The 110411-nt window shown below is 60.6% G+C and carries 113 protein-coding genes and 6 pseudogenes (1 of these 119 only partly in view); 54 read left to right on the forward strand and 65 right to left on the reverse strand.

From position 1 onward, the window contains the following. From BHMPCIPO_RS33475 to BHMPCIPO_RS18625, 3 genes are all read left to right on the forward strand, one after another. The coding region (locus BHMPCIPO_RS33475; RefSeq protein WP_173518334.1) for a type I secretion C-terminal target domain-containing protein at nt 1–1682 on the forward strand (1682 nt) is incomplete at its 5' end. Between the two features lie 75 nt (nt 1683–1757). Further along, nucleotides 1758–2123 (forward strand): hypothetical protein, encoded by a 366-nt coding sequence (locus BHMPCIPO_RS18620; protein ID WP_173518335.1) that lies wholly within the window; start codon nt 1758–1760, stop codon nt 2121–2123. A 196-nt stretch (nt 2124–2319) separates the two neighbouring features. Further along, entirely contained in the window at nt 2320–3351 is a 1032-nt protein-coding gene (locus tag BHMPCIPO_RS18625; RefSeq protein ID WP_173518336.1) for an ABC transporter substrate-binding protein, read from the forward strand. Nucleotides 3352–3704: 353 nt separating this feature from the next. Here BHMPCIPO_RS18625 and BHMPCIPO_RS18630 read toward each other — a convergent pair whose 3' ends face one another. The 5 genes from BHMPCIPO_RS18630 to BHMPCIPO_RS18645 form a co-directional block, all read right to left on the reverse strand. Next, entirely contained in the window at nt 3705–4421 is a 717-nt protein-coding gene (locus BHMPCIPO_RS18630; RefSeq protein WP_173518337.1) for a Bax inhibitor-1/YccA family protein, read from the reverse strand. Between the two features lie 15 nt (nt 4422–4436). Then, on the reverse strand, nt 4437–5198 hold the full coding sequence (locus BHMPCIPO_RS18635) for an anti-sigma factor family protein (protein WP_173518338.1): 762 nt from the start codon (nt 5196–5198) through the stop codon (nt 4437–4439). Beyond that, complete coding sequence (locus tag BHMPCIPO_RS18640; RefSeq protein WP_173518339.1) at nt 5191–5721, reverse strand: sigma-70 family RNA polymerase sigma factor; 531 nt, start codon at nt 5719–5721, stop codon at nt 5191–5193. The genes BHMPCIPO_RS18635 and BHMPCIPO_RS18640 overlap by 8 nt, the downstream gene beginning before the upstream one ends. A gap of 258 nt (nt 5722–5979) precedes the next feature. After that, on the reverse strand, nt 5980–6114 hold the full coding sequence (locus BHMPCIPO_RS33480) for a hypothetical protein (protein ID WP_282439074.1): 135 nt from the start codon (nt 6112–6114) through the stop codon (nt 5980–5982). Between the two features lie 564 nt (nt 6115–6678). After that, nucleotides 6679–7701, reverse strand: a complete 1023-nt coding sequence (locus BHMPCIPO_RS18645; RefSeq protein WP_173518340.1) for a LacI family DNA-binding transcriptional regulator — start codon at nt 7699–7701, stop codon at nt 6679–6681. 165 nt (nt 7702–7866) lie between these two features. Here BHMPCIPO_RS18645 and BHMPCIPO_RS18650 point away from each other — a divergent pair, with 165 nt between their 5' ends. The 4 genes from BHMPCIPO_RS18650 to BHMPCIPO_RS18665 all read left to right on the forward strand — a co-directional run bounded on the left by BHMPCIPO_RS18650 (nt 7867) and on the right by BHMPCIPO_RS18665 (nt 11995). Continuing rightward, entirely contained in the window at nt 7867–9393 is a 1527-nt protein-coding gene (locus BHMPCIPO_RS18650) for a sugar ABC transporter ATP-binding protein (RefSeq protein ID WP_173518341.1), read from the forward strand. Nucleotides 9394–9468: 75 nt separating this feature from the next. After that, a complete protein-coding gene (locus tag BHMPCIPO_RS18655) occupies nt 9469–10479 on the forward strand; it encodes an ABC transporter permease (protein ID WP_173518342.1) in 1011 nt (336 codons plus the stop codon). A 63-nt stretch (nt 10480–10542) separates the two neighbouring features. Continuing rightward, the gene (locus BHMPCIPO_RS18660; protein WP_173518343.1) at nt 10543–11496 is read left to right on the forward strand and encodes a substrate-binding domain-containing protein; all 954 of its coding nucleotides are present in this window, start codon (nt 10543–10545) and stop codon (nt 11494–11496) included. Nucleotides 11497–11833: 337 nt separating this feature from the next. Then, nucleotides 11834–11995, forward strand: coding sequence for a Thivi_2564 family membrane protein (locus tag BHMPCIPO_RS18665; RefSeq protein WP_173518344.1), 162 nt, complete (start codon nt 11834–11836; stop codon nt 11993–11995). A gap of 50 nt (nt 11996–12045) precedes the next feature. On the opposite strand, the gene BHMPCIPO_RS18670 is transcribed toward BHMPCIPO_RS18665, so the two are convergent. Continuing rightward, nucleotides 12046–12219: a hypothetical protein gene (locus BHMPCIPO_RS18670; protein ID WP_173518345.1), complete on the reverse strand. Its 174-nt coding sequence runs from the start codon at nt 12217–12219 to the stop codon at nt 12046–12048. A gap of 517 nt (nt 12220–12736) precedes the next feature. On the opposite strand from BHMPCIPO_RS18670, the gene BHMPCIPO_RS18675 reads away from it, so the two are divergent. The 5 genes from BHMPCIPO_RS18675 to BHMPCIPO_RS18695 all read left to right on the forward strand — a co-directional run bounded on the left by BHMPCIPO_RS18675 (nt 12737) and on the right by BHMPCIPO_RS18695 (nt 16587). Further along, nucleotides 12737–13126 (forward strand): co-chaperone GroES, encoded by a 390-nt coding sequence (locus BHMPCIPO_RS18675; RefSeq protein ID WP_376741670.1) that lies wholly within the window; start codon nt 12737–12739, stop codon nt 13124–13126. Then, entirely contained in the window at nt 13095–14699 is a 1605-nt protein-coding gene (gene groL / locus BHMPCIPO_RS18680) for a chaperonin GroEL (RefSeq protein ID WP_173518346.1), read from the forward strand. Before BHMPCIPO_RS18675 ends, groL begins: the two co-directional genes overlap by 32 nt. Nucleotides 14700–15269: 570 nt before the next feature. Further along, nucleotides 15270–15536 (forward strand): hypothetical protein, encoded by a 267-nt coding sequence (locus BHMPCIPO_RS18685; RefSeq protein ID WP_173518347.1) that lies wholly within the window; start codon nt 15270–15272, stop codon nt 15534–15536. A gap of 2 nt (nt 15537–15538) precedes the next feature. Next, nucleotides 15539–15763, forward strand: coding sequence for a DUF1488 family protein (locus tag BHMPCIPO_RS18690; RefSeq protein ID WP_173518348.1), 225 nt, complete (start codon nt 15539–15541; stop codon nt 15761–15763). Nucleotides 15764–15774: 11 nt separating this feature from the next. Continuing rightward, on the forward strand, nt 15775–16587 hold the full coding sequence (locus tag BHMPCIPO_RS18695; protein ID WP_173518349.1) for a transglutaminase-like domain-containing protein: 813 nt from the start codon (nt 15775–15777) through the stop codon (nt 16585–16587). Nucleotides 16588–16889: 302 nt separating this feature from the next. Here BHMPCIPO_RS18695 and BHMPCIPO_RS18700 read toward each other — a convergent pair whose 3' ends face one another. The 3 genes from BHMPCIPO_RS18700 to BHMPCIPO_RS18705 all read right to left on the reverse strand — a co-directional run bounded on the left by BHMPCIPO_RS18700 (nt 16890) and on the right by BHMPCIPO_RS18705 (nt 19354). Continuing rightward, complete coding sequence (locus BHMPCIPO_RS18700) at nt 16890–18668, reverse strand: SLC13 family permease (protein ID WP_173518350.1); 1779 nt, start codon at nt 18666–18668, stop codon at nt 16890–16892. A 163-nt stretch (nt 18669–18831) separates the two neighbouring features. Further along, nucleotides 18832–18954 carry a hypothetical protein gene (locus BHMPCIPO_RS33485; protein ID WP_106407803.1) on the reverse strand — a complete coding sequence of 41 codons (123 nt, stop codon included), beginning with the start codon at nt 18952–18954 and terminating at the stop codon, nt 18832–18834. A 58-nt stretch (nt 18955–19012) separates the two neighbouring features. Then, a complete protein-coding gene (locus BHMPCIPO_RS18705; protein ID WP_173518351.1) occupies nt 19013–19354 on the reverse strand; it encodes a hypothetical protein in 342 nt (113 codons plus the stop codon). 603 nt (nt 19355–19957) lie between these two features. On the opposite strand from BHMPCIPO_RS18705, the gene BHMPCIPO_RS18710 reads away from it, so the two are divergent. Further along, a complete protein-coding gene (locus BHMPCIPO_RS18710) occupies nt 19958–20191 on the forward strand; it encodes a hypothetical protein (RefSeq protein WP_173518352.1) in 234 nt (77 codons plus the stop codon). 851 nt (nt 20192–21042) lie between these two features. Here BHMPCIPO_RS18710 and BHMPCIPO_RS18715 read toward each other — a convergent pair. The 5 genes and pseudogenes from BHMPCIPO_RS18715 to BHMPCIPO_RS18730 all read right to left on the reverse strand — a co-directional run bounded on the left by BHMPCIPO_RS18715 (nt 21043) and on the right by BHMPCIPO_RS18730 (nt 22947). Beyond that, nucleotides 21043–21306, reverse strand: coding sequence for a DUF1488 family protein (locus BHMPCIPO_RS18715; protein WP_173518353.1), 264 nt, complete (start codon nt 21304–21306; stop codon nt 21043–21045). Between the two features lie 139 nt (nt 21307–21445). Further along, nucleotides 21446–21694: a hypothetical protein gene (locus tag BHMPCIPO_RS18720; protein ID WP_173518354.1), complete on the reverse strand. Its 249-nt coding sequence runs from the start codon at nt 21692–21694 to the stop codon at nt 21446–21448. A 191-nt stretch (nt 21695–21885) separates the two neighbouring features. Then, nucleotides 21886–22101 (reverse strand): annotated as a pseudogene (locus BHMPCIPO_RS33845) (hypothetical protein). Between the two features lie 11 nt (nt 22102–22112). Continuing rightward, a pseudogene (locus BHMPCIPO_RS18725) lies at nt 22113–22396 on the reverse strand (hypothetical protein). Nucleotides 22397–22797: 401 nt separating this feature from the next. Continuing rightward, nucleotides 22798–22947 carry a hypothetical protein gene (locus BHMPCIPO_RS18730; protein WP_173518355.1) on the reverse strand — a complete coding sequence of 50 codons (150 nt, stop codon included), beginning with the start codon at nt 22945–22947 and terminating at the stop codon, nt 22798–22800. Between the two features lie 32 nt (nt 22948–22979). Here BHMPCIPO_RS18730 and BHMPCIPO_RS32940 point away from each other — a divergent pair, with 32 nt between their 5' ends. Then, on the forward strand, nt 22980–23534 hold the full coding sequence (locus BHMPCIPO_RS32940; RefSeq protein ID WP_246304467.1) for a carboxyl transferase domain-containing protein: 555 nt from the start codon (nt 22980–22982) through the stop codon (nt 23532–23534). A gap of 99 nt (nt 23535–23633) precedes the next feature. Here BHMPCIPO_RS32940 and BHMPCIPO_RS33850 read toward each other — a convergent pair whose 3' ends face one another. Together BHMPCIPO_RS33850 and BHMPCIPO_RS18740 are read right to left on the reverse strand one after the other, a co-directional pair. Beyond that, the gene (locus BHMPCIPO_RS33850) at nt 23634–23861 is read right to left on the reverse strand and encodes a hypothetical protein (protein ID WP_246304469.1); all 228 of its coding nucleotides are present in this window, start codon (nt 23859–23861) and stop codon (nt 23634–23636) included. A gap of 17 nt (nt 23862–23878) precedes the next feature. Continuing rightward, on the reverse strand, nt 23879–24178 hold the full coding sequence (locus BHMPCIPO_RS18740; protein ID WP_246304471.1) for a recombinase family protein: 300 nt from the start codon (nt 24176–24178) through the stop codon (nt 23879–23881). A gap of 71 nt (nt 24179–24249) precedes the next feature. Between BHMPCIPO_RS18740 and BHMPCIPO_RS18745 the strand changes: the two genes are divergently transcribed. Continuing rightward, on the forward strand, nt 24250–24612 hold the full coding sequence (locus tag BHMPCIPO_RS18745) for a hypothetical protein (protein WP_173518356.1): 363 nt from the start codon (nt 24250–24252) through the stop codon (nt 24610–24612). 1086 nt (nt 24613–25698) lie between these two features. Beyond that, a complete protein-coding gene (locus BHMPCIPO_RS18750; protein WP_173518214.1) occupies nt 25699–26181 on the forward strand; it encodes a hypothetical protein in 483 nt (160 codons plus the stop codon). Nucleotides 26182–26230: 49 nt separating this feature from the next. On the opposite strand, the gene BHMPCIPO_RS18755 is transcribed toward BHMPCIPO_RS18750, so the two are convergent. Together BHMPCIPO_RS18755 and BHMPCIPO_RS18760 are read right to left on the reverse strand one after the other, a co-directional pair. Beyond that, a complete protein-coding gene (locus BHMPCIPO_RS18755; RefSeq protein WP_173518357.1) occupies nt 26231–26872 on the reverse strand; it encodes a LuxR C-terminal-related transcriptional regulator in 642 nt (213 codons plus the stop codon). A gap of 5 nt (nt 26873–26877) precedes the next feature. After that, a complete protein-coding gene (locus tag BHMPCIPO_RS18760; protein ID WP_173518358.1) occupies nt 26878–28263 on the reverse strand; it encodes a sensor histidine kinase in 1386 nt (461 codons plus the stop codon). A gap of 279 nt (nt 28264–28542) precedes the next feature. Here BHMPCIPO_RS18760 and BHMPCIPO_RS18765 point away from each other — a divergent pair, with 279 nt between their 5' ends. Together BHMPCIPO_RS18765 and BHMPCIPO_RS18770 are read left to right on the forward strand one after the other, a co-directional pair. Next, nucleotides 28543–29262, forward strand: coding sequence for a hypothetical protein (locus BHMPCIPO_RS18765; RefSeq protein ID WP_173518359.1), 720 nt, complete (start codon nt 28543–28545; stop codon nt 29260–29262). Between the two features lie 66 nt (nt 29263–29328). Then, nucleotides 29329–30093 (forward strand): EAL domain-containing protein, encoded by a 765-nt coding sequence (locus tag BHMPCIPO_RS18770; protein WP_173518360.1) that lies wholly within the window; start codon nt 29329–29331, stop codon nt 30091–30093. A gap of 534 nt (nt 30094–30627) precedes the next feature. On the opposite strand, the gene BHMPCIPO_RS18775 is transcribed toward BHMPCIPO_RS18770, so the two are convergent. Next, nucleotides 30628–30828 carry a helix-turn-helix domain-containing protein gene (locus tag BHMPCIPO_RS18775; RefSeq protein ID WP_246304477.1) on the reverse strand — a complete coding sequence of 67 codons (201 nt, stop codon included), beginning with the start codon at nt 30826–30828 and terminating at the stop codon, nt 30628–30630. Nucleotides 30829–30991: 163 nt separating this feature from the next. Here BHMPCIPO_RS18775 and BHMPCIPO_RS18780 point away from each other — a divergent pair. Then, nucleotides 30992–31680: pseudogene (locus BHMPCIPO_RS18780) on the forward strand (LysR family transcriptional regulator). A gap of 51 nt (nt 31681–31731) precedes the next feature. Here BHMPCIPO_RS18780 and BHMPCIPO_RS18785 read toward each other — a convergent pair. Together BHMPCIPO_RS18785 and BHMPCIPO_RS18790 are read right to left on the reverse strand one after the other, a co-directional pair. After that, nucleotides 31732–32055: a helix-turn-helix domain-containing protein gene (locus tag BHMPCIPO_RS18785; protein ID WP_173518361.1), complete on the reverse strand. Its 324-nt coding sequence runs from the start codon at nt 32053–32055 to the stop codon at nt 31732–31734. Then, nucleotides 32018–32401 (reverse strand): annotated as a pseudogene (locus BHMPCIPO_RS18790) (type II toxin-antitoxin system RelE/ParE family toxin). The gene BHMPCIPO_RS18785 and the pseudogene BHMPCIPO_RS18790 overlap by 38 nt, the downstream one beginning before the upstream one ends. A 355-nt stretch (nt 32402–32756) precedes the next feature. Between BHMPCIPO_RS18790 and BHMPCIPO_RS18795 the strand changes: the two are divergent. Further along, nucleotides 32757–33842 (forward strand): nucleotidyltransferase family protein, encoded by a 1086-nt coding sequence (locus BHMPCIPO_RS18795; protein WP_173518362.1) that lies wholly within the window; start codon nt 32757–32759, stop codon nt 33840–33842. A gap of 479 nt (nt 33843–34321) precedes the next feature. On the opposite strand, the gene rpsU is transcribed toward BHMPCIPO_RS18795, so the two are convergent. Beyond that, entirely contained in the window at nt 34322–34552 is a 231-nt protein-coding gene (rpsU, locus tag BHMPCIPO_RS18800; RefSeq protein ID WP_173518363.1) for a 30S ribosomal protein S21, read from the reverse strand. 167 nt (nt 34553–34719) lie between these two features. Then, a pseudogene (locus BHMPCIPO_RS18805) lies at nt 34720–35329 on the reverse strand (L,D-transpeptidase). A gap of 87 nt (nt 35330–35416) precedes the next feature. On the opposite strand from BHMPCIPO_RS18805, the gene BHMPCIPO_RS18810 reads away from it, so the two are divergent. From BHMPCIPO_RS18810 to BHMPCIPO_RS18820, 3 genes and pseudogenes are all read left to right on the forward strand, one after another. Further along, nucleotides 35417–35710, forward strand: a complete 294-nt coding sequence (locus BHMPCIPO_RS18810; protein ID WP_173518364.1) for an addiction module antidote protein — start codon at nt 35417–35419, stop codon at nt 35708–35710. A gap of 244 nt (nt 35711–35954) precedes the next feature. After that, nucleotides 35955–36956, forward strand: a complete 1002-nt coding sequence (locus tag BHMPCIPO_RS18815) for an IS30 family transposase (protein ID WP_173518365.1) — start codon at nt 35955–35957, stop codon at nt 36954–36956. A gap of 160 nt (nt 36957–37116) precedes the next feature. Next, a pseudogene (locus BHMPCIPO_RS18820) lies at nt 37117–37446 on the forward strand (helix-turn-helix domain-containing protein); the annotation flags it as partial. 272 nt (nt 37447–37718) lie between these two features. On the opposite strand, the gene BHMPCIPO_RS18825 reads toward BHMPCIPO_RS18820, so the two are convergent. The 4 genes from BHMPCIPO_RS18825 to BHMPCIPO_RS18835 all read right to left on the reverse strand — a co-directional run bounded on the left by BHMPCIPO_RS18825 (nt 37719) and on the right by BHMPCIPO_RS18835 (nt 39257). After that, nucleotides 37719–38087 (reverse strand): HVO_A0114 family putative DNA-binding protein, encoded by a 369-nt coding sequence (locus tag BHMPCIPO_RS18825; RefSeq protein WP_173518366.1) that lies wholly within the window; start codon nt 38085–38087, stop codon nt 37719–37721. A gap of 2 nt (nt 38088–38089) precedes the next feature. Beyond that, nucleotides 38090–38293, reverse strand: a complete 204-nt coding sequence (locus tag BHMPCIPO_RS32950; protein WP_312033070.1) for a toxin-antitoxin system TumE family protein — start codon at nt 38291–38293, stop codon at nt 38090–38092. Between the two features lie 263 nt (nt 38294–38556). Beyond that, complete coding sequence (locus BHMPCIPO_RS18830; protein ID WP_173518367.1) at nt 38557–38994, reverse strand: type II toxin-antitoxin system VapC family toxin; 438 nt, start codon at nt 38992–38994, stop codon at nt 38557–38559. Next, nucleotides 38991–39257, reverse strand: coding sequence for an antitoxin (locus BHMPCIPO_RS18835; RefSeq protein ID WP_173518368.1), 267 nt, complete (start codon nt 39255–39257; stop codon nt 38991–38993). The genes BHMPCIPO_RS18830 and BHMPCIPO_RS18835 overlap by 4 nt, the downstream gene beginning before the upstream one ends. 274 nt (nt 39258–39531) lie before the next feature. Between BHMPCIPO_RS18835 and BHMPCIPO_RS18840 the strand changes: the two genes are divergently transcribed. Continuing rightward, the gene (locus BHMPCIPO_RS18840) at nt 39532–41949 is read left to right on the forward strand and encodes a TOTE conflict system archaeo-eukaryotic primase domain-containing protein (protein ID WP_246304478.1); all 2418 of its coding nucleotides are present in this window, start codon (nt 39532–39534) and stop codon (nt 41947–41949) included. A gap of 837 nt (nt 41950–42786) precedes the next feature. Further along, nucleotides 42787–43092 carry a hypothetical protein gene (locus tag BHMPCIPO_RS18845; protein ID WP_173518370.1) on the forward strand — a complete coding sequence of 102 codons (306 nt, stop codon included), beginning with the start codon at nt 42787–42789 and terminating at the stop codon, nt 43090–43092. A 112-nt stretch (nt 43093–43204) separates the two neighbouring features. On the opposite strand, the gene BHMPCIPO_RS18850 is transcribed toward BHMPCIPO_RS18845, so the two are convergent. Together BHMPCIPO_RS18850 and BHMPCIPO_RS18855 are read right to left on the reverse strand one after the other, a co-directional pair. Beyond that, the gene (locus BHMPCIPO_RS18850) at nt 43205–44524 is read right to left on the reverse strand and encodes an epoxide hydrolase family protein (RefSeq protein WP_173518371.1); all 1320 of its coding nucleotides are present in this window, start codon (nt 44522–44524) and stop codon (nt 43205–43207) included. Nucleotides 44525–44619: 95 nt separating this feature from the next. Beyond that, nucleotides 44620–45060 (reverse strand): VOC family protein, encoded by a 441-nt coding sequence (locus BHMPCIPO_RS18855; RefSeq protein WP_173518372.1) that lies wholly within the window; start codon nt 45058–45060, stop codon nt 44620–44622. Between the two features lie 391 nt (nt 45061–45451). On the opposite strand from BHMPCIPO_RS18855, the gene BHMPCIPO_RS18860 reads away from it, so the two are divergent. Continuing rightward, entirely contained in the window at nt 45452–46408 is a 957-nt protein-coding gene (locus tag BHMPCIPO_RS18860; protein ID WP_173518373.1) for an alpha/beta fold hydrolase, read from the forward strand. On the opposite strand, the gene BHMPCIPO_RS18865 is transcribed toward BHMPCIPO_RS18860, so the two are convergent. After that, nucleotides 46405–47313: a LysR family transcriptional regulator gene (locus tag BHMPCIPO_RS18865; protein ID WP_173518374.1), complete on the reverse strand. Its 909-nt coding sequence runs from the start codon at nt 47311–47313 to the stop codon at nt 46405–46407. The two genes, BHMPCIPO_RS18860 and BHMPCIPO_RS18865, sit on opposite strands and share 4 nt — an antisense overlap. Before the next feature lie 28 nt (nt 47314–47341). After that, on the reverse strand, nt 47342–47974 hold the full coding sequence (locus BHMPCIPO_RS18870; protein ID WP_173518375.1) for a TetR/AcrR family transcriptional regulator: 633 nt from the start codon (nt 47972–47974) through the stop codon (nt 47342–47344). 259 nt (nt 47975–48233) lie between these two features. Between BHMPCIPO_RS18870 and BHMPCIPO_RS18875 the strand changes: the two genes are divergently transcribed. From BHMPCIPO_RS18875 to msrA, 4 genes are all read left to right on the forward strand, one after another. Continuing rightward, entirely contained in the window at nt 48234–48770 is a 537-nt protein-coding gene (locus BHMPCIPO_RS18875; RefSeq protein ID WP_173518376.1) for a YkgB family protein, read from the forward strand. A 96-nt stretch (nt 48771–48866) separates the two neighbouring features. Next, nucleotides 48867–49022 carry a DUF1127 domain-containing protein gene (locus BHMPCIPO_RS18880; protein ID WP_173518377.1) on the forward strand — a complete coding sequence of 52 codons (156 nt, stop codon included), beginning with the start codon at nt 48867–48869 and terminating at the stop codon, nt 49020–49022. Between the two features lie 90 nt (nt 49023–49112). Then, nucleotides 49113–49556: a peptide-methionine (R)-S-oxide reductase MsrB gene (msrB, locus tag BHMPCIPO_RS18885; RefSeq protein WP_173518378.1), complete on the forward strand. Its 444-nt coding sequence runs from the start codon at nt 49113–49115 to the stop codon at nt 49554–49556. Further along, complete coding sequence (gene msrA / locus BHMPCIPO_RS18890; protein WP_173518379.1) at nt 49557–50072, forward strand: peptide-methionine (S)-S-oxide reductase MsrA; 516 nt, start codon at nt 49557–49559, stop codon at nt 50070–50072. Nucleotides 50073–50257: 185 nt separating this feature from the next. Here msrA and BHMPCIPO_RS18895 read toward each other — a convergent pair whose 3' ends face one another. Next, nucleotides 50258–50797: an RrF2 family transcriptional regulator gene (locus BHMPCIPO_RS18895; protein ID WP_173518380.1), complete on the reverse strand. Its 540-nt coding sequence runs from the start codon at nt 50795–50797 to the stop codon at nt 50258–50260. Between the two features lie 273 nt (nt 50798–51070). Here BHMPCIPO_RS18895 and BHMPCIPO_RS18900 point away from each other — a divergent pair, with 273 nt between their 5' ends. The 3 genes from BHMPCIPO_RS18900 to BHMPCIPO_RS18910 all read left to right on the forward strand — a co-directional run bounded on the left by BHMPCIPO_RS18900 (nt 51071) and on the right by BHMPCIPO_RS18910 (nt 53338). Further along, complete coding sequence (locus tag BHMPCIPO_RS18900; protein WP_173518381.1) at nt 51071–52279, forward strand: NAD(P)/FAD-dependent oxidoreductase; 1209 nt, start codon at nt 51071–51073, stop codon at nt 52277–52279. A gap of 163 nt (nt 52280–52442) precedes the next feature. Continuing rightward, nucleotides 52443–52859, forward strand: a complete 417-nt coding sequence (locus BHMPCIPO_RS18905; protein ID WP_173518382.1) for a cupin domain-containing protein — start codon at nt 52443–52445, stop codon at nt 52857–52859. 23 nt (nt 52860–52882) lie between these two features. Then, the gene (locus BHMPCIPO_RS18910) at nt 52883–53338 is read left to right on the forward strand and encodes a carboxymuconolactone decarboxylase family protein (RefSeq protein WP_173518383.1); all 456 of its coding nucleotides are present in this window, start codon (nt 52883–52885) and stop codon (nt 53336–53338) included. Nucleotides 53339–53547: 209 nt separating this feature from the next. Here the strand turns inward: BHMPCIPO_RS18910 and BHMPCIPO_RS18915 are convergent, their stop codons facing one another. After that, nucleotides 53548–54477 carry a LysR family transcriptional regulator gene (locus tag BHMPCIPO_RS18915; RefSeq protein ID WP_173518384.1) on the reverse strand — a complete coding sequence of 310 codons (930 nt, stop codon included), beginning with the start codon at nt 54475–54477 and terminating at the stop codon, nt 53548–53550. Between the two features lie 143 nt (nt 54478–54620). Here BHMPCIPO_RS18915 and BHMPCIPO_RS18920 point away from each other — a divergent pair, with 143 nt between their 5' ends. Then, entirely contained in the window at nt 54621–55592 is a 972-nt protein-coding gene (locus BHMPCIPO_RS18920) for a DMT family transporter (RefSeq protein WP_173520096.1), read from the forward strand. A 91-nt stretch (nt 55593–55683) separates the two neighbouring features. Here the strand turns inward: BHMPCIPO_RS18920 and BHMPCIPO_RS18925 are convergent, their stop codons facing one another. Further along, nucleotides 55684–56382, reverse strand: coding sequence for a TetR/AcrR family transcriptional regulator (locus tag BHMPCIPO_RS18925; RefSeq protein WP_173518385.1), 699 nt, complete (start codon nt 56380–56382; stop codon nt 55684–55686). Nucleotides 56383–56574: 192 nt separating this feature from the next. Here BHMPCIPO_RS18925 and BHMPCIPO_RS18930 point away from each other — a divergent pair, with 192 nt between their 5' ends. From BHMPCIPO_RS18930 to ppk2, 4 genes are all read left to right on the forward strand, one after another. After that, a complete protein-coding gene (locus BHMPCIPO_RS18930) occupies nt 56575–57063 on the forward strand; it encodes a RidA family protein (protein WP_173518386.1) in 489 nt (162 codons plus the stop codon). Nucleotides 57064–57493: 430 nt separating this feature from the next. Next, on the forward strand, nt 57494–57694 hold the full coding sequence (locus tag BHMPCIPO_RS18935; protein WP_173518387.1) for a hypothetical protein: 201 nt from the start codon (nt 57494–57496) through the stop codon (nt 57692–57694). 548 nt (nt 57695–58242) lie between these two features. Next, nucleotides 58243–60039 (forward strand): SulP family inorganic anion transporter, encoded by a 1797-nt coding sequence (locus tag BHMPCIPO_RS18940; RefSeq protein WP_173518388.1) that lies wholly within the window; start codon nt 58243–58245, stop codon nt 60037–60039. Further along, nucleotides 60008–60859 carry a polyphosphate kinase 2 gene (gene ppk2, locus BHMPCIPO_RS18945; protein WP_173518389.1) on the forward strand — a complete coding sequence of 284 codons (852 nt, stop codon included), beginning with the start codon at nt 60008–60010 and terminating at the stop codon, nt 60857–60859. The genes BHMPCIPO_RS18940 and ppk2 overlap by 32 nt, the downstream gene beginning before the upstream one ends. Before the next feature lie 97 nt (nt 60860–60956). On the opposite strand, the gene BHMPCIPO_RS18950 is transcribed toward ppk2, so the two are convergent. The 4 genes from BHMPCIPO_RS18950 to BHMPCIPO_RS18965 form a co-directional block, all read right to left on the reverse strand. Beyond that, nucleotides 60957–61418 (reverse strand): histidine kinase, encoded by a 462-nt coding sequence (locus BHMPCIPO_RS18950; RefSeq protein ID WP_173518390.1) that lies wholly within the window; start codon nt 61416–61418, stop codon nt 60957–60959. Between the two features lie 356 nt (nt 61419–61774). Next, a complete protein-coding gene (locus BHMPCIPO_RS18955) occupies nt 61775–63655 on the reverse strand; it encodes a patatin-like phospholipase family protein (RefSeq protein ID WP_173518391.1) in 1881 nt (626 codons plus the stop codon). 254 nt (nt 63656–63909) lie between these two features. Further along, nucleotides 63910–64440: an MgtC/SapB family protein gene (locus BHMPCIPO_RS18960; RefSeq protein WP_173518392.1), complete on the reverse strand. Its 531-nt coding sequence runs from the start codon at nt 64438–64440 to the stop codon at nt 63910–63912. Between the two features lie 114 nt (nt 64441–64554). After that, nucleotides 64555–65001, reverse strand: coding sequence for a pseudoazurin (locus tag BHMPCIPO_RS18965; RefSeq protein ID WP_173518393.1), 447 nt, complete (start codon nt 64999–65001; stop codon nt 64555–64557). A 143-nt stretch (nt 65002–65144) separates the two neighbouring features. Here BHMPCIPO_RS18965 and BHMPCIPO_RS18970 point away from each other — a divergent pair, with 143 nt between their 5' ends. From BHMPCIPO_RS18970 to BHMPCIPO_RS18990, 5 genes are all read left to right on the forward strand, one after another. After that, a complete protein-coding gene (locus tag BHMPCIPO_RS18970; RefSeq protein ID WP_173518394.1) occupies nt 65145–65810 on the forward strand; it encodes a MarR family winged helix-turn-helix transcriptional regulator in 666 nt (221 codons plus the stop codon). A 210-nt stretch (nt 65811–66020) separates the two neighbouring features. After that, nucleotides 66021–66569: a carboxymuconolactone decarboxylase family protein gene (locus BHMPCIPO_RS18975; RefSeq protein ID WP_173518395.1), complete on the forward strand. Its 549-nt coding sequence runs from the start codon at nt 66021–66023 to the stop codon at nt 66567–66569. Nucleotides 66570–66617: 48 nt separating this feature from the next. Then, the gene (locus BHMPCIPO_RS18980) at nt 66618–67181 is read left to right on the forward strand and encodes a redoxin domain-containing protein (RefSeq protein ID WP_173518396.1); all 564 of its coding nucleotides are present in this window, start codon (nt 66618–66620) and stop codon (nt 67179–67181) included. A gap of 12 nt (nt 67182–67193) precedes the next feature. Next, a complete protein-coding gene (locus tag BHMPCIPO_RS18985; protein WP_173518397.1) occupies nt 67194–67901 on the forward strand; it encodes a glutamine amidotransferase in 708 nt (235 codons plus the stop codon). Next, nucleotides 67894–68607, forward strand: a complete 714-nt coding sequence (locus tag BHMPCIPO_RS18990; RefSeq protein ID WP_173518398.1) for an MOSC domain-containing protein — start codon at nt 67894–67896, stop codon at nt 68605–68607. Before BHMPCIPO_RS18985 ends, BHMPCIPO_RS18990 begins: the two co-directional genes overlap by 8 nt. 99 nt (nt 68608–68706) lie before the next feature. On the opposite strand, the gene BHMPCIPO_RS18995 is transcribed toward BHMPCIPO_RS18990, so the two are convergent. Together BHMPCIPO_RS18995 and ssuD are read right to left on the reverse strand one after the other, a co-directional pair. Then, nucleotides 68707–70149, reverse strand: a complete 1443-nt coding sequence (locus BHMPCIPO_RS18995; RefSeq protein ID WP_312033051.1) for an FAD/NAD(P)-binding protein — start codon at nt 70147–70149, stop codon at nt 68707–68709. After that, nucleotides 70146–71327, reverse strand: coding sequence for an FMNH2-dependent alkanesulfonate monooxygenase (gene ssuD / locus BHMPCIPO_RS19000; protein ID WP_173518399.1), 1182 nt, complete (start codon nt 71325–71327; stop codon nt 70146–70148). Before ssuD ends, BHMPCIPO_RS18995 begins: the two co-directional genes overlap by 4 nt. Before the next feature lie 185 nt (nt 71328–71512). Between ssuD and BHMPCIPO_RS19005 the strand changes: the two genes are divergently transcribed. After that, nucleotides 71513–72061, forward strand: a complete 549-nt coding sequence (locus tag BHMPCIPO_RS19005) for a flavin reductase family protein (protein ID WP_173518400.1) — start codon at nt 71513–71515, stop codon at nt 72059–72061. Between the two features lie 213 nt (nt 72062–72274). Here the strand turns inward: BHMPCIPO_RS19005 and BHMPCIPO_RS19010 are convergent, their stop codons facing one another. Continuing rightward, the gene (locus tag BHMPCIPO_RS19010; protein ID WP_173518401.1) at nt 72275–73681 is read right to left on the reverse strand and encodes an FAD/NAD(P)-binding protein; all 1407 of its coding nucleotides are present in this window, start codon (nt 73679–73681) and stop codon (nt 72275–72277) included. Between the two features lie 318 nt (nt 73682–73999). Further along, nucleotides 74000–74611, reverse strand: coding sequence for an RBBP9/YdeN family alpha/beta hydrolase (locus BHMPCIPO_RS19015; RefSeq protein WP_173518402.1), 612 nt, complete (start codon nt 74609–74611; stop codon nt 74000–74002). A 373-nt stretch (nt 74612–74984) separates the two neighbouring features. On the opposite strand from BHMPCIPO_RS19015, the gene cysT reads away from it, so the two are divergent. From cysT to BHMPCIPO_RS19030, 3 genes are read left to right on the forward strand one after another with little or no spacing between them, the layout of a single operon-like run. Next, nucleotides 74985–75890 carry a sulfate ABC transporter permease subunit CysT gene (gene cysT / locus BHMPCIPO_RS19020; RefSeq protein WP_173518403.1) on the forward strand — a complete coding sequence of 302 codons (906 nt, stop codon included), beginning with the start codon at nt 74985–74987 and terminating at the stop codon, nt 75888–75890. After that, on the forward strand, nt 75880–76782 hold the full coding sequence (gene cysW / locus BHMPCIPO_RS19025; RefSeq protein WP_173518404.1) for a sulfate ABC transporter permease subunit CysW: 903 nt from the start codon (nt 75880–75882) through the stop codon (nt 76780–76782). The genes cysT and cysW overlap by 11 nt, the downstream gene beginning before the upstream one ends. A 31-nt stretch (nt 76783–76813) precedes the next feature. Continuing rightward, the gene (locus BHMPCIPO_RS19030; RefSeq protein ID WP_173518405.1) at nt 76814–77941 is read left to right on the forward strand and encodes a sulfate/molybdate ABC transporter ATP-binding protein; all 1128 of its coding nucleotides are present in this window, start codon (nt 76814–76816) and stop codon (nt 77939–77941) included. Between the two features lie 23 nt (nt 77942–77964). Here the strand turns inward: BHMPCIPO_RS19030 and BHMPCIPO_RS19035 are convergent, their stop codons facing one another. Further along, a complete protein-coding gene (locus tag BHMPCIPO_RS19035) occupies nt 77965–78294 on the reverse strand; it encodes a YciI family protein (protein WP_173518406.1) in 330 nt (109 codons plus the stop codon). Nucleotides 78295–78436: 142 nt separating this feature from the next. Here BHMPCIPO_RS19035 and BHMPCIPO_RS19040 point away from each other — a divergent pair, with 142 nt between their 5' ends. The 3 genes from BHMPCIPO_RS19040 to BHMPCIPO_RS19050 all read left to right on the forward strand — a co-directional run bounded on the left by BHMPCIPO_RS19040 (nt 78437) and on the right by BHMPCIPO_RS19050 (nt 80562). Beyond that, complete coding sequence (locus BHMPCIPO_RS19040; RefSeq protein WP_173518407.1) at nt 78437–78703, forward strand: hypothetical protein; 267 nt, start codon at nt 78437–78439, stop codon at nt 78701–78703. Nucleotides 78704–79104: 401 nt separating this feature from the next. Beyond that, entirely contained in the window at nt 79105–79374 is a 270-nt protein-coding gene (locus tag BHMPCIPO_RS19045) for a hypothetical protein (RefSeq protein WP_173518408.1), read from the forward strand. Nucleotides 79375–79584: 210 nt separating this feature from the next. Next, nucleotides 79585–80562, forward strand: a complete 978-nt coding sequence (locus tag BHMPCIPO_RS19050) for a L,D-transpeptidase family protein (RefSeq protein WP_173518409.1) — start codon at nt 79585–79587, stop codon at nt 80560–80562. Between the two features lie 100 nt (nt 80563–80662). Here BHMPCIPO_RS19050 and BHMPCIPO_RS19055 read toward each other — a convergent pair whose 3' ends face one another. Next, nucleotides 80663–80851 carry a hypothetical protein gene (locus BHMPCIPO_RS19055; RefSeq protein ID WP_173518410.1) on the reverse strand — a complete coding sequence of 63 codons (189 nt, stop codon included), beginning with the start codon at nt 80849–80851 and terminating at the stop codon, nt 80663–80665. Nucleotides 80852–81013: 162 nt separating this feature from the next. On the opposite strand from BHMPCIPO_RS19055, the gene BHMPCIPO_RS19060 reads away from it, so the two are divergent. Continuing rightward, nucleotides 81014–81268 (forward strand): hypothetical protein, encoded by a 255-nt coding sequence (locus BHMPCIPO_RS19060; protein ID WP_173518411.1) that lies wholly within the window; start codon nt 81014–81016, stop codon nt 81266–81268. A 183-nt stretch (nt 81269–81451) separates the two neighbouring features. Here BHMPCIPO_RS19060 and BHMPCIPO_RS19065 read toward each other — a convergent pair whose 3' ends face one another. From BHMPCIPO_RS19065 to BHMPCIPO_RS19140, 16 genes are all read right to left on the reverse strand, one after another. Next, complete coding sequence (locus BHMPCIPO_RS19065) at nt 81452–82294, reverse strand: HpcH/HpaI aldolase/citrate lyase family protein (protein ID WP_173518412.1); 843 nt, start codon at nt 82292–82294, stop codon at nt 81452–81454. Continuing rightward, complete coding sequence (locus BHMPCIPO_RS19070) at nt 82291–83508, reverse strand: CaiB/BaiF CoA transferase family protein (protein ID WP_173518413.1); 1218 nt, start codon at nt 83506–83508, stop codon at nt 82291–82293. Before BHMPCIPO_RS19070 ends, BHMPCIPO_RS19065 begins: the two co-directional genes overlap by 4 nt. Then, a complete protein-coding gene (locus tag BHMPCIPO_RS19075; protein ID WP_173518414.1) occupies nt 83505–84554 on the reverse strand; it encodes an ABC transporter ATP-binding protein in 1050 nt (349 codons plus the stop codon). Before BHMPCIPO_RS19075 ends, BHMPCIPO_RS19070 begins: the two co-directional genes overlap by 4 nt. 30 nt (nt 84555–84584) lie before the next feature. Then, entirely contained in the window at nt 84585–86684 is a 2100-nt protein-coding gene (locus tag BHMPCIPO_RS19080; protein WP_173518415.1) for an ADP-ribosylglycohydrolase family protein, read from the reverse strand. A gap of 16 nt (nt 86685–86700) precedes the next feature. Beyond that, the gene (locus tag BHMPCIPO_RS19085; protein WP_173518416.1) at nt 86701–87906 is read right to left on the reverse strand and encodes an ADP-ribosylglycohydrolase family protein; all 1206 of its coding nucleotides are present in this window, start codon (nt 87904–87906) and stop codon (nt 86701–86703) included. Beyond that, nucleotides 87896–89317, reverse strand: a complete 1422-nt coding sequence (locus BHMPCIPO_RS19090; protein ID WP_173518417.1) for an extracellular solute-binding protein — start codon at nt 89315–89317, stop codon at nt 87896–87898. Before BHMPCIPO_RS19090 ends, BHMPCIPO_RS19085 begins: the two co-directional genes overlap by 11 nt. A 48-nt stretch (nt 89318–89365) precedes the next feature. Beyond that, nucleotides 89366–90268, reverse strand: coding sequence for a carbohydrate ABC transporter permease (locus BHMPCIPO_RS19095; RefSeq protein ID WP_173518418.1), 903 nt, complete (start codon nt 90266–90268; stop codon nt 89366–89368). Beyond that, nucleotides 90268–91143 carry an ABC transporter permease gene (locus BHMPCIPO_RS19100; protein WP_312033052.1) on the reverse strand — a complete coding sequence of 292 codons (876 nt, stop codon included), beginning with the start codon at nt 91141–91143 and terminating at the stop codon, nt 90268–90270. Before BHMPCIPO_RS19100 ends, BHMPCIPO_RS19095 begins: the two co-directional genes overlap by 1 nt. A 93-nt stretch (nt 91144–91236) precedes the next feature. Next, on the reverse strand, nt 91237–92286 hold the full coding sequence (locus tag BHMPCIPO_RS19105; protein WP_173518420.1) for a LacI family DNA-binding transcriptional regulator: 1050 nt from the start codon (nt 92284–92286) through the stop codon (nt 91237–91239). Nucleotides 92287–92513: 227 nt separating this feature from the next. Beyond that, nucleotides 92514–94133: a dihydroxyacetone kinase subunit DhaK gene (locus tag BHMPCIPO_RS19110; RefSeq protein ID WP_173518421.1), complete on the reverse strand. Its 1620-nt coding sequence runs from the start codon at nt 94131–94133 to the stop codon at nt 92514–92516. Between the two features lie 10 nt (nt 94134–94143). Further along, entirely contained in the window at nt 94144–95139 is a 996-nt protein-coding gene (locus tag BHMPCIPO_RS19115) for an ABC transporter ATP-binding protein (protein ID WP_173518422.1), read from the reverse strand. Then, nucleotides 95132–96229 (reverse strand): ABC transporter ATP-binding protein, encoded by a 1098-nt coding sequence (locus BHMPCIPO_RS19120; protein WP_173518423.1) that lies wholly within the window; start codon nt 96227–96229, stop codon nt 95132–95134. The genes BHMPCIPO_RS19115 and BHMPCIPO_RS19120 overlap by 8 nt, the downstream gene beginning before the upstream one ends. 4 nt (nt 96230–96233) lie before the next feature. Further along, nucleotides 96234–96422, reverse strand: a complete 189-nt coding sequence (locus BHMPCIPO_RS19125; protein WP_058321421.1) for a hypothetical protein — start codon at nt 96420–96422, stop codon at nt 96234–96236. Next, nucleotides 96419–97360, reverse strand: coding sequence for a carbohydrate ABC transporter permease (locus tag BHMPCIPO_RS19130; protein ID WP_173518424.1), 942 nt, complete (start codon nt 97358–97360; stop codon nt 96419–96421). The genes BHMPCIPO_RS19125 and BHMPCIPO_RS19130 overlap by 4 nt, the downstream gene beginning before the upstream one ends. Then, nucleotides 97357–98304 (reverse strand): carbohydrate ABC transporter permease, encoded by a 948-nt coding sequence (locus BHMPCIPO_RS19135; RefSeq protein WP_173518425.1) that lies wholly within the window; start codon nt 98302–98304, stop codon nt 97357–97359. Before BHMPCIPO_RS19135 ends, BHMPCIPO_RS19130 begins: the two co-directional genes overlap by 4 nt. 106 nt (nt 98305–98410) lie before the next feature. After that, nucleotides 98411–99745, reverse strand: a complete 1335-nt coding sequence (locus BHMPCIPO_RS19140) for an ABC transporter substrate-binding protein (protein WP_173518426.1) — start codon at nt 99743–99745, stop codon at nt 98411–98413. 276 nt (nt 99746–100021) lie between these two features. Here BHMPCIPO_RS19140 and BHMPCIPO_RS19145 point away from each other — a divergent pair, with 276 nt between their 5' ends. Continuing rightward, entirely contained in the window at nt 100022–101059 is a 1038-nt protein-coding gene (locus tag BHMPCIPO_RS19145) for a LacI family DNA-binding transcriptional regulator (protein ID WP_173518427.1), read from the forward strand. 54 nt (nt 101060–101113) lie between these two features. Here BHMPCIPO_RS19145 and BHMPCIPO_RS19150 read toward each other — a convergent pair whose 3' ends face one another. Genes BHMPCIPO_RS19150 through BHMPCIPO_RS19160 form a run of 3 tightly spaced genes read right to left on the reverse strand, consistent with a single transcriptional unit; the run spans nt 101114 to nt 104879 of the window. Continuing rightward, complete coding sequence (locus BHMPCIPO_RS19150; RefSeq protein ID WP_173518428.1) at nt 101114–101917, reverse strand: polysaccharide deacetylase family protein; 804 nt, start codon at nt 101915–101917, stop codon at nt 101114–101116. 2 nt (nt 101918–101919) lie between these two features. Then, a complete protein-coding gene (locus BHMPCIPO_RS19155; RefSeq protein ID WP_173518429.1) occupies nt 101920–104088 on the reverse strand; it encodes a glycosyltransferase family 2 protein in 2169 nt (722 codons plus the stop codon). Nucleotides 104089–104096: 8 nt separating this feature from the next. Then, a complete protein-coding gene (locus BHMPCIPO_RS19160) occupies nt 104097–104879 on the reverse strand; it encodes a glycosyltransferase family 2 protein (RefSeq protein WP_173518430.1) in 783 nt (260 codons plus the stop codon). Between the two features lie 768 nt (nt 104880–105647). Here BHMPCIPO_RS19160 and BHMPCIPO_RS19165 point away from each other — a divergent pair. Then, the gene (locus tag BHMPCIPO_RS19165; protein ID WP_173518431.1) at nt 105648–105947 is read left to right on the forward strand and encodes a hypothetical protein; all 300 of its coding nucleotides are present in this window, start codon (nt 105648–105650) and stop codon (nt 105945–105947) included. Between the two features lie 98 nt (nt 105948–106045). Here BHMPCIPO_RS19165 and BHMPCIPO_RS19170 read toward each other — a convergent pair whose 3' ends face one another. Continuing rightward, nucleotides 106046–106942: an NAD-dependent epimerase/dehydratase family protein gene (locus BHMPCIPO_RS19170; RefSeq protein ID WP_312033071.1), complete on the reverse strand. Its 897-nt coding sequence runs from the start codon at nt 106940–106942 to the stop codon at nt 106046–106048. A gap of 492 nt (nt 106943–107434) precedes the next feature. Between BHMPCIPO_RS19170 and BHMPCIPO_RS19175 the strand changes: the two genes are divergently transcribed. Further along, entirely contained in the window at nt 107435–108550 is a 1116-nt protein-coding gene (locus tag BHMPCIPO_RS19175; RefSeq protein WP_173518433.1) for a hypothetical protein, read from the forward strand. Nucleotides 108551–108638: 88 nt separating this feature from the next. On the opposite strand, the gene BHMPCIPO_RS19180 is transcribed toward BHMPCIPO_RS19175, so the two are convergent. Further along, on the reverse strand, nt 108639–110411 hold the 3' portion of the coding sequence (locus tag BHMPCIPO_RS19180) for a tetratricopeptide repeat protein (protein WP_173518434.1). It continues 570 nt past the right edge of the window; 1773 of the gene's 2343 nt are visible here — the last part of the coding sequence; its start codon lies off the right edge, out of view — the gene reads right to left on this strand; its stop codon occupies nt 108639–108641.

A 110411-nucleotide genomic window follows, 5' to 3' on the forward strand; every position in this document is an offset into this window, starting at 1 on the left:
ACGCCGACGGCGATGCCGCCCCGGCGGGCAACCTGGTGATCTCGATCGTCGACGACGCGCCGATGCTCGGCCAGTTCATGGCGGCGGTCATCCCGAATGAAGTCGGCTCGGTGACCGGGACCTTCGCGCTCCAGCCCGGGGCGGACGGTATCGAGAAGTTCAATATCACGGGGCCCGCCATCAGCGGCATCTCCTATACAACGTCCATAGGTCCAGATGGCACCACAATCCTTCTTGGGAAGTCCGGCAGCACTTCTGTCTTCTCGCTAACCGTTGCTTCAGACGGAACATATCATTTTGACCTGATCGAGCCGAAAGCAGCAACAAATACAACCGTCCCATTGGCCGGCATGTCCGGAGGAAATGCTCAATTCAGGGAAACCTCTGGCGGGCTCGTCGAGTTTTCGACTACTGCGGGCCACACGGTTAACAGTTCGGGCACGGGATTCGGTGTAGACGATCAGCGCCTCGCGAAAAGCGAGCAGTTTACGATGGAATTCCACAGTGTGGGACAAGCCGGGGTGGACAATCTACCAACCGAGAATCCGAAATATGTCAGCAGCGTCTCGCTCGCATACGGCGACGTGAACCTGGGGAACAGTGCTACCGATAACTTCATACAGTATAAGTGGACGGCCACGAACACAGGTACCAACACGACCGCCTTTGGTTTCATCACCATCACAGACGGAATTGGGGGATCTCTGCTGGTGAACCCAGGATTTGACTTCAATGTTCTTACGATCGAGGGCGTTGATGGCGTCTCAGGTTCTGGAAAGGGCGCCAGGTTCACGGCAGCAGAGGTCGGCACAACAATTCTTCCCGCAGACCAGAATTATGACTTCCAAATTGTCGCGGTGGATCGCGACGGAGATTCCAGCGTCGCTCAAACCCTTCATGTCGATCAGGTGGCAGCCGGATCGGGGGGCTCCTATACTCTGACTGGCACGGCCGGCGACGACACCATTGCCGGAAGCACCAAGGCGGACACTATCAACGGTGCGGGCGGTTCGGACATTGCCGACTATACCGGCAGTACGTCGGCGGTGTTCATCAATCTCGATGACAATGGCAGCGCTTCGTTGGGTGCGACCGTTGGCAGCCAGCCGGAAGGGTCGATTGGCGGTGGTGATGCGGCTGGCGATACGCTGACGGGCATCGAAGGGCTGATCGGCGGTTCCGACGACGACTTCCTGCACGGCAACTCGGGCGCCAACTACCTTGCCGGCGGTATCGGTAACGACTCACTTTATGGCGAGGGTGGCGCTGATTCGCTCTACGGCGGCCTGGGCAATGATACGCTTTATGGTGGCGCCGGTTCCGACACCATGACCGGCGACGGAGGCGGTGATACCTTCGTGATCGATTCCGATTCGCTTAGCAACATCCATGACGTCATCGCCGACTACAATTTCGGCGAGGACGATTCCGTCGACCTGTCCGCGCTTCTGGGCAATCTGCCTTCGGGCACGAATCTCGACGGCAACTATGTCCAGGTCGTGCAGGATGGGCAGAACGCCAACCTGCAAGTGGACACGGACGGCAGCGCCGGCAATGCTCAGGGCTGGCACACGGTCGCCGTGCTGGAGAACTTCCAGGTGTCGACCGAGGTGGTGAAGGTCCTATTCAACGACGAGAATGGGGCGAAAACATCGCAAAACATTCCACACGATGTTCCATAACGCAACGTCGGTCTCGACAGCTCAGCGGTTCTCGGTAATCATCCGGGAACCGCATTTTCCAGGGGGAATCTTTTCATGATCAGAAGCATGCTGGTGGGGGCGATGGCCGCTCTTATGCCCGTTTCAGGTTTCGCGGCCGATCTCATCGTCGATTATGCGCCAGCCGCGAGGCAGTGCGCCGAAGCCAGCCAGTCCTCGCTCACCGTCGACCAGGACGTCGCGACATTGACCAAAGAGGTCGTTTCGCGCATGGACGAGGCGATCGCTGTCGCCGACGATCCGCACTGGATCTCGTCTACGCGGCCGGCTTTCGTCTGGGCGTCCGAGACCAAGGTTGCCTGCGGCAAGGCCTATGGTTACCTGCAGTCCAACTGGCGCGACGAGGACTACATCGCCAAGTGCGATTGCTTCTACACCAAGATGCGGAATTTCATGAATTGAGACCGGCGCTTTGATCGTCATGTCCCACCCTGTCGTTTCACCGACGAGGCGGGTGTCGCGCGGTCGGCGGTGGCTGGCCCTTGGCGCCCTCGTGCTCGGTACACTTGCGGGCTGCCAGGGCGCACCCACGCCCCAGGACGTCCTCGACGTGGAATCACCACAGGCGAGACACGCGCGGCGCGCGGCCGAACATGCCGTGAAACCACAAGAAACCTTCGGCAGCGGGGCGACACGCATCGCACTCATCACGGCCTTGATGGCGCCGTCAGGCGAAACGGTGCGCGAACGCGATATCCGGGACGGCGCGTCGCTCGCGATCGATGAGGTCGGCGGCGGCCAGCTCTCGTTGCTGGTCGAAAACACCGACGGTTCGCCACAGCAGATCCAGGAGGCGGCAAAGCGGCTTGCCGGCCAGAAGGTCGCGCTCGTCGCGCTGTCCGTCGCCGACGTGCCTGTCAGCACCGTGCGCCAGGGGCTAGGCTCTTCCCGCGCGCCGCTTTTGATCCTGCGCGGCAACGGCGCCGTGCGACCGGCGGGCACCTTCGCTTTCGTGTCCGACCGCATCGACAGTGCTGTCGAGGGGGCATCCTATGCGGTGGCGGCCGGCCGGAAGCGGCTCGTCGTGCTCTTGCCAAGCGATGTTTCCGCCGCCGAGCGACAAAGACTTGATCGCGGGCTTGCCGGATATGGCATCAAGCCGGCGCTCGTCGCAGTGACGGGCACCACGGCATTCACCGGCGACGCGGCCTCCAAGGCCAAGTTGAAAGATACTGATGGCGTGCTCCTGATCGGTTCGGGGGAGCCGGATGTCGGCGCGCTGTCGCAACTCAAGGCCAACGGCTATCTGAAACCCAACGCGATGGTCGTCGGCAGCTCCGGATGGGCGAATGCCGCTTACAAGCGCCCCGAACTTTCGGGAAGCCATCTCTGCCTGTTCGGCCCTGAGAACGGTTCGCGGATGACGTCGCGTTATCTCGATCGGTACGAGCGCGCCGCCGGCGCCGATGCGGCCTATGGCTTCGATGTGATCGCGCTTGCCGCCGGCCTCGTGCGCAGCCAGGGCGAGGACGCCATAACGCAGGAGAGCCTTCGCTCTCCAAACGGCTTCATCGGCGCGGCGGCAGCCTTTCGATTCGAGGGGAACGGCTCCGTTGAGCGAACCTGCGCGATCTATCAGGTCACCTCCGGGAGTGTGAAGCTGCTGGATCCAGCGCCACGTTCGTTCTGAAGCGCTAGCTAGCTAGCACTGGCCAAAGCTCTGCTCATCGGCTGTCGGGACGGTGGCGCCCGAAGACACGTGCGTCTAGCTGAGGGCGGTGCGACGGTTGCGGGCAACCCGGGACAACCCTTAGTCGCTCCACGGTCATCCCGGACTGCGATGAGTATTGATCGTTGCCGATGCCGTAGCGTTGGCCTGCTTTGCAGCGCCCTGATCCTTACCGGTGTTGCTGCCGTCCAGCGGACGACCCCATGGGACATCCGCCGAAGCTCGCGCTTTCGCGCTGGTTCGGCGGATGTCCGTGTCGGCAAGGAATAGGGCTCGCCGACGTGGAGCAACGATCGGCCCCATATCTAAGACAATCACCCTTCGCGTTCGCCGGTAAAATTCAGCAGTAGTTGGAAGATGTTGACGAAGTTCAGATAGAGCGACAGGGCACCGAAAACCGCGAGCTTCTGCTGCGATTCCTGGTCGAAATTGTCGGCATACTGTTCCTTGATGTTCTGCGTATCCCAGGCGGTCAGGCCGACGAAGACGACGATACCGATCACCGAAACGGCAAACTGAAGAGCGCTCGAGCCGAGGAAGATGTTGACGATCGAGGCGATAATCACGCCAATCAGGCCCATGATCAGGAACGAACCGAACTTCGCCAGGTCACGTTTCGTCACATAGCCGTAGAGGCTCGTCGCACCGAACATGGTGGCGGCGATGAAGAACGTGCGGGCGATGCTGGCTCCGGTGAAGACGAGGAAAACAGAGGCGAGCGACAGCCCCATGACGGCGCAGAAAGCCCAGAAGATCATCTGCGCTGACGACGCCGACATCGAATGCATCTTGAAGGAAAAGAAGAAGACGAAGGCCAGCGGAGCCAGCATCACCACCCACTTCAGCGGGGTCGAGAAGATCGGCACATAGAGCGCGGGCGTGGTCCCGACGATGAAGGCCACAAGGCCCGTTACGACGAGGCCGAGCCCCATATAGTTGTAGACGCGCAGCATATGCTGGCGAAGGCCCTCGTCGAGGGCAGCGGCAGAAGCCTGGCTCATGCCGCCGAAGCGGTTCTGGTTCGAATACATCTAGGTTTCCTCAGTTCAGTAAAGTGAGTTTTTGAGTAGCTCGGCCTCATCGCTGAGGCCGATTCCCGGCGCACTTGAGACGACGGCATAGGCGACCTCGCCGACCTGCCACCACGCAGCCTCGGCATTGGAGAGATTGAGGTCCTTCACAGGCTCGACCGCGAAGTGCCCCGGCCTGCCGGCAAAGAGTGATATGACTGCGCCAGCATCGGTCTTGACGCTCGTCTCGACACTAGGCCCGAAATCCGAGGGGAAGACCTGCACATCGATGACGTTCCAATCCTTCGGAAGCTCCGGCATGACGATGGCGGTCGCCGCACGAATGTCGTCCGGGTCGTAGGTCTGCGCTTCCGGCTGTGACGGCATTCCCGCTCTGACGAGCGAGGTCTGATGGGCGCGGATCGCATGCTCCACGAAAGCAGGCGGATGGGCCGAGGCATTGACTTCGCTCGGGCCGACGGACGAATGGGCAATCCACCCCACCGAAACCATGAAGCCGACTGCGGCGACCTTTTGCATGGCGTTCCACACGCGCGCATTCGTCAGTCCCGACGAAAGGCGGCGGGCGGCCTCGCGCGTCTCGGGACGTGGGGTAACGGCATCCGACGTCATCGCCAACTTGAGCGTGGTTCGCATGCCGAGGTCGGCCATAACACGCGCCGCCGCATCAGGATTCCTCGCAAGCCAGGTCTCAACCCGCAGCCGCCCCGCCGCATCGAGCTGGTTGTCCACATAGGCATCGAGATCGGTATCGATAATCATGTCGACGTCAGTCATGATCGCCTCCGACAAGCCTCAGGTGGTTGGGCCATTTCGTTCCACTCTCGAAATCTCGCAGACTCGCTCTTGCGCGCGAGACGCGCGACATCAGAGTTCCGACGGGAATGGCGAGTATGTCGGCCGCCTCTTGATAGGAGAGGTCCTCGACAGCAACGAGATGCAGCGCTTCGCGCTGCTCTTCGGGAAGCATCATGAACGCTTCGCGGACCTGAGCCAGCCGTACGCTGTGTTCCTGGTGGGCCGGGTAGGATAATGCCGCTTCCTGCGCCGTCTGGTCGTCACGCTGGCCGCGAGAGATCGCGGATCGCACGCGGTCGATATGCGTGTTGCGAACGATGGCGAAAAGCCAGTTTCTAAGGCTCGCCCCAGAGCGGAACGTCGAGCGTCGCTCATAGGCTCTCACCAGCGCATCGTGAACGAGATCCTCCGCGTCCGGCGAATTTCGCGCAAGCGAGCGCGCATAGCGCCTCAGCGCAGCCAACTGGCCAATAACGTCAAAGGCGCCCTTTTTCGAATCCATACCCGCATATACGGAGCGACGGCGTCTTCTCATCCATTGCGTTCAAAAAAATCTGAAAAAATCTGAGCGGCGCCTTCAGGACTTGGCTCCGCGCACGCTGGCAGCTAACGGGTTGGGCCTGCCCACACGCCTTGGCCGCGTCGGGCTTTTTCGTGCCCACGTGTCCCGCATGCAGTATCGGATCATCGTGCAGAGGCGCGATGATCCGATACTATTCTCGTCCTGTCGGAGCCCGGTCGGGCTATTGCCGGGCCTCATCTATGCAGGCTGTTGCGTCTGCCGGCTTACTTTGCTGACGAAATCGGCGATCAGCACGATGGTCAGGGCCTCGACGACGGTGACCAGCCACAGACCGTCGGTCATGACGCCTGTCTTGTCCTTCAGGTAGCCCATGAGATAGGGGCGCCAAAGCCGGCGAGGTTCGCGACAGAGTTGATCAGCGCGATGCCGACCGCTGCAGCCGAGGCCGCCAGGCAATCGTTCGGCATCTGCTAGAAGCCGGGATTGCGGACATGGTGCCGACGATCGCCAGCCCCAGAGCAGCGAGCGACAGGGCAGGGCTAACCGGAAGGGCGAAGCCCAGGACCATGAGGCCGGTGGCACCTGCAAGTGCCGCAAAGGCGCAGTGGTAGCGCACCTCAGATTATGCCAGCAGCACCGCCGAGATAGATGCTCCTATTTCACGACCGCACCGTATCCTGCAGTCGGACCTGATCTTCTCGACCAGCCGTCATTTCGCCAGCTAATTTGCGGGTTTACTGCCGCTCGTCGTCCGCCAGCCGCCGATCGAGTTCCCGCAGATGGTCTTCCACATGCTATGGCACGACCGCTCGCAATCATTTGCCGATGCATCGGTGGCTGCGTGAAATCATCATGCAGGCGCGCACAGGATCGCGACCTGGATTTCCGGACCAGGTGCCCGCTCGCCGATTAGCCTGGCACTCGCACCCAATTCCATCATCGCCGTGTCGGCGGTGGCCCAACAGAGTTGCGGACCACCAGGTCGGGCCTCAGCAGGATCTCCGTTTCGGAAGGAGTACGGTCCGAGAGCATTTCGAGAAGCAGTGCCATCGCGTGCTTGCCGATGGCCGTGCGTGGCTGGCGAATCGTGGTCAGGGAAGGGGTCATGAAACTGGCTTGTGGGACGTCATCGAAGCCTGTGACCGAAAAGTGATCCGGTATGTCGTAGCCGCGCGCCTTGAGTCCGAGTGCGACACCGAGGGCAGTCTGATCGTTGACGCACATGAAAGCGGTCGGAAGGTCGTCGCGCATGAAGAGCTGTTCCAGTGCCAGCCTGCCACTTTCCACGGTTCCGTCGCCTTCGAGGATAAGGCGGCGGTTCGTTGGGATGCCGGCCGCAGCGAGCCCGGCCTCGTACCCTGACCGACGACGGCTATAGGCCAGGCGCGTATGGGAGTCTCCGATGAATGCGATCCGTCGATGCCCCTCGGAAATGAGAAGGTCAACGGCCTTGCGCGCGCCTTCGATATCGTCGACGCCGACATAGGGAATGCCTCCGTTAAAGACGGGCTCGAAAACGCCGACGGTCGGCGGCAGGCGCGGCGTCACCTCCTGGTGGCCGAAAGGAAGAATGCCCGTAAAGAGGATCAGGCCGGCTGCCTGGTTCGAATTGAAGAACTTCAGATACTCCAATCCACGTTGCGCATCATTCTGGGTATGCCCGATCAGCACGCCGTAGCCATGGGCGCGTGCTTCGTTTTCGAGGCCAACGAGAATGCTGGAGAAATTCGGGTCGCCGATATCGGGCGCCACCACCAATATCATGTTCGACCGGCCGAGCCTCAGGCTGCGCGCCATCGCGTTGGTAGTGTAGCCCGTCAGAGCGATGGCCTGATTGACCTTCAGCCGCGTGGACTTGGCAACCTTCTCCGGCATGTGAATGGCCCGCGATACCGTCGCGATCGACACTTCGGCGATCCGTGCGACGTCTTCGATGGTTGCGGGGGTGGAATCGGACACTCGGCTGGCCTCGGGCTTTGTTGCGAGACACTACACAGACTTGCCTGGCGGTCAAACGCGCAAGCCGAAAAAATTGTCGAACAAGCATGATGTAAACCTTTACACTAGCCGATGTAAAGGTTTACATCATAGCAAATGGCGGTGGAGGCCGCAGGGGAGGGGAATATGACCACGGAGGTTGTCGACGGGGCGCCCGTCGTGCTGTCTGCGCGCCGCATCAGCAAATCCTTCAGCGGCGTGCAGGTGCTTTTCAGCGTCGATTTCGAGCTACGCCAGGGCGAAATCCACGCGCTGATGGGCGAGAACGGCGCCGGCAAATCCACACTCGTCAAGATATTGTCCGGCTTCGAGCAGCCGACTTCGGGCGAGATCCTGCTCGACGGCAAGTCAGTGAAACTTCCGGCAAACGGCGCGGCCGAAGCACTCGGCATCGTCATCATCCATCAGGAATTCAATCTTGCCGAACATCTGACCGTCACCGAGAGCCTGTTTCTCGGCCGCGAGGTGACAAGGTTCGGCGTGCTCGACCGCAAGTTCATGCGCGCGGAAACACGCCGCGTTCTCGATCTCCTCGGTTCTCATGTCGACGAGAATGCGATGGTCGGGTCGCTGTCGATCGCCGAAAAACAGATGGTTGAGATTGCCAAGGCCATCAGCCGTGACGCGCGTGTCGTCTTCATGGATGAGCCGACCGCCGTGCTTTCTCGCGAGGAGACGAACTTCCTGTTCCGGCTGGTGCGCAAGCTGCGCGACAAGGGAACGAGCTTCGTCTTCGTGTCGCACAAGCTCGACGAGGTCATGGAACTCACCGATCGGGTGACAGTGCTGCGCGATGGCCAATGGATCAAGACGTCGCCGACCTCCATCCTCGATGGCGAGGCGATCGCGCAGTTGATGGTCGGCCGGGAACTGTCGAGCCTCTATCCCGCCAAAACCGAACCGGACATCGACGAGGAGGTCGTGCTGCGGGTCAACGGGCTTTCGACCGGATATGTCCGCGACGCGAGCTTCGAGGTCCGCCGCGGCGAAATCCTCGGCTTTTCCGGCATGATCGGCTCGGGGCGGACGGAATTGATGGAGGCGATCGTCGGATTGCGTCCCCGCCTAGCCGGCGAGGTATTCGTTCGTGGCCAGCCAGTTTCATCCGGCGACGTGCATGCGGTCAACAATGCCGGTCTCGCCTACATGACCAAGGACCGGAAGGCGAAAGGCCTGTTGCTCGATGCCGGCATGATGGCGAACCTGACGCTGCAATCGCTCGCCCGGCACACCCGGCTCGGCTATCTCGATCCCGGAAGCGAAGAAGCGGCGCTCGTCAAGGCGCGCCGCCGTTTCGACATCCGCGTCCGGGATGACAGCGTCATTGCCGGGCGCATGTCGGGCGGCAATCAGCAGAAGCTGCTGCTTGCCAAGGTCATGGAGACCGATCCTGACATCATCATAATCGACGAGCCGACACGCGGCATCGACGTCGGCACCAAGCAGCAGATCTATCACTTCATCTCGGCGCTGGCCCGCGACGGTCGCTCGATCATCGTCGTTTCGTCGGAGATGCCCGAGGTCATCGGCCTCTGCAGTCGCGTGGTCGTCATGCGCGAGGGCCACATCGCCGGCATCCTCGAGGGCGACGAGATCTCCGAGCAGGAGATCATGCGCTACGCCGCAGGCTTGAAGAAGAAAACGGCGGCCTGACGCCGCGGCAGCGCATGCTACGCAGATGCTGAGAACAATAAGATTCCCGAAGATGGGACGGAGGTTCAATTGGATATGAGCGTAAACGAGGAAGGCAGTCAGGGCGTAATTCGCCGCCGCAGCTGGCGTGACATCGATCTCAGGGCTGTGGCGCCGTTCGTCGCGCTGGCGCTGCTCCTGTTGGTGGGGGCGCTGGTCAATCCCAATTTCATCAGCATCAACAACCTCGCCAACGTCGCCACCCGTAGCGCCTTCATCGCCATCATCGCGGTCGGCGCCACCTTCGTGATTTCGTCGGGCGATCTCGACCTGTCGGTCGGGGCGATGGTCGCCTTCATCGCCAGCCTGATGATCCTCTTCATGAACTCCGGCGTGATTGCCGATCCGGCGCTCATGCTTCTCGCCGCGGTCCTGTTCACCATCGTCTCCGGCGCGCTCTGTGGCCTCACCAACGGTCTGATCACCACAGTCGGCAAGATCGAGCCCTTCATCGCGACGCTCGGCACCATGGGCATCTATCGGGGACTGACGACCTGGCTGTCGCAAGGCGGCGCGATCACCCTCAAGGAACCGGAACTTCAGGAGATATATCGTCCCGCCTATTTCGGCACCATTTTCGGCGTTCCCGTTCCCATCGTCGTCATCCTCGCGGTGACTGCCGTAGCGGCCTTCATCCTTTACCGCACGCGCTATGGCCGGCACGTCGTCGCCGTCGGTTCCAATCGTGACGTTGCGCGCTACTCAGGCATTTCCGTCAACCGCGTCCGCACCGTCGCCTTCGTGATCCAGGGCCTGTGCGTGGCGGCCGCCGTCCTCCTCTATGTGCCGCGTCTCGGCTCGACGTCGGCGACGACCGGTATTCTTTGGGAGTTGCAGGCGATCACCGCCGTCGTGGTCGGCGGCACGGCGCTCAAAGGCGGCGCCGGTCGCGTCTGGGGCACGATCTGTGGCGCGTTCATTCTCGAGCTGGTCGGCAACATCATGCTGCTTTCCAACTTCATCAGCGAATACCTGATCGGCGCCATCCAGGGCGCGATCATCATCATTGCGATGCTCGTCCAGCGCTCGCTGGTGCGGAAATCGTGAGACGGCCGGGTCCCCAGGTCTCCCGGCCTAGAACAGGCTGACCTGACATTTGGGAGGAACTTAATGCGTAATAAGCTATTCGGCCTGACCCTCGCGGCTATGACAGCACTTGCTGGCGTGTCGCACGCGCAGGAGGAAAAGAAGGTCACGATCGGTGTCTCGATCCCGGCAGCCGATCATGGCTGGACGGCCGGCGTGGTCTTCCATGCCGAGCGGGTCGCCAAGATCCTGATGGAGCGCAATCCGGGACTCAACGTCATCGTGAAGACCTCGCCCGATCCGGCAAGCCAGGCCAACGCCGTGCAGGACCTCGAGACACAGGGCATCGACGCTCTTGTGATCCTGCCGACCGATCCGGATCCGCTCGTCAATGCCATCAAGGAAGTGAAGGGCAAGGGGACCTTCGTCGCGCTCGTCGACCGTGCGCCGAGTGTCAACGACAACTCCGTGCGCGATCTCTATGTCGCGGGCAACAACCCGGCACTTGGCCAGGTCGCTGGCGAATACATCAAGGCAACGACACCGGATGCTGAAGTCGTCGTCATTCGCGGCCTGCCGATCCCGATCGACCAGCAGCGCCAGGATGGCTTCGACAAGGGCATCGACGGGTCGGACGTCAAGGTTCTCGACCGACAGTACGGCAACTGGAACCGCGACGATGCCTTCAAGGTCATGCAGGACTATCTGACCAAGTACCCGAAGATCGACGTCGTCTGGTGCCAGGACGACGACATGGCCGTCGGCGTGCTGCAGGCCATCGAACAGGCAAAGCGCACCGACATCCAGTATGTCGTCGCCGGCGCCGGCTCGAAGGAGATGATCAAGAAGGTCATGGACGGCGACAAGATGATCCCGGTCGACGTGCTCTATCCGCCGGCGATGGTCGGTACGGCGCTCGAGATGACCGTTGCCAACTTCTACGGCCAGGTGCCGGTGCGTGGCGTCTACACGATCGACGCGACGCTGGTGACCAAGGACAATGCAAAGGACTTCTACTTCCCGGATTCGCCATTCTGATCCGGAGCCGAAGCAATGGGCGGCCCGCAATTGGCGCGGGCTGCCACCAATATGCATCGACATCCATTTGCGCATGAGCGCAACAGGCCATCTGCGCTACCTGGGCCGGCCCGTCGGGAAACCGAAATACGGTCGTCTTGGACCCCGGGGGCTCGGGAGACGCCTTCCAACGCCAGAGTCCACACGATACGGTAAACGGCGGCCGGGATGCCTATCCCGCGCCGATGGGACCGGCGCGGGCGTTCTGTATCGCACCCCCGCCGCCCTTCCCTTTATAGAACTCAGCCATATTTACACCTTCACTGCCTGAAGGCGGTTCCTTCAAGGGGCGTTGGGCATGTCCATCACAATCAGCATCCTGATCACGGTCTTTGTCGTCGCCTTGATGCTGTACCTCGTGCAAAAACTTCCGATTGACTCGACGATGAAGCAGATGGCTCAGATCGTTGTTATAATCGTCGGTATCGTCTCGTTGCTCAGCTCGCTAAACGCATTTTGACTAGGCTTGCCACTACTCGACCCAGCCGCCGCCGCCGGCCGGGAGTGCTCTCAGCCCGCTTTTCCCGCCTCCATCCGCGTCATCGCCACTCCTGCCTTGAGTTTGTCTGCGCAGCGGTTTATCGGCTGCGCTGCTCGATTATCCCATTGTTCAAGCGAATCCCTCGTCGCGGAAGCAGGATCCTGGGTGTCTACGTCGGATGCTTCGATGATGATGGCATCCATGAGGTCCGCATCTGAAATACGTCGATCGTCTGCTGGAACTCGACCGACATGGCCGCCGACGTTGGCATCTCCGATCGGCCGGCGAATCCGTCCCGGACGACCTGCCGGTCGATACCTCGCCGGTCGGGTGGGTGGGAGCATATTGCATGTTGCCTAACTACACCAAGAAAGATCCAGCACCTACGTCTGCCTAGGATCTCAGTTTACGGCGGAGCCTTTTCCTGCTTCTGCTTTCCCACCTCCGCGCCTTGATTGGGGTCCAATCGGGTGTATTCAAGATGTTCCCACGAATTCATATTCGCAAATTCTTGTATTAATAAAATAATAATGTTTGTTGTTAAGTATAATTTCTATTATAGTTATTTGAAATCATGAGGATCTTTCGCAGATTTTCGACTTATATTCTTCACAATTTTCCTTGTATAAATAATATTTCTTGGCACTCCTATCAATTGAGCGCCAAAGGTGTTATGTAGGGATTGCAGTCGTCCTACGCGCGGGCCGTGGAAGGATTTCTATGAAGTCGCGCCCAATCCATGACCGCGTCTTCATCCGGCGTGCGGACGGCGATCTCAAATCCAACCGCGGGATCATCATTTCCGACATTGCCAAGGAAAAGTCACGGGGAGGCGAAGTGATCGCCGTTGGTTCAGGCACGCGTGATGAGGGCGGCAAGCTGAAACCGCTCGACCTTAAGGCCGGTGATACGATTCTGTTCGGCAATGGTCCGGCCCCGAGTGAAGATCGACGGCCAGGAACTGATCATGAACGAGGCCGACCTCATGGGCATCGTCGAAAAGACCGTCGCGACCAAGAAAGTTGCCTGACGGCCGATTTCCGACCCCGCAATCTCAAGACCGAACTGGACGAACGTCATGTCTGCCAAGGAAATCAAATTCGCCACTGATGCGCGTGATCGCATGCTGCGCGGTGTCGAGCTGCTCAACAACGCCGTCAAGGTGACGCTGGGTCCCAAGGGCCGCAATGTGGTCATCGACAAGGTCTATGGCGCGCCGCGCATAACCAAGGACGGCGTCGCCGTTGCCAAGGAAATCGAGCTGGCCGACAAGTTCGAGAACATGGGCGCGCAGATGGTGCGCGAGGTGGCCTCTAAGACCAACGACCTCGCCGGTGATGGCACCACGACGGCGACTGTGCTCGCTGCCTCCCTCCTGCGCGAAGGCGCCAAGCTCGTCGCCGCCGGCATGAACCCGATGGATCTCAAGCGTGGCATCGACCTTGGTGTCGCTGCTGTCGTCAAGGAAATCCAGGCGCGCGCCAAGAAGGTCGAGTCCGCGGGCGAGATTGCCCAAGTCGGCACCATCGCCGCCAATGGCGACGCGACGGTCGGCGAGATGATCGCCAAGGCGATGGACAAGGTCGGCAATGAAGGCGCCATCACCGTCGAGGAAGCCAAGACGGCCGAGACCGAACTCGACGTTGTCGAGGGCATGCAATTCGACCGCGGCTATCTCTCGCCCTATTTCGTCACCGATACCGAGAAGATGCGCGTGGATCTGGAGGACCCCTACATCCTCATCCACGACAAGAAGCTTGGCAATTTGCAAGCGATGTTGCCGATACTAGAGGCGGTCGTGCAGAGCGGCAAACCGTTGCTGATCCTCTCCGAGGATGTTGAGGGCGAAGTTCTGGCGACGCTGGTCGTAAACAAGTTGCGCGGTGGCCTGAAGGTCGCGGCTGTCAAGGCGCCGGGCTTCGGCGACCGCCGCAGGGCAATACTGGAAGACATTGCCGTCCTCACGGCCGGCCAGATGCTCTCCGAGGATCTCGGCATCAAGCTCGAGAACGTCACGCTCGACATGCTCGGTTGCTCCAAGCGCGTGCTGATCGAGAAGGACACCACCACGATCATCGACGGCTCTGGCGATAAAGCGACCATCCAGGCGCGCATCCAGCAAATCAAGGCACAGATCGAGGAGACGACCTCCGATTATGACAAGGAAAAACTGCAGGAACGGCTGGCGAAACTCGCCGGCGGCGTCGCGGTAATCCGCGTTGGCGGCGCGACCGAAATCGAGGTCAAGGAAAAGAAGGACCGCGTCGACGATGCGCTGAACGCCACGCGTGCCGCGGCTGAGGAAGGCATTGTTCCTGGCGGTGGTGTTGCCCTGTTGCGCGCCAGGTCGGTCCTGGTCGGACTGACCGGAGCGAATGCGGACGTCACGGCCGGCATCTCGATTGTGCTCAGGGCGCTTGAAACCCCGATCCGGCAGATCGCTGGGAACGCCGGTGTCGAAGGCTCGATCGTCGTGGGAAAACTTACCGACAGCAGGGATTACAACCAGGGCTTTGACGCGCAGACGGAGACCTATGTCGATATGATCAAAGCCGGCATCGTCGACCCGGCGAAGGTCGTGCGCACCGCTTTGCAGGACGCCGGATCAATCGCGGCACTTCTGATCACTGCCGAAGCGATGATCGCCGACATTCCCTCAAGCATGGGCGGGAGGGGATATTGAGAACAGTGCCTGAACGACGTTGGTGCACGGATGACCTGGTAAACCGATTTGAGGCCCACATATGCGAAACGCTATTGGCTGGGCCAGCCAATTGGCCTCGCGTGGCCTCGCGGCGTCAGAGGCCGCCCATTCACCAAAAACGATGACGAGGGTCATGAGCGGGTGACGCAGAACGGGCACGAACAGGTGCCTATGTCGTCCGCCGATGAAGGCGCCGCGCTCAAAGGACGTTCGGCAACCAGATCAAGCCCGCCGCGAACGGCAGCGCCTCGCTCGACAAGAGCGAGAACTGACAGTTACGAACCCCTCAGTCCAACGGAAAGGATGGCGACGAAGATCGTGATTGCGTTCCGCCATGTTCGGGATGCGGACGACGCGCATGCGATCGTCGGCCCGCGAAAACCGTGGAAACTGCCGATCTCGATTAGGCGATAGAGATTGCGCGGGAGCTCTTCCGGACGCTCGACATGCCGCAGCGTCCGGACGCCATGACCAGATCGACGGTGATGGAAACACGATCCATTCAAGCAGGCTCGACACCATCGAGAACCTTGATGAAAGGCCACAACCATGAACGCCGACAGCAATGAAACTGAATCGCGAAATGCGCTAGCGATCAGCATCTGGGAAAATGAAGGCGGGACGCCAGCGCCCGACACAATGGATGATCAATGCGGCCGCCACATCGATGCGGATCGCTCCTGGGCGGTCTATCACGTGTTCACAGGCGCACCGGCGCGTGTCGGCAGCAACCTTCGGGATATAGAACGCCGGATAAAACGGATCAGGCTACCGGCCCCCGCGCGGTCCGCGTCGCGCGAAACAGAGGCACGCTGATTATGACGCTGTCATTTCCAAATCCGAGCCGCAGCCTCGATGAAACAAGAAACGCCGTCCGTTTCATCGGCCATGACGGTATGTTCGAGGTGCGGTTCTTCGTCGAGGCCGAGGCGCTCATGATAGCGGATGCCGAATTGGGCAGGTCCATCTACGAAGTCGCACGCAAGGTCTATTCCAGTGGCCGCCGCGACTCCTATACACTAACCGCCGCCGATTTCCGCTAGGATGGATCCAGATGCTGATCCGCTACGGTTATGAGATCACGCTGAACTGCCAGCAACCGACCGCGTTGGTATGCCTGCTGTCGGTCCACGAGGATCGCGCGGCCGATATCCGGGTTCCTGAAACGACATTCACCGCGCCTGATGTGCCGACATCGACCTATCGCGATCTCTTCGGCAACCGATGCCGGCGGCTTGTTGCTCCGGCGGGTGACCTGACGATATGGGGCGATGCCACGATCGAGGACGACGGCAAGCCGGACAAGGTGTTGCCAGCCGCCCAGGAACTTCCAGTGCCGGAGTTGCCGGACGATTGCCTCGCCTACCTCATGGGCAGCCGCTATTGCGAGACCGACCGTCTCAGCCAGATCGCTTGGGACATGTTCGGCGCGGTTGCGCCTGGTTGGGGGCGTGTGCAAGCGATCTGCGATTTCGTTCACAACCATATCCGTTTCGACTACATGCGGGCCCGATCGACGCGGACGGCCTTCGAAGTCTTCCATGAGCGCGTTGGTGTCTGCCGCGACTTCGCGCATCTTGCGGTCACCCTTTGCCGCTGTCTCAACATTCCCGCACGCTATATCAACGGTCATCTCGGCGACATCGGCGTCCCGGTCGTCGACCCGATGGATTTTAGTGCCTGGATGGAGGTCTTCCTGGATGATGGATGGCACACGTTCGATCCGCGCAACAATACCCCGCGTGTCGGCAGGATCGTGGTTGCACGCGGCCGTGACGCGGCCGATGTCCCCCTCATCAACTCGTTCGGGCCGCACGTCCTGAAGTCGTTCCGGGTGTGGACTTATGAGGTGCCGGCCTTGCAATAGCCACTGGAAACATTCGCCAGCCGCGATCAAAACGCAGGAGTGGTTCACGGCATGAACGACAGCCTCTCACGGCTTCCCAGTGACCGGCAGATCGGCTTACCAAGCCATTCATGCGAGTCCTCCGCATCAAGGCTAACGGCGGGCATTATCCTTGCCGATTACCGCATAAGCGGGGCGCCTCGCGGACCCGCCGTACGGCGTTATGATCAAGACCTGCAGGCCACATCAGAATGCCGTTCCGCATCTAGTCTGGGACGCCCGACTACTTCAATCGCACGATAGCACGACACCACCGCGCTAGACTAAACTGGCGGCCAAAACCACAGGATCAGAGGCACTCCCAGCAAGACCACAATCAACGAGAGCGGCAGTCCCAACTTCCAATAGTCGCCGAAACGATAGCCGCCGGGACCCAGCACCAAAGTGTTGCACTGGTGTCCAACAGGCGTGAGAAAATCGCACGCCGCCCCTACCGCGACTGCCATCAGAAACGCATCCGGATTGTAGCCAAGGCGCTGAGCAAGGGTGACCGCGATCGGCGCGACGACGAGAACGGTGGCTGCATTGTTCAAAAACGGCGTTGCGGCCATTGCGACCACCATGATCATTGCAAGCGCACCATAGAAGGGCAATGTGCTAGCGAACTGAGCGAGGCCGCCGGCGATAAGGTCGGCGCCGCCGGTCGTGCGGATCGACTCGCTGACCGGAATGAGAGCGCCGAGCATGATCAGGATGGGCAAGTCGACGGCCTCGTAAGCTTCCCGAAGCGAAAGTGAACCGAGCAGTACCGTCAGGACAGCAGCCGTAAAGAAAGCCGTGGCGACGGGCAGCAGGCCTAATGCCGTTAGCATCATGGCACCAGTCAGGACCACCACCGGAACCAAGCCTTTTCGGGGGTTCCCCAAACGGATTTCGCGCCCGGCCAACGGAAGAAGACCGAGTTCCATCAACCTGGTCGGGAGAAGCACCAGATCGCCCTTCAAAACGAGAACGTCGCCTGGTCTTAACGCGATGTCGCGCAATCGCTCCGTGAAGCGCTCGCTGCTTCGGCTTACTGCGAGCAGATTGATATTGAAGCGATCATGCAGCGCCAAACGCTTGGCGGTTTGCCCGATCAAGACTGACTTCGGGCCGATCACCGCCTCAATTCCAGCAATCTCCTCGTCGGCTCCCTTTGCTTCCGTGGGGCGGTCGTGCCCCTCCAGTTCCAGACGCGCACGACTGATGCCTCGCTCGAGCGCCTGGGGATCTCCTTCCAACAAAACGATATCGCCTTGACGGAGTACGACGTCCGGCAGTGGCGTCAGCGGTTCGACCCGATTGCGAATGAGGCCAGTGACCAGGACCTCCTCGTCCAACAAGATCGACAGGTGACGGATCGACTTGCCGATGACGGACGAAGTCGCAGTAACGCGCGCCTCAGTCATGTAGTCGTTGATGTTCAGCGCCTTCTCCATTGTCGCGACCGCCTTGCGCTCCTTGGGAAGCAGCCGGTAGCCAAACGCCAGAAAGATCACTCCCGCTGCGGCAAGCCCTATGCCGACGGGGGTGAAATCGAACATGTTGAAAGCGCGGCCCGTCAGTTCCTCGCGCATCCGGGAGACGACGATGTTCGGCGATGTGCCGACGAGGGTCGTGAGTCCGCCAAGCAAGGAACCGGACGCCATCGGCATGAGAAAAGACGAAGGGGACGCTTTCGACCGGCGCGCCATCTGGAATGCGACTGGGATCATCATCGCCAACGCGCCGATGTTCTTGATGAAGACGGAGAGAAGCGAGACAGTCGTCACGAGCATAATAACCTGCCCCTGCACAGAGGTCACGCTGGGTGCCAGGCGATGGAGGAATGCCTCTATGACACCACTGCGCTCAATCGCGGCGCTGACGACCAGCGCGCTGGCTACAATGATGACGATGTCGTCGCCGAAGCCGGAGAACGCTGCGTTGTGCGGCACGATGCCGGCGAAAACCGCGGCAAGCAGCGCGAGAACTGCAATGAGGTCGTAGCGGAGCCGTCCCCATATGAAAGCGACCATCAGGCCGATCAGAATGGCGAAGGCGAAAGCCTGAGCCTGTGTCATGGATAAAGTCCCGACCACTCTTCGCAATGGCAGGTCCATTTTACGCGCCTGAAAGAGCTAATGTCGGGATAACTTACCAGCTTCATTCAACGGCGCTGCACCCCGAAAGTCCGTCCAGAATGTTTTCCAACGTCGTAGAGCGGATGCAAGCTTGATCAGACGACTACAGGATGCTTCCGAACAGGACCGAATAGACAATCACAGCAATCGCCAGCGTAAACGCAAGCGATACGAACAGGCGCGTGAAGTCGTAGGTATAGAAGCGGGCGGGGATGAGGTTTTTCATAGCGATCTCCTATTTTTTCGTTCAGGTTGGCCTAACTATGCGCGGTGTCTGCTGCGCTTCAGGATAGTGAGCGACTGCAACTCGTGCTGACCTTGCCGAGGACGTCCGCTGGAACTTGGATATCGGCCATAATGGTCGCTACGAGCTCGTCACGCTTCGCGCGATTGTCGTAGCCCTTAAGCGTTGCGAGATCCGTGCTGGTGGCAGCAGCCATTCGTCCTGCCGCACCTGAACAAATGCCGGCAAACGCATCCACTCTGGCCGTTTCTGCCGCCAGAGTGCTGGCAGTCGTGGTGGTGAGCCATCCCGCATTGAAGCCGATGATTGGGCTGAAGAAAAGCCCGACAACCAAACCAATCGCGTAGGGTTTTGTCCGTTCAAGGATTTGCTCGAATGTCATGATTTCATTCCCTCTAATCAGGTGATTATCGGGATCGTTGCGGGCCCGCGCTCCGACCAGGAGCCAATGGCAATCCAGACTTGTTACAGTGCTCGCTAAACTAATTAATGTAAACATACATTAGCAATGTTTTTTAAAAAATATACCAAACTTAAAATTTAGGAATAACCTTTGGTACACATTATGATTCTTCCGGTGATTATCGAAAATCAATTTCGCAAATGCCAGTACGGAGTGGCACGCTTCCGCTTGGCCGTGGATTTGTTTTTAGAAAACTTAGTAAAGCCTCAATCAGGCCATATAGATTGAACCTCGTTCTGAGGCCAGTTCGGCCTCTGCTTCATCAGAGGCACTAGAACCCACCAAACTCACCGATCATCGATCCGGCTTATCGGCCCGTCGGTGCGCCTCAGAGTTCGAGCAGATACTTCCCCGGTGCAGCGCAAGCCGATCGCATCGCCGCCAAGCTTCGTTGCCCTCAGTATTACATCCGCGAAGATGCCAACGGGCGTCAGCGGGGAAGATGACTTGGAGCCGCTCGAATGGAGTATGACACCCCTCCGCTGAAGTACAGCGGCGACTTGCCCCGAGGAGGGTCACAAGATGAAAAGCAAACACGAAGAGCACGCCCTCGCGATCAGTGCATGGGAATCTGAAGGCGGTGCGCCCGACAGATCCGGACGGCTCTATCAATATGGCCGCCGTTTCGAGGGAGATGGCACCTATACGATCTACCATGTCTTTACGGGCGAGGTTGCAAGGATAGGCTCCTGGACGATGGAGGGGCTCAGCCCCAAGAATGCTGCGCGCGCGCTGCGCGTTCTCAATGCCCCATAAGTGGCTCCGGAATAAGCGATGCGCGGCTACCCAGACGATATCGTCGCAGCCCTGAGCGAGACCGAGGTGCGCACCCTGCGGCGCGTATTTGTATCGAATTCAAAATTCCGCGCAGAGGGAAGCGCATCCAAGGAGTTGCAAACTTTCTGATGGCAGAGTTTCGGCGTCATCCACGAGACCAAGACATGTTTCTCGCTGCCGCGCGGGTGTTCTGCTGCCTCCAAGAACCAGGTCAAGGGTAGCAGACAGGCACTCAGCTGAGGTCACGCTAGGAGGATGGCCCACATCTACACGACCTGCTGCGAGAAACATCAAAATAATAAAACACAAAAAACGACACGGGAGAAAGTCAATGAAATCGCATGTTGGGAGTTCTGAATACTGTTTCAGACCGGTTGAGTTCCTAGTTCGCTCGTCGCTTGTAATGGCGCTCGGGGCGGTCGCTTGTGTTACGTTCTACGACGTCTTTTGGTAGGTGCAGGAGCGAAGATAACATGAAGCTATTTCGACATTTCGTATAAAACAAAGCCCGCCAAAACCGCGGGCTTTATTACGAAGACTAATTGGGCGAAACTAATATTCTCAATCTCGTAAGAGGGGCACCTCAAATAAGGATCATCCTCTGCTAGGCAGGGCCGGTCCAGTAACATTTTGGGGGTGATGGAAACATGCGGCGACCTGACTGCCTCGCTCGACTCGCCTCTCGCAACGAGCAGGGCGGCACGCGATCAGCGGTTGGTTTGGCGATCACGGCGGTGTGCGAGGCTTTTGGTGCCGCGCGGTCGGACTCGCGGAGCGAGTGAAGCAGCTTTCCGACAGATGGGGTGGCGCGCAAACCCTGTCGCTACCCGTCATGGAAAGTCGCTTCTTGTGAGAATGTACAACGACCTGTGCCCACTGGAGTAAACGGACTGTGCGACGTCTTCGATCAGGCCCCGTGCCGCATCGAAAGCCAAAAGACACTCGGCTTCGGTCGCGTGCGGAGAGGCGGATTTCAATAACGCCCCGGATTCGACGAAGAACGGAATCTCGAACATGCCGTCATGACCCAAGAACCGGACAGCTTTCCTAGCATCGATGAAACTTCGGCTGCGATTGGGAAAGGAGAGGGCCATAATCAACCTCGTGTCCCGCTCAGATACCGCTGAGCAGAACTAAGCAGGCTATGAAACCGATCGCGAGCGCAACCGTGGCCCAGCCGAGCGAGCGGCGGTAGTCATGGGCATAGAGTTGGTGGGAAGACGAAACCTCACATCACCCTCCCTCCGCTCGCGGACGGCGCTTTCCCTGCTTGGGATAGGTTTTGCGGGTGGCTGCCAGAAGAGATCGTTCCGTTGAAACGGACACACGAAACTTGCCCATCAGAAATCGAGCGAGGTGCTCCGCGCGAATTCCTTCTCGCGGTACCTGATACTCGGCGCAAATCGCCTCGAATACACGTCGCAGCATGTCGACCTCTGCGACGGTCATCGCCACGGGTCCATTTCCACTGAATGCGGACATTTACGTCTCCTCGCTGTATTTCTACGGAGCAATGAGGATCGGAAGCACGTTGGATGCTGACCATCGGTTGCGGTTCATCATTGTCCAGAACTCCACGCCGGTGTTCCGGTGGGGAGGTCACTTAGGAACCGTCGCATTCCACAACGTCGGTCCGTATTGAAAGGCAGCAGTGCTGTCGTATGCGCCACCATTCAGTGGCTACGGGTGATGCCCCAGTCGATCGGTTCAAGGTTATCCTCGCCGCTGACGCGGTCCTGTCCGAGTTCGTCGTTGCGAATTCGATACTGGGGTATTGTCCCTTACGGGCAGGCTTGCCGGGATGCGGTAGTCTCCGCCGCGCGCGGGCGACAGCTACTCCGGTCCCTAAGGCAAACGGACAGTCCTACGGCGTAGCGATGCTGTGACATGGTCATTGCTCTCATTGTTTTGGCGTGTTCGAAATCTCGGCGCCGCCAAGCGCGACCAGACGCGCCAGTTCGTCGGGTTCGATCTGGATCAACCGCATGCTGCTGTAGCGGTTATCGACCGTCGCGGCAGCTTAATGAAGGTGGCGACGCGGCGATAGGCGATCCAGGAAAGCCCCTCGATCAGCACCTCGTCGTCATCGATTTCGTAGTCACCAGCGGCAATCGCCTCATCGACGCCCGGCAGTGTAAAGGACCAGTCGAAGTGGATTGTCCGGTGTTTCGTTCGGTTGAACATGTCATCTACTTTCGACGCAGGCACTGCCGGCGTCGCTGGCACGCGAACTCTGTTATGTCGAAAGTGGATGCGTCAGAACCGCCGCTTTCTCGCGGCAGGACACACCGTTACGACAATCGAACAGGGGAAAATGGCGGGTCGGGACTCTGACGCCGCGAGAAGCCAAGCTGGCCTAAATCGACCCTTGGAAGCATGCGCGGCAATTGAGGTCAATTCAAGATGCCGCTGGCGGCTCATACCTGGCGGAACGATGGCCGCAATCCTTGCACTCGCGGAGAACAGTGCTTCTACGGAACACCTATCCTGCCCAACACAGCCAGGACAGCCATGCGTGGCACCTGCGGTTTCCAGACTCGGTTCAACATGCCACCGACACTGGGTTCGAGTGACGCCCCTGAGCATCATTCGGCTGGATTATCGGGCTGGGGCCGTTGCTGCGCTGCCGGGGCGACTTCATAACCGCTGAAAATCACAGGCGGCGGGCGAAACGCCCAAACCAGCATGATACTCATCGCGACGAGTAATAGAGAGAAAACAAGACGATTTGACATGGCGCTATTCTCCCACTTTTGGAGCGCTTTGAATGCAGGGGGGCAGCATTCGTCGCCATTATCAGGTCAGGTATTTCTGGCAAGGAAACGGGCAAGCACCTTCATTCAGGCCTCGCCGGCTGTGTGGGCAACTTCGATTGTCCCGTCGTTGCTCGGTAACAAAGCATCCCTCTCAGCAGCGCTTTTTGCCGGATGATGACGTCGCTTTCGTAGAGCTACCTCGCCTACGGCAAGCTCCTGTCGCAAAAAAAGTTTACCACGTTCTGTCCTCGCGGTCTTGGACGAGGGATCGTTCGAAGAGTTTGAATGTACGTGTAACGGGATGGGGGACCATCAATGCTCGGCAGGCCAACATTGCCTCGCAGGACTTTACCGTGTTGGGCGGATCATTGTCTGATATGAGACGCACGCTCAGAAGGTCTGGAACTTTATGGAGAAGGGGGGCTCCGGTCATCGGATGGAACGACCCCTGCGGCGCCCGCATCCATCGCATCCGGAAAGGCACGGCCACGCTCGCTGACTACTCAGACGTCTTCAAGCGTAACGTCGAGGAGTCCCGTCCCGCAGATTTCAGCCATGGGGCCTGACTGTCGAAGAGCTCGGCTGTGCAAGAATGCACACTACCAAAGTCCTCCGTCGCCGACCGCGCATGCGAGAATGACGTCGAGACGCTTGAGCACATCCGCCTACTTTCCGATTTCCTCCCTCTCAACAATCGAGAGGCAACTCCAGATCGTGCGGTGGTCGCCGATCCCGAGAGGATCGATATGCGCCCGGACACGCTTGGAAAGCGAAGTTGCGCTAAGCAGTTCGGCTGACACCAGTCGGCGCTTTCGCGATAGACCGTGGAACGGCCAAGGCCAAGCTGCCTGGCGGCTTCCGCCGGTGGTCTTTTTCGCCTCGATCAGCTTCATGGCTGCCTTGACTTTCTCTATGTCCAGCGGTTGGCGCCGCGTCGCTTTCCCTTTGCCCTTGCGGCAGCCACACCGTCTTTAATCCGTTCCGAGATCAGTCGCCTTTCGAAATGCGCGATGGCACCGAAGACATGGAAAATGAACTCGCCGGCGGCCGAAGAGGTGTCGATCTTCTCCTCAAGGCTGAGGAGGTCGATCTGTCGCCCCCGCAGCATCTTCACCGTTTCCAGCAGCTCCGCCAGTGACCGTCCGAGCCGGTCGAGCCGCACGACGTTAGTGTCGCCAGCGCGGGCATAATGCAGGCCGAGAGCAGACAATGTCGGATCACGTGCACGATCTCGCGGCAGCGTATGGGCTTCGTGGGGCGACCCGGAGAGATATCCCCTTCATGATCGAGGCGGCTTGGGACACAGATGAAGGCATGGTGATCGCCGCCCGCATCATCGACGTGCTGCGCCAAGCCAACCCCGCGATCTCAACCATCGAGCGCGCCGGCATCGCGGGCCGGGCGCAGGCCAGGAAACAGGCGGCTCATGCGCTTGTCACCGGTCTTCGGCCGGTGCAACTGGACGCGCTCGATGCCCTAATGATCCTCGAGGCCGGCAGGGGTACCATACCGCTCACGTGGCTCAAGCCAATCCCGACGGCGGCAAAGCCCGATTACGTTCGCGACATTCTCGAGCGCCTGCGAATGGTGAGGTACATCGGGGTTCCGGCGAAACTGACCGCCGCCGTGCACCCCGACCGATAGTAAGACCGGTGCTCTCGTCGGTGATGATGTCTTGAGTGAGAATATCCAATGCCATCGGTCAATCTCCCAATAGAACGAATTGATCAAAGAAAGAGACACCAGCTACTACGAGCCAATCGATTTATACGTGGGCTCTACGCGCCTTCTTCGAACCGTTCAAGTCATCCGCAATGACTGACTAATATATCTGTAGTTGTACCTCACTTCGACGCCTGATCAGTTCGACGGCAAAAAAGCGTTGCGGCTGAATGGGTTGTGTCGTCACATGTCGCGGTAGTGATTAGGATCACATGAGGCGAGGGTCGCTTTCAGCACGAATGCAACCAACAGAAGCTTGATGCTGTGGCCCAGAGCCGCCCGGAAAGGCGTCGCAAGCGGCTCTGGAACCACTTTTGCGACCCCGGCGGTGGATGACGCCAAGGTTGCATCAGGATATTCCGCGATTGAATTGCCCGACAAGGAGAGTAGGACTTTTGCCGCCCCGCATAGGACTTAGGTCCTATATGCACGAACCCACGACAACGGGCTGCAAGCAATCTACTCCCCAACCCGGTCGCACCAGCCCATCAAGTCACAGTCACGGATCGAAGCGCCGAAGACCGGAACCGGGGGCAACCGAACTAAGACCTTTGCGGCTAAGAATGGGGACTGAAGTCCCATGGCGTACGCTTTGGCGCCACTCTACCTTTTTGACACGCGCCATACACCGGAGCGGCAGTTTCCAAGCCCGTCTACGGTATGCCTACAACTGGGGCCAACCAAGAGCCTCCACAGATCGGCGCCCCTGACACTTGGCCCCTTGGTTTACCTCAACGGCTCCATAGGGAGAACTCCTCAAGGGGCCGTCTTTTTCTGCCGGACCGCGGCAGCGGGCTCAACCCGATAACAGCAAGCAGAGGCAGGCTCGGTCGCGTCTGCCGAGCTGATCCGCCAGATCGCGCCCGCGAATCCCCGCCCGGTTTTCCGACCATCGTCTGGCCTGGATGGGACGAAGGTCTGGCCCATCTGGGGGAAAAGTCCTGTACAGGCAGGATCTTTGCCGGGGCGAGTTGACTGCGTGTCTCGGTCGGGGGCAAAGTTCGTTCGTTGCCCGCCGCGCTGAGTGCGCTTTGCGCACGAAAAGACCTTGGAGACATGATGATCACGCGTCGGATGATCCTGACAGCATTCTTGCCGGCAGTCTGCACCCTCGCCATCTCTACACCCTACAGTCTCGAAATGTCGGGCGCCGGGCTTGCGATCGTCAAGTCGGCAGCCTTCGCCAACAATGGCAATGGTGGCGGAGGCGGGGGCGGCAATGGCGGTGGGAACGGTGGAGGAAATGGTGGCGGGAACGGAGGCGGGGGCTCAAATGGCGGCGATCGCTCCAACTCCAACAGCGAGCGTTCCAACGGCTCCAATCGTGGCACAAAGGCCAAAGGAGAGGATGTCGGCGTACGCCACGAAGGCGGCATCACCGAAGAGATTGCGAATGGCCGCTACATCATGAAGGATGCCCGCGGACGCACGATCATCAATCGCCGCGCGACGGCAAGCGATAGAAAACGAATAGATTCGTTCTTGCATTAGCCAATGGCGGTCGCACAAAGCCGGTCGGACGGTCCTGGTACGATGTGGATCAGACGTCGCGCGCATCGCGCAGCACCATCGCCGCTTCGGTGCGATTGGCGGCACCCAGTTTCGTCATGATCTGCGTCATGTGATGCTTTACGGTCTTTTCCTGCAGGTCCAGTTGGATTGCAACATGCTTGTTGCTCATGCCGGCTGCCACCAATTCCAGAACCTCCCGTTCACGAGGCGTTAGGTTGGCGACTAGGCCAGACTTGCTGCCCGCCGCCGGTGCCCGGCTGGACAGGAGCTTGGCCGACAAGGTCGGCGCAACGTAGCGGTCCCCCGAAGCCACGGTGCGAATGACGTCGGCAAGCGCTCTTGCGCCAACGCCCTTCAGCACATAACCGGTGGCCCCCCGATCCAGTGCAGTTGTCACGTCGTCACCGTCTTCGGAAACGGTGAGCATGATAATCTTCTGCGACGGGACGATTTGCAGCACCGCCGGTATCGCCTCCAGCCCGCCGCCGGGCATGGAAATGTCCATGAGCATGATATCCGGCCGGAGGCTTCCCGCGATCTGGGTGGCATCATCCTTCGAGCTGCCCTCGGCGACAATTTCGAAGCCCTCGATCTCCGACAGGCTCCGGATCACACCCTCCCGAAACAAGGGATGATCGTCCACGACAGCAACGCGAATTGGAAACACCATAATTGTCATAGCTCCTTGACGCTGGTCGTCATGCGAACGGTTGTCCCGGTCGCCGCTGTGACGACCTCGAACGTTCCTCCGAGACTTTCGATCCGTTCTCTGAGGCCGGCAAGACCAAGACTTGTGGGCAGAACTGTGTCCGGATCAAAACCGGGCCCACTGTCCACAACCTCGATCATGACGCGGTCGCCATCCATCCGCTGGGACACCCGTTGCCCAATACCGCCGCCGTGACGAAAGCCGTTGTTGAGCGTCTCTTGCACGAATCGGTAGATGCATATCTTCGCGGCGTGCGAGATGCGTTCGGGAGGCTTGGTCAACTGCAGTTCGACCGGCGCCCCCGTCCGCTGCTGATGCGCCTTTACGCACCGCTCCAGAATCTCAGTCAGACCTGCCGTCTCTATCTGCGGCAGGACCAGACCGCCGCAGATCGTGCGAATCTCCTGCATCGCCTCGTCCAAGCTCGCCTTTATCGCAGCGATTTCGCGATCACGCGTGGCCACCGGCATTTTGCTGCGCTTCAAGGCTTCACTGTCCAATCTGAGCGACGCATAGGCCACGAGTTGCGCAGGGCCATCGTGCAGGTCCGCCCCGATGCGTCTCAGATAGCTTTCGTTCAACGCTGTGGCGCGCTGCGACGCGCGCTGGAGGCGACCCCGCAACATTTCATTCTGGGCAAGCGATGCCGAGAGCTCATCGACCCTTTGCTTGAGGGCATGACGCTGGATCTCGATCGTCTTGCTGCCGCGAAGCACGATTGCCGACAGCACGACAAAGAAGGCAAGTGTGAAGGCTGCGACCGCCAGCCACGTGTGCATACGCGCCTGATTGAGACTTTGCTGAAACTCATTGGCAACTTCGTGGAATTCCGACACCGCAACCACCTGTCCGGACCAGGGCTGCAGCACGGGATTGTAAATAACGAGCGCCGGCACGGCTGAACCTTTGTCAGCCGCTACTTCTCCTTCCGGGTCGAAGCGTGCAGCCATCTTGCCCGAGAATGCGGTTTGTAATTCATCGCTGAGCCCAATCTTCGCACCGACAGCGGCCCGATCACTCGCATAGAGGAGCGTGCCGTCCGCACGCCAAAGACGAAAGGAGAGAAGCCGGTCACCCAATGCGCCCTGGCCAAGGGTCTCGTCCAGCGCCCGAGCCACGGTCTCGTCGAGGACTTCATTCTTCTGCATGTCGGGTAGCAGCGGCGCGATCACGCTATCGACGTACAGTGCTGTCGTCGCGGCCGAGTTTCGGGTGACGGCGTCTTCGATTCTGTTCGAAACAAAGGCTCCGATCAGCACCATGGCGCATGCGGCAACGGCTCCTCCGATCAGCAGGAACTGCGTGGCAAGCGATTGAGAATTCCAACGGGTTATGAGTCGATTTACGCGCACCAGGTCTCTCGGATCGGGCCGCCGGCTCGTACGGCGTGACGATTGTAGCAAGGCCACGCCAACCTAACCACTCTCAGGACGCGGTCAATGGCGCGGCAATCTCAGCAATTTTGATCGGACCTTTGATGTCCCAGGCTCAGACCTAAGTCCCGGGCGCGGAGGCAATGGTCGGGGGCCGGTGGCGCCGTATCCGGCGCGCAGATATCGTCCTTGCATCAAACGCCGTCCGCTCGGTTCCGCGAGAGGACAGTAATAGCAAGTCGGAATAAGGAGTTTCACATGGCTACGACGACGAAACTGGTCGCACGAGGCATCATGGCATTGACGCTGGCAATCGCGCCCGTGGCTGGCGGTAGCTTGGCGCTGGGCGGGGTCGCCTATGCCAAGGGCGGCAACGGCGGCGATCATGGTGGCGATCATGGAGGCGGCCACGGCAGCGATCGTGGCGGCAATTCCGGCCACGGTAAATCCGACGATGCGAAGAGCACCAAGGAGACGAAGGGAAGCAAGTCCGGCGAGAAGTCGCGCCTGAAGTCGAACGTTTCGAAGGGCAAAGAAAATGCGTCTAAACCGGTGAAGGCCGAAAAGGTCGTCAAACCAGCGCCGGTGGTGGTTGAACCTGTCGTTGAGCCTGTGGTTGAACCTGTCACGCCGGAAGCAACACCGGGTTTCGCTTCGCTCAACCGGAACTACCACGCTTACCTCAATTCGAACGATCCGAAGATGGCGGGTATCCAGGCCTACGCGAAGGCCTATGCCGAGTTTGAGGCTGAAAATGGCGTGGATGCCGTCCCTACGGATCCGGCCTTGAGCGACGAAGCGTTGCGCGACGCGCTCGCCGGCTTCACCAAGGACGGTGTCGTGACCGACGATATGGTCGACGACGCCAAGGAGATCCTCGGCGTTGGCCCTGCGGTCGGAAAGATCGACGAAATCCGCGAAACACTGCCGCCAGCGACGGTGGATGAGACCGATCCGGACGCAGAAATCGCTCAATAAAACAAAGACAGGCAGCCGGCTCCGGCGACTGTTGTCGGGCCGGTTGCCAACCAGGCGGGAGTTCGAATGTTTGATCGTGTTGCGGAAGCCTTCGACTACGCCGTGAAACAAGGACGCGTCGGCTTTTCACTTCAACACATCAACTCAGCCGCCGACGTCGGCAACGTGCTTTATTCGGAATGCTTGGGTAGGCTCGTCAAGCCCGACGGCGAAATCATGACAGCCAGCGAGTTCGTCGGCTATCTGGAGGCGGCGGGCCGCATCGCGACACTCGATAGGCATATGCTCGCCCTGGCTTTTGACTGGCTCGCATGCCAGCCACACGGTGTCCTCGGCTGCAACATTTCGGTCGAGAGCATTTCCGACGAACGCAACAGAGCGCTTCTCTTCGATCTGCTGTCTGCTAACGCGCGGTTTGCATCGCGGCTTGTCCTCGAACTGACGGAAAGCCTGCCCATGTCGGGAATTCCGGCGGCCTGCCGCTTCCTTCAAAGTCTGCAGGCGCTCGGTTACAGGATTGCCGTCGATGACTTCGGCACCGGATTCTCGACGCCTGAGGCACTCTTGTCGCTGCCGGTCGACATCGTGAAGATCGACGGATTTTTCCTGCGTCTGGATCGTGGTGACGCGGAGCGTTTTCTCTCGCATATGGTCGGTCTTGCATCCTGCGTCGCGCCGATCGTGGTCATTGAAGGCGTTGAAACCTATGCGCAATTCGAAGCCGCGCAGGTCGCAGGGGCAACGCATGTTCAAGGGTTTCTGCTCTCCGAGCCTACCCTCACTCCGCTATTTGGTGGAGAATTCCGCTCTCGCGCGACGATGGAGTGCTGAGAGCAGGGGCAAGATCACTGTTTTCATTAAGCTGCCTGCCTTCGGACGCACACCTCCAGTCTCGCAATAGTGTGCAGCCGAGCGCTGATTAATAATCGCCCTGCCGCCTAAAAAATGTTCCGGAGAAGAGGGGATCCCAGAGCATCTGGTCGCTTGGGGCTGGGGGTGCTCTGGGATCCCGAGCGCCACCGGTGCCGTTGGCGCTCACCAAGCAATGTCAGGGCAAATCGGATTCGGCAATGCAACTACGACCTTTGCCTGAGTGCATCGGACCTAAGTCTTAGGTTGTGTCATCTCCCGGGTGGGAACTCCGCGCAACGCATATTCTCTGGGCGACGCGCGGCTCTCTGGTGCTGGATGAGCAGTTCAAAAACTTCCGCCGGGGCAAGGTATTTTAGGGCGTAACGTTGATTTCCCGCTAAACGACGTGGCCTTTATCAACATGGGGCACCGCTCCCGCGATTACCCCATGTTGATAAAGGCCATGTATCGTCAGGAACCGCCCGCAGGTTAGCGAGGGCGCTGGCGCAAAGGCTAGTCCAATTCTGCTTTGCGCATGATATCAAACGGGTCGGCGCCGATCGCACGGCTGACTTTCACGAACTCGGCAGCATCCAACCGGCGTTCCCCAAGTTCAACCTTGGAAACGAACGTTTGCCGTTGGCCAATACGCTGCCCTAGTTCGACCTGAGTGATGTTCGCAACTTTGCGAGCCGCGATGAGCCCGTCAATCATTCGACCGTAAACCATTGCGTGGAACGAAAACAAATTAGAGCGCCAGTTTGAGAAAGCAGACGCCTTCAATAAAACCGATTCTCGGATACCCCAAATAGGGTATTGTTGGTTGCATGGGGGCGGATCACTCGCGTTTACGTGGGCCGAAAATCGGAGCATGGACATGGAACTACGTCAGCTTTCCTACTTTGTTGCCGTAGCCGAAGAGTTGCACTTCAACCGTGCGGCCGCGCGGATGTGCATCGCCCAGCGGGCGCTGAGCTCGCATATCCAAGCGTTGGAGAAGGAGCTCGATGTCCGATTGCTGGAACGGTCGACGCGCCGGGTCGAGCTGACGCGGGCAGGGGAGGTGTTCCACGATCGGGCGCTGCGGATCATTGGCGATGTCGGGCTGTCGATGGATGTGGCGCGATCGGTGGCCGGCAAGGTGGCACGGACGATCAAGATCGGGACCGTCTATCCGGTAACGACTGGTGTGCTGCCGGCGTTTCTGGCACGCATCGGCCGAACGTTCCCGGATGTCGCGCTGCAGCTCGCTGGCGCTTCGAAGCGAGATCGATATCGAGGACCTTCGCTCAGAGAAGATCATCGCTTTCTCCCGTCAGAACCTGTCCTATAGCGAGCAGCTGCGACGACACCTTCTCGCTGGTGTCGCTGGTTTCTGCCGGTCTTGGCATCGGCTTTGCGCCGGAATGGACGAAGGATCTCCCGAATCGCAACTTCGAGCTCAGACCCGTGCGCGGGGTCGATCTCAAGATTGGTCTTGGCGTTGCCTGGAACAAGGAAGATCCGACCGCGTCGAGAGACGACATCATCGACATTGCCCGGTCACTGGCACGGCCGGGTAGGTGAGGAACTTAGGCGCTGCGTGGAAGCCGCATGCCCATTCCGCAGAGTTGTCCCCTAAGACAGCAATCCGAGACCATGCTTTTGCACTATCGAGAGCAACTTCAATGCTGGGCCGCTCGGCCGCTTCGCGCCGGTTTCCCACTTTTGCACTGTGGATTCACTGGTGTTCAGGTAGCGCGCGAAGACTGGCTGGCTGACATGATTGTTCTCGCGCAGCGCCTTGATCTCACCCGGCGTCAGCTCCTGCGGGACGGACAGGCAAGTCTCGTCGAAGGTCTTCATGGTTTCCTTGTCGATGGTGCCTGCCGCATACATGTCTTCGACGGCGCTATGGATCGCCTCAAAGGCATCGCTCTTGAACTTGCGCTTGGTCGTCATTGCAAATCTCCAGTAGGGCGCCGGTCCCGATTTCGGCATCAAGCTCGGCCTGCGTCTTGCGCCGATAGAGTTCGGCGAGCTTCCGGAAAGCCAGGAACTCGTCGTCATCGATGTTTGCGCGGTCCTTCTTCGCGAACAGATAGGCGAACACCCAGTACTCACCGGCTTTCGCCAGAACGATCGAACGATGCATGTTATGTTGAGCCGCTTCTTGAACACGCCGCCACCGAGATCGTCAGCCTGTCCGCGTGCGACTTGCTCAATCGCCTTGCAAGGGCCTTGTCGGAGATCCACGCTTTCTTCGCTGCCTTGGAAAACCCGCCGTTTTGAAAGTTCGTTCTGACATCACTTCATATAGCACTAGGTGCTACACCTATCAAGTTGTCGGGAAAATTTGCGGGGACTACGCTGCTTCCCATACCTGTCTCAGAAGCTTCGCACCAAGTGCCGCTTTGTCCTGTAGAAGGAAGCGACCGTAGTCGTTGGCGACCGGTTGATTTGACCTTCTGCCTGACCAATGCTCCAGGGCAGATCGATGGCGTTACAGATCGCGTCGATATCCCGGCGAAGATTGCTCTTGAAAAAGTGGGGTCGGCGTTATACTAATTTTGCAAATTTAGTATAACATGCACCGCTCTACCATTCCCCTGATGGATCGCGGGCGATATACTAAAAATTCAAATTTAGTACAGCGAGACAACATGAAGCAGATCGATCTTATGTATCGCACCATGACCGCCGAACTCGGACAACGGCTGCTCGATGCTTCCTTCTCGGCCGACTTCCCGGTTGAAGGCCGCTTCGTCGGGGTCAACAACAAGGGCCGGAAATACTGGTATTTCGACCAGCCGCCGGAAGGGGACGGGTATCGCCAACAGCGCCGCTATGTTGGACCGGCCGACGATCCGGAGATCAACAAACGGGTCGAGGACTTCAAGGCGATCAAAGACGATACGAAAGCTCGCCGCAAATTCGTCTCGACGCTCGTTCGTGAGGCTGGCTTGCCGGAACCGGATCGCTTTACGGGCGATGTCGTCGAAGCTCTCGCCAATGCCGGAATCTTCCGCCTGCGGGCCTGCCTCGTCGGATCGGTCGCCTTCTCGACCTATGCGGGACATCTTGGCGTCCGTCTGCCTGCTGCGTCATTCCAGACCGGAGATGCCGACTTCGCCCAGGATTATGCGATCTCGACCGAAGTAGGGGACAGCCTTCCACCTATTCTCGAAATCCTGAAGGGCCTCGATCCGACATTCCGGCCGGTCATGCATCGCTCGGGTTCACCGCGTGTAACCGGCTTCATCAATCGCAGCGGCTACAAGGTCGAGTTCTTGACCGGAAACAGGGGATCAGATGACCGCATGGACAAACCGGTCGACATTCCCGCCCTTGGTGGAGCCTCGGCCGAACCGCTGAGATTCCTGGACTTCCTGATCTATGAGCCGATCAGAGCCGTCATGTTGCACAAGTCAGGCATCAGCGTGATCGTACCAGCTCCGGAGCGCTACGCGATCCACAAGCTGATCGTCGCCAGCCGCCGCGTCGTTGACACGCTTGGTTCCGCGAAACGAGACAAGGACTTGAGGCAGGCCGTTCTCCTGTTCGAAGCGCTCGATGTCGCCAATCGGCTCAATGAGCTGTCGGACGCCCTGCACGAGGCATTGGAGAGGGGAGAGGCCTGGCGCTACGCGATCAAGACCGGGATCGGCTACATGAGCCGCGCTGATCGGGCGAAGACGGAAGCGTTGTTCAAGGAACTCGGTGTCGATCCATTCAAGGAAGATAGGTAAGGGCGGCTATTTCACAGATTTAGCAGCTTGTTTCTGACCAAGTACTCGCGCCGATGCCGATCCTTTGGATCGCGGCGCGATTCCCATGGTGACGTCGAAGAATTCCCAATACAGAACTTCGGAATCTGAGATCATGGCCTTCAGGTCGGCCACGGTTATACCGTTCAATAGCCAGCCCGAGCAGTCCTTATGATGATCAGCGAGTTAGATGAACCTACATCACGAAGTGCGCAACCGGGCTTTGTGGCTTCTTCGTCCAGCGTGCTGATCCGATTGCGATGACCGCAAATGCACAATGTATCGATCGGCACTCTTTTGCGTTTTTGCGTTCAAGCAGAAGGCTACTTCGTAGTCTTGCAGACCTTCAACGGATCCGGCGGTAGGGCTGATTCCGTTGGAGCTGATGTCGACATCGAGTGCAGCGACAAGGCGATCGAGAAGGTCAACTCGGAGCGCTATTTCTCCGAGATGTTCGAGAGCTATCGACTCTTTTTCGGCTTCGACGAGATCAGGCCTTCGCGTTGCATTTGCTTGCGAGCATTCTTGCGCTGGCGGCTCACCGCCTCGGCTTTCTCGCGCGCCCTCTTAACCGAGGGCTTTTCAAAAGCCTCGCGCATTCGCATTTCACGGAAAATGCCCTCGCGCTGGAGTTTCTTCTTCAGGACGCGGAGCGCCTGATCGACATTGTTATCGCGTACTAGAACCTGCATTAGCCGCTCGTAGGTTGGAAAAGGTCGCTCAACTTACAAGTTTTCGAGCGGATTCCAAGTTCACAGTTCGCAGAAATTCGAGCTTTCTAAAATGTAAAGCGAGGCGACGCTGAAACCGGTCAGGTGCGAAATTCTGGTCATCGAACGATACCTCGAGCGGAAGGCTTTCACGCCACCACAATTGGGACTTTGGTCGGCGATGCCTTGACCCGGTTGCACAGATCGATGACGTCCTGGTTGATCATGCGCACGCAACCGGAAGACGCCCGAGTGCCGATGGTCCACCATTCCGGTGAACCGTGCACGCGATAGCCAGTGTCGTGGCCGTCCTTGTACATATAGTGTGCGCGGGCGCCGAGCGGGTTGTCGAGGCCACCCGGCTGACCGCCCGACCATTTCACCAGCTCCGGCTTGCGCGCGATCATCTCTTTGGGCGGGCTCCAGGTCGGCCACTGCTTTGTGTACTGGATTTCTGCGCGGCCCTTCCATTCGAAGCCGGCCTTACCGATGCCGACGCCGTAGCGGATCGCTTCGCCGCCTTCTTGCACCCAATAGAGATGCCGCTCGTTGAGCCGCACCACAATCGTGCCCGGTCGACATGTGGTCAACACCCAGGGGCGACATACGACCGGACGGCTCGAGCGGTCCCAGCGATGGGAGTTCGAGCGCCTGCGAGCAGTCGGAGGCACCAAGCAGGGTCATGACACCGAGACCCGAAAGCACGGCGCGGCGAGAGACGACATAGCCGGACTCCGAAATGGTTGCGTCGGAGGACAGCTTCTAATCTTGCGGTTTACGCATGCGCTCTTTACCCCAAACGAACGGTCGGAATCATGCCTCCGGCTGGGAGCATTTTCACAATCAATGGCTGAGAAGTTTACCGAGTTCGACGTGGCCGATCTGCTCACCAGTGAAGAAGCCATTGAGGCGTTTCTCGCCGAGGCAATGGAAACGGGTGACGCCAAACATATCGCGGCCGCGCTCGGTGCTGTCGCGCGCGCCAAGGGGATGACCAAGATCGCCCGCAAGACCGGTCTGGCCCGCGAGCACCTGTATCGCTCCCTCAGCGAGAACGGGAATCCGACGCTCGAAACCACGCTCGCCGTGCTCAAAGCCTTTGGTTTTCACCTGACGCCGAAACATGATGTGGCCGCCTGATGCGTCAGAGCGGGCGCAGTCCGCAGCAGGCTCTTTGTTGCTTTCTGAACGTTCACAACCCATCTCAACAGTCCTGATCCATCAGGAAAATCGGGATTGCTTGACCGATGAAAAAGCAACACTTCCGAAACCGCCCAGATGTTCCATAATGTATATTATGTGATCTTTGTGTGTAGTGGGGTACATTCTATTTTCAAGTGCGACATGCCAATGATTTCAATGGCTTCCCCTTGGAGATTTTGGAATGTCACGACGCTATTCGCAGCTGAATCTGGCCGATCGACGCCGCCTCTTCCACTTTGTCGAACGCAAACTGCCGATCAAAGAAATGGCGCGCCAACTCGGTCGTCATCGATCGACGATCTATCGTGAGATCAGACGCAACACCTTCCACGATCGCGAGCTGCCCGATTATAACGGCTACTTCCCAACGGTTGCTGACGACATCCGCAAAGAGCGGCGGCAGCGTTTGAGGAAGCTTGTGCGGCACCCGCAATTGCGCGAACTGGTGATCGAGCAGCTGAAGGCGCTTTGGTCCCCTGAACAGATCGCCGGTCGTCTGCTCGCCGATGGCGTGAGCGCCGTGCGTGTCTGCACCGAGACGATCTATCGCTTTATCTACGGCAAGGAAGATCAGGCGCTGGAGCTCTATCAGCATCTGCCGGAAGGCCGCCGCAAACGCCGCCCCCGCGGCTCGAGGAAACCCCGCGACGGCGGCTTTCCTGCTGCCTGCAGGATATCGCAACGTCCTGATTTCATTGGTGATCGTTCGCAGTTCGGCCATTGGGAGGGCGACTTGCTGATCTTCCAACGTGACTTGGGCAACGCCAACGTCACGTCCTTGGTTGAGCGCAAGAGCCGCTACACCGTGATGATAAAAAACCAGAGCCGGCACTCACGACCGATCATGGACAAGATCATCGAAACGTTCTCTCCCTTGCCAGCCTTTGCGCGGCAGAGCTTCACCTTTGATCGCGGCACGGAGTTCGCCGCTTTTAGGGCTTTGGAAGATGGCATTGGCGCGCGCAGCTGGTTCTGCGACCCCAGTGCGCCGTGGCAGAAAGGTGCGGTGGAAAACGCCAACAAGCGCATCCGCCGCTTCATGCCCAGCGATACCGATCTATCCGCTGTCAGCCAACAACAGCTCGTCGCTCTCGTCCATCATCTGAACGCGCTGCCACGCAAGTGCCTGGGTTACCGCACGCCCGCCGAGGTCTTCATGGCGCATTTGCGCGACTGCGCGTGATGCCCTACCCTTCACACGGCAATGTTGCACTTGGATTAGATTCCCCACGGCAGTTTAGAGATGCGACACTCTCGCCTCTCGACGCGCTGGTCAATGTCAACGTTGGGAGCAAGGATGACGACCTTCCGCCTGGTGGAGACCATGAGCGTTCGGAGTCGTGATGTCCTGTTTGATCACCATGTCGCAGAAAGAATTGCATCGCCTCGAAGTCATTCAGAAGATCAATGATCGACGCCTAAGCGTTGTCCAGGCAGCCGAACTGCTCGGGCTCAGCCGAAGTCAGGTGCACAGGCTGCTGCAGGCTTATGACCGGTCCGGTGCGGCCGGTCTGGTTTCAAAGAAGCGAGGTCGGCCGAGTAACCGGCGTCACAGCGAGGAGTTTCGCAATGCGGCACTGGACCTGATCCGTGAACGCTATCTGGATTTCGGTCCGACGCTGGCGCGCGAGAAGCTCATCGAGCTGCACCGGATTTCCTTATCCTCCCATTCATCCGACATGGAACTTCGCATCGGAATGCGAGCAAGTTCTCACCCGGATGAGATTTCAACTGGGGTACGATCCAGGCGCAGAGAATCTCTACAAAAAGCCATCGATAATGATGGATTACTTCTTGGACAATTTTCGCGGGCAACTAGCCGGCGACATTGCTAAAGCGACGCGAATTATCCTCATTCGGGTGATCGATGGCGTGGGCCCCTCTCATTCCGGCCGCGGCGGTCGATCCGCCGTGGTTGGACCAGACGCCGTGCTCGTCTGACCGATCAGGCCGCCGCCCGTAGATCAAAATTCGCGTGGATCACTTCGTAAGGGACGCAAATCTTGCCATCCTCGGTGTGTTCAACGATGCCCCAGTCCACGAGCACTGAAACATCTTCGTGCACCCGTTTGACGTCGCGGTCGATCGATCGGGCCAAGCCGCGAATGCTCGATGAGCCGATTTTCTGTAGGTGTTCGATCAGCTCCCATCGCTTCGGACTAATGATGGTGAAGAGTTGGGCAGGCGAGGAAAAGGTAAACACCGCAACCGGCTCCGATCGTTCGCCTGTACGCATTGCGCGCGATGCTCGATCGAACGCCTCGCTGAACACGGCCTCACTGTCTGCTCTGATCTGTATTAGCGCTTCTCTCATGGTTACTGCCTCCTCTTGATTATCTCCTTCCGAAAATCGGACAGGAGGGCGTCGGGCGTCGTGAACGTGTAAGGATGTTCGTCGCCGTCGAGATGGCAATGGTCGCCCTTACCGCGCTCGTTGTCGAAACCGACGATTCGACGTCCATCCTTGCCGTAATACAGCCGATATTTGGCGGCTTCGGTTTCTTCCTCGATGCGGTCGATTTACCGTCCCATCGAACTGGTTCACCCGCCCCCTCCCTTCCCTTGCAACCCGGCCCAGCCGGTCCGGTCGGGGCTTGCCTCAGCGCCAGTGAAGATGCCGGGTGCAGTATTTCTAAATGGCTGAAGACGTCCCCAAAGTGACATTTCTACTTTGCGCCGGAACGGACATTTCAACCTGGCCGCCACAATTTGTGTGTGTGTAGCCGGTATAGCCCCCCAACCGGGGTGTAACACAACGAACCTTGGCGACGCCTGAGAACCCCTCAACTGGCGACGCCCTTTGATTGCCTTGAGATCAACTCCAGCCAGTTTTCAACGTGGAGGTTGGGAATGCGCATAAACTCCCCGGTATTGGCCGTAACGAGGACTGCTCCGGCGGCACAGGCGTGAGCAGCGATCAATAGGTCATTTGGACCGATTGGTTTGCCCTTGGCTTCCAGTTCAGTCCGGATGTCGCCGTACTTGGTGTCGGCGGGCAAGTCGAGTGCGAGCACCAGAATGCTTCCGAGAATGGCTTCGATCTGGGCCAGCAGTTTCGGGGATCCCTTCTTGGCGCAGCCATAACGTAGCTCTGCCGCCGTTATGATGCTGACGCAGATTGCCTCCGGTCCGATCTCGGCAATGCGTTCAGCGATCTGCCCTCTCGGGTTCCGGGCCAGCTCCGACACAATATTGGTGTCCAGCATGAAAAGGGTACTCACAGGTCGATTTCCTTGGCGGGCAACAAAGTCTCGTCAATATCAGGGAACTGATCCTCAGGCCCAAGGGGATCCAGACCTGCCAGGACTTCCAGCAGGTTCTTGCGGCGCACCGGCTCTATGATAAGCCGATCCCCGTCACGGTGGATCATCACGCGATCGCCAGGAAGCTCAAAGTCGGCCGGGATGCGAACAGCCTGGCTCCTGTTATTCCGGAAGAGCTTAGCTTCCCTTGCAGGAGGTTCGTTGTGTCTGGTCTGCGGCATGAAACTCTCCTCTTCTGCATATACATCTGCATATACATGTTGGCTAGGAGGATTTCAAGCGAGAGCCGGGTCTGCTCGGTGAGGTCCAGTTTCGGGCAAATGACGATCCGTCGCGAAAGGGACAGTTAGAGGGGACCTGCGCGTTGCCCCTCCTCATCCAAACAGCCTTCGCCCACTTCTCTGCCTTTAAGCACGAGTTGCGTTTGCTCTATGTTGCTCCATGGCAGGAGTTCTCGGGGTGTGGACTGCGGTGTTGACGGATTGGGATGACACATTGGATAAGATTGCGCACATCCGGCGGCGCTTGGCTGATATCGATGCCGAGCGCATGGAACTTGAGCGTGTGCTGGAAGCGCTTGAGCAAAAGCTGGCGGCCGATAGCCGCGCGTCTGACCGATCGTCCTTTGTCGGGGCTGCTGTCAGCAACAACGCGCCATCGGTCGAGAAGATCGAGTTGTTCCGCCGTTTGTTTGCTGGACGCCCTGATGTCTTTCCGGTGCGATGGGAGAACAGGAAAGCAGGCCGCTCAGGGTATTCACCGGCCTGTTCCAACGAGTGGGCGAAGGGGATCTGCGGCAAACCGAAGGTGAAATGCGGAGAATGCCCGCATCAGGCCTTCATCCCACCGACCACCGACATCATCGAAAAGCACCTGCGTGGAGGTGACCTTCGCTCCGGCGACTTTGTCGCCGGAGTGTATCCTTTGCTGCAGGACGAAACCTGCTGGTTTCTGGCCGCGGACTTCGACAAGGAAAGCTGGGCCGACGATGCCAGGGCATTGCTGGACACGTGCCACGCAAAGGGAATTGCCGTCGCCCTGGAGCGGTCGAGATCGGGGAATGGCGGCCATGTCTGGATATTCTTCGCCGAGCCCGTTCCGGCCCGGATCGCCAGGCAGTTTGGCTCCGCCCTGATCACGGAAACGATGGAGCGACGCCCAGAGATCGGGTTCGCGTCCTACGATCGCTTCTTTCCCAATCAGGACACGATGCCTCTTGGGGGCTTCGGCAATCTGATCGCCTTGCCGCTTCAACGAAAGGCACGTGAAGTCGGCAACAGCGTTTTTGTCGACGAGGATCTGCGACCCTACGCTGACCAGTGGGCCTACCTTGCATCTCTGCCGAGATTGTCCGCCGACACGGTCTTCAAGATCGCCGACGAGGCAGAATTGTCGGGTCGGGTCTTGGGTGTTCGCATGCCGATCGACGACGAACACGCCGACGAGCCGTGGAAGATGTTGCCGTCAAGCCACAGCGAGCCACGGCGAATAGAAGCCGCACTACCGCAACGCATCAGCGTCGTGGTCGTCGACCAGGTTTACATCGACAGGACAGAACTACCGCCGGCCCTGATTGCGCAATTTGTTCGCCTAGCAGCGTTCCAGAACCCGGAATTCTATCGCGCGCAGGCCATGCGGCTGCCGACTTTCGGCAAGCCCCGGGTGGTCTCATGCGCAGAGCTTCATCCGCGGCACGTCGCCCTGCCCCGGGGTTGTTTCGACGAGGCGATTGACCTCATCAAGAACCACGGTGCGACCGCCATTTTGGAGGATCACCGCGAAGGTGGAAGGGCTTTACCCTCCCGCGTTTCGTTCCAAGGACAACTGCGACAGCCGCAAGCGAAGGCTTTCGACGCTCTCATTGCTCACGACAACGGTGTGCTCGCGGCAACGACCGCCTTCGGCAAAACCGTTGTCGCCGCAGCGCTCATCGCGCATCGGGCGCGAAACACGCTGATCCTTGTCCACCGACGGCAACTGCTTGATCAATGGGTCACGCGTCTCAGTTCCTTTCTGAACATTGACCCGAAGCAGATCGGCATTATCGGCGGCGGGAAAAGAAGGCCAACGGGCGTCATTGATGTGGCGTTGATCCAGAGCCTTGTCCGCAACGGGGACGTTGCCGATGTTGTCGCCGATTATGGCCTTTTGATTGTCGACGAATGCCATCATCTATCCGCGGCAAGCTTTGAGCTTGTCGCTCGCCGGTCCAAAGCGCGATACGTGGCGGGTCTATCCGCGACCGTCGCTCGGAAGGACGGGCATCATCCCATTATCTTCATGCAATGCGGCCCCGTTCGTCATCGGGTTGATGCAAGAGTTCAAGCTACCGAACGCGGCATCCGCCATCGCGCTCGCGATCGTGCAACGAAGTTTGAATTGCCGCCGTCCCTGGCTTCAGTCGAACACCCTTCCATACCCGCAATCTATGCGGCTTTGGCGCAGGACAGCGGGCGGAACGATCTCATTTTCGATGATGTGCTGAAATCGCTCGAGGCGAAGCGCTCGCCGATCGTCCTGACAGAGCGCAAAGACCACCTCGAGTATCTTCACGAGAAGTTCTCACCCTTCGTGAGAAATCTCGTGGTGCTGCGCGGCGGCATGTCCGCAAAAGACCGTAAGCAAGCCAACATGGCATTGAATGTCCCTGGGGACGCCGAGCGGCTGATCCTTGCAACGGGCCGCTATATAGGCGAAGGCTTCGATGATGCGCGGCTTGACACATTGTTCTTGACGATGCCGATCGCCTGGAAGGGGACCCTGGCACAGTATGTCGGCCGGCTCCATCGCCAGCATGATGACAAGAAAGATGTCTTGGTCGTTGACTATGTCGACAACGCCGTCCCGGTTCTGGTCCGGATGGCTGCGAAACGACGTGCGGGTTATCGGGCGCTGGGCTACATGATCGAGTAGCCGCCTGCCCGCTCTCTGCGGGAAGCGGAGTGCACTTGGCAGGTGGGGCTTATTCTCAAAACGACTCCCGGGCTGTGTTTTTGTAAGCAAAATCGCCTAGGATCCAGACCGGAAGCCGCTACGCCGCAGCGACTTTAGGCGAAGCCCCAGTCGGCTCCCCGGTACTCTTCGTTCTGCTTCGACGCCTACGACGCTCGTGTGTTTGAGATTCAGAAGTGGCGTCCGTTCCGCACATGGCTGCGCTTGCGCGTTATCAGTTTTCATGAAACTCTTTCTTAGGGGTTGATTTTCACGTGCGGATATCAAAATTCATGAATGCGTCGCAGCGGAAGCCATATTCGGACGCTGTAAGCGTTTTTCACGGACGCTGGTTGCCAGAGAAAGCGATCCCTGCGGGATATGCTGCTCTAATCGACGCATATGAGTTGTCAGTTCCACTGCCACGGAGGCTGGCGGCCATTGGTCCCCGCCAATGATTCCGCGGCCATCTCCCGGCCAACAGTAAGCCCTTGCTCAGTTGAAAGCGGGAGAGTGACCTAAAGCTAAAGTTTATTTGGGGTCATCCGCCGCCGACACGGCCGCGACCCTGACCAGTTCCGTCCGAACGGCGGATTGCGTCCGTGTATTACGCAAATTACTCCGCTTGAAACAACAACAACTACAAACGACGTTTCTAGTTTTACTACTTTGCGTCATCTTCAAATATGCAGCCGAAAAGTTGAAAAATCCTGTTTCCACAATAAAGGAATGTCACTCTCCCCGGGCGCACAGTGTGGGTTGACCGCTCTCAGTAGCGAGGCCACACTTGCAACCTGCAGCAAGACAGGAGGAAAAATAATGGCCGAGCCAGACCAATGGCGCCACATGGCAAGCGCGCCGAAGAATGGCAGTCGGATCCTCGTCACGATCCGTCCGTCCGAACAAGGGGCGGCAGAAGTTGACCTCGCATATTGGTCGAATGGCGATCAGTTCGGCGCAGAAGGCTGGCGCGCCTCGGATTCCTCGCCCGGCCGCATCGTCGAATACGCCGAGCCGGAATTGAAGTGCTGGATGCCGATGCCATCGGCCAACCTCACTCGCAGCGCGATGCCCTCCCCTTGGGAAGGCGACGACGACCAGGAACTCGACGGGTCAGGAATTTGAGAACTCGCGCCGGCGCGGCGAGGAACAAGATCCAGTCGAGCTATCCCCAACTGGAGTACCGCTTGCAATTGTAGTCTAGGCTGGCCTCCCTCGTACACGACGGGTTCGAGGTTTAGTTCCGAACACGCATGGCCGTGAAACCTGCCCTGACCTCTTCGGCGAAGAGTTCCGGTTCCTCCCAGGCAGCAAAGTGCCCACCTTTCGGCGCGCGGTTATAGTACACGAGCTGCGGATAGGCTTTTGATAGCCAATTTCGCGGCGGCCGATAGACCTCCCCCGGAAATACGGTCACGGCGACGGGAACTTTGGCGGCGGTAAGCTTGGCTCCTGCCTTGAGGTTTTCCCAGTAGATACGTCCGCTCGATGGGCCAGTATTCGTCAGCCAGTACAAAGTGATGTTGTCGAGAATATCGTCTCGGCTCAAAGTTTGTTCCGGATTGCCGCGTGTGAACACCCAATCCGCGATCTTGTCGTAGAGCCAGGCCGCCAGCCCCACCGGAGAATCCGCAAGCCCGTACCCGACCGTCTCCGGACGCGTGCTGAGGATCGAAGCGTAGCCAAAGCCGCTGTTGAGGAAGTCACGCGCCTCGTCGAAGACCTTCCTCTCTTCGGCTGACAAGCTGTCGGGAGCCGGCCCTCCAGTCTTCAGCGCTTGCGCGGCGTTGGCTGGAAACGTCGTCGCGCGCTCAATCCTGTTGACGTGGATACCGAGCAGCCCTTCCGGCGCCTGACGCGCGAGGGCGTCGCTGATGATGGCGCCCCAGTCGCCCCCTTGCGAGACATAGCGGTTGTAGCCCAGCCGTTTCATCAGCCGGTCCCAGGCCATGGCAATCCGCTGCGCGTCCCAGCCCGTAGAGGTTGGTTTCTGCGAAAATCCGAAGCCGGGGATCGAAGGGATGACAAGATGGAAAGCATCTTCGACCTTGCCGCCATGGGCGGTGGGGTCGGTCAATGGGGCGATCACGTCCAGCAGCTCAAAGACCGAGCCGGGCCAGCCATGAGTCATGATCAATGGAAGTGCGTTTTCATGGCGTGAGCGCACGTGGATGAAATGAATGTCCAGCCCATCGATGTTCGTCAGGAATTGAGGAAACGCGTTAAGCTTTCGTTCCGCCCCGCGCCAATCATAGGCGGACTGCCAATAGGCCACGAGTTCCTGGAGCGTCCGCTGCTCGACGCCCTGGGAACGATCTTTGACGGTCGCACTGTCCGGCCAGCGCGTCGCCGCTAGACGGCGCCTGAGATCCGCGAGAGCCGTCTCGGGAATGGCAGCCCTGAACGGACGGATATCGTCGCTCTTGACCGACGTATTCATGTTGGCGGTCGCGCCGGGCGCAGGCAGCACCGCTGCCGCGACACCGATCGCAGCGCCCGAGAGCAGAAACGAGCGCCGCGTGACCTGACTCTTTCGAGCCTTGTTTTCCAGGTCCATTTGAGAGTTTCCTTTGCAAACACGCACAATCGACTGGGTTTGGACTCGACGCCGGGCCTCACCGGTGGCGGCGAGGTCCCGGGCTATGCTGATTGTCAGACCTCGTCGGGACCAGTGCGGTAGACGAGGAACTTGTTTCCTTCCGGATCGCGAAAATAGGCACAGTAGGGGTCACCGCCATCAGGGCCTCTCGGACCGGGGGCTCCCTCGTCCGAACCGCCTGCTTCCAGGGCCGTCGCATGAGCGAGATCCACCTGCGCTCGCGAGCGGGCCTCGAAGGCGGTCATCGTACCATTGCCGGCAATGGCCGTCCCGCCATTGAACGGCTTGAGCACGCCGAACTCGAGGGCACGGTGCCCGTAGTAGACGGCACGTCCCGGCTGAACGAGCACCCGACCGATACCGAAGACGGCGAGCAGCTTGTCGTAGTAGGCGGCAGCGGCATCGAGGTCGTTCGTGCCGACGGTCGAGTGGCCGGGGAGCGCCCTGGCTTTTTCCGGAATCGCTTTTTGCGAGGAGGACGTAACATCGTTCATTCTGATCTTCCTTTATTTAAGCGGGCGATTTTTCGCCTCGCCGGTTTCACTTGGGATCGCGCCGAAAACGGACGATCCGCGAATGAACGGAAATCTAAGAACGAGACCGGGCGGCCGGCACCCAGCGGAATTGAGAGCCATCCTCTCACGCGGACACTTGGTTCGATCGGGACGGCGAGCGGCCGGACGCCGGATCGCAGGAAGGGCCAACGCCGAGACGAGATCCCTCGTCTGCGTTTGATGGAAACCTCTCGCATGGGAATGGGCGGCCTGCGACCGCGGGGCCTTTGCTCAATTCAAGAGGGTTCCTCTCAAAAACACCATCTGCCAGCGACCCGTTGGATATCGGATCTTCTCATCAGATTTGGATTTGACCAGGAGGACGCCTGACATGGTTATCCCATCGCTGAAGAACTTCGTGGCCGCCGCTTCCGTGGCAATGGCATCGGCGGCATCAGCATCGGCTGGCACAGCCATCCCGGTAACCGGCCCGAAGATCGACTTCATCAAGATCGACGAGACCATCACGCTGCGGCGCATGGTTACCCGTCCGGCCTCTCCCAGGGGCACGGTTCTCTTCCTGCACGGCTTCCCCGAAACGCTCGCCGTCTGGAAAGAGATCGCGACGACACTCGGCACGGACTACGAGGTCCACGCTTTCGATTGGCCCGGATATGGCCAGTCGTCACGCCCCTCGCCGTCACAGTTCTCCTATTCGCCGAGGGACTACGCCAAGATACTCAAGGCCTATATTGAGAACACGGGCATCGACCGATCGAATCTGGTCATCTACGCCTCGGATATCGGCGGCCTGCCCGCACTGCTGTTGGCCCTCGACGAACCAACCGTGTCAAGGACGATCATCGTCGGCGACTTCGCGCCGTTCAACCGGCCGCAATACATGTATGAGAGCCTGCAAAACCTTAAGACAGAGCCGACGGCGACGCCGACGCGTGCCTACATGAACAAGACCAGCGACGAAATCTTAGCAAACGTCCATCGCCGCGGCCTTACACCCGACGCCCAGTACGAACTGCCGCCTGAGGTACAAGCGGATATGAAGAATTCCTGGCTGCGCGATGGCATAACGAGCGCCGACGCCTTCGCCTTTTACTATTCCAATTTCACGCGCGACGAGGACTATCTCGAAGCCAACCTCGGCAGGCTCACGACTCCGATCAAAGTGATCTGGGGCGAAAAAGACATCTACATCAAGCCGGAGATGGGCAAGGAGTTCGCCGAGAGTACCAATTCGGAGTTCGACATAGTGAAAGGTATAGGCCATTTCCCGCACCTGCAGGATACAGCCACCACTGTCGAAAAGGTTAGGGCTGCCTTTGCCAATTAGGCCTGCGGCGCCTCGCCTCTTCTGCAGGCAGCGCGAAGGCGAGGCAGCGCCCAGTCGACGAAGGACCGCACCTTCAGCGTCAACTGACCCTGTCCAGAATAGACAATGTGGATCGGCCGCGGCGCCTGGTCGAAAGCCTCCAAAACCGGCACGAGAGCGCCTGAAGCGAGCTCGTCCGGGATTTGATAATCGAACAAACGGGCGATGCCGGCTCCGCCAACCGCCGCAGCCACGCAATTGGCCGCAGTGTTAACCTCGAGACGGTTGCGTGGAATTGCCTCCACCTCGTGACCATCGACATCGAATGTCCAGAAGAACGTCCTCTTGTTGAAGAGTATTCCTTCATGGTCTGCGAGATCGCTCGGATGTTTCGGCACGCCCCGGCGCTGCAGGTATGTCGGGCTAGCGCAGGTCAGCAGGCGAAACTCCCCAGCCCTCACCGCGTAGAGAGAGCTATCGGCGAGGTCGCCCAACCGGATGGCTATATCGACCTGCTCCTCCACGAGATGCACTGTCCGGTCGAGTGAGAGTAGGTTGAGCGACACCTCCGGATATGTCTCCATGTAGCTAAGCGCGACCGGCATGACGTAGCGTGCGCCGAACTCGACCGGCATGGTGATCGTCAAGATGCCACGAGGGGTCCGGTATTCGCCGGACGCCCGACGTTCGGCCTCCTCGAGGTCCGCCATGATCTTGCGGGCTGCCTCGACATATTCCCTGCCCGCATCGGTGAGCTGAAGATTGCGACTGGTGCGCACGATCAGGCTCGCGCCTAGGTGCCGTTCGAGTTCGGCCACCTTGCGGCTGACGCTGGGCAGTGGCGCATTCAGCTTCCTGCTCCCTGCCGAGATGCTGCCGGCGTCGACGACTGCCAGCAGCATCTTCATTGCTTCGAGACGATCCATCGCATGCCCCCGGCGCTTCCGACGTTGCTTAGCCAGCGTTCGAAGTCTTCGCATGCGGTACGGTACCCGCGCTCCTGCCCTGCGGTTCCGAAGGCGCGCGGACCTCCTGTGCAAGCAGGTTCTCCGCCATGCGCTTGCTCTGCCGGACCGGCTCGCCCGTCCGCGTCATTTGCGCAACGGCGGTCGCCCCCTCGTGCAGCAGGTTGATCGTCTCTGCGACGCATTTCGGTTCCGCGAAACGGGCGGCATGCGCGAGTTCCTCAAAATAGGCGAGAACGAGCCGCTTGTGCATCAAGGCGGCGCGGAAGACCGGATCGACGGCTTCCTTGTGTTCCCCGGCAGCGCTCATGAAAATGCAGCCGCGGAACTGCTTGTCCCGAACCGAGGCCTCCAGAAAATCGAAAGTCGCCAGAAGGCGCTCATAGGGATCGTCCGCACGCTGCTCGACAAAGATCCGCATTTTGGCGCGGGATTCTTCATCTCGCCGCCCAAGGGCAGCGAGGATAAGCTCCTCCTTGGTTTCGAAGTGCCGATAGAGCGTCGTCTTGGCCACCCCAGCCTCGGCGATGAGAAGATCGATGCCGGTCGCTTGGTAGCCGTGCAGGTTAAACAGGCGCAGGGCGGTATCGAGCAGATGACCGCGGATCTCTGAACGGCGCATGTTAGCCTCAAAAAAACAAAACAGATTTGTATCATTTTATCGTGCTGTCTGGGAAATGCAAGCGAGGCCTGCGGTTCGAAAAGGCGGCGCGCGCTCGCACTCGCGAGTAGTTCCCATTGAACGACGGCGACCACAAAATTCCAGAGCCGGATTGTCAAACGATACAGATCGGTATATTAATCACTCAACGATACAGATCTGTATCGCATACCAGGGCCAGTCGGGAGAATTGCCCGACGCCACCAACCAGGAGAAGACAATGCTTCGTGATCTCGCACACCGCGGCGCGGCGCGTCCGCGTGTCCACGCTCGTTCCGCCACCTTAGCGCTCGACCTGATCGACAGCCACGGTCAAGCCGTCACTGCCGCTGGCCTCTATGGCTCCCTCGCCGTGATCTACGGCTGGTTCGGCGGCATGAAGTTTACCCGTTATGAAGCGGAGGGCCTGGTCAGCCTGGTCAGCAACAATCCCTTGCTGAGTTGGACCTATTCGCTGTTCAGCGTGGAGGGTTTCTCGAACCTCCTCGGTTTCCTCGAACTCAGCATTGCCGTCCTCATTGTGGCCCGGTTGATAAAGCCGATCTACTCGCTCGTCGGCGGATTGCTTTCGGCTGGACTTTTCGCAACGACACTCAGCTTCATGGCAACGACCCCCGGGGTGTTTGTGCCTGAGCTCGGCTTTCCGGCGATCTCCGTTGCGCCCGGGCAGTTTCTGCTCAAGGACGCCGGGCTCTTCGCCCTCTCTCTCTGGATCGCCGTCGACTCGTTTGCGGCGCTCCGTGCGACACGGGCCTGATTGACGAAAAGGGCGGCCCAAGGGTGTGCCCTCATCCAGCCCAACTGCGACTACACCATCTCCGGCGATCCGCCGGCTGAACAAGAGGAGCGCCTCATGATCATGCACTATCTTATATCGAGGATCCGCGCGCATCAGCGCTACCGCCAGACCGCTCTGGAACTCGGGCGATACAGCGACCACCAGCTCGACGACATCGGCATCTACCGCTTCGAAATCGACGATATCGCTCGCCGACAGTTCAACTGGTGACGAAGCCCGGACGCGTGGGCCGGCGTGCCGAGCACCACCGTCGCAGCTTCAACGCCGGTTCCAAGCAGCATACCCTATTGGAGACGAGGAATGACTTACAGAAAGACAGACGAAGCGATCCAAAAGCTGACGCCCGAGCAGTTTCGCGTAACGCAGCAGAGCGGGACCGAGCGTCCCTTCACGGGCGAGTACAATGACAACAAGAGGCCGGGGATCTATGTCGATATCGTTTCCGGCGAACCGCTGTTCGCCTCGGCCGACAAGTTCGATTCCGGTTGTGGCTGGCCGAGCTTTACCAAGCCGATCGTGCCTGCCAATGTCGAGGAACTACAGGACCGTTGCCATGGTATGCTCCGCACCGAGGTGCGCTCGAAACATGGCGACAGTCACCTTGGCCATGTTTTTCCCGACGGGCCTAGGGATCGAGGCGGCTTGCGTTACTGCATCAATTCCGCCGCCCTGCGCTTCATTCCCCGCGAGGAAATGGAGGTGGAGGGTTACGGCGCATTCATCAACCAGGTGGAGGATATCTGAATGACCGATAGAGCTGAAAGAGCTGTTTTGGCTGGTGGCTGCTTCTGGGGGATGCAGGATTTGATCCGCAAGCTTCCCGGGGTCATCGCGACGCGGGTGGGCTATACCGGCGGAGATGTGCCCAATGCCACCTACCGCAACCACGGCACCCATGCCGAGGGTATCGAGATCGTTTTCGATCCGGGGACGATCAGCTACAGGCGGATATTGGAAGTTTTCTTCCAGATCCACGATCCGACCACCAAGAACCGGCAGGGCAACGACATCGGCACGTCCTATCGCTCGGCAATCTACTACGTCGACGACGAGCAGAAGCGGGTAGCCGAGGACACCATTGCAGACGTCAACGCTTCAGGCCTGTGGCCGGGTAAGGTCGTGACCGAAGTGGAGCCCGTAGGAGATTTCTGGGAGGCCGAGCCGGAGCACCAGGATTACCTGGAGCGCTATCCCAACGGCTACACTTGCCACTTCCCGCGCCAGAACTGGGTTCTGCCGCAGCGCTCAGCCGCTGAATAACTGGCCTCCGATGTCGGCGTGAATTCGGGCGAGCAGACAGCTTGCCCGAACTTTCCCAAGCCTGAGGCGACACCAGGGGAAGAACCTTTGCGACTGCGTTTATCGCGCAGGCCTCGATATTCTCTGCAAACAGGAAAATTTGAGCGTACGGCCCTCGAAAAGGCGGTCAGGCGCGGCACCGAGCATCACCCAGCCTTCGCAGAGATGCCGCGGCGGCGGCGTTGCGGTGTCCGGGCGGCAAGCCAATCCTTTATGTTGCCCGCGTGTTCCTTGGGCGCCTTTGACGATGCGCGTGCGGCAATGGTCGCCAGCGTATGGCCAGCCATCACTTCTCTCGCCCGCTTTTCGGCCTCGATCATGACCGCGTGAATGGAGCAGACGCCGTCTTCCGCCCAGGCAGGCGTCCGATCGCCGAACAGCGCACACTGGCCACGGATTTCCTTGCATTCGAACAGCGGCTTCCGTCCGTCGATGGCCTCGATAACATCGAGTGCGGTGATGTCGGTGGCGGGGCGGGCAAGCGCAAAACCGCCGCCAATACCTTCTCGGGCGACGACGATGCCGGCCTTCTGGAGCTTAGTGAAAAGCTTCGCAACGAATTCGGTGGAAATCTTCTGCAGCTCGGCGAGATCGCGTGCACTTGCCGGCTGGTCTAACTCCTCCGTCTCGATGAGGAACAGGAGACAGTGGAGAGCGTATTCGACGCCTGCGCTTATGTGAGCCACGGAAACACCAAAACACCGACAAATGCAGTCGGAGATAACATCGAAGCTTCTCCGGCGCAAGTCCTTGGGTGTCTCCGACGCGTTGACAATGCGTTTCCGAAATCGACCGGATTTATCGTTGCTGATTAACTACGACTGCGCTAGTCGTAGTTAAGCGACGACATTGGATCATCGCGAAAACCGTCTCCGCCTCCGGAGACTCCTAACCGAAACGGCAATGCCCGATGGCTGGCCCTGTTTAGCCGATGGCGAAGCCTTGTCTGAGGAAAAGAAATGCGTGAACGAATTCTGATTATCGGCGCTGGATTTGCCGGAATGTGGTCGGCACTCGGCGCCATGCGGCTACTGGACCAGCAGGGAAAGGCCGACGGTTCCGTCGAGGTTGCCGTGATCGCACCTCAACCCGAGCTGCACATTCGCCCCCGTCTTTACGAAAAGCACGCGGCGAAGATGAAGGCGTCCCTCACCGAGATCTTCGCCAATGTCGGCGTGCGTTTCATCAAGGGCTACGCGACGTCCATCTCGGCAGCGGACAACGCCGTTACCTACGCGGATAAGGATGGCCACGAGCAGACGATCGGCTACAGCAAGCTTGTTCTTGCCACCGGCAGCGTCCTGTTTCGACCGGATATCCCGGGGCTTGCCCACGCCTTCAATGTCGACCAGCTTGCCGATGCGGCGGAGTTGGAGGAACACATCGCCAAATTGGGTCGTCTGCCGGAAACCCCTGCACGCAACACCGTGATCGTCGCCGGCGGCGGCTTCACCGGCATCGAAACGGCCGCCGAATTGCCACATCGCCTTCGCGCCGCACTTGGAGACAACGCGGATGTTCGCGTCGTGATCGTCGAGCGTGGCAATGCAATCGGACCGGATCTCGGCCCCGGCCCGCGTCCAGTCATCGAGCGGGCGCTTTCGGAACTCGGCGTCGAGACGCGCTTGTGTTCCCCGATCGTTGCCATCGACCAAAACGGCGTCACCCTGGCATCCGGTGAACGCATCGACGCAGCAACGGTCATCTGGACGGCTGGCGCTCGCGCCAACCCGATCACCAGCCAGATCGATGCGGACAAAGATTCTTTTGGACGCCTCCATGTCGATCGGAACCTGAAGGTCATCGGTCACGCAAACGTCTTCGCAACCGGCGACGTCGCCTGCGCGGCAACCGATGAGATAGGCAACCGTACGATGATGAGCTGCCAACATGCTCAAAACCTCGGGCGCTCCGCTGGACACAACGTCGCGGCAGATCTGCTCGGAACGGATCCGATCGCCTACAGCCAAGAAAAGTACGTGACGTGCCTCGACCTCGGCCCGTGGGGCGCCGTTTACACGGAAGGCTGGGACCGCCAGGTCAAGCTCTCGGGTGACGAAGCCAAAAGGCTGAAAACCAAGATCAACACCGAATGGATCTATCCGCCGAGTGCCGAACGCGCAGCAGCGCTTGCGGCTGCCGACCCTCTTCGCATCGTGGTCGCCTGATCGTGGGAGCGGCCAAGAGGTCCGCCTACGAAGCGACGACCACTTGGCAGCCAGCGCACCGATCAAGCCGCGCCGGCTGCCACAAGCGAGCCCGCTCCTTTGTCCTCTCTGGAAGGCGGTGGGCTCGCTTTCCCACAAGACGTCATGAAAGGAGAATGTCGTCATGAATGCAAGGTTCATCGTGGGTGCAGCCTACGCAGCCACCGCCATAGCCACCGCCATGCCAGTCGCAGCACATGGCCCCACCGAAACGGTCACGCCGCATTTCGAAAAGGCGATACCCAACATTCCGGGCAAGACGATGAAAGTGGTGATCGTCGACTACCCACCGGGCGGAGCCTCCGTCCCGCACAGTCACGCGGACTCGTCGTTCATCTTTGCCCACGTCCTCTCTGGAGAAATCGAATCGAAGGTCAATGACGGTGCGGCCGAGACCTATCGCGCCGGCGAGAGTTGGTACGAACCGCCGGCGTCCAAGCACCTCGTCAGCCGCAACGTCAGCAAGACCAAGCCCGCAAGGCTCCTCGCGGTCTTCGTCCTTGATAGCGGCGAGAAGACCCTGACCACCCCCATCGAGTAAACCCGACTTAAGGAACCGAACAAATGAGCAAGCGTCTCGACTACAACCAAATCGCTCCGGCTGGCGCCAAGGCCCTTGGAGGTGTATACGGCTACGTCCTCCAGAGTGGCCTGCCACAGGTGCTGGTCGAACTGGTCTATCTGCGCATCTCGCAGATCAACAACTGTGCCTACTGCCTCGACATGCACACGCGCGACCTTTTGAAGAAGGGCCAACAGATCGAGAAGATCGCATTGGTGCAGGCGTGGAAGGAGGCAGGCAACCTCTTCGATGAACGTGAGAGAGCAGGCCTTGCCTGGGCCGAAACGGTCACGCGGGTCGCCGAGACGGGTGTGCCGGACGAAGCCTATGAAGCGGCACGTGCCGAATTCACCGAGCGTGAACTCACTGACCTGACGATCGCGATCAGCCTGATGAACGCCTATAACCGAATGGCGATCAGTTTCCGCAATACGCCACAGGCTGCGATTGAAAAATAGCTTACGCCGCATTTGCGGGGCGCGCGGTCGCCCCGCGCCCCGCAAAGTCTCCAGGTCGCTGCCGGCCTCCACGATGTCGTCCAGGATGTTCCGCACGCAGTGTTTATGAGATTATTGCAGGCGTCAACGACGTCCTCACACTGGAACATCCCTGCCCTTGTCCAGCGCGACTGCTGAAAAGCTGTGCAGAGGTACCAGCCCCGCGACATTTAGGCTTCGCGTTTTGTGCCTTGATGTTCGATAGGGATCCCCCCCGAAAGCGCCCGCTGCCCCTGCTTCACGATGGTCTCGAGAAACTCGCAGACGACGCGGATGCGTTTCGCGCCGCGAACCCCTTCATGGACGATCAGCCAGATAGGCTCTTCCTGCCGGCAAAGGTCCGGCTTGACCCGGACTAGCCCTTCCTCCTTGTCCGCGAGAATGCACGGCAGCACGCCCATGCCGTTGCCCGCCTTCATCGCGAACAGCTGCGCTTGCATGGAATCGACCGTCAAATTGGTGACACCGCTATCGACCCATGAGCGCAACGTCGTGGGAAGAGAGAGAAACGACAAGGGGTCGCCCCAGGTGATGAGCCGATGGCCGGTGATGGGCAACTGATCTTCCCGAACGGGATAGCGCTTCAGATAATCACTCGACGCGTAAAGACCGAATGCGATCATACCGATCCGGCGTACCACGTAATTGCCCTGTTCAGGACGGCAGAGCCGAAGGCCGATATCCGTTTCCCTTTGCGGAAGTTGGGCGAAGGATGCGGCGTTGACCACAACTCCCAACGAGAGGTCGGGATAGGCATCCTGCAGCGCCGGCAGGCTTGGCATCAGGAGATGATGGGCAAGCGCATCGACGGTGATAACTCTCACCGTTCCCGAGACGCTACCATCCTGCCCGCAAAAACTGCCCTCCAGCTCGTGCATTGCGGTTTCAATCGCCGTCGCCTTTTCAACCATGGCGCGGCCCGCATCCGTCAGTTCATAGCCTTCTGGTCTGCGTTCGAACAGTCGCGTTTTCAATGCGAATTCCAGGGTCTCTATTCGTCGCGCGACCGTGGAAGCACTGGCCTTCACCTCACGCGCAGCGCCGGTGAGGCCGCCCTGGCGTGTCACTGCGAGGAAGTAGCGGACATCGTTCCAGTTCATGTTTCTATTTTTCGAAAACCCTCTTGCGAACTTAGGCGTCGAACGGGCCGAAGGGAAGGTCTATCCCTTTAAGCATCGTAGAAACGGAGCTGGGCAATGAGAAATCGGCAAAGCTCATTCAAACGCTCGAGGCTGTGCTCATGATGAACAGGCAATTTTCGGTCGGCGTATTCGCGGCGCTCTTTGCAGCGTTTGCCTTCTCCCTCAATTTTATCGTGCCATTCATTATCGGTGACTACTCCACCTTCGATTTCGCCATGATCCGGCACGTCGTCTCGGCGTTGGTTGGTCTTGTCATTTTGTTTTCGAGACGAGAGACGGCTCTACGCCATTTGACGTTCCGCAACGCCATGGCGGCAACGGGATTGGCCTTCATCGGCTACGTCGGCTACTTTCTGACGGTGACGGGAGCTGCAATCTTCAGTGGACCGGTCATTGCGCCGGCCTTCCTTGGCCTGGTGCCGATCGTGCTGGCGATCATTGGAAACCGGCGTCAGCAGTCGCTCCCGTGGCGCTTCTTGATGACGCCGCTCGCACTTGTGGTGATGGGTCTCATTCTGGTCAACGGCTCGGCATTCACAACTGACAGCCTCACTTCCGTTCGGTCGCTTTGGATTGGTATTCCGCTTGCTCTTGCGGCGGTTGGACTATGGGTGTGGTTTGCGATCGCCAATCAGGCGGCGCTCGCAATTCGCCCTGACATGCCCTCAGGTACGTGGTCTGCGCTCATCCTGATCGGCGGTGGTGTGCAGATGCTCGCATTCTACCCGGTTGGTGCAGCGATGGGCCTCTTTCAGCTTCCGGAACTCGGTTTCGGCTGGGAAGCGGCCGGCTCCCTATATTTGTGGGGGACCTCGCTCGCCCTGATGGCGACAGTGTGCGGGGTGTGGGCGTGGAATGTCGCTTCGCGTGCCCTGCCCGTCGCGCTCGCGGCGCAACTGATCGTCTCGGAGACCGCCTTCGGCGTGATCGGTGGGCTCGTTGTCCATGCGCGATGGCCCACAATGATGGAGGCCACCGGCGTTGTCGTACTGATCGCTGGCGTCGTTCTAGCCATCCGTGTGTTCTATGGCCAACAGGTCGATATGAACGAGGCTATTCCGCAGCCATCCTGAGGTTCGTGGCGATCGAAGGCGCTAGCCGCGCTCGGCAAGATCGTCATTGATGCCGGGCCGGAAGACTTCGACGGCCTCGACGCGAACCCGATCACAGTTTCGGCGTCAGACCATCCAGCAGGAAATCGAGGCCCTTCCTGAAGGTGCCGTCCCAGTCGTTTTCCAACAAGAGACGGGAGCGTTCGATCGTCGGGTAGCGTTCACTGAGATGCGTAAGGCGCTGCTGCGCCGCTGCCTTGTCCTCATCCGACAGGTCGAAGCTTGCCCGTGTGACGGTGGCGCCCAGGACATGATTCCAAAGCGACCAGATCGCAACGTTGAGATCCGCATCGGCGACACCGGCACGCGATAAGCTGCTGCCCAGCAGTTCCAAGCGACGCAGCATGTTGGCGCCGAGCGCACGGCTCGGCAGCAGCGAAGCCGACCAAGGATGACGCAGCATGCAGACGCGCCAGTCTTCGAGCATATGGACGACTTCTGCGCGCCATTCTCCGAGTTCACCCGTTTGCGAAAAGCCGCGGTATTTGAGCACAGCGTCGAGTGCGAGATCAAAAACATCCTCTTTGGTGTCGATGTGCCAATAGAGGCTCATCACCCCTGAGCCGAGACGATCAGCCAGCCGTCGCATCGTCAATCCGTCAACACCTTGAGCGTCCAGCAGTTCGATAGCGGTCGCTATGATACGTTCGAGGGAGAGCGAACCGTCGCCGCGCGGTTCCCGGCTGGATTGGCGACTCCCACTTTTCCGTTGTGATCGTTTAGTCCGGGCGCCGCTGCTTTTGGCCACCATTCCGTCTTCCTTTTCATTCGCCCCCCCGAATTTGGCCGGAAACACAGTGAATGTCGACCTCACCCATTGACTCGTACAATGTACGATGCAAAAAAATCGTACATTGTACGAGTCAATCATCGACGATTGGTCTCAAGGTTCACATTATGCCGGCGCGAGGCCCGTGCTCATGGCGTTCGGAGCGAGAAAATCATGTCACGCACAGTCAAACATGTGCTTACCGGAGGGCTAGTCATCATGAACATTGGAGTTCCCAGTGCGGCAACAGCCAACGAGGGCAATCTCGAGCTGACCATTGTCAATCCCAAGACGCTCTACGACCCGACGCCGAATGGCTACAGCACCGCGGTGGTCACGCCCCCTGGTGCGCGGGTGGCCTACATCTCCGGACAGGGGGGGCAAGACAGCTCGGGAGCCTTGTCGCCCGACTTCGCCGTTCAGGTTAAGCAGGCCTATGCGAATTTGCGCGCTGCCCTCGACGCACTCGGCGCCCGGCCAGACCAGGTTGCCAAGCTCACAATCTTCGTGGTCGACCACGATATGTCCAAGCTTGGGGTGTTGACCGAGAACGTCAGGGAAATGTTTGGGACCGCGCTGCCGGCACAAACGTTGGTTCCCGTTCCGAACCTCGCAGTCGACCCCATGCTGTTCGAGGTCGAAGCCGTCGTCGTTCTGCAATAGTATTGCTCGGACTGGCCCGCGAGGATGTCGATAGAGGGCGGCGGCGGTGGGGCGTAAATACAAGCCGCCACCCGCGGCCTTTCTGCCCCCTGCCCTTCGCGGTTACGACGGCGCCGCCGATCTCAGTTTGCCACCCTTCGGAGCCGGGCAATCAGCCAGGCGCCATAGCTTTCGACTGAAACTTGCGGTCGGCAAACCTTGCGGCTGCGTCATGGCAAAGCCTGCGGCTGCCGACCGACAGAACCGAGTCTGTTCCTGGAACGTCGAGATCGTTGGAACATGCTTGCGTGGCAGACTTTGGCTGCGCCCATCGATCGGCGCATCGCATTTTTCTCGACTCCTAACCCCATTTACGCACCTATCTAATCCTTGACGGACGCGTGCATTGTGGGACGCTATTGCTTTAGGTTGTAGTGCGTAGGGGCATTCAATGAAGCTCGCAAAGACCAAGAGAAAACATCCCGGAAAGATGCACAAGGCAGTTGGGCTCGTCGGCCGCTATGACGATGGCCTCGTCGGCGGCGGGCGCGTCACCCCCGGTTTTTCCTATCGGGGAAAATGGCTCAGCGAAGGATGCCCGGGCACCTTCGAGACCTGGCTCGTCAACAAAGGTATCATGCCCAAGGTGTAACAAGGCGCCCCGGCCGGCATTTCAGTGGACCGCGCACTGACGGCAGTGCTCCGTCCACACCGAGAGGCCGTCGTTCACCTGCGCTCGCGCGGACCGCCACGGGAGTCGATACCGCATCGCCATCCGGCAACAAGCTTCGTTGCGGAGCCTTGGCGCCGGACCAAGCCTTTCCGGCGCCTCTCCAAGACGGGAACTTGCGTTGGATCGCCCAGATATCCGACTTCGAACTCTCCATCTCATAGGGCGACAAGCAGCGAGGCAGCGGCGGACGCGCTTGGATCGCCGTCCGCAGTAAACACGCTGCACAGTGATAGCTTGCCGCCACGGGACTTCTCGCATCCGGCCATTCTGGAGCGGCCTTCAGGGATGTCACACGTTGCAGGAACCTGCATGATGCGACCGATGCAACTTTCGCGGATTACGCAGAATCCGCCAAAACGAAAAGTTTTGCATCTCTAATATTTCCAATGCTATGGTCCAACCGTTTGCCCCTCCCATGGGTATGAATCCGTTGCCGGTTGGAGGAGGCATAATCCGGGGGCACAAGCATGCCGTTTCACCTGCCTCGCCTGCCGTTACTCGCGAACCTGGATGGTTATCGGGTGAGTTGGCTGCGCAGCGATATTTCCGCTGGACTTGCGATTGCCGCCGTTGGCCTGCCAAGCGCCATCGCCTATCCCGCCATAGCCGGACTGCCTGCCGAAACGGGTCTCTACGCCAGCATAACGCCGCTCATCGCCTATGCGCTCTTCGGTCCATCGCGCCAACTCATCGTGGGACCGGATGCTGCGACGATGACCGTGCTGGCAGCGGTTCTGACAGCGGTATTCGCGTCCCCCGGCGCGACGGTCGACCGCGTGACGGCGGCCGCGCTGCTGGCGCTGATCGTCGGCATCCTGTGCCTGCTTGCGCGCCTGATACGGCTCGGGGTGCTCGCGACCTTTCTGTCACGCCCGATCCTGACCGGCTTCTTCGCCGGCATCTCGCTGTCGATCCTGGTCGGGCAGATCAAGCGCTTTACCGGCGTCGATATCGAGTCCGAAGGACTCATATCGCCCGTGCTCGAGCTCCTGCGACAAGTCGGTTCGATCCATTGGCCGACCTTGGCCTTCGCCCTGGCCTGTTTTGCACTTCTGCAAGTGGCCCGCATCTATCGCTCACCCATACCGGGCCCGGTAATCGTCGTTTTCGTGGCCGTGCTGCTTTCCTTTCTCTTCGACTTCGAAGGGCGCGGCATGGCGATCGTCGGCAACATCCCGCAAGGGCTGCCATCGCTCGTGCTGCCGCGCATCGACAACCTGCCGATCGACGCCTTGCTTACCGGCGGGGCGGCGATTTTCCTCGTCAGTTTCGGCTCCGGTGTCATCGCCGCCCGTAGCTTCGCTACGATCGGCGGCTACCGTGTCGACCCGAACCGCGAACTGACGGGTTTCGGAGCGGCAAACTTCGCGGCCGGACTGTTCGGAACGTTTCCGGTGACGGCCTCGGATTCCCGCACCGCCGTGAACTTCGCCGTCGGCGGTCGTTCGCAAATCGCCAGCCTCGTCGCGGCCGCTACCCTCATGGCGGTGCTCCTGTTCCTCGGCAACGTTCTGCGCATCCTGCCGATCGCCGCTCTGGGCGCGATACTCGCGGCAACGGCTCTCAGCCTGATCGATATCGAGGGCCTCAGACGGATATGGCGCATCAACCGGATCGAATTCGTTTTTGCGCTGATCGCCTTATGGGGACCAATCGGCCTCGGTGTGTTGAATGGCGTGGTCATCGCCATTGCTGCGACCCTGATCTATCTCCTGCTGCAGACCATGTATCCGCACGACGCCCTGCTCGGCAGAATCCCTGGTCGGGATGGCTTCTACAAGCTGCATCGCGCGCCGGATGCACGGTCGGTGCCGGGCTTCGGTGCCTGCATGATCCAGGACAGCCTGCTTTTCTACAACGCGGACTATGTGCGAGCGCGCCTGACCGCCATAGCCGAAGAATTGCCGCCGCCCGCCCATTGGCTCGTCATCGATGCCAGTGCGATCCCCCAGATCGACAGCACCGCCGCCGAGATGCTCGGGGATCTTGCTGATGAGTTGAAGGCGGGGGGCATCGCACTCGGTCTGGCGGAGCTGCACACGGATGCGCGCGCCCTGCTCGACCGGGCCGGCATCATCGAAAGAATCGGGCCGAACATGATCTTCGAGGGCATGGAGGATGCACTCGACGCTTACGAGGCCCGGTATGGCGAAAGCCAGGCGCCGGAAGGGGAAATCGCTGCGAACTCCAACGCCATGGGAACAGCACATAGCTTCGAAACGGGAGAGAAAGATGGGAAAACACGAAGGCAAGAAAAAGAATAAGAACAAGAACGACGCCGACAAGGTTGCCGAAGCAGCAGCGCCAGAGGAGCGGTCGTCCGGCGGCTACGCCAAGGAGCTTGCCCGACTGCAGGAAGAGGTTGCGCACCTGCAGGCCTGGGTGAAGAAGACCGGCGCTCGCATCGTCATCGTCTTCGAGGGACGCGATGCCGCTGGCAAGGGCGGCGTGATCAGGCGGCTGACCGAACGCGTCAGCCCCCGCGTCTTCAGGGTCGTCGCCCTGCCCGCGCCCACCGACCGGGAAAAATCTCAGATCTACATGCAGCGTTACATCCAGCATTTGCCGGCTGCCGGCGAGGTCGTGATCTTCGATCGCTCCTGGTACAACCGCCCGGGCGTGGAGCGCGTCATGGGTTTCTGCTCGGAAGACAGCGCGCGACGCTTCCTCGAACTCGCACCGCGCTTCGAAGCGGCAATGGTCGAAAGCGGCATCGTCCTGCTCAAATACTTCCTCGATGTCAGCGAGAAGGAGCAGGAGCGCCGGTTCCGCCAGCGCATCGTCGATCCGTTGCGCCAATGGAAGCTCAGCCCCATGGACGTCGAGTCCTATCGGCGCTGGTGGGACTATACTCGGGCCTATAACGAGATGATCCGCATGACGGATACGGAGTATGCCCCCTGGTGGATCGTACCGTCAGACGACAAGAAGCGGGCGCGCATCAATTGCATCTCGCACATGCTCGCCTCGATCCCCTACGAACGTGTGAAGTTTATCGAACCGGACCTCGGCAAGCGCCAGAAGCGGCCGAACGACTTCGCGGACGATGATCACATTCGCAGGACGGTACCTGACGTTTTCTAGGACTGGGAAGCCCGCGTCTTGCGGCGCGGGCTTCCGAAGGTTGAATGCGCTGAAGCACGGGTGCCGACGCGACTACCGACACGGGAGTCGGTCGCGTTCAGGCCTTGTCCGGCGCCCAGTTCAGGAAGAACCCGACGTCGCCGGGCATGCCGCCCGGAAAGTTGATGATCATCGCCTTCAGCTTGTAGCCCTGCGGCTTGCCATAGGTCTGGTAGCGATCGAAAAATTCTTTCGCCTTGCCCTGCAGCGTCTGCGGCCAGTCGCGGTCGCCACTGTTGATTGCGCGACCGCTATCGCTGCAAAGCTCGGAGGGGAAGCTGTAAACCATCGCTTCGAACTTGCCGGCCTTGACGGCGTTCGCCACAAGGCGGCGAACGATGGCGATTTCCTCCTCCGTCACCTGTTTCTCAAGAAAATCTGCGGCAAAATCGGCGTGTTTCTGTTCCTCGATCGCCTTCAATCGCCGCTCCTTGTCCATCTCCTCCATTTCCCGCTGGAGGATCTGCATTCGGAGGTCCTGTGCACTCGGAGGTGCGCCCGCATTCTTATTCTCAGCCATCACGTCGATCCACTTCAAGCAATGGGACCACTGTGGCATTGGACTACACGCCTGCCGTGCGCCGCACACCAAAGACGTCCCGCAAATACATCCAAGGGAACCCGATCGGCATACCAATTCGGGGACGAAGCATTTTCGTATTTGAGCCGTTTCTCGTCCAAGGGCTCTCTATTTGCTGATCTTTCTCACTTTCAAGCGGAATAGCCGGTGCGGGCTAATCCCCCGCAAGGCTATCCTAAAATACTACAACCGCAAGGGGACGGTGACAATTCGGCAAGGGGCGATGAAATTGCCTCAGAACTCCGAGGCAAACGTCCTTTATCCGACGGATGTCCGTCCTACCGAACACGCCCCCGTCACAGGACGGACCGGTCCAAGTCACTCGCCGCCTGCTTCAAGCCGGGCGCTGCCGGAATGCCAAATATCCGCAGGAGCCTCAAGTCATCATCGCGAAGACGCTCGATGATCCATCGTTTCGTCCACTCGTAGGTTTCGACATAGAGTTCGGAATGCCGACTCCAGTCCATGAACCCGATCGCGTTCGAAATCGGCGGGGAAACGAGAATATCCCGCTCACCGAGCATGACTTCCTCCGGCCTGTGTGCCAGCACGCTCGCCGTGATAACCTGAATCATGCTCGGGATCTTCGGCAGGCTGGCCCGACCGAAGGGTGTGAGCATCCGCACCGCCAGTTCGGATGCCCCCGGTATGCTGTCATAGTCGATATAGTGTTTTCTTGGTCCGTGGGAGCCCAAGCTCGCCACGACATTAGGCCCGGTCTTGAGTTCCTTCATCTGCTCCAGCGGCAGATTGTTCATGATGGCGCCATCGACCAGCATGTCGCCATCGGCCGTGAAGAATGGCGGCAGGACACCAGGGATCGAGCCTGACGCCCTGACGGCCTGCCAGAGTTTTCCCCGGCGGTGGACATGCGCCCGCCGACTGCTGAGATTGGTCGACAGAGCGAAGAACGGAAGCCAGAGGTCTTCGATGAGAACGTCGCCATATTCCGCCTGTAGCGTGCGGTCGAGCACCTTGTGATCGAGCAGCGCATATTGTGGCAAGGTGAGACGACGAAACGCGCGGCTCTTGACGAAGATGAGATGCGTTCCCCGGTCGATTGCGTCAGCGTCCAATCCTCTGGCGAAGCCTGCCATCATCGCAGCCCCAGAGCTGGTGCCGCCGAGATAGTCGAAGGAGGCTCCCGCCTCGACGAAGGCTTTGTAAACCCCGATATGTGCGCAGCCGAGCGAGCCTCCACCGGCCGCGACAAATCCCCTCGCCTCACCCGAGATGAAACGGACCAGGCGCTCGACGTCCAGCCCGTCTTCCAGCGAAACGTGGTGATGCTGGCGGACCCCGGGTCGCGCGTCGAGCCACGCGGCGGTTCCGGAAACCGTTGCAGTGCGCTTCGGGTGAACGAGCACAAGCCGAAGGTTCGACGGCGCATGGATGGCAAGCGCCAGCGCCTCACAGGAACTGAGGTCGGCCGGGTCGGATGCATTGGCGAACAGCAGCACGTTGTCGGCCTGGCGGATACAGACGTGCGTCCACTCGCTTGGCTCGTCATCGGCGACATAAACGATGATGTCGGCCTTGCCTTCGAGATGGTTCAGCCAGTCGAGCACGGGCTGATCGTCGATCGGCAGGCCGGCGAACCGGCTTTCGAGTTCTCGCCGGGTCAGGAACACGGCTCGCTTGTCCGCAGAAAATGTGGCACGGAGCTGCGAGATGAAATCGGGTGAAATGCGACTGCGACCCGCAGGCACGATCGCCAGCGTCCGGAGCTTGCAGGGCTGCTTGGTCTGCGTAGGCACCGGAGACTGCATCGCGAACCGGCGCGCGAGAAACGTCGTCACCGACTGGCGCAGGCTGGGCAACGCCTTGGCAGCCCTCTCGAACTGGTCGTCGCGAATTTCGAGTACGATCGAATCGCGCGCCGCAACGACGGTGGCAATGCGCGGCAACGCGGCGAAAAAGCCGATTTCCCCGACAAGTTCGCCCTGTCCGATCTCTGCGACAGTCTCGCCAATGCCCTCCCGGTGCACCGTGAAGCGTCCCGACAGAACGACGAAGAAGCGGTCCGACCGGTCTCCCTCACGAACGAGAACCTCGCCGCGTCGCAAAATCCGGCGATCGGAGTTGGCGGCCAGGGCCTCCAGCGCGGCCAAAGACGTCTGGTCGAACAACAACGTCGCCGACAGCAATTTGGCGGCAAGGGAACCGGTGGACTCCATCGAACCTTCCTTGGTGCAGCGTCGGTCAACCTTAGCGGTTCCCACGGGAATTGCCGAACAGATTTGGCGTGGGCCATCCTCAAACGTGTGACGTTGTTTGACGCCCGAGCGGGCGGGAACCGGACAAAGGTTGGCTGGAGCGGCCAGCTTACTCAAGCAGCTACAATCTCAATGGAAATCAAATCACTAGAACCGCTGCTTCATGCGAATTGATAACGCCAGTTCCGTTCTATCGGGCTGACCGGCAGTCAAGCCTAGCGCTTGGCGTGGATGTCTTTCGCCTCGTCCCGAGGCTCGACGTCTGGCTGTTCGTGCCGCATGGCCCGCGCCTCGATAAAGCCGATGACAAAAAGGACGGAAAAGGCGGATGCCGCCGCAAGGCCGGCGACGCCCCATTGGCCGAAGCCCACCGCAAGACCGATGGCCCCTGCGAGCCAGAGACTGGCGCCAGTCGTTATTCCCTGGACCTCGCCCCTGGAAAGCACGATGGTGCCGGCGGCGAGAAAGGCAACGCCCGCGGTCACCGCTTCCACCACGCGCAGCGGGTCGAGGCGGACGCGATCGTCGAAGAAGCCACCGAGTCGGACGCTCTCAAGCGAAATGACGCCGAAAGTGCAGGCAGCAAGACAGACGAGCATATGGGTCTTGAGGCCTGCCGGTCGCGCCTTTGTCTCGCGCTCGAAACCGATGACGGCCCCCAGGAACAGTGCGCCGAGGATGCGCGCAAATACGACGGGATAAGGAATCTGTGACGGCGGGAACAATTCGGCGGCGATCTGATCCATGCGGAACCAACGCGAAGTCCTCGCATTGGTTCCGCATGATGGCGCCGCGCCTCACCCAGTGCGCGGTCGCCGGGAGCGGCCTGTCCCCACCCCGCTCCGAAGCGAAGTCGACGCTTAGTTTCCGAGCGCCGCCAGGGCGGCATCCAGGCGCTCCTGCGCCTTCTTCGGGTTCTTGGCGGCCTTCACGGCATCAAGATTGGCTGGGGCGTCTCCGACCTGGACGACGGCAACCATGCCCATTCCGTAGTGCGGCGTGCACTTGACGCCGTAGACGCCGGGAGCGGTGAGGGTCGCCTTGTAGTTTTCATTGACCTTGCTCTTGAAGGCCTCGGCGCCATCCGGGATCATGCCCTTGATGGTTTCGACATTGTGCCCCTTGTCGGTCGGGATGAAGGTAACCGTGTCGCCGGGCGCGACCTTCAGCGACGCCGGCTCGAACACCATCGCGCCGTCCTTGCCCTTGTTCAGCATGTGCACTTCAAAGTCTGCGGCGGCTGCAGGTGCTGCGACAAGCATTGCCGCGATGGCAAAACCCAATCCGCTCTTGATTGCATTCAACATCGTCTTCTCCATTTGAGCGACCAGCCCGTGCTCGGGTTGTTCGAACAGAGAATTAGGCTCGCGATGCCCCCTCTACTTTGATGCGCGTCAAATTCGCGGCGCTTTTCTAACGCCCGTTGACAATGCATAGGAATCCTATACGAATGATTGCCGTGAGCATCGAACCTGGCAGCACACCCCCTCTGGTCGACCGAATTGGTGACGGGCTATCGCGCGTGGCAACGGCCATGCGTAGCGAGGCCTGGACGGCGGCCGAGGCCATCGGCCTCAATCCGACGCAATTGCAGATCCTCACCTTTCTCGTTGCCCGCGGCCGAAGCGGCATGCGCGTAAAGCAGATCGCTGCCTATCTCGGTGTCAGCCAGCCCACGACGACGGATTCGGTCAATGCGCTCCTGCGCAAGGGCCTTGTCGAGAAGCAGGCCGACCCCAGCGATGCGCGTGCGCTTTCCGTCGCGGCAACGCCGCAAGGCGAAACCGCTGTTCGTCAGGCCGGTCAGCTGGCATCGGCGACCGAGGATGCCATCGCGGCGCTCTCCAAGCTCGAGCAGCAGGACCTGCTGACGCACCTCGTCAAGATCATCCGCCGCTTGCAGACGGCAGGAGCCATCCCTGAGCAGCGCATGTGCGTCAACTGTCGCTACTTCCGGCCCAATGTCTACGACGATGCGAAGGCCCCGCACCATTGCGCCTTCGTCGATGCCGCCTTCGGGCCGGCGGAATTGCGCGTTGACTGCGGTGAATTTGAAGGCGCCGACGCCGCTGAGCGGGACGCTGCTTGGCGCGTTTTCAACCGCGGTGCGGTCTGACATGAAAATGAAAGGATACACCAGCGCCGGCAACCAGGCCCGGGGCAGACCGAAAGCACCACCTTGCTTTCGCAGAGAGCTTCAACATCGGATCCCGCAAGCACCGTTCTCAGTACCGCGGACGGGCACCGATGATGTTGGCGCCGGTCCGACGTCTGCCATCGGCGGACCGGCAATTTTCTCCCTCCACGCAAATAGAAAGAGAAAACCATGAGCAGAATTAATCTAGTTGACCCCAATTCGGCAACCGGTGCCAGCGGTGAGCTGCTTGGCGAGATCCGCTCAGCCTTCGGGATCGCCCCCAACATGTTCCGGGCGGTTGCCAATTCCTCGGCCGCACTTGCCAGCATGTGGGGTTCTTTCGGCGCGCTCGGAAACGGCCGCCTCGGCGCCAAGCTCGGCGAACAGATCGCCGTTGCCGTCGCCGACCGCAATGATTGCCACTATTGCCTCGCCGCCCATACCGCTCTTGGCCGCAAGGCCGGAGCGACCGCCGAGGAAATGACAGGCGCGCAACGGGGCAAATCGTCCGACCCGAAGACCGCAGCCGCGTTGATCTTCGCCCAGAAGCTCGTCGAGGCACGTGGCCAGGTCACCGACGCGGATGTGCGGGCGTTGCGCGATGCCGGTTACGACGATCAGGACATCGTTGAGATCATTGCCCATGTCGCGCTCAACCTCTTCACCAACTACATCAACGTCGCGCTCGCCGTACCGGTGGATTTCCCCGGCGTGAAGCTCGTTCGCGAAGCGGCCTGACAAGGCGGCCGGACGGCAGCACCCGTCCGGTCTTCTCCGGAGAAGACAATGAATAGCAGCTATCGGATCGCGGCGCCGGAACTCGCCGTTTCAACCTGGTTCAATTCCCCGACGCCGCCTAGCCTCGAATGGCTTCGCGGACGGGTCGTTTTCCTCCATGCCTTTCAGATGCTCTGCCCGGCCTGCGTCTCGCACGGCCTGCCCCAGACCCAGCGCGTGCAGGCCGTCTTCCGCGAGACCGACCTCCAGGTCATTGGCCTGCATTCGGTGTTCGAGCATCACGCGGTCATGACGCCCGACGCGCTCAAGGCTTTCATTCACGAATACCGTCTGACCTTCCCGATCGCCGTCGATCAACCATCGGATGACGGGCCGATACCGAAGACGATGGAACGCTACGGGATGCGCGGCACGCCAACCGCGATCATCATCGGCCGCGACGGTCATGTTGAATATCACCGCTTCGGCATCGAAGACGACATGGTCATCGGCGCTCGCCTCGCCACGCTGCTCGCGGCGCCGATCCCGGACGTCGCCGCCAAAAGTCCGGAAACGCGCGGGTGCACGGACGACGGCTGCACGATCCCCAACACTCATGATGAATGCCGCTAGAGGAGACGGCTGATGACTTCAAAGAAGGCCGTCGCCGTACGGCACGTGCATTTCGAGGACCTTGGCACCCTTGCGGCTCCGCTGCGCGCGGCGGGGTTTGCCATCGAGTATCGAGACGTAGGAAATGACGACTATCTTTCGTTCGATCCGACCGAGCCGGATCTTCTCGTCGTGCTCGGCGGCCCGATCGGCGTCTACGAGGATACGGCCTATCCGTTCGTCGCAGACGAGATCGCAATGCTGCAAGCACGTCTTGCCGCCGACCGACCGACGCTTGGCATTTGCCTGGGCGCGCAACTGATCGCCCGAGCGCTTGGCGCTCGCGTCTATTCATCCGGCATCAAGGAGATCGGCTTTTCGCCGCTGAGCCTCTCTGCCGCCGGCCTTGCTTCACCTCTCCGTCATCTCGCCGACGTTTCCGTGTTGCACTGGCATGGAGATACGTTTGATCTGCCGCGCGGTGCTGAGCTGCTGGCCTCGACGCCAGATATCGCACGGCAGGCTTTCATGCATGGACGAAAGGTGCTCGGCTTGCAGTTCCACCCAGAGGCTGAAACGGATGCTGCCTTCGAACGCTGGCTGGTCGGCCATGCCTGCGAACTGGCGGCTGCTGGGTTGAGCGTGGCGGGTCTTCGTGCCGATGCCCGGCGCTTCGGCCCCAGCCTGAAGCGCGCCGCCGCAGCGATGATTGGCGACTGGCTGGAGCATATCGATGATTGACCGGCAGCCGATTGTTCTCGACGCATTGCTCTTAGGCAGCCTCTCGCCGATCGACGATCGGGGAACCCTGAGCGGCATCGTCAAATATCCAATCGTTGGCGCCGTGCTGCTCGGCGCCACCGGCTTTTCCGGCGATCACCAGGGGGACCTCAAAAGGCATGGCGGTGTCGACAAGGCCGTGCATCATTACCCTCGGGACCATTATCGGGTCTGGGTGGATGAGATCGGCTCCATGCCGCTGTTGCAACAGCCGGGCGCCTTTGGCGAAAATCTTTCGACCCTGGGGCTGGCGGAGAGCGACGTCGCGGTCGGCGACCGGTTCCGCCTGGGCGGCGCTCTTCTTGAGGTAAGCCAGGGAAGGCAGCCCTGCTGGAAGCTAAACCGCCGCTTCGATTTGCCCGATATGGCCCGGCGTCTCCAGCAATCCGGCCGCACCGGCTGGTATTATCGCGTCATCGAGAGCGGACCGGTTTCGGCCGGCGACCGAATGCACCTCGTCGAGCGCCGTCACCCGGAATGGACGATCGCCCGGCTCTGGCACTTTCTCTACGTCGATACCCTGAATAGGGAGGCTCTTGAAGAGATCGCGAACCTAACCATTCTCCCATCGAACTGGCGGGATTACGCAGCGAAGCGCCTGCAGACGCGCAGGGTCGAGGACTGGTCGCGACGTCTCGATGGCGAAACCGCGCCGGTCAGCGGCTAAAGTGCATGGCGATCTCTCGGAATCGCGCCTTGCGCCTTATCGCAAAACCGCACACGGATATGTTCCAGCCGCACCATGGGCGGGCAGTGATGGCTGTTGCTAGATTGTTGTGACGGATGCGACGCGCTGGCCGCTTCGCGCCGGTCTTTCCAGCATGTCGGCAATTTCTTCGGCGACGAAAATTGCATGGTCGTTGACCTGCGGCAGGCCCATGAGTTCGCCGAAGGTGCCACGCGCCAACGGGCCGGCAACGATCAGCGATCGCTCCGCTGTGTCGTTCGCGCCAACCGCGCGGCTCGCCTCGTCGCAAGCAAGGCCCAGACCCACGTCATCCAAACGCAACCATCCCTGTGAAGCGAGGTCGGCCAGCCAGCCTTGGCTCGAGAGGATGCCGGTATGAGCCGGACCGGTGGTCACCACACAGGCATCGAACAGCAGGCGCTCCAGGCGGCCGGCATGTCGGTGACGGATATCGACCGCGATGACATGGCCGCGTCTCTCGACCTGCTCGATCGCAGCTCCGACAATTCGCACCCGCCCTTGCTCCAGCCCATGCAGGATCGCTCCATCGATCTGCGGTGCCACGCGAAAGCGGTGGACGTCCCAGAATGGACGCAGATGGCGCACGAGGCGGCGGCGCTCCGCCACCGGCAGGGCCCTCCAGACCTGACCGCCCTGGCTGCGGAGCGCGTCGAAAACCCCATGCCAGCTGGTACCGATTTCGGCGGCCTGGCGCAGGGCGCGCCGGACGCGCTGCAGCAAGTCGAGCGCGGTTCGCGCCGGGTTGCTGGAGAAATCGCCGAACGGTTCCTGGGGCTCGCCCGGATGACCGCGCGACCGCAGGCCCCGGCGCGACAATGCGACGACCGGGCCGCGATGATCGGCGAGCCTCAGCGAAGCAATCACGTCGGCTGCCGTCAGCCCGTTTCCGACGACGAGGACGTGGTCATCGGGGCGGATGCAGTCCAGCGCACCAGCAACGGTGGAATCGGGCACATAGCGCGGGTGGCCGCGAAGCGCCTGATCCACGCCGCGTGGGGCGCAGGGCGCCGGATGCGTCGTGGCGATAACGACGATGTCGGCCAGCAGGTCCGTGCCGGCGGAACTACTCAGTCGCCAACGATTCCCACGGCGCTCGATATGCTCGACATGTTCACGCCGATGCTCGACCTTTCCACTTTTCAGGAACGGCGCGACGAACTCGCAGACATAGCGGCCGAACACCGCTCGGCGCGGATAGAGATTGCCGTCGACCGCCAGAGCGTCGGGATCGTCGCGCGGTTCGCCTTTTGCCGCCATCCAGTTGAGGAAATCGTCGGGATCGTCGGGAACCAAGCTCATGCGCGCCGCCGGCACATTGATGCGGTGCGCGGGATTGTCCGTATCGTAGGCGAGGCCCGCGCCAAGGCGCGCCCTCGGCTCGAAGACGATAATGGTCGCGCCGTCGCTCGCCGCGTTCCGCGCGAGGTTTGCGGCAACCGCCGCCCCGGTGAAACCGCCGCCGACGATGGCGATCACGGGTCGGCGCGTCGGTCCCGTCACGATTGGGAAACCTCCAATTTCGGACGATGGTCGCCGGCAATCGTTTCGCCGAACGGCCCGGTATTGATCGACGCCTCGTGGGTCCGAACGGCATGGGCAAGCGGCAGGTTCGGCAGCACCAGTTCCCCGAAACGATAGGCCTCTTCCAGGTGCGGATAGCCGGACAGAATGAAACTATCGATACCGGCCTGCCGGTATTCCTCGATACGCGCCCTCACCTCCTCGGGGTCGCCGACCAGCGCCGTGCCCGCACCGCCGCGAACCAGGCCGACCCCAGCCCAGAGGTTTGGAGCGACTTCAAGCTTGTCGCGTCGGCCGCCATGCAGGCGGCTCATGCGGCTCTGACCAACCGAATCCATACGCTCGAACACCTTCTGTGCCGCAACAATCGTGTCGTCATCGACATATTGTATCAGTTCGTCAGCGGCCTGCCATGCTTCCTTGGCCGTTTCTCGCACGATCACGTGGAGGCGGATGCCGAAGGTTACCTCCCTGCCCTCGGAATTGGCGAGCGCGCGAACCTCTGCAATCTTCCTGGCAACGTCGTCGACGGGCTCTCCCCACGTCAGGTACTTGTCGATCGTGCGCGCCGCTACCTCCTGGCCCTTGCCCGAGGAACCGCCGAAATAGAGCGGCGGATGCGGCTTCTGCACAGGCTGGAACAGCAGCTTGCCACCTTCGATATCGAAGTGTTTTCCCTTGAAGTCGACCTCTTCGCCGCGCAGCACGGCCTTGTAGATATTGAGGAATTCCTCGGTTACCTCATAACGCTCGGTGTGCGAGAGGTGGATGCCATCGCCCTGGTTTTCAATCGGGTCGCCGCCGGTAACGACGTTGATCAGCAACCGCCCATTCGAAAGTCTGTCGAGCGTCGCCGTCATGCGCGCCGCCAGGGTCGGTGATAAAAGGCCAGGCCGCACGGCGATCAGGAAGCGCAGCTTTTCCGTAAGCGGCGCCAGCGCCGAGGCGACCACCCAGCTGTCTTCGCAGCTACGGCCCGTCGGAATGAGAACGCCATAATAGCCGAGCGCGTCGGCGGCTTGAGCCACCTGCTTCAGATAGTTGATATCGACGTGGCGGCCGCCACGCGTGGTGCCGAGATATCGGCTGTCGCCGTGAGTCGGCAGAAACCAGAGAACGTTGATCTTTTCGGGAATTTTCACGGGCGCAGTGTCCATCGGCGAATGCCTCCTTGCAAGCTGGTCTTCGGCAGCCATGAACGCCTTGCCGATCATAAAAACATAAACTCTATAAATTTTATTGACAATCAAAAATCGGACAGTCATCTTTGGAGCGAGGAAAATTTTTTCCCGTATCGGCGGATCGCGCCCGGGAATCAGGCGAAAATTTCGAGGAACTGGCCATGACGATCGCGCTCGCCGCATCTCCCGCATTCGACGCAAGTGTTCCAACCGGCAATGGCTACGAGCCGATCACGGCGCCGGCTCTGAAGGCGGCCATGCGCAATCTGTCAGGCGGCGTCTCCGTGATTACCGCAGGCATCGGAGACGAAAGGACCGGGGCCACCGTCACTTCGGCGACGGCGCTGTCGGTGGATCCGCCGACCATGATCGTCAATATCAATCGGACCTCTTCGACTTGGCCCGTCATCCAGCGTTATCGGCATTTCTGCGTCAACATCCTCTCGCGAGAGCAGCAGAGAGTGGCGGAACGCTTCTCCGGCCTGGATGGCGCCAAGGGGCCGGCCCGCTATCAGGGAGCCGACTGGGTTCGGCTGGCAAGCGGCGCGTCAGCATTGAGCGGGGCATTGGCCGCGATCGACTGCGAGGTCGAGGAAATCATCGAGCGCCACAGCCACGCCATCATCCTTGGCCGGGTCGTGGCCATCTCCACGAGCTCCGGCGAGCCGATCCTCTACCACAACGGCCGTTACGGCGGTCTTGATCGTTAACGTCGCAGCGAAACTCTGCGGGCCCACGAAACCACGCCGAACCGCCCCGCTTTGGAATGGACCCGCTGCGGAGCAGCGATGTATCCATATATAAGGCTCCAATCAGCAGTGCCATGAGGCTCGCAACGGTCGAGATGACGGCGCGGCTGCTCGACCAATGGCTGCCACCGTGGTCCACAGGACGGTGATGCCTTGGGAGACCGGGGGTCACCGTCATCCAGTCTTCAGCGTCACGCGATGCCGCGTGGCGATCAACCGCGCTGCCGCATAGGTCTGCGTCACGATCTCGGGCACCAGATCGATGTCCGGCAGACTACCGACGCCAAGTGGTCCAATCGCGTAGAGATTGCGCGTCGGCTGTCCGCCGGCCAGAACTTCGCCGGCCGGACTGACGGCAATCCCAAGACTGAGCTCGTCCGGCTCTGCCAGCCCGCCGGCAAAGAGGCTCTGCATCAGCGGCGCCCGAAGGTCCGGCGCCGAACAACGACAGTCGATCACCTGATCGGCCGAAAGCAGCGTCTCCTCGCTTTCGCCCGCCCAGCGCACCATCAATCCATCTGGGCGGCGCTTGCCCGCCCAACCCTTCCGAATGGTGGTTTGCCCGCCGGCGAGTTCCTGCCGGAGCCGCAGATGCAAAGGCGCCGGCAGGCGGTTGCGGTGACTGTCATAGATCGAGCGCAGGTGCCGGTTGAACCGGTGCTTTTCCTCTTCGGGCAACGATTGCCAGAGCGAACGTGCGCGCCGGCGCAGCCCGTTCATGGCCGCCTGCCACCCAAGTTCGGCGGCCTCCGCATCCGCGCAGGCCTGCCGCACGAAGCGGACGATCTCGCCGAGCCGGGTCGGCATCGGTCCAACCGGAAAAGTCGGCGCCGCCGCGAGGCGCGTATGCGGCTGCGGCAGAAAGCCGTGCCGGGAGAGAATGGTGATCTCGCCGGCAAAACCGTTGTCGCGCAGTTGCAGCAGGCGGTCGACCACCCGGACGCCGCTGCCGAGCAGGACCGTATGGCGCGGAACGACCAGCCGGCGGGCGCGCACCAGGGGCCTCTCCTCTTCGGCAATCTCCATCTCGCCTTGGCGCAGGCCAAATCCGGTGGCCAGCACGACGGCATCGCACTCCACCGTTGCGTCCTCCTGCATTACCAGGAAGCGGCCATTGGCTTGCTTGCGCAGTCCCAACACCGCCTGGCAGGAGAGCTGTATCGATATATCGGGCCGGCGTGTCAGCGCTTCGGAAAAACGTTGATAGACGTAGTCGCTGAAGATGCTCTTCGGCACGAAGATCTGCTGAAAGCCGGGAATCGCGGCGGAAACTGCCGCGCGGAACTCAGCATTGGCCAGGAGCCAATCGTTGAAGTCCTCCGGCTGCCCGGCGGCGACCGAGAGGTCGCGCACCCGGCTGTTGAGGATCTCGCCACTCTGGGCGGCGGCCAACACCTGTCCGCCACTGATCGTCGGTTGCGGATCGAAAAGGTGGACGTGAAACGCGGTTCGCACCGACTTCATCAACGCAATGGCCATCATTACGCCGGAAAATCCGCGACCGATGATGGCGATATGCGGCTTGGCTCTGGTAGCGGCTCCCTCAGGAGCGACCTTCGCAAACAATCCATGGACAGTCATGTGCACTCTCCCATGGCCGGATCTGCCCGGCAAAGTCTGAAATGCATGGCTGTTTCGGTCCGGAACGCGGACACTGACCGAATTGTCACAAAATGCCGACCCGGGTGTCGATATATGCGATAGTCGCGGGGTCGGGGAAACATAGCGCCCACCGCGGCAGCGGTCGAGCCCGTATCCGTTGTTCTGGCTGGCCTGGCACTCTGGCGCATGGTCATCCCTAGACGGCATACTCTATAAAGTTAGTGCGCTATTAGAGCGCGAAACGATCTCAACATCAAGTGCTGCGTGGAAGTATGTCGGTCCAGCCGTTACAGCGCCTCAGACCGGGCTGCTCGGCATGGGTGCCCGTTCCATGACTTCAAGCTCGATGGGTTGCGCCCGCGACGGCTCCCGCCGCGCGATGCCGTTCAGAATGCGCAACAGATCATAGCCATGCGACCAGCGGCCGAAGCCACTGGCGATACTGATATGGCCGGCATAGCCGAGATCGACGAGACGGCTGCCCCATCGTGTCGAAACGTGCCGCAGGCGATCGAAAGGCATATAGGGGTCGTTGAGGCTGCCGACGACGAGGCTGGAGAAAGGCAACGGTAGATCGGGCATAGGGCCGAAATCGATGGCACCGGGATGCAGGCGATTGGTCGGGCCAAGGTCGCAGGGCGCCACGAGCAGCGCGCTGCGCACATGCCCGGCCAGGGGGCGCCGCGCCAGATCGGCAACAAGAAGCGAGCCGAGACTGTGGGCCACCAGGTCCACGACCCCGTGCCGAAGGATTTCGCGCTCGAGAGCATCGCGCCAATCATCGAGCCTTGGCTGGTTCCAATCGTCCTGTTCGACCAGAACCGCATCCGGATGATCCCTCAGCCAATGGCGTTGCCAGTGTCCCTCGTCGGATCCGAACAATCCCGGAATGATGAGCGTTTTTGCCATGACATCAATCTCTTGCGATGGGCGATCCAGGACCTGCAACGATCCGTTGCAAACAGATCCGGTTCTGGATCGACTATGCGCAAGCGACAGACGGCGGAGAAGCAAGGAACGGCTAATATCTATAATTTCTATAGTATTTATTTTCTGACCTGGAGATCACCCCCCCGCGATCGGCAATCGGACATGGAACAATATCCGCAGTAGAGTGTTTCCTTCGACGCGGCTCAAAAGCGAAATCAGTTTCCTTGTGACCCGTCCCAGCGTCAAAAATTTGCGTTGTTGGAGCCCGTGAAATTGTTAGTTTGGCGCCGAAATACACCGGCGCTCTGACAAGCCGGCCAACCGGCGATTTGATGATCGGTATGGATAGGGGATGGCGCAACCCTTTGCGGTTGCAGGGCTGAAAGGTGACCGGAAGTTGACGGAGCGACGCAATGGGAGCCGCTGGCGGTTTCGCCAGCCGAGTGTCTTGCCCGGGTTCGGGCTGTCGCTCGGGATCACGCTGAGCTGGCTGGTGCTGATCGTGCTGATCCCGCTGTCGGGCCTGGTGTTTCGCGCCAGCGGGCTCGGCTGGTCCGATTTCGTGGCGCTGACGCTCGATCCGCGCACGCTCAACGCGCTGAAGATCTCCTTCGGCACGGCGTTCCTCGCCGCGGTGATCAACCTGATCTTCGGCGTCATCCTCGCCTGGGTGCTGGTGCGCTATCGTTTCCCCGGCAAGCGGGTGATCGATGCCATGGTCGACCTGCCGTTCGCGCTGCCGACCGCGGTCGCCGGCATTGCCCTGACGACGCTCTATGCGCCCAATGGCTGGATCGGCCAGGTCATCGAGCCGCTCGGCCTCAAGGTCGCCTTCACCCCCGCCGGCATCGTCGTCGCGCTGATCTTCGTCGGCCTGCCCTTCGTCGTGCGCACCGTGCAGCCGATCATGGAGGAGATCGACAAGGAGGTCGAGGAGGCCGCCGCCACCCTTGGCGCCAGCCGCTTCCAGACGATCAGCCGGGTGCTGCTGCCGGGGCTGATGCCGGCCGGCCTCACCGGCTTTGCGCTCGCCTTTGCCCGCGGCGTCGGCGAATACGGCTCGGTGATCTTCATCGCCGGCAACCTGCCCTATGTCTCCGAGATCGCGCCGCTGTTGATCGTCATAAGGCTGGAGGAGTTCAACTACGCCGCCGCCACCGCGATTGCCGCGGTGATGCTGGCGATCTCGTTTGCGATGCTGTTGTTCATCAACTCGATCCAGGCCTGGAGCCGGCGGAGATATGTCTATGTCGCATGATCCGACCGCCAGCTCGGTGGCAAGCCCCGGCCGGCAAGCGGCCCTGCCGCAGCTTGCCGCCGCCACCTCGGAAAGCCGCCTTGCCCGGCTGACGCTGACGATCACCGCCCTTGCCTTCGTCGCGCTGTTTTTGCTGTTGCCGCTCGCCGCCGTCTTCACCGAGGCGCTGCGCAAGGGGCCGGCCGAGTTCGTGGCCGCACTTGGCGACGCCGAGACCTTCTCGGCGATCCGCCTGACGCTCACCGTCGCCGCCATCGCCGTGCCGCTCAACCTCGTCTTCGGCGTCGCCGCCGCCTGGGCGATCGCCAAGTTCGAGTTCAAGGGCAAGGCCTTCCTGACGACGCTGATCGACCTGCCGTTCTCGGTCTCGCCGGTGATCTCCGGCCTCGTCTTCGTGCTGTTGTTCGGCTCGCACAGCCTGATCGGCCCGTGGCTGCAGAGCCACGGCATCCAGATCCTCTTTGCCGTGCCCGGCCTGGTGCTCGCCACCGTCTTCGTCACCTTCCCCTTCGTCGCCCGCGAGCTGATCCCGTTGATGCAGGAACAGGGCAGTAGCGACGAGGAGGCGGCGCTGTCCTTGGGCGCGTCCGGCTGGCAGACCTTCTGGCACGTGACGCTGCCGAACATCAAATGGGGGCTGCTCTACGGCGTGCTCTTATGCAACGCCCGCGCCATGGGCGAGTTCGGCGCCGTCTCGGTCGTCTCCGGCCACATCCGCGGCGAGACCAACACCATGCCGTTGCAGGTGGAAATCCTCTATAATGAATACAACTTCGTCGCCGCCTTCGCGGTGGCGGCGTTGCTGGCGCTGCTGGCGCTGATCACCCTGATTTTGAAGACGGCGCTGGAGATCCGCTACAGCGCCGAGATCGCCGCCAGCCGCAGGCACTGACCGGGACAGCCCGCATTCGAAAGGTATCGCCATGGACGTGCGCGTTCACAACATCCGCAAGGAATTCGGCCGCTTCCCGGCGCTCGACGACGTCTCGCTCGACATCCGCTCCGGTGAGCTGATCGCGCTCTTGGGTCCCTCCGGCTCCGGCAAGACGACGCTGTTGCGCCTCGTCGCCGGGCTCGAAAGCCCGACCGGCGGCACGATCTTCTTCGGCGACGAGGATGCCTCGCAAAAGACGGTGCAGCAGCGCAACATCGGCTTCGTCTTCCAGCACTATGCCCTCTTCCGCCACATGACGGTGCTCGACAACGTCGCCTTCGGCCTCAAGGTGCGGCCCGGCCACCGCCGGCCGCCGGCGGCCGAGATCCGTAAGCGGGCCCTCGATCTCCTCGAGCTGGTGCAGCTTTCCGGCCTCGACAAGCGTTATCCGGCGCAGCTCTCCGGCGGCCAGCGCCAGCGCGTCGCACTCGCCCGCGCCATGGCGGTCGAACCGAACGTGCTGCTGCTCGACGAGCCCTTCGGCGCGCTCGACGCCCAGGTGAGGAAGGAACTGCGCAAGTGGCTGCGGGAGATCCACGACCGCACCGGCCACACGACGATCTTCGTCACCCACGACCAGGAGGAGGCGCTGGAACTCGCCGACCGGGTCGTGGTGATGAGCAAGGGGGCGATCGAGCAGGTCGGCACCCCGGACGAGATCTACGACCATCCGGTCTCGCCCTTCGTCTATGGCTTCATCGGCCAGTCGAACTGCCTCGCCGTGACGCTCCAGAACGGCGAGATCTGGTTCGAGGACCGGCCGATCGGCCTTAGGGCCCCGGCCGAGCCGGACGGCCCGGCCAACCTGCACTTCCGCCCGCACGACATCGAGCTGATCGACGGCTGCGGCGGCTGTCTCGCCGGCCTCGTCACCGCCAGCCGCCGCGTCGCCGGCACCCGCCATCTCGAACTCGACCTCGGCCGCACCCACCCGCCGGTCGAGATCGAGCTCCCGCCCGAACGCGCCGCCGCCGGCGACCACAGCCGCATCGCCTTCCGCCCGACCAAATGGAAACTCTTCAGGGACGGAGAGCGACAGGCTGTAGTCGCGGAGGCGAAAAGCGAGAGCAGCCCTATCGAGATGCAGGAGCCAACATTGGTTGCCCAGGCTTCCTGAAGAACGACACTTGGCCGTCGAGCTTAAGGGATCTCCAATGGCCAGACCTCGACCACGCCGTGTGCAACGGCACAGGGCGTTAGCGATACGATTTCGACCGCCTCGGCCAAGTCAGCGGCCTCGATCACCGCAAAGCCGGCCACAGGAAGCGACGACGACATGAACGGACCGTCTCGCTTCTCGAGATGCGCAGCATTGGCGTTGCGCACCTGGACAGGCGCTCCGGCGATCCCCATCAATACCCCTCTTGCGCGAAGTTCCGCATCATGCGCGTGCGCCGCGTCGCGAAGCGCCGCCGCCGTGCGGTCGTAGCCTGCACGGTCTCCATATCCAATCGTTACGAATTTCGGCATGAACCTCATCCTCCTGGTGGCGGCACTCTACTTCCGACGGGCTAATTGACAGTCCGGCCGACGGGGCATTCCGTAAGGCAACGCGGATGCACGGGGAAAGTTGCGACGAAACCAACACCCGTGCCACCACAGGGAGGATGCAATGCCGACCATCATCGCCCACCACAAGATCACGAAAAGTGCGGAACATTGGCTGAAATCGCCGAAGCGTAAAGAGTTCTTCGGCCCGCTGGGGGTGACGAGCATTCGAACCTTCGTCGATCCCCGGGACCAGACCCAAGTGGCAATTCTCATGGACGTCCCTGATCTGGACGCCCTGTCGAAAGCCATGCAAAGCCAAGCCGCGGCCGATGCCATGGCCTTTGATGGCGTGGTGCCGGAGTCAATCGTGATCCTGGTCGAGGCGTAGGCACAGTCGGCGACGTCAAAACGTACTGGAGAGCCGTCCCGACGACGATCCCGACCGGATCACCGGCGACCGCGAAAAGCTCGAAGGCCGAATTCGGGAGAGCTTTACGGGATCGACCAAGGCCCGCGCCCAGCGCAAGGTCGCTGATTGGTATGGCTGCCAGGCCCTACCGAACACGGCAACCCGTCGTCACTGGCTTAATTCCATGAAGAGGTATAGATTGTCCGGCCGGTCGTCGACCCAGAGCTGACGGCCGCGAATGACTGCATGGGAGATCGAGCGGCGAGTGCCGGCCTCGATCAGGAAGGCCGCGGGTCGAAGCCAATTCAGCGACACTCCGCGCGAGACTGAGAGCGTCAACTGGAGGATGGGTCGGATTCGCGGCCGCCAGGGAGGTTTCAATGCAGTGGGCAGTCAATGATCTCAATGGCCAATGGAATGCAGCCGAGCTTGAAATGCTCCAGCGGACATTCGACCGGGTCTGCCTGTGGCAGAACATTCCGCCGAACAGTCTGCGTGCCGGACGCCTGGTTCGGTACCTGACAGATCAGCTTCGCGGCGGCATTAGCGACGAGGGTACCCTGTTTGAAAACGCCATGTTGCTGGAACGCGCGCGTTCGGAGGCGACGTCCTTTCCGCGACGCGGTTCTCCCATGCGGGTGCTCAACTAGTTCTACGTTGATAGATAACTCCGTGTAGCCTGCAGGGATCATTCCAGGCGGGTGCGAAGCGGTCCGCGCTCTGGCCACCAAGGCGGTGGGCAAGATGGCTGTTGCTTTGATCAAAGCCACCTCGGCTCTCCGGGATCTGAGCCCGCCCGGTCGTTGCAACATCCCCATTCGAGGCGGGAACAAATCAAGCGCGCGAGCGATTTCGCGGTCATGAAGACCGTGATCCTGTCCACTGTGCTGTTGTTGCTCCTGCCCGCCGGTTTGGGCACGGCCCAAACGCTTCAGCCAGATTCGATCAACAGCGCGTCGATCACGCCCAGCTTATTGGAGCGGATGACCACCGTCTCGGACAGGCCAGACCCGGCTATCGTTCGGCTTCAGGTTCTTCTCGACCGCGCGGGCGCATCGCCCGGGGTGATCGACGGCTACGGCGGCGAGAACGTCGTCAAGGCGGTCGCCGCCTTCCGGACCATGCGGGATCTGCCCGCAGACGGCAGATTGGACCCCGACCTCCTCGAACGGCTTTCCAAGCAGACGCCGGTGGTACAGCCCTATGTCATCTCCGGGGACGACGCCAAAGGGCTGGTCGCCAAGATGCCCAATGACTATTCCGAACAGGCGAAAATGAATCATCTCGGATACACAAGCGTCGTGGAGAGGCTGGCCGAGCGCTTCCACATGGATATCGATCTTCTCAGGGCGCTCAATGCCACTTCGACGTTTTCCGTCGGCGAAACCGTTTCCGTTGTAATCCCTGGGGCGCCAAGGCAGGGGATGGTCAAACGCATCGAAGCGCACCGACGTACCGGCCAACTCATGGCCTTCGGCGCCGACGGAACGCTGATCGCCGCCTACCCCGCGACGATCGGCAGCCGGGAGACACCGCCCCCTTCGGGGACCCATAAAGTAAAAGGAGTGGCGCGAATGCCGCCCTATATCTACAACCCCAAGATCAACTTCCAGCAGAGCGACAACAGAGAGGTGTTGACCTTGCCTGCTGGTCCAAACAATCCGGTCGGCAGTGTCTGGATAGATCTCTCGAAGCCCACCTACGGAATCCACGGTACGCCAGAACCATCGCTGATCGACAAGGCCGGATCACACGGCTGCGTTCGTTTGACCAATTGGGATGCGGAAGAACTGGCGGCGATGGTTGAACCCGGCGTGATCGTCGAGTTCGTCGACTAAACCTCTTTGATGCTGAGAAACGCGAGAAGGGCGACTGAAGTCAAAACGCGCCGCCCGCCGCGCGAACGGGTCGCTTCGGTCATACCTCGGTGTCGGGTGTTCAGCGGATGCGTGTATGGGCGCGCACGATATTCATCTGAAGTTCGTGGCTGGTCGCGTATCTGCCGAGCACCTTGATCAAACGCCGCTCCTCGGCCTTGTGGAGCCCGGTACGCCGGCAATAATCCGCTACATCCCAGATATGTTTGACCTGGGAGTTGTCGACTGTTCGAACGTCCGTGTGTTTCATTCTGTGCCTCCCCTTGCGAGCGCATAACGCTGGGAGGCTGGTTTGGTTCCGTGTGGGTCCCTGAAATCCAAAAGCACCGGCGACAATTGTTCCTCAATGGAACGTAGCTTCCGTCTGCGGGTTTGGAGCGCGAAATGCCACTGAAACCAGGAGACAGATGCAATGTTCAAGAGACTTCTGATTGCGGCCATCATGGCCGTCTCTTTCACCGGCGGCGCCATGGCCCAGGCCGATATGACGTGCGATGAGGCCGGCATGACAAAACTGGAAACGGACGTGAACTCCATCACGGACGCAACCAAGAAGGAGGCGGCGACCAAGGAACTGGCCATGGCCAAGGAAGCGATGGCGGCGAAAGATACGGCGAAATGCAAGACCCACATGGAGAATGCCATGAAGGGCAAGGACGCCATGTGATTTCGCGAATACTGCCGGCCAGGGTGCCTTGCCGCTTCCCGCGTCGAATGCAGCCAGGCCGGCGGCCGGTCTTTTCCTGTGGCATTGTGGCATCCACCTTGATGCCCCATTCCCGGGTTCGCCGGTAGCACCGCATCGGCGGAACTTTGGGGCGACAGTCGACGGGCGCCTCAGAGATTTCGGCTAATCGATCTTCTGTAAGATGCGGCGGGCACGCTCGATGATCGGCGCGTCCACCATCCTGTCGCCGACCAAAAAGGCGCCTCTGCCTTCCGCCGCGGCACCTGTCGCAGCGTCCAGCACGGAGCGCGCCCAGGCGATTTTTTCTTCGCTGGGCGAGAATGCGGTATTCATGATCGGCACTACCGAGGGATGAATGCAGGTCGCGCCATCGAAGCCATGGCGGCTTGCTTCTCGGGCAGCGGCCACAAGGGCATCGCGCTGCTGATAGTCTGCAACGGTCGCCAGAGTTCCGAACGACAACTTGCCCTCCGCCTTGGCGGCGAGATGCACGAGCAACTTGGGCAGACGTAACACCTCAGGAACCGGTTCGGCCCCTATGCTGGTGGCGATATCTTCCCCGCCGGCTACGAGGCCCAACACGCGCTGACAGGCCGCAATCGGCCTTGCGTCCAGCACGGCGCTGGCGTCTTCCAACAGCGCGACGAAGCAGAGCGGTTCACGCCCGAGTTCTCGCTCCGTCACTGCCAGGCGTTCGGCAAGGCTGCGCAACTGCTTTGGCGCCTTTGCCTTTGCGATGAAGAGGCCGAAGGCCCCGGCGCGACAAGCAGCCTCGGCATCCGCCTGCTGCAGTTCCGTTTCTGCATTGACGCGTACGAAGACCTTTGCGCCACTTCGGCCCGCCATCGGGACTGCTTGCACAAGTCCGGCGCGTGCCGCCTGCTTTTCACCGTAGGCAACGGAATCCTCGAGATCGAGGATGATCGCATCGGCGCCTCGCTCGTGCGCCTTGGCGATAAAGCGCTCGGACGAGGCGGGGACATAGAGAAGGGATCGCAGCCTCATGGTGCCTCGCCCTCCAAAATGAGGTTGATGGCATCCATATCCAACCCGACCTCGGTCAGGACTTCGGTCGTGTGCTCTCCAAGCGCTGGCGCAGGTCTGCGCCACACACCCGGCGTTTTTGAAAGCCGCGGCACGATGTTGTGCATCGGCAGGCTGCCGAACTCCGCGTCTTCCACGTCGACGATGATTTCGCGTTCGCCGAAATGCGGGTCGGCGATGGCATCGGCGATGTTATAGATCGGTCCGACCGTCGCGCCGGCGTCGCGCATGATCTTCAGCGCTTCGTCGTGGTCGTGCCGGGCGAACCAGCCGCCAACCGCTTCGTCGACCAGGTCACGATTCTTGACGCGCTCTGAATTGGTGGCAAAGCGCGGATCCTCGTTCATGTCGGCGCGGCCGATGATCTCGAAAATTCGCCGGGCGACCTGCGGCGTGGAACCGGACAGCGCCACGTATTTGCCGTCACGGCATCTGTAGACGTTGCGCGGCGCGGCCGTGTTCGAAGCGCTGCCCACACGCTCCTTGATCTTGCCGGTCGTCTGGTAGATCGCGGCTTCCGGTCCGAGCACGGAAAACATCGGCTCGAGCAGCGACAGGTCGATCACCTGTCCTTTCGCGTAACCGCGATCGCGCGCAAGCAGCGCCGTCACGGTAGCCGAACTGCCATAGACACCCGCGATCATATCGGCGAGCGCCAGCGGCGGCAGCACCGGTTCACGGTCCGGAAAGCCGGTTCGGTAGGCAAAGCCGCTCATGCCTTCGACGATCGTGCCGAAGCCGGGAAATTGGGCATAGGGGCCGGTCTGGCCGAACCCTGAGATGCGCACGATGATCAGGTTGGGATTGCGCGCGTGCAGCGCTTCCGGCGAAAGCCCCATGCGCTCCAGCGTTCCCGGCCGAAAATTCTCGATGAAGACGTCGGCCGTATCGATCAGCGCCCAGAGCGCCGCCTTGGCCGCCTCCTGCCTGAGATTTAACACGACGGAGCGCTTGTTGCGGCTATAGGTCTTCCAGTAGAGCGAGTGGCCGTCGTCCTTCCAGTCCCGAAGCGGATCGCCGGCAGGCGGCTCGATCTTGATCACGTCTGCGCCGGCATCGGCAAGCTGCAGCGACAACATGTTGCCGGCGACGAGACGTGAGAGATCCAGGACCCGAGTGCCGGCAAGCGGTCCCTTGGCAGTTGGATCGAACTGGCGCTTGGCAAATCCGTTCATCGAATTCGCTCCCCGGTTTCCTTGTCGAAGAGCAGCACCTTGTCGGCATCGATCGTGAGCCTCACGTCCTGGCCCGCCGAAAGTGGCCGACCGCCGTGGACGACCACCGAGATATCCTGGCCGCCCATATCGACGACGATCTCCTGATCCTCCCCGGTCGGCTCGACCAGGCTGATGCGGCCCGGCACGCCCATCGTTCCAAGCGTGATGTGCTGCGGGCGAATACCGCAGACGATACGCGTGCCGGGTTGCACCTTCCCTCCGAGGGGCAGCGAAACGCCGTCGCGGGTCGATGCCGTCTCGCCGTCTGCGATCGCCTCGATGAGGTTGATCTCCGGTGAACCTATGAAGCCGGCAACGAAGAGATTGGCGGGATCGTTGTAGAGTTCGAGCGGCGCGCCCGCCTGCTCGATCTTCCCGCCGTTCATGACCACGATCTTGTCGGCCATGGTCATGGCCTCTGTCTGGTCATGCGTGACATAGACCATCGTCCGGCGCAATCGCTGGTGCAGCTTCTTGATCTCGCTGCGCATCTTCACGCGCAGCTTGGCGTCGAGATTCGACAGCGGCTCGTCGAAGAGGAAGGCGCGCGGGTCGCGCACGATCGCGCGCCCCATGGCGACACGCTGGCGCTGGCCGCCAGAGAGTTCTCGCGGCAGGCGGTCGAGCAACTTTTCCAGGCCGAGGATTTCGGCTGCCTCCGTGACGCGCTTCTGGATCTCAGCCTTCGGCGCGCCGGCAAGCTTCAGCGCGAAGCTCATGTTCTCCGCGACCTTCATGTGTGGATAGAGCGCGTAGGACTGGAAGACCATGGCGATGTCGCGCTCCTTCGCCGGCATGTCGTTGACGACCTTGCCGCCGATGGTGATTTCGCCCGCTGAAATATCCTCCAGCCCGGCGATCATGCGCAACAATGTGGACTTGCCGCAGCCGGAAGGGCCGACGAGCACGACGAATTCGCCATCGGCCATTTCCAGCGAGATGTTGTTGAGCACGGCGACGCTGCCGTAGCTCTTGCCGACGCTTCTGAGCTCTATCTCGGACATGTTTCCTCCCTTCTTTTCCTCTACGCGCAATCAGCGATCGGCAACCTCGAGCCGGCCGATCGACATGCGTCCGGCCGACGCCATGCGCAGGCCTGCCATGCCGTAGCGGAGCGTCGTATCGTCCGTCTGAAGCACCCGCTCGCCATCAACGGAAAGCGTCAGCTTGCCGCCTTCGACCGTGAGGTCGACCGCGTAGCTTCGGCCGTGTTCGATCCGGAAGGGCTTACGGGCAAGGATCGTGGTGCCGTGGTTTTCCAGCAGAATCACGGCCTCGCCATTCTCGAAGCCCGCCGCATAGAAGCGGCTGGTCCCTTGAGCACGCGCCATCACCAGATGCGAAGCGCCGGAGAGCGGCTGAAGCTCTGCGGTGACGCTGACGTCGCGCAGATACGCGTTACCGGTCCAGGCATCCGCGTCGGTGGCCGTATGGGCATGGATGCGGCCCTGCTGCAGGCTCCAGTGGCCGCGGTTCCAGGTAAACCGGGTGATGCCGCCCCATTCCTGCGCCTCCTTTGCCGGGTCGATCACGACGCGGCCCTTGCCGGACACGGAGAAGTCCGCAAGGAACAATCGGCCGAGGAACTTCAGGCGGCCGAAATATTCGACCAGAATGCCGATCTCGTCGATCGCCTCGCCATTGCCATCGGGGATGGTGAACTCGTAGTCCTGCCAGCCGCTCGCCGAGGGTACGTGCCAGGCGCTCGTTTCCTGAATGGTACCGCTCATGGCGCGACGAACGTAGGACGCCACGCGCAGGTTGCCGTCGCCGTTCCACGGGTCGAGCCAGAGTTTGAACTTCACCCGCTGGCCGTCATCGGCAAGCGGCGTGAACATCGGGCGGTAGCGCTCGTCGTCGAAATCGGAGCGGCGGTAGAAGGGCTTCCAGAAGACGCGACCGCCCTGCCCGCGCTCCAGCCGGTCGAGGAGAATTTCCAGCGATCCCTTGGCATTCTCGGTGTGACGTTCCGCCGATGCCTTGACGGCAATCTGGTTGAACGGCTCGGTGCGGAAGCCATGGGTCGCGCCGGGAGCATCGAAATCGAAGCGCACGCCGCGACGCTCGAAGTCCTCGACCCAGAGCGCCGGTGCTTCCCGCCCCTCAAGCCGGAGCGCCAGCACGGTCAGCTCGCGGGCGAAGGAGGGAATGTCGACGACGTTGATCGTTCCGGTAACGCCCGAAGCGACGACGAAATCGTTGATCGGCTTGCGGTATTTATCCCAGCCCGGCTGCACCTGCTGCAAGGTGCCGACGATCGCACCGGCATTGCCAGCGTTGCAGTCCGTGTCCCAGCCAGCCATCGTCGCGATTTCGACCGTACGTGGCAGGTCGCCCTGGCCATAAATCAGCGCCATGACGAGCACGCCGGCATTTGGAATGATGTGGCAGACGCCCGGATAGCGGTCGTAACCCCATTCCGCGGCCAGCATGTCGCGGCAGGCGCGCCAGTCGTTCCGGTTTCCATCGTGGAAATGGAGCACCGCGCGAGAGACCTTGGCGTAGAGGGAGTCGGCCGGGATGGTTGCAAGCCCCGTCTCAATGACCTCCTCGACATTCTTGGCAACAAAGGCCTGGGCGATCGCCGCCGCGCAGAAGCGCGCACCGTTCAGCCCCTCGCCGTCATGCGCGACGCTTGCCGCGCGCGCCGACGCTTCGGCCGCCTTCTTGGGATCGGCCGGATGCACCCAGCCCCAACTGTCGATGAAGATCTGGCCGCCGATCTGTTCGGCAACTGTGGTGCCGTTCTGGGCGATCGAGCCGGATTGCGGCGCCGGGATGCCGGCGCGAAGGTTCTGATAGGCGGTATGCTCGGTCGAATTGCCGAAGCCGCCCCACCAATACATGCCGTGTTCCTCGGCCGCATAGTTCAGCCAGGTCTTGCCGACCTCCTCGGCGGTCGCACCGAGACCGTAATCGCGCAGCGCCCGGATGAAATAGACCGGACCGTTGGTGTCGTCATCCGCCGCGAAATTCTTGAAATCGCGCAGATATTCCGTCACCTCGCCATAGGTGTCCCGGATGCGTTCGTAGCTCCAGATCGTCGGTTCGACGGGCGCGCCAAGACGGACGCCGATCGCCTTGCCGATGAAGCCGGAATAGATACGCTCGAAGATTTCTGTGGTGCTGAGCATCGGATACTTTCAAGGTCTAGAGACTGAAAACCTGGGTGAGTTCGAGGGCGGCAAAGAGCCCCGCGCGCGCCTGCATGCGCGCCGTTTCTCGCTTGCGGTCCGCCATCTGGATGACGGTCACCGTTTCGGCGAAAGCATCGGCGGATCGGAAGAGATCGAGCTTGTTGACGCGGTCGAGCTGGGAGGCCATCGCCCGGTCAATGATGCTTTCGCCATGCATGGCGCCGAGGATCGCCCCGGCCATGACGCCGATCGAATCCGTGTCGCGGCCTGAATTGATGCCGTCGACGATCGTCCTGTAGAAGTCCCCGTCATTGACGACGGCGAAGCCGAGCGCCAGCGGCAACTCCTCGATCGCGTGGAGGCGCGACGGCTGGTAGGCGTCCGTGGCAAGGCCCGCCTTCTGCGGCGTGTGCTGGACGTTGTCGCCCATCGGCGAATAGCGGGCGATGATGCGGTGAAACTCGGTGACGACCGTCTGATGGTCCTCGCCCATCAACGAGCGTGCGGCACCCACGATATCGGCGATCGCATCGTGCGTACCGTCCTTGGCAACGGCAAGCGCTTCGTCGATGACGGTGTCGAGCGTGGTCCCCGGCACGAAGGCGGCCGCAACGGCTGCGGCAAGCACGCCGGCGGCCTCGAGGCCGAAACTCTGCTGATGGCCGCAGGCAAAGGCGATCGCCTCGTCATAGGCTGCCTTCGGATCGCAGGCATTGGCGACGCCGACAGGCGCGATGTACATGGCTGCGCCGCAATTCACCATGTTGCCGACGCCGCCCTGACGCGGGTCGCAGCCGGAGAGCTGGTGGCGCTGGAAGATCCACTTTTCCGGATAGAACAGGCGCTCGATCAGCATCGTTTCGCGCTGCAATTCCGGCACCCAGCGCGGCGTCCAGGCGATCTCGCGCACCATGCCGGAGGCCATGTCCCAGGCATCGAGGTGACGCTTGACGTCGTTGTAGATCGACATGACGCAGAGTGTCATCAGCGTATCGTCGGTGACGATGCCGCCACCGCGCACGCGGCCGTTGCGGGCTGCTTCGCTCTGCTTCATGCGGTGCCACTCGGTATCGAGTGACGTCACCCGGCCATAGCGCTCGCGAATTTCCGCGGCGGAGAGTTTTTCGACCGGCGCCCCGATGGCGTCGCCGTAGGCGACGCCAAAGAGAAGCGCCCGAACTCGTCCCTTGAAGGAGAGCCCAGCAGCATCATTTGTCATTGAGAACCGTCCTTGCATATTCGGTCATTTTCTCGCCGCCGGCAGCGTTCCATTCGGAAACGAACTGGTCCCACTGGTCCATCTTGGCTTCGCCGGAGACGAACTTGTACACCCAGGCCCGGTAGACATTTTCCGTGGCATCGATGTCGGTGGCGTATTCGGCAGGCCAGACGAAGGCGTTGTCCGGCTTGAAGTCGGCTGAGATCGTCTTCAGCGATTGCTGCGCGGCCTCGCTCAGCCATTGCACCGGCGGCTGCCAGTTTGCGGCCACGAGGAAGCGGGCATACCAGGTGGCGAGCTTGTCGGTCGGCTTGATGGTCTCGCCGTCCTTGGTGTACTGCTCGCCCTCGAAGCCGAGCCGTTCGATCGCCTGGCCCTCGGGGCTGGCGATGAAATCGAGCAGCTTGACCACCTCTTCCTTGTGTTCCGAGGTTGTCGCGATCGCGAGGCCGCGGGATTCCTTGGAGACGTCGAGCGCCATCAGGCCCTGGCCGGCCGGCCCAGTGGGCGGCGAAAGCAGGCTCAGCGTCACGTCGGGATGAGCCTGGCGCATCTTGCCGCCATAGATGTCGATAACCTCTGCGGAGGAACCGAAGATCACGCCGGCGCGGCCGGAATAGAACTTGTCTTCCTTCACGTCCCACTTGGTGGTGATGAACTCCGGATCATAGAGCCCCTGCTCCCGAAGCAAGGCATAGAAGGCGATCTTCGCCTTTTCCGCTGCCGAAACGCGCGCGTGGATCCATTCGTCGGCCTCGTTCTTCATCCAGGTGCCGGTCACGCCGAAGGCCTGGTTGAAGATCGCGTCGAGCTCCTGGGTGTTGTCGGCGGTGGTGACGCCGTAGGTGTCGGCCTTGCCGTTGCCGTCGAGGTCACCATCCTTGATCGCCTTGAAGAGGGCGACGTAGTCGTCGGTCGTCTTGGGCGCCGCAACGCCCGATTTCTCGAGCCAATCCGTGCGGATGACCGGCTGTGGCATGCGCGGCGGGTAGACATAGAGCAGATAGGGATAGTTCTTCAGCCGCTCGACATTGTGCGGGAAGAGCGCTTCCTTGAGATAGGTCGTCTTTGGCAGCCAGTTGTTCCAGTCTTCGAGAACACCCTGTTCGGCCATCTTGGCGTCGCCGCCCTGGAAATAGATGAGATCCGGGATGTCGCCGGAGAGCAGCATGGCGCTGAGCTTGTCGGCATAGCCCGAAGACGGTAGGTCGATGATCTGAATGTGGATGTCGGTTCCCTTGGCCTTCAGCGCCTCCTCATAGGCCTTCATCAGCTTCACATCGTCAGGATTGCTGGTCACCAGGTCTTTCGAGACGACACGGATCGTCACCGGGTCGGCGAAAGCAGGCATCGCCACGCTCGCCATCAGCGCCACGGCGGTCGTTGCGCCCAGGATCAGTTTTCCAAGCATGTTTGTTCCTCCCATATGCTTTGGCTTTCATGTTTCGGTTCTGCATCGTCAGCCCTTCAGCGCACCGCTCATGGTGCCCTTGGTGAAGAACTTCAGGATCAGCGGATAGATCGCGAGGATCGGCGCGATGGTGAGCAGGATCATGCCGGCCTTCAGCGCTCGAATATTGATCTGGCTCGCGCCCGTGTAGTTGTTGCTATCGACCACACCGACCATGGCGAGTTTGTCGCCCTCGACCACGAACTGGCGCAGCACGACCTGCAGCGGCCATTTCGACTGGTCGTTGAGGTAGATCATCGCCCGGAAAAACTCGTTCCAGTGGAAGACGAAATAGAAGAGCGCGATGGTTGCGAGCGCCGATTTGGCGAGCGGCAGCGCCACGTACCAGAAGATCTGGAAAGGATTGGCCCCATCGAGTTCGGAAGCCTCGATCAGTTCCTTCGGCACTTCCTCGAAGAAGCGCACCAGGATGATCAGGTACCAGGCGTTGACGACCTTGAAGAGGATCAGCGACCAATAGCTGTCGAGCAGGCCGAGGCGCTTGTTGATGAAATAGTCCGGGATGATGCCGGGTTCGAAGACGATGGTGACCAGTACGAAGACGAAGATGATGCGTCGGCCGGGCAGACCGGGACGCGAAAGCGCCCAGGCCATCAGCGCCGTGAGAACCACGCCAAGAGCGGTGCTGACCAGCGTAATGAAGATCGAGTTGAAGAGACCACGCTGAACGGCGGAATTGTTGACCAGCAGGTTCCAGACCTCGGTCGAAAACCCGTTGGGGATGACCGTCAGGCCGCTCATGCCCGCGACCTTGCCCGGGTCGGAGAACGATATTGCGAGCAGGTTGAGGAGCGGCTGGACCGTCAGCACGACGAGGAAGAGCAGCGTCGAGACGATGATCGCATATTCGAGCCGCTCGAGCGGTGTTCTGCGGACGTTGTGGGCGGCCATCACCATACCCCCTTGCCGGTAAGACGTTTGGAGAGAAGGTGCGCGGCGACGATCATCAGCATGCCGAGCACAGCCTTGAACAGGCCGGCAGCCGTTGCCAGCGAGTATTCGCCGGTCTGCAGGCCGATGCGGTAGACATAGGTGTCGATAATATCGATCTTGCTGCGCACGACGTCGTTGGAGAAGTTGATGACCTGATTGAGGTCGGCATTCAGGAACATGCCGGCGTTCAGGATGAAGAGCGTCGCGATCGTCGGCACGATGCCGGGGATGGTGACATAGCGGATCTTCTGCCAGCGGTTCGCGCCATCTATCTCGGCCGCGTCATAGAGTTCCTGGTCGATGGCGATGATGGCGGCGAGATAAAGCAGGCTGTCCCAGCCGGCGGAGCGCCAGATCTCCGAGAAAACCAGCACCCAGCGGATCGAGCCGTTGTCGGTCATGAAGGACACCGGCTGCACGCCGAAGAAACCAAGCACATCGTTGACTGCGCCGTCGCTCGGCGAGAGCACCGCGATGAAGACGCCGGCGATGACCACCCAGGAAAGGAAGTGGGGCAGATAGATCGCCGACTGGATGAATTTGCGGAATGCCCCTCCCCGGATTTCGTTGAGCAGGAGCGCGACGATGATCGGGACCGGGAAGAAGAAGACGATCTTCATCGTCGAGATGATCAGCGTGTTCGCCAGCACCTGCCAGAAGATCGGCGACGAGAACAGCGTCTGGAAATGCTTGACGCCGACCCAGATGTTCGGCGGGATGATGCGCAGCTGCTCGAAGGCGATCTTGGCTTCCCAGATCGGAAAATAGTGAAAGATCACGAAGAAGATCAGCCCTGGCGCCATCATCAGGTAATAGGGCCACCATTGCCGCACGCTTTTCGAGAAGCTTTGACGTCGAACTCTGGGAACGTTCCCATTTTCTGACAAAGTTGCGTTCGCCACAAACTCGTTGCTGACCGCCATTCCCTACCTCCCTGCCGCCACGCGCACGGTGGCCGCCTCCGAAACATCGGCAAGCGAGCCGCGTTCCACCAGCCGGCACGGCAGATATATCCGTTCGCGCTGGTGACGGCCGGCGATCTGGTCGAGCAGACATTCGACCGCGCGAACGCCGATCTGCCGGCCGGGTTTTTCGATGGTCGTAAGCCCCGGCCAGGAAAAGGCCCCCGCCGGGATGCCGTCGAAGCCCAGGATCGAGATATCCTCCGGGCATCTCAACCCAGCTTCACGAACGGCCATCATGGCCCCAAGCGCCATGAGGTCGTTCGCCACGAACACGGCGCGACTGCCCCTCCATTGCCTCGTAAGCAACCGGGCCATCGCACTGCGGCCGCCCTCGACGGTGTAATCGGACTCTTCGACGAGCAGGACTTCGGGATCGACATCGCGGGCGATGCAGTGCTCATGGACGGCGCGCAAGAACCGGGCGCGCGCGAGACGCGACCGCGGCCCGAGCATCAGCGCCGGCGCCGGGTGTCCGCGCTCGACGAGAATGTCCATGCCGAGCCGAACCGCCTGCGCAATATTGGAACCGACGCTCAACGTATCGGGGAAACGCTCGGCGCTGGAACCGATGAAAACGAAGGGCATGCCGAAACGGTCGAGGTCGTCGAAATTGTCGGCAACCGGATTGATGATCGCGCCGTCGACACGGGCCCGGCGAAGCGCACGCAGGTGGGTCGCCTCCTTGTGCGCATCCCAATCGGACGAGAAAATCAGAAGCGAAATGTCATCCTTCGCCGCACGATCCTGTGCGCCACGGGCAACCTCGGCCCAGAACGGGTTGGTGATATCAGGAATGACGATGCCGAGCAGGCCGCTTCGGCCGGAGCGCATACCGACAGCAAGCTGATTGGGCTCATAGCCCGTGGCGGCGACCGCCTTCAGCACGCGATCGCGCGCTTCCTCGGAAATATTGGCGGAGCCGCCGAGAACACGCGCGACGGTGCTCTTCGAAACGCCTGCGCGTTTGGCAACGTCGATAATGGTCGCCCTTCGGCCCGTCGGGATGTTCATAAGGCTTCCTCCCAAAGTTCCGGCAATGCCTCTCCATGCACCGCCACGAACTTCATGGGAACGTTACCACGACGAAAAATACTTTGGCAATATGCAGGAGAAAATATCCTGAACTTTGCTGCCAGCCCGCCGACGACGCGGCGGCTTTTCCACCAGGCATATACGGGCGGCAAGCGCCCTTTGCCGCCGAACGCCAGGCTCGGCGGCAAAATAGTGGTAGCGGCAATCTACGCGGCCAGATGCTCGAACAGTCGGGCGACAGCCTCGGCGCCGGGGTCGACATGACCCTCAAGCTGCTTCGCATTGATATAGGCCGCGCGTCCGGCCTTGGCGCGCGTCAGGGTGGAGGTGAAGTTCGCCCCCGTTCGTGCGGCAGCCGCCGCCGCAACGACGCTGTCCTCTAGGGCATCGAGCGCCGGAGCCAGAGCATCGATCATCGTTCTGTCGCCGATCTTCGCGCCGCCGATCTCCTGCATGCGTGCAAGCCCGGCTCGAAGCGCCTCGCGCATCGGCAGCCCGCTCGATGCCCCATCGCCGGCGGCTGCAAAGAAGATGGCAAGCAGCACGCCGGAGGAACCGCCCATGGTCTGACTCAGTTCCTGGCCGATCGCCCGCAAAAGCTGGGTGTGATCGGAAAGTGGCAGTCGATCGATGGCATTGATCAGCGCCCGGGCAGCACTTGCCAGTGTCGAGCCCGTGTCACCATCGCCGGATTTTGCATCAAGTGCATTGAGATCCTGCTCGGCAGCGATCAAAACCTTGCAGCAATCGATCAGGAACGCGCGCGTCGCCCGATGGTCGGATGCCATCGGCGTGATCGGCGTCAGCCCATCTGGCAAGGCTTTGACGGCGATCGGCCGGACCTCGGATACGCCCGGCCAGGCGGCGATCGATACCGGCGTCTTCAAGAGTTCAAGTTCGGCCTGGTCGGCGGCAAAGACCGAGACCGAGAAGCCTTGCATATCGAGCGATGTCATCAGCGGCGCCGGACCGATCGTGTGGGTGATCCTTCTGCCGACGGGCAAATGGACGAGGTCGTGAGCGAGCACCGACATTTCGAGCACAGAGGTGCCGCCCAAATTGTTGATCAGCGCGACGTGGGGACCTTCACCCATGACGGACGCCAGCCGTTCCGCCATGGTCGCCACCGACGAGCGGGCGCCTGCAAAGTCGATCTGCTCGACACCGGCTTCGCCATGAATGCCGAGACCGAGCTCCGCCTTGCCCTCCGGTATCCGCTCTTCCTTTGGGGAACCCGGAACCCTGCAGGTGTCCAGCGACATGCCGATGCTGCGCGTGCCGGCAATGACCTTCTTGGCGGCGGCGGTTACCGTGTCGAGATCCGCGCCGCGTTCGGCGAGTGCGCCGGCGATCTTGTGCACGAACAGCGTACCGGCAACGCCGCGCGCCTGCGGCAGGTCGGGCAGCGCTATGTCGTCGCCAACGATCACCATGCTCACCTTCAGCCCGAAGGCGCGGGCACGCTCGGCGGCGAGGCCGAAATTGAGCCGGTCGCCGGTATAGTTCTTGACCACGAGCAGGCATCCGGCCGGACCGGTCACGGCGAGAATGCCGGCGAGCACGGCGTCCACGCTCGGCGAGGCGAAGACATCGCCGCAGACGGCGGCCGTCAGCATGCCGCGACCGACGAAACCCACATGGGCGGGTTCATGACCGGAACCGCCGCCTGAGACGATCGCGACCTTCGATTTATCCCAGTCGCTGCGCAACACGACCCGGATATGCGGATAGCCGTCAAGACGGGCAAGCGCGCCGCCGGACAGGGCCAGAACGCCGTCGATCGCTTCGGTGACGACATCTTCCCGCTTGTTGATGAATTGCGCCATTTCGAGCTCCTTAAGCCAAACGCATGCCTGCCGCATCGAAGTAGAGCGGCTTCGAAGGTTGAATCTTGATTGTTTCACCGCCCCGGAGCGGCGTATGGGCGTCCGTGACGGTAATGAGGTCGTGTTTCCTGAAGGTCAGGTGCAGACGCGTCTGGTCGCCGAGGTGCTCGACGCGCTTGACCAGCGCGTCCTCCCCCTCACCCTGTTGGATATGCTCCGGCCTGAGGCCAATGCTTGCAGCGCCCAAGGGAGCGCCGGCAAAAATATTGGCCGGAAGCACATTGATCCGTGGTTGTCCCAGGCGCGTCGCCGCGTAGACACTGACCGGCTGCTCATACACCTCGCGCGGCGAGCCGAACTGAACGAGCTTGCCCTCGTTCAGCACGCCGACATGGGTGGCCATCGTCATCGCCTCGATCTGGTCGTGGGTAACGTAGAGCAGGGTTGCGCCGGACCTTGCCTGAATGCGCTTGAGCTCGATACGAAGATCGGCCCTCAGCTTGGCGTCGAGCGAGCTCAACGGCTCGTCCATGAGGAAAATCTGCGGGTCTCGGACAAGGGCGCGACCGATGGAAACGCGCTGCATCTCCCCACCCGACAGCGCCGTCGCCTTGTTGTCGAGCTTGTGCGCGATCTGCAGAACCTCGGCAACCTCGCTCACTTTCCGGTCGATCTCCTCCCTCGGGGTCTTCAACAAGGGTGATTTCAGCGGAAACTCAAGATTCTGACGAACGGTGAGATGCGGATAGAGCGAATATTGCTGGAAGACCATGGCAACGTTGCGTTCGGCAGGCGCCAACCCTCTCATCGGTCGTCCATCGATAAAGACCTCGCCGCGATCGGGCGTGTCGAGGCCGGAAACCATTCTGAGCGTCGTCGTCTTTCCAGCACCAGTCGGCCCGAGCAGCACAACGAAAGAACCATCCGGAACCGTCAACGAGACATTATCGAGAGCGATGGTGCCGGCAAATGTCTTCGAAACGTTTTCCAAGACGACTTCAGCCATGTCCCAGCACTCCTTCATTGCCCTCGGATAACAGCACCTTGCCGGTTTCGGCGTCGAAAATCGAAAGCGTCCTCGCGTCGAATTCGAGGCCGACCTGCTCGCCCTCATGAACCCGGTGGCTAGACGGGATGCGCGCCTTCAGTTCGCCGTGGCCTGTTACGAGCGTCACGATCTGGGTGGTCCCGAGATATTCGACGGCGCTTACGCGCCCCCGGTAGGCGCCGTCACTCACGAACGTCACGTGTTCCGGCCGGACGCCGAGCGTCAGCCTACCGGCACGACCTTCCCGCGACGTCGGCACCTTGACCATTATGCCGCCGAGATCGATCAAGCCGCCGCCGACGCCGATCATGCCCTCAAACTCCAGGAAGTTCATTGGCGGTGAACCGATAAACTGAGCCACGAACTTCGTCGCGGGCCAGTCGTAGATCTGCTGCGGCTTGCCGAACTGTTCGACCACCCCATGATTCATCACCACGATCTTGTCGCCCATCTGCATCGCTTCGAGCTGGTCATGGGTCACATAGACGGTGGTTGCGCCCATCCGGTCGTGCAGCGCCCGCAATTCCTCGGCCATGTGCTCACGAAACTCGGCATCGAGTGCGCCGAGCGGCTCATCCATGAGGAAGGCCTTGGGGCGACGCACGATCGCACGGCCGAGCGCGACGCGCTGGCGGTCTCCGCCCGAAAGGCCGCCGACGGGCTTGTCGAGAATGTTCTCGATCTTGAGAATACGGGCGACTTCCGCGACGCGTGATTTCACCTCTTCGCCGCGCAGGCCCTGGCTGAGCAGCGGATAGGAGATGTTCTTGCGCACGTTCATATGCGGATAGAGCGCGAACATCTGGAAGACGAAGGCGATGTCGCGCTTGCTCGCGGGCTTCATCCCGACTTCTTCGCCGTCGATGAAGATCTCGCCACTCGTCGGCAGTTCGAGGCCCGCCATCATGCGCAATGTCGTCGTCTTGCCGCAGCCGGACGGGCCGAGCAGCATGAAGAACTCGCCATCCTCGATCGTGAAGCTCGAAGAGCGCACCGCGGTAAAGGCGCCGAACTCCTTGCGCACATTCTGGATTCTGATCTGCGCCATCGGCTTACTCCGGAAAATGGCTGACGATGATGAACATCACCGTGCCCAGCAAGGTTATGACGAAGGACCAGGAATAGAGCACGAGAACGAAGGGCTGCATCAGCATGAAGACGCCCGCCGCGATCAGCGCCGATGCCAGCATTTCCCAGGCACCGCGACGCAAATGCAGCAATCCGTTGAAAAATCTTGTCATTTGCGTACGGCTCCGAAGGTGATGCCGCGCAGCAGGTGTTTGCGCAGGAGAATGGTGAAGACCATGACCGGCACGAGGAACAGGGTCGCGCCCGCAGCAACCGCCGGCCAGTCCTGGCCGCTAACGCCGATGATGGTTGGAATGAAGGGTGGCGCCGTCTGAGCGTTGCCCGAGGTCAGAAGCACGGCGAACGCGTATTCGTTCCAGGCAAAGATCAGGCAGAAGATGGCGGTGGAGGCGATGCCCGTCGCCGCCTGCGGCAGCACCACCTTATAGAAGGCCTGGAACCGGGTGTAGCCGTCGATGAGAGCCGCTTCCTCATACTCGACCGGAATTTCGTCGATGAAACCCTTGAGCAGCCAGACCGACAGCGACAGGTTGACGGCCGTATAGAGCAGGATCATGCCCGCATGGGTGTCGTTCAGGCCCAACGAGCGGAACATCAGAAAGATCGGGATGGCGACGGCGATCGGCGGCATCATCCGCGTCGAAAGAATGAAGAACAGCAGATCGTCCCTCAGCGGAACCTTGAAGCGCGAGAAGGCGTAGGCGGCGGCCGTGCCGAGCACGATGCAGAGCACCGTCGAACCGAAGCCGATGATCACCGAATTGGTGAAGCGTTCGGCAAAACGCGACGGGCCGGAGATGACGAGACCATCCTTGCGAACCAGCTTGTCATACCAGGTCTGCGGCTCGCCGACCGCCTGCAACTGCTCCTCGGAAAGCCGGGTACGCGTCGTGAAGACGTTGACATAGCCTTCCACAGTCGGTTCGAAGAAGGTCTTCGGCGGATAGGCGATCGCGTCGGATGGCGACTTGAAGCTCGTCGCGATGATCCAGACAAGCGGAAGGATCGTGATCAGCGCGTAGCCAACGACCAGGATCCCGGCGAACCACTTTTGCCGTTGGGACGGCTCGGTTACGGAATAGCTGCTCATCGCTGTTTGACCTTGTTCAGGGCTTTGACGTAGATCGACGCAAGGCCGAAGACGGTGACGAAGAGAATGACGGCATAGGCAGAGGCGTAGCCCGTGCGCCACTTCTCAAAAGCCTCGCGCTTCAGGTTGATCGAGGTGAGTTCGGTGATCGATCCCGGTCCGCCGCCGGTCAACTGCACAACCAGGTCGAACATCTTGAAATTCTCGATGCCGCGAAAGAGCACGGCGAGCATCAGGAAGGGCAGCACCAGCGGGATGGTAATCGTCCAGAACTGCCGCCATTTGCTGGCGCGATCGCATTCGGCCGCCTCGTAGATGCTGCTGGGAATGGAGCGCAGGCCGGCAAGGCAGATCAGCATCACAAAGGGCGTCCACATCCAGGTGTCGACGATGATAATTGCCCAGGGTGCCAGCGACACATCGCCGATCATCGAGAAACTCGACGGATCAGCCCCGGTCAGAAACCCGACCGCGTAGTTGAAGAGACCGATCTGCGGCTGGTAGAGGAAGGTCCAAAAATTGCCGACCACCGCCGGGCTCAGCATCATCGGCAGCACGATGATCGTCGTCCACAAATCATTGCCGCGGAACTTCTTGTTGATCAGGTAGGCAAGCGAGAAGCCGATCAGCACTTGAAGGACGATCGTCCAGATCAGAAAATGCGCCGTCGCTTGCATCGTCAACCAGATGTCCTTGTCGGACAGAATGCTCAGGTAGTTCTTGAGCCCGATGAACTGGACCTCGGCATTGGGGCGGTTGACACGAAAGTTCGTAAAGCTCAGCCGGACCGTCCAGATCAGCGGAAAGATATTGACGGCAAGCAGCAGGACGATCGACGGGGCGACGAACAACCAGGCAAGCGCGCGATCCGACAATCTTCGAACCCGCTTGGCAATGGCATGCGGCGTCGCTCCGGCGACCCGGTCCACTGTTGATTTCAGCATGGGTAGTCCCTCATGTGATTAGGCGGCGACAGAGCCGGGGAATGCCTCCGGCTCCATGTCGCGCCATGGCGCGCTGGGAGGTGCGCCGCCACGGCCTTGATGGCGATCAGTATTTGCCTTCGTCGTCGAAGATCTGCGTCCAGTCCTTGACGAGACCATCGAACGCATCCTGGGCAGAGCCCTGGCCGGCGACCACATAGTCGTGGAAGCGCTTCTGTGCGGCCTGGAGCAGGGAGGCATAGGAGGGCTCGGCCCAGAAGTCCTTCACGATAGCCATGGAATCGAGGAAGGTCTGGGCATAGGGCTGACTGGTCGCAAAGCCGGGATCTTCGACCACTTTGCGCAGCGCCGAATAGCCGCCCATCTGCCACCATTTCTGCTGGATATCGGGCTGGGCGAACCACTTGATATAGGCGAGCGCATCGTCCTGCTTCTCGGACGCCGCGACGACCGAGATCCCCTGGCCGCCAAGTTGTGCGAATGCGACGCCATCAGGTCCGGCCGGATTTGGGAAATAGCCCGACTTTTCGCCGCCCACATTGGCATCGGCATTGATACCAGGCCAGGTGAAGGCGAAGTTCATGTGCAGCGCGACCTGACCCGATTTGTAAGCGTCGATATCCTCGGACATGTAGGCGTCGGAATGGCCGGGCGGCGTGCAGCAGTCGTAGAGCGCCTTGTAGAATTCCAGCCCCTGCACGGCTTTGGCGGAGTTCACGTATCCTTCGAGCTCGTATGGCTTGTCCGGGTTTTGATATTCGAAGCCAAAGCTGTAGAGCACGTCCATCGCACCCATGGTGATGCCTTCGGATCCGCGCTCAGTGTAGATCGCAGCACCGTAGACGGTCTTTCCATCGATCTCCCGCTTCTGGAAGAATTCGGCGATGTCCTTCAATTCGGCAAAGGTCTTCGGCACGGCGAGGTCACGACCGTACTTGCTCTTGAATTCGGCCTGCAGTTCCGGGCGGGCGAACCAGTCCTTGCGGTAGCTCCAGCCGACGACGTCGCCGAATGCCGGCAGAGCCCAGTAGTTCGGCGAGTTCTTCGGCCATTCGGCATACCCGACGACGGTCGCCGGGATGAAATCGCTCATCTTGATGCCTTCCTTGTCGAAGAAATCATTGAGCTTGACGTACTGGCCGTTTTCAGCGGCGCCGCCGATCCATTGGCTGTCGCCGATCATCAGGTCGCACAGCTTGCCGCCGGAGTTCAGCTCGTTCAGCATGCGGTCGGCGAAATTCGGCCACGGCACGAACTCATACTTCATCTTGATGCCGCTCTTGGCTTCGAAATCCTTACTGAGCTCGACAAGAGCGTTCGCCGGATCCCAGGCCGCCCAGCAAAGTGTCAGCTCGGTCGCGCTTGCTTGACCGGTATTTGCGACGCCGGCCGCCAGCAGGGCACCCGATGCGGCCAATGATTTGAAATGACGAAGTTCCATAGCTGGGGGCCTCCTCCCCTCTCCTTCCGACCTCCATCGGAAGCTGAAAACGCCTACGGCGAATTTTGGACGCAAAGCGACGTCCCTGCGTAGGCCCGACTTCTTCGCATCGCTTCGTGACCCCACGCACTCCTCTGAACGGCCACAGATAGAATGATATTGAGGTGCGCACCTCAATGCAAGCAAATTTTGAGGTGCGCACATCAATTCTTGCTTTTCGATTGCTTTTGTTGGAGGAATCACCCTGAAGGATCGAGAGCAAAGAGAAGCGATAGAATGCGTCCTACCGCGAAAGACCTGGCAGAAGCGGCCGGCGTAAGCCTGGCTACCGTCGACCGCGTACTGAACGACCGGCCGAATGTCAGCAAGAAGGCTTTCCGCAAGGTCAACGACGCCATCGAGCGTATCGGTTTCGTCCGGAACCCGGCGGCGGTCGCGCTCGCGCGCAACAAGACCTACCGGTTTCGCTTCGTCCTTCCCCTCTCGGGCGACCAGTATCTGAGCGAGCTGATCGGGTGCGTCACCGAAGCCCGGAACGCGCTGCGCGCCGATTCCACCGAGGTGGAGGCCGTGCAAATCCCGATGGCAGATCCGCACCACGTCGCCAAATATCTGAGCCTCATCGATCACGAGACCGTCGATGGCGTCGCGGTGATGGCACCGGAGTCCCCACAGGTGCGCGATGCGCTGGTACGGCTCGTGGAACGGGGGGTAAGAGTGGTGCAGTTCCTGTCGGGCCAGGAACGACTGGAAAGCGCTGACTATGTCGGTATCGACAACGTCGCGGCCGGCGCCACGGCCGGCAAGATCGCAGGCCGTTTCATCGGCAACCGGGCCGGCAAAATCATGGTCGTGGCAGAAACCATGATGGCACTCGACAGCATCGAGCGCCGCCTCGGCTTCGACGGCATCATCAACGCGCAGTTTCCACAACTCCAATGTCTGCCGTCGCTCGAGACCTATGCCGACGAGAAACGCGCCGAACTGATCATTCACCGGACGCTGCAACACAACCCGGACACGCTGGCCGTCTACGTGTTGAGTTCCGAGGCGCGAGCGCCGTTGACGGCGGTCTGGAATGCGCAGGGCTCGCGCCAGCTCACGGTTATCGCCCACGAGCGCACGCCCTTCAGCGAGCGGGCGCTGATGGAGGAACGCATCGATGCCCTGATCGCCCAGGACCCGGGCCATGCGGTTCGAAGCGCACTACGCATATTGCGCGCCCGCGCCGACCATCGCGAACCCCTGGCCTCGCAGGAGAGGATCCGCATCGAGATCCTGCTCAAGGAGAACCTTCAGCTGCAAAGCGGTTGAGATGACAGTCGAATAGTGGGCAGCGATAGACGGTCTACGGGGGGGCCACACGGATCAGCGCCTTGGAAAGACGGACCTATGCAAGGCGCGCACCCGCCGCGCTGCCCGCCACCCGGTGGCGATGAGCCGGTCTACGGGCGGAGCAACCGGCACCTGCTGTTTCTCGATGAGATCCACGAGCGCCTCGGCCGTCATATCGCTGGTGACGACGATGCGCGAAAGCGCGAAGAGGTTTTCCGTCTCGTCGCTCAGCGCGTGACGCACCCGGCAGGCGGCGAGATACCCGGCCTCCTCTGCGATGCGGCGGGTGGCGCGCGAAGCGTAGCCGTGGGGATAGGCAAAAGTCGTCACGGCGCGCCCCAAGCCGTCTTCCAGCGCCTTCTTGCTGTCACGAAGCTCACGCGTCGCCTTCGCCCATGACAGCGTGTCGAGCTCCGGATGGCTGACCGAATGCGCGCCGATCTCCACGCCCGCCTTCTGTAGATTGCGCAAGGCAGCCCAGTCGAGCATTGGTCGGCTGCCTTCGCCAAGATCGGCAAGCCATCGAGCCGTGGCGCCGACCAGGCCGGAGACGACATAGAGCGTTGCGGAAAAGCGGCGGGCCATCAAGACCGGCATCGCCCCCTCGGCGAAGTCGCTCAGCCCATCGTCGAAGGTGATCAGGCAGGTCAGAGGTGGCACCGGCTGAGCGCTACGCCGCAGGAGGGCGAGATCGCCCACCGTGATCGCGCGGTAGCCCCGGTCCGACAAAGCGTGGAGGTGGGAGTCGAGCTCCCGTTGCGTCACCAACCAGCGCCGATAGGCCGAGGCGCAACTCGAACCAACGCTATGGTAGACCAGAATGGGGATGGATTGCATGCTCAGACCTCCCCTTTTGCCGGCTGCCTCGCGGCAAGGCCGTCATGCGGGCGATCATCGTGTCGGCGCTTCGCCAGGCTGCGTAGGTAGCCCGGCACGCCTGCAAGGATACCGAGACGCTCCATCCATACGAGTCGGCGCGGATAGTCGGACGGCAGCCGCGCGGTCTTCTCCGAAGTTGGTCCGGCCATATGCCGAATGCCCGCGGGAAATGCCACCGCAAGGCGCAGAGCCCGGCGCGGATCGTCGATCACGAGCTTCGTCAGGTAGGCGCCAAGGCCCATCCCGTAACAATAGGCCTGCCGACGCATCCCCTCCTCGCTCCGGCGATGGTAGTGCCAGATGATACCCTGCGGCTGATAGACGAGCTGGAAACCGGCGTTGACGATGGCGAAGAATGCAGCAAGGTCGTCACCCCCGCGCGCCAGCGTTCCTGCCCCAAGCGCGGCATCGAAACCGCCCACCCGGCGCAAGGCGCTGGCGCGAAAGGCCATGTTTGCCCCGGACCCGAACTGGCCGGCGGTGAACGGAAAGAGCACGCCTTTCGACCGGTTCGCCTTGAGATCGTAGGCCCGGCGCTGCAGGCCCTTGCCGAAACCGCCGTGCCGTTCCGTCCAAACCTGGGCCCGCGTTTCCAGTTCGGCAGGGAGGATCAGGCCGGTTACGCAGCCAACCGTCCCATCCTCCTCCATCGGCGCCGCCATCGCCTCCACCCAGTGCCGGTCGAGCACAACGTCGTCATCCGTGAAGAGGACAATATCGCTCGATACATGGCGCAAGCCCGCGTTGTGGGCCCGTCCGAGTCCAGGCGTTGGCTCGAGCACATAGTGCACGCGACCGCGATAACGGGCAGAAAGCAGATCCGCGGTTGCAGTCGAGGCCGGCGCATTGTCGACGACGACCACCTCGTCCGGCGCACGCGTCTGGTCGAAGAGCGAAGTGAGGCAGCGGTCAAGGCTGTCTGCCCGATCGCGCGTCGCAATCACGACCGCGACCCGCTCTTTCGGACGCATCCGGTGCGCCGCGGTTGATGCCACCGACCTCAGAGACCCGATTTTTGCGACCAGATCGGCCGGCTGCACGAGCAGACCTTCATGTTCGAGTTCAACGATCGCGAGCGGCTGGGGTCCGGAACGGACAAGACAGAATATGCCGCCATAGGGAACGCCGTCCGGCCGCGAGAGATCGATCGCAGGAAGCGGTTTTTCCTGGTCGATGCAGACGACCTTGATCGGGCGGAAGGTGGTTGCAGCCCTAGAGGACTTTGCCATGAGATAACCCGCCGTTGTTAAGGCAAGGCCCGCGACAATGGCACCGGCGCGCATCAGCCCTCCGGCATCCAGCCGCGTCACCGCGTCGGCCACGCCGCGAACGACGCCTGCCGGTAGCGTTCGGGTCACATAGGCACGTTCAGCGCCAAGGGTTTCACCAGCTCCGACGGCCCTGACCACAGCGCTCTTCGATCGTCCCTCAGCCAGGCAGCGCCTGCGGAAGTAAGCCCAACGTGATCGTTCTGCCGTAACGTGATGATGAACCACGGCACCCGGGTCGTAGAGGATCACCGAATTGGGATATTGCCTATGCACGCGAATACATAGCTCCGTTTCCTCGCACCCAGCCGCGTCCTGGCCACTTCGGCCCATACCTTCGCGAAAGCCACCGACGACTTCGAATACCGATCGACGGAAAGACATGTTGCAACCGATGGGATTGCGAACGGGCCGCAATCCCACGGGGAGACCCCGGTAACTGCAACCGACGACCCATTGGAATTCTTCGGGAAACCACGACGGTCGGTCGCTTTGCCAGATCGGCAGGACCCCACCGCCAACGCCGACCACCGCCGGGTCGGCGTAGTGACTTGCCAGCCGCTCGAGCCAATCAGGTTCGGCAACCGCATCGTCGTCGAGAAAGGCAACGACATCCGTGGAGGCGCACGCCCGCACGCCGGTATTGCGCGCCCCGGATAAGCCTTGCGTCCCTTCGTTCGCCACCGCCTCGACTTCTGGAAAGGAGGCTCGGATCGCGCGCAGCAGCCGTTCGTTGTGATCGATAACGACGACCACCCGTTCGGGCCGCAGCCTCTGGTTCAGGACGGAACCGATGGCAGCACCAAGCTGCTCGCGGCGCTCGTCGGAATAAGCGCAGATGACAACCTCAATGGGGCACATGGTGGGCCTCAACCGGTTCGGTTCCTGACAGCGGTGGCCGCGGAACCCCGCAAGCTGACACCAAGCCGCGTGATTGTCTTGAGCACGCGCCAGCCATCGGGAATCGTCCGAAGATTGCTGACACCATGAATGCGGGCATATTCTCGGCTCGGCAGTTCGGCGATGGTGAGGCCGGCCTGGAGGGCGCGGATGTTCATCTGTGTCTCGATTTCGAATCCAGTGGCGGACTCGACGCGCAGATGCGGCAACACATCACGCCAGAAGGCATTGTAGCCGTAGCAAAGGTCGCTGTAGCGTCCGCCGAAACGCAGACGGACCAACTGAAGCAATCCCCAGTTTCCGAGCCGCCGATACCACTCCATGTCATGCGTATCGCCACCCTGCAGGAAGCGCGACCCCTTGACGAAATCCGCACCGGCAAGCAGCGCGCCCACGAAACCGGCCATCTCCGCCGGATCGGCGGAGCCGTCAGCGTCGAGCGTGACGAGAATGTCGCCGCGTGCTGCGGCAAAGCCGACGGCAAGAGCAGCCCCTTTTCCGAGGCGGGGCTGCTCGATGACGACAATGTCCGGCATCAGGTCTCGCGCCGTGGCCACGGTGCCGTCGGAGGAATTTCCATCAACGAGGATCACCTCGTCGATCCATGCGGGGATGCGCGGCAGGACATGCGGGAGGTTCTTCGCCTCGTTCACCGTCGGCACGATAACACTGACACGCGGAACGGAAATGGCGCGGCCTATAGCCGCCGAGCGAAGCGCCGCTCTTAATGGTTTCTGAAATGGCTCACCCATTTGTTCAAATTCCTCGACCTAATGCTCAAATTCCTCAACCCAAAATATTGAAAGCAATAAACCCTTTCCCCCTGGCCAAATTTTTGACCATGGATGAACGGAAGCCTGTATTACTTGTGCGCATTCGCTTTTATTACAATATTCTAACTTTGTAAACTACCAACACTCCCCTCATAGATCAACATATTAGAGAATAGGACTCCAGTTGTTTTGAATTAATTCAATGGATAGGATCGCGCGTGACTTTATGACAGAAAAATGACAATGTATAAACCGTGATATTTGGACGACCCTAAGGGATTTGTCGAAATAGCTTCTTGGATATGTGCGATTTTATGGCGGAACTCTGGATATCGAGACAGTATCCAATCTTTGAGACGCGAGCTAAAGACTCTGCACATAAGCATCGCCTTACTGCTTGCCGAGGCAGAGGACGAGAAGTGCCAATCTCGCTCCAGTCGAGCCAAGAATCTGCACTTCGACCCAAGCCCAGTCGGCACAGACGACCAGCATCTCATCGGTCAACGAACCCGAAGAACCGCGCTCAAGTCGTGCTTACGCCATGACTTCCTCACCGAAAGAGCAGATCACAGCAAGAGTTAAACAAGTAAATAAGCGGACTTAACTGGCTGAATTTCTCGATTTCGAAATGAATGGCAGTTTATATTATTCGCAGACGAGACGAGATGCGATGGCATGAAGGTCCGGAATCGCGTATCATACATTATCCGAACGGATTATATTGTAGTTCAAACGTTAGCGAGACCGATGCAGCCGAAAGAACAGATCGCGAAGGCGCCGTCCGCAGACCCGGTGAAGCGGTGGATGGAGTTGATGGCTGAGTGGGAGGTTCTCTCGGCCGAACTTAGCGACGCTCGACGTGCCGTTGAACAATCACCTGCCGCAGAGAACGCCGCATTGGTAGAAGCCGAGGCGGCGTTGCTCGCCAAAGCCGCTGCGCTCAAGGAACAGATCGATCAGGTTCTGGCCGAGGCGGCCAGTCGGCGACAACCGATAAACGGCCCGCTCGTAGTCGGCACGCTGATTACACCGAACAAAGGCAAGTGACTCGGCCAGCGCTGGATCGTTCCAGCCAAGAGCAGCCTGCATTCCGGATACCGGCTTCGCGTTGCTGACGCGACGAAGTGGCGGGTACGCCGGCGGGGCTACCGCAGCAGCTGCGCCAGCCCGGTGCGCAGATCCGTCCCGCATTGATAGCCGAGGATCGCCTGAAGCGATTGTACGCATCCTTTGGAGCGCCGGACTTCCCCGAGTAGGCCGTCAACATGCTCGATCCGGCACCGAGAGTTCGTTTCCTCGATCATGATCCGCGCCAGATCATTGATCGCCGTCTCGACACCGCTGCAAACATTGATGACCGTCGCCCCCGGCCTGTCGCTGCCGATCGCGCGGATCAATGCCTCCACCACGTCGTCGACATACACGAAATCGCGGGTCTGCATGCCGTCGCCGTAGATAATGATGTTTTCGTTGTTCTTCAGTCGCTGTGCGAACTTGGTGATCACTCCGGAATAGGGTGACGATGGATCCTGGCCCGGACCAAACACGTTGAAGAATCGCAAGCCGGTCGTGGAAAGACCATAGACTTCGTATGCGGCGCGAGCGTGCAGTTCGCAGGAGAGCTTATCCGCTCCATAGGGCGAGAGAGGGACGCATTTGCCGTTTTCGGAAAGCGGCAGGTCCTGGCTTGCTCCATAAACGGCGGCGGAAGACGCGTAAACCAGCGGAAGCTTGGTGCCCGCGCGGGCGAGTTCCTCCACGATTGTCAGCAAGCCGGTAATGTTGATGGCGTGCGACGAGGTTAGTTGCCGATTGCAGCGCTCGACCGAAGCGACTGCCGCCAGATGGACGCAGGCGTCGACGCCGGCAAGTGCGCGGTGAACGGCTTCCCGGTCCAGAATAGAGCCCTCGACGAAAGTGACCCCGCTCGGGATGTTCTCAGGTTTCCCCGAACTCAAGTCGTCAAGAACCACGATACCGTGGCCGGTTTGCAGCAAGCGCCGCGCGAGATTTGCGCCTATGAAGCCGGCTCCACCAGTCACCAGGATCGTTTTCAAGTCGCTGCCCTCGCGCTGCTCTATGCCTCCTTAAACCGACCTCGACTTAAGGAAAAAGACATGCAGAAAATCAAAGTGCTAAAGCGATCTTTGCGCGTCTCATGAGGCGCGCTGCGCTGTAGCCCGTCCCGGATATTCGAACCCATTGCCTGGTCGGCGCAGGCACCGATCATCCAGACCATCCGGCGCGATGACCTTGCCCCGCAACTGACGCTCGCTTTTCTCGCAATATCAATCCTCCATTGTCACTAAGGCGCCGTCAAGGCTCGAGAGCCAGCCCATTCGGCTGGAGCGCTCGGTTAATATTATTGATTACTTGCAAAGCTCCCCATGATACAAATGCAGCGTTTTAAGAAGCTGACCGAATGAAGATTGCAAGGGTTCGGACTGGTTCGACAGCCAGCTGACATCCATCACGTTTACTAGATATTTCCGCGCCAAGTCATTGTTATTGCGAAATTGCCGAGGCTTCTCCTGATGCCTGAGATTCGCCCCTTGCAGGCCCATGATCTCCCAGTTGTCGCCGACATGTTCCAGCGCGAACTGCGCAGGCAACGCACCCCGGCGCCGCCATCTCTTGCCGGCTACCTCAAACGCCTCTATTTGGACGCCACCAATAGTGACGTTGGGTCACCATCGCTCGTACACATCGGAGACAACGGCAATGTCTCTGGCTTTGTCGGCGTGACATCCATGCCTATGCGCTTCGCGGACATCAGGCTAAGCGCCTCGATCTGCGGGTCACTGATGGTCAACGCCGATCAGCGCAACGATCTCGCCGGCGCAAGGCTTCTCAAGGCCTTCCTGGCCGGCCCCCAGGACATCTCGTTCAGCGAGACGGCAAGCGATGTCACGGCACACATGTGGATGACGTTGCGCGGCTCGATCCTGATGAAATACAGCCTCGACTGGGTTAAGATCATCCGGCCAGCGAGCTTTGTCGTTGCGGCGGCCAAAGCGAAAGTTCCGCTCGCTGGCCTGGCAACTCCACTTGCGCGCCTCGCCGATGCGGGCCTCGGGCTCTATCGCAACGGAGATTTCTCGCGCTGGTTCGGCGCCAATGCGGCTACGTCGCAAACGGGTCGCTACACGCTGGCAGACATTGATGAGGAGGGTTTCTCGAGCCTCATCGGCCAGTTTACGTCGAAGTTCCCGGTGCATCCGGCATGGGACGATGCCTTGCTTCGGCGCATCATGTCGGATGCATCGACCAAGCAGGATTTCGGCGGAACGGTACGATGTACTGTGTCCGCCCGAACGAGCGCGATTATCGGAGCCTTCATGTATTTCGGGGACGCTGGCGACATTGGTCATGTCCTCCAGGTGCTGGCCCTGCCCGGCCAAGCGGGAGCCGTGATCGACTGCCTGATCGCGCATGCGGCCGCAGCCGGCCTCGCCGGCATCAGGGGGCGAACTCAACCTGCGCTGCTGGAGGCGATGCTTGGCCGGCGGATCTTCTTCTTCAACGTCAATTCGACGGTGGTGCACGCCCGCGATCCGGAACTCGTCCGGCAGTTTCAGGCCGGCAATGGTTTCTTCAACGGGCTCGTAGGCGAGCATAGGAGCCGCATATTCGGCGACCGGTTCGATTAACGGCTCAAGGCAACGGCGAGCGACACCAAACGCTGCGCATTCCGCATGGCCAGATCACGTTCGCCCCGTCAGCGCGGTAGTGGCGGATTTAGAACGCATAGGCGAGGATATCACCAACCTGGCTGCTCATCGGTCCGAAACGACAGGCGTTTCGCATTGATTTCGACGCGCAATAGCGGTTGACGGCACGCGTCGTGCCGCCCGTGAGGGTTCCGTTCAGCGGGCCGCTGTAGAAGGCGACCTCCTTGAGCCGGTATTGTGCGAGATAGATGTAAGCGTTCGGATGCGTGGTCCGCATCATACGAATGAGAGATTGACGCTGCTCCGCCGACAGTTCCTGCATACGGACCGCTACCGACTTAAGGTCACGCTGCGAAGTCGCTGCCGAAAACAGCATTTCCTCCACAATCCGGTCGCCTCGCGACAGCCGCGAGGAAACCTCGGCGAACAATTGCTGGGCTCGTTCCATATCGGGCTTGAAGAAGGTTGTGCGTCCATAGCGGCGGCCATCGCGGTAGTAGCTGATTAGGTGGCGTGCGGCGGCAATGTTGCCGTCGCTGGCGGCGCGCTCGAGGAGTGCCGCCGCGCCCTTGGCGTCGCGCTTCATGCCCATGCCGTAGATCATGGCGTCAGCGAGAGGAATGACCGCGTCCTTTAGGCCCATGGTTTCGGCCTTGCGTAGGGCGACAATGCCTTCGGGCGCTCTGCCGGCATTGCGCAAAAGGCTTTGCGACAGCGCGGTCCCCAGTATGAGAAGCCCGTAGGGATCGCCGGCCTTTGCCGCCTGCCGATAATATTCCGCCGCACGTCGACCATTGCTGGGCTGCAGCTTCCCTTCGCGGTAGAGATCGCCGAGCCTTATCAGGCCTTGCGTCCAGCCGAGCGACGCGGCCTCGGCATATTCCTGCATCGCCGCGTGCAAATCGGGTGATCCGGCATCGCCTCGCGCTAACAGGTCCCCCATCACGACATGGGCTTCGCCTTCGCCGCTCTCCGTGGCCTTCTTGACGATCGCGCGACCAGCAACGACATCCTGCGCGGTGCCCTGCCCACGCGCGATCATGGCTCCCGCTCGGACCGCACCGATAATGCTGCCGCGCGCGGCCGCCTGACGATAATAGTCCAGCGCCTTCGGCAGGTTCACGGCGACCGTTTTTCCGTCACTGTAGAAATCGCCGAGACGCACCAGTGCGTCCGCGTCGTCGAGATCGGCGGCGCGCTCGTATGCTGCCACCGAGGCAGCCCCATCGACATCACCCGATTCCGGTTCGCGCAGGAGATCGCCGAGGCTGATCAGCGCCGCTGCGTTGCCGGCATCCGCAATCCGTCGAACCATATTGCGCCCCGTTTCGACGTCACGGAGCGTGCCAGAACCATGCGCCGTCATCTCACCCAGTCGCAGCAGGGCGTGGGCATTGCCGGCGTCAGCGGCGCGCTTGTAGTAACCGAATGCCAACCCGGCATCGGGCGGAAAGGGGGCCGGGATCGTTCCGCTGTAGATGTCACCGAGAAATATGAGCGCCTCTACATCTCCCGTGTCGGCCATCGACCTGATCGTGGTCAGTGCACCGTCGACATCCTGCTCAGTCCCACGCCCGCGTAAGGTCAATTCGGCGACACGCAGCTGTCCGAGCGGAAGCCCCGCCTCGGCGGCCTTTTCGTAGAACTCGAAAGCCTTGTCGAAGTCAGGTTTGCCGCCACGACCACCGCCGCCGACCAGATCTCCCAGGCTCAGCAGCGCGTCCGAGCGTCCAAGCGCCGCCGACCTGGCATAGGCCACCTTGGCACCCTCGATATCGACAGGCCCCGCATCACCCCCGCTCAGCAGATCGCCAAGCGAAGCGAGCGCATGGACATTGTC

Source organism: Ensifer sesbaniae, from assembly GCF_013283665.1.
GTDB classification, from domain to species: Bacteria; Pseudomonadota; Alphaproteobacteria; order Rhizobiales; family Rhizobiaceae; genus Ensifer; species Ensifer sesbaniae.

Bases quoted from the DNA above. Each gene is read 5' to 3' on its own strand.
- BHMPCIPO_RS18620 (WP_173518335.1), top strand. From the start codon at position 1,758: ATGATCAGAAGCATGCTGGTGGGGGCGATGGCCGCTCTTATGCCCGTT.
- BHMPCIPO_RS18630 (WP_173518337.1), bottom strand. From the start codon at position 4,421: ATGTATTCGAACCAGAACCGCTTCGGCGGCATGAGCCAGGCTTCTGCC.
- BHMPCIPO_RS18635 (WP_173518338.1), bottom strand. From the start codon at position 5,198: ATGACTGACGTCGACATGATTATCGATACCGATCTCGATGCCTATGTG.
- BHMPCIPO_RS18640 (WP_173518339.1), bottom strand. From the start codon at position 5,721: ATGGATTCGAAAAAGGGCGCCTTTGACGTTATTGGCCAGTTGGCTGCG.
- BHMPCIPO_RS33480 (WP_282439074.1), bottom strand. From the start codon at position 6,114: ATGGGCTACCTGAAGGACAAGACAGGCGTCATGACCGACGGTCTGTGG.
- BHMPCIPO_RS18650 (WP_173518341.1), top strand. From the start codon at position 7,867: ATGACCACGGAGGTTGTCGACGGGGCGCCCGTCGTGCTGTCTGCGCGC.
- BHMPCIPO_RS18655 (WP_173518342.1), top strand. From the start codon at position 9,469: ATGAGCGTAAACGAGGAAGGCAGTCAGGGCGTAATTCGCCGCCGCAGC.
- BHMPCIPO_RS18660 (WP_173518343.1), top strand. From the start codon at position 10,543: ATGCGTAATAAGCTATTCGGCCTGACCCTCGCGGCTATGACAGCACTT.
- BHMPCIPO_RS18665 (WP_173518344.1), top strand. From the start codon at position 11,834: ATGTCCATCACAATCAGCATCCTGATCACGGTCTTTGTCGTCGCCTTG.
- BHMPCIPO_RS18670 (WP_173518345.1), bottom strand. From the start codon at position 12,219: ATGGATGCCATCATCATCGAAGCATCCGACGTAGACACCCAGGATCCT.
- BHMPCIPO_RS18675 (WP_376741670.1), top strand. From the start codon at position 12,737: ATGAAGTCGCGCCCAATCCATGACCGCGTCTTCATCCGGCGTGCGGAC.
- groL (WP_173518346.1), top strand. From the start codon at position 13,095: ATGTCTGCCAAGGAAATCAAATTCGCCACTGATGCGCGTGATCGCATG.
- BHMPCIPO_RS18685 (WP_173518347.1), top strand. From the start codon at position 15,270: ATGAACGCCGACAGCAATGAAACTGAATCGCGAAATGCGCTAGCGATC.
- BHMPCIPO_RS18690 (WP_173518348.1), top strand. From the start codon at position 15,539: ATGACGCTGTCATTTCCAAATCCGAGCCGCAGCCTCGATGAAACAAGA.
- BHMPCIPO_RS18695 (WP_173518349.1), top strand. From the start codon at position 15,775: ATGCTGATCCGCTACGGTTATGAGATCACGCTGAACTGCCAGCAACCG.
- BHMPCIPO_RS18700 (WP_173518350.1), bottom strand. From the start codon at position 18,668: ATGACACAGGCTCAGGCTTTCGCCTTCGCCATTCTGATCGGCCTGATG.
- BHMPCIPO_RS33485 (WP_106407803.1), bottom strand. From the start codon at position 18,954: ATGAAAAACCTCATCCCCGCCCGCTTCTATACCTACGACTTCACGCGC.
- BHMPCIPO_RS18705 (WP_173518351.1), bottom strand. From the start codon at position 19,354: ATGACATTCGAGCAAATCCTTGAACGGACAAAACCCTACGCGATTGGT.
- BHMPCIPO_RS18710 (WP_173518352.1), top strand. From the start codon at position 19,958: ATGAAAAGCAAACACGAAGAGCACGCCCTCGCGATCAGTGCATGGGAA.
- BHMPCIPO_RS18715 (WP_173518353.1), bottom strand. From the start codon at position 21,306: ATGGCCCTCTCCTTTCCCAATCGCAGCCGAAGTTTCATCGATGCTAGG.
- BHMPCIPO_RS18720 (WP_173518354.1), bottom strand. From the start codon at position 21,694: ATGTCCGCATTCAGTGGAAATGGACCCGTGGCGATGACCGTCGCAGAG.
- BHMPCIPO_RS18730 (WP_173518355.1), bottom strand. From the start codon at position 22,947: ATGTCAAATCGTCTTGTTTTCTCTCTATTACTCGTCGCGATGAGTATC.
- BHMPCIPO_RS32940 (WP_246304467.1), top strand. From the start codon at position 22,980: ATGCAGGGGGGCAGCATTCGTCGCCATTATCAGGTCAGGTATTTCTGG.
- BHMPCIPO_RS33850 (WP_246304469.1), bottom strand. From the start codon at position 23,861: ATGAAGCTGATCGAGGCGAAAAAGACCACCGGCGGAAGCCGCCAGGCA.
- BHMPCIPO_RS18745 (WP_173518356.1), top strand. From the start codon at position 24,250: ATGATCGAGGCGGCTTGGGACACAGATGAAGGCATGGTGATCGCCGCC.
- BHMPCIPO_RS18755 (WP_173518357.1), bottom strand. From the start codon at position 26,872: ATGGTGTTTCCAATTCGCGTTGCTGTCGTGGACGATCATCCCTTGTTT.
- BHMPCIPO_RS18765 (WP_173518359.1), top strand. From the start codon at position 28,543: ATGGCTACGACGACGAAACTGGTCGCACGAGGCATCATGGCATTGACG.
- BHMPCIPO_RS18770 (WP_173518360.1), top strand. From the start codon at position 29,329: ATGTTTGATCGTGTTGCGGAAGCCTTCGACTACGCCGTGAAACAAGGA.
- BHMPCIPO_RS18775 (WP_246304477.1), bottom strand. From the start codon at position 30,828: ATGATTGACGGGCTCATCGCGGCTCGCAAAGTTGCGAACATCACTCAG.
- BHMPCIPO_RS18785 (WP_173518361.1), bottom strand. From the start codon at position 32,055: ATGACGACCAAGCGCAAGTTCAAGAGCGATGCCTTTGAGGCGATCCAT.
- BHMPCIPO_RS18795 (WP_173518362.1), top strand. From the start codon at position 32,757: ATGAAGCAGATCGATCTTATGTATCGCACCATGACCGCCGAACTCGGA.
- rpsU (WP_173518363.1), bottom strand. From the start codon at position 34,552: ATGCAGGTTCTAGTACGCGATAACAATGTCGATCAGGCGCTCCGCGTC.
- BHMPCIPO_RS18810 (WP_173518364.1), top strand. From the start codon at position 35,417: ATGGCTGAGAAGTTTACCGAGTTCGACGTGGCCGATCTGCTCACCAGT.
- BHMPCIPO_RS18815 (WP_173518365.1), top strand. From the start codon at position 35,955: ATGTCACGACGCTATTCGCAGCTGAATCTGGCCGATCGACGCCGCCTC.
- BHMPCIPO_RS18825 (WP_173518366.1), bottom strand. From the start codon at position 38,087: ATGAGAGAAGCGCTAATACAGATCAGAGCAGACAGTGAGGCCGTGTTC.
- BHMPCIPO_RS18835 (WP_173518368.1), bottom strand. From the start codon at position 39,257: ATGCCGCAGACCAGACACAACGAACCTCCTGCAAGGGAAGCTAAGCTC.
- BHMPCIPO_RS18845 (WP_173518370.1), top strand. From the start codon at position 42,787: ATGGCCGAGCCAGACCAATGGCGCCACATGGCAAGCGCGCCGAAGAAT.
- BHMPCIPO_RS18850 (WP_173518371.1), bottom strand. From the start codon at position 44,524: ATGGACCTGGAAAACAAGGCTCGAAAGAGTCAGGTCACGCGGCGCTCG.
- BHMPCIPO_RS18855 (WP_173518372.1), bottom strand. From the start codon at position 45,060: ATGAACGATGTTACGTCCTCCTCGCAAAAAGCGATTCCGGAAAAAGCC.
- BHMPCIPO_RS18860 (WP_173518373.1), top strand. From the start codon at position 45,452: ATGGTTATCCCATCGCTGAAGAACTTCGTGGCCGCCGCTTCCGTGGCA.
- BHMPCIPO_RS18865 (WP_173518374.1), bottom strand. From the start codon at position 47,313: ATGGATCGTCTCGAAGCAATGAAGATGCTGCTGGCAGTCGTCGACGCC.
- BHMPCIPO_RS18870 (WP_173518375.1), bottom strand. From the start codon at position 47,974: ATGCGCCGTTCAGAGATCCGCGGTCATCTGCTCGATACCGCCCTGCGC.
- BHMPCIPO_RS18875 (WP_173518376.1), top strand. From the start codon at position 48,234: ATGCTTCGTGATCTCGCACACCGCGGCGCGGCGCGTCCGCGTGTCCAC.
- BHMPCIPO_RS18880 (WP_173518377.1), top strand. From the start codon at position 48,867: ATGATCATGCACTATCTTATATCGAGGATCCGCGCGCATCAGCGCTAC.
- msrB (WP_173518378.1), top strand. From the start codon at position 49,113: ATGACTTACAGAAAGACAGACGAAGCGATCCAAAAGCTGACGCCCGAG.
- msrA (WP_173518379.1), top strand. From the start codon at position 49,557: ATGACCGATAGAGCTGAAAGAGCTGTTTTGGCTGGTGGCTGCTTCTGG.
- BHMPCIPO_RS18900 (WP_173518381.1), top strand. From the start codon at position 51,071: ATGCGTGAACGAATTCTGATTATCGGCGCTGGATTTGCCGGAATGTGG.
- BHMPCIPO_RS18905 (WP_173518382.1), top strand. From the start codon at position 52,443: ATGAATGCAAGGTTCATCGTGGGTGCAGCCTACGCAGCCACCGCCATA.
- BHMPCIPO_RS18910 (WP_173518383.1), top strand. From the start codon at position 52,883: ATGAGCAAGCGTCTCGACTACAACCAAATCGCTCCGGCTGGCGCCAAG.
- BHMPCIPO_RS18915 (WP_173518384.1), bottom strand. From the start codon at position 54,477: ATGAACTGGAACGATGTCCGCTACTTCCTCGCAGTGACACGCCAGGGC.
- BHMPCIPO_RS18920 (WP_173520096.1), top strand. From the start codon at position 54,621: ATGAACAGGCAATTTTCGGTCGGCGTATTCGCGGCGCTCTTTGCAGCG.
- BHMPCIPO_RS18925 (WP_173518385.1), bottom strand. From the start codon at position 56,382: ATGGTGGCCAAAAGCAGCGGCGCCCGGACTAAACGATCACAACGGAAA.
- BHMPCIPO_RS18930 (WP_173518386.1), top strand. From the start codon at position 56,575: ATGTCACGCACAGTCAAACATGTGCTTACCGGAGGGCTAGTCATCATG.
- BHMPCIPO_RS18935 (WP_173518387.1), top strand. From the start codon at position 57,494: ATGAAGCTCGCAAAGACCAAGAGAAAACATCCCGGAAAGATGCACAAG.
- BHMPCIPO_RS18940 (WP_173518388.1), top strand. From the start codon at position 58,243: ATGCCGTTTCACCTGCCTCGCCTGCCGTTACTCGCGAACCTGGATGGT.
- ppk2 (WP_173518389.1), top strand. From the start codon at position 60,008: ATGGGAAAACACGAAGGCAAGAAAAAGAATAAGAACAAGAACGACGCC.
- BHMPCIPO_RS18950 (WP_173518390.1), bottom strand. From the start codon at position 61,418: ATGGCTGAGAATAAGAATGCGGGCGCACCTCCGAGTGCACAGGACCTC.
- BHMPCIPO_RS18955 (WP_173518391.1), bottom strand. From the start codon at position 63,655: ATGGAGTCCACCGGTTCCCTTGCCGCCAAATTGCTGTCGGCGACGTTG.
- BHMPCIPO_RS18960 (WP_173518392.1), bottom strand. From the start codon at position 64,440: ATGGATCAGATCGCCGCCGAATTGTTCCCGCCGTCACAGATTCCTTAT.
- BHMPCIPO_RS18965 (WP_173518393.1), bottom strand. From the start codon at position 65,001: ATGTTGAATGCAATCAAGAGCGGATTGGGTTTTGCCATCGCGGCAATG.
- BHMPCIPO_RS18970 (WP_173518394.1), top strand. From the start codon at position 65,145: ATGATTGCCGTGAGCATCGAACCTGGCAGCACACCCCCTCTGGTCGAC.
- BHMPCIPO_RS18975 (WP_173518395.1), top strand. From the start codon at position 66,021: ATGAGCAGAATTAATCTAGTTGACCCCAATTCGGCAACCGGTGCCAGC.
- BHMPCIPO_RS18980 (WP_173518396.1), top strand. From the start codon at position 66,618: ATGAATAGCAGCTATCGGATCGCGGCGCCGGAACTCGCCGTTTCAACC.
- BHMPCIPO_RS18985 (WP_173518397.1), top strand. From the start codon at position 67,194: ATGACTTCAAAGAAGGCCGTCGCCGTACGGCACGTGCATTTCGAGGAC.
- BHMPCIPO_RS18990 (WP_173518398.1), top strand. From the start codon at position 67,894: ATGATTGACCGGCAGCCGATTGTTCTCGACGCATTGCTCTTAGGCAGC.
- ssuD (WP_173518399.1), bottom strand. From the start codon at position 71,327: ATGGACACTGCGCCCGTGAAAATTCCCGAAAAGATCAACGTTCTCTGG.
- BHMPCIPO_RS19005 (WP_173518400.1), top strand. From the start codon at position 71,513: ATGACGATCGCGCTCGCCGCATCTCCCGCATTCGACGCAAGTGTTCCA.
- BHMPCIPO_RS19010 (WP_173518401.1), bottom strand. From the start codon at position 73,681: ATGACTGTCCATGGATTGTTTGCGAAGGTCGCTCCTGAGGGAGCCGCT.
- BHMPCIPO_RS19015 (WP_173518402.1), bottom strand. From the start codon at position 74,611: ATGGCAAAAACGCTCATCATTCCGGGATTGTTCGGATCCGACGAGGGA.
- cysT (WP_173518403.1), top strand. From the start codon at position 74,985: ATGGCGCAACCCTTTGCGGTTGCAGGGCTGAAAGGTGACCGGAAGTTG.
- cysW (WP_173518404.1), top strand. From the start codon at position 75,880: ATGTCGCATGATCCGACCGCCAGCTCGGTGGCAAGCCCCGGCCGGCAA.
- BHMPCIPO_RS19030 (WP_173518405.1), top strand. From the start codon at position 76,814: ATGGACGTGCGCGTTCACAACATCCGCAAGGAATTCGGCCGCTTCCCG.
- BHMPCIPO_RS19035 (WP_173518406.1), bottom strand. From the start codon at position 78,294: ATGCCGAAATTCGTAACGATTGGATATGGAGACCGTGCAGGCTACGAC.
- BHMPCIPO_RS19040 (WP_173518407.1), top strand. From the start codon at position 78,437: ATGCCGACCATCATCGCCCACCACAAGATCACGAAAAGTGCGGAACAT.
- BHMPCIPO_RS19045 (WP_173518408.1), top strand. From the start codon at position 79,105: ATGCAGTGGGCAGTCAATGATCTCAATGGCCAATGGAATGCAGCCGAG.
- BHMPCIPO_RS19050 (WP_173518409.1), top strand. From the start codon at position 79,585: ATGAAGACCGTGATCCTGTCCACTGTGCTGTTGTTGCTCCTGCCCGCC.
- BHMPCIPO_RS19055 (WP_173518410.1), bottom strand. From the start codon at position 80,851: ATGAAACACACGGACGTTCGAACAGTCGACAACTCCCAGGTCAAACAT.
- BHMPCIPO_RS19060 (WP_173518411.1), top strand. From the start codon at position 81,014: ATGTTCAAGAGACTTCTGATTGCGGCCATCATGGCCGTCTCTTTCACC.
- BHMPCIPO_RS19065 (WP_173518412.1), bottom strand. From the start codon at position 82,294: ATGAGGCTGCGATCCCTTCTCTATGTCCCCGCCTCGTCCGAGCGCTTT.
- BHMPCIPO_RS19070 (WP_173518413.1), bottom strand. From the start codon at position 83,508: ATGAACGGATTTGCCAAGCGCCAGTTCGATCCAACTGCCAAGGGACCG.
- BHMPCIPO_RS19075 (WP_173518414.1), bottom strand. From the start codon at position 84,554: ATGTCCGAGATAGAGCTCAGAAGCGTCGGCAAGAGCTACGGCAGCGTC.
- BHMPCIPO_RS19080 (WP_173518415.1), bottom strand. From the start codon at position 86,684: ATGCTCAGCACCACAGAAATCTTCGAGCGTATCTATTCCGGCTTCATC.
- BHMPCIPO_RS19085 (WP_173518416.1), bottom strand. From the start codon at position 87,906: ATGACAAATGATGCTGCTGGGCTCTCCTTCAAGGGACGAGTTCGGGCG.
- BHMPCIPO_RS19090 (WP_173518417.1), bottom strand. From the start codon at position 89,317: ATGCTTGGAAAACTGATCCTGGGCGCAACGACCGCCGTGGCGCTGATG.
- BHMPCIPO_RS19095 (WP_173518418.1), bottom strand. From the start codon at position 90,268: ATGGCCGCCCACAACGTCCGCAGAACACCGCTCGAGCGGCTCGAATAT.
- BHMPCIPO_RS19105 (WP_173518420.1), bottom strand. From the start codon at position 92,286: ATGAACATCCCGACGGGCCGAAGGGCGACCATTATCGACGTTGCCAAA.
- BHMPCIPO_RS19110 (WP_173518421.1), bottom strand. From the start codon at position 94,133: ATGGCGCAATTCATCAACAAGCGGGAAGATGTCGTCACCGAAGCGATC.
- BHMPCIPO_RS19115 (WP_173518422.1), bottom strand. From the start codon at position 95,139: ATGGCTGAAGTCGTCTTGGAAAACGTTTCGAAGACATTTGCCGGCACC.
- BHMPCIPO_RS19120 (WP_173518423.1), bottom strand. From the start codon at position 96,229: ATGGCGCAGATCAGAATCCAGAATGTGCGCAAGGAGTTCGGCGCCTTT.
- BHMPCIPO_RS19125 (WP_058321421.1), bottom strand. From the start codon at position 96,422: ATGACAAGATTTTTCAACGGATTGCTGCATTTGCGTCGCGGTGCCTGG.
- BHMPCIPO_RS19130 (WP_173518424.1), bottom strand. From the start codon at position 97,360: ATGAGCAGCTATTCCGTAACCGAGCCGTCCCAACGGCAAAAGTGGTTC.
- BHMPCIPO_RS19135 (WP_173518425.1), bottom strand. From the start codon at position 98,304: ATGCTGAAATCAACAGTGGACCGGGTCGCCGGAGCGACGCCGCATGCC.
- BHMPCIPO_RS19140 (WP_173518426.1), bottom strand. From the start codon at position 99,745: ATGGAACTTCGTCATTTCAAATCATTGGCCGCATCGGGTGCCCTGCTG.
- BHMPCIPO_RS19145 (WP_173518427.1), top strand. From the start codon at position 100,022: ATGCGTCCTACCGCGAAAGACCTGGCAGAAGCGGCCGGCGTAAGCCTG.
- BHMPCIPO_RS19150 (WP_173518428.1), bottom strand. From the start codon at position 101,917: ATGCAATCCATCCCCATTCTGGTCTACCATAGCGTTGGTTCGAGTTGC.
- BHMPCIPO_RS19155 (WP_173518429.1), bottom strand. From the start codon at position 104,088: ATGTGCCCCATTGAGGTTGTCATCTGCGCTTATTCCGACGAGCGCCGC.
- BHMPCIPO_RS19160 (WP_173518430.1), bottom strand. From the start codon at position 104,879: ATGGGTGAGCCATTTCAGAAACCATTAAGAGCGGCGCTTCGCTCGGCG.
- BHMPCIPO_RS19165 (WP_173518431.1), top strand. From the start codon at position 105,648: ATGCAGCCGAAAGAACAGATCGCGAAGGCGCCGTCCGCAGACCCGGTG.
- BHMPCIPO_RS19175 (WP_173518433.1), top strand. From the start codon at position 107,435: ATGCCTGAGATTCGCCCCTTGCAGGCCCATGATCTCCCAGTTGTCGCC.